The sequence below is a fragment of the Bradyrhizobium yuanmingense genome (genome assembly GCF_029167105.1).
GTDB lineage: Bacteria > Pseudomonadota > Alphaproteobacteria > Rhizobiales > Xanthobacteraceae > Bradyrhizobium > Bradyrhizobium yuanmingense_A.
The window spans coordinates 1-111225 of sequence record NZ_JARFML010000013.1 but is presented as its reverse complement, the minus strand read 5'-3'; the positions used below and the strand labels follow the sequence as shown (position 1 = coordinate 111225).

111 protein-coding genes and 3 pseudogenes (1 of these 114 only partly in view) are annotated in these 111225 nt (G+C 64.5%); 61 read left to right on the top strand and 53 right to left on the bottom strand.

Features of this window, described 5'->3' with window-relative positions; translation table 11 throughout:
• The 17 genes from P0R31_RS18760 to dhaK form a co-directional block, all read left to right on the top strand.
• Positions 1-145: the final stretch of an ABC transporter permease gene (locus tag P0R31_RS18760; RefSeq protein ID WP_275515424.1), read on the top strand. It extends 857 nt beyond the left edge of the window; only the last 145 of its 1002 coding nucleotides appear in the window; the start codon falls outside the window, past its left edge; the stop codon is at positions 143-145.
• The gene (locus P0R31_RS18755; protein WP_275515423.1) at positions 145-978 is read left to right on the top strand and encodes an ABC transporter permease; all 834 of its coding nucleotides are present in this window, start codon (positions 145-147) and stop codon (positions 976-978) included. The genes P0R31_RS18760 and P0R31_RS18755 overlap by 1 nt, the downstream gene beginning before the upstream one ends.
• Entirely contained in the window at positions 975-2663 is a 1689-nt protein-coding gene (locus tag P0R31_RS18750) for an ABC transporter ATP-binding protein (RefSeq protein WP_275515421.1), read from the top strand. The genes P0R31_RS18755 and P0R31_RS18750 overlap by 4 nt, the downstream gene beginning before the upstream one ends.
• Positions 2660-3955, top strand: coding sequence for an ArgE/DapE family deacylase (locus tag P0R31_RS18745; protein WP_225130219.1), 1296 nt, complete (start codon positions 2660-2662; stop codon positions 3953-3955). Before P0R31_RS18750 ends, P0R31_RS18745 begins: the two co-directional genes overlap by 4 nt.
• A 40-nt stretch (positions 3956-3995) precedes the next feature.
• A complete protein-coding gene (locus P0R31_RS18740) occupies positions 3996-4631 on the top strand; it encodes a pyridoxamine 5'-phosphate oxidase family protein (RefSeq protein WP_275515418.1) in 636 nt (211 codons plus the stop codon).
• Positions 4632-5254: 623 nt separating this feature from the next.
• Complete coding sequence (locus P0R31_RS18735) at positions 5255-6613, top strand: ABC transporter substrate-binding protein (RefSeq protein ID WP_275515416.1); 1359 nt, start codon at positions 5255-5257, stop codon at positions 6611-6613.
• A gap of 67 nt (positions 6614-6680) precedes the next feature.
• A complete protein-coding gene (locus P0R31_RS18730; protein ID WP_430516841.1) occupies positions 6681-7655 on the top strand; it encodes a carbohydrate ABC transporter permease in 975 nt (324 codons plus the stop codon).
• Positions 7652-8614 carry a carbohydrate ABC transporter permease gene (locus P0R31_RS18725; RefSeq protein WP_036041947.1) on the top strand — a complete coding sequence of 321 codons (963 nt, stop codon included), beginning with the start codon at positions 7652-7654 and terminating at the stop codon, positions 8612-8614. The genes P0R31_RS18730 and P0R31_RS18725 overlap by 4 nt, the downstream gene beginning before the upstream one ends.
• Positions 8611-8814 carry a hypothetical protein gene (locus tag P0R31_RS18720; RefSeq protein ID WP_157284013.1) on the top strand — a complete coding sequence of 68 codons (204 nt, stop codon included), beginning with the start codon at positions 8611-8613 and terminating at the stop codon, positions 8812-8814. The genes P0R31_RS18725 and P0R31_RS18720 overlap by 4 nt, the downstream gene beginning before the upstream one ends.
• Before the next feature lie 10 nt (positions 8815-8824).
• A complete protein-coding gene (locus tag P0R31_RS18715) occupies positions 8825-9922 on the top strand; it encodes an ABC transporter ATP-binding protein (protein WP_275515414.1) in 1098 nt (365 codons plus the stop codon).
• Positions 9915-10937, top strand: coding sequence for an ABC transporter ATP-binding protein (locus tag P0R31_RS18710; RefSeq protein WP_275515413.1), 1023 nt, complete (start codon positions 9915-9917; stop codon positions 10935-10937). The genes P0R31_RS18715 and P0R31_RS18710 overlap by 8 nt, the downstream gene beginning before the upstream one ends.
• Positions 10938-10950: 13 nt before the next feature.
• Positions 10951-11574, top strand: a complete 624-nt coding sequence (gene dhaL, locus P0R31_RS18705) for a dihydroxyacetone kinase subunit DhaL (RefSeq protein WP_275515412.1) — start codon at positions 10951-10953, stop codon at positions 11572-11574.
• The gene (gene dhaM, locus P0R31_RS18700; RefSeq protein WP_036041954.1) at positions 11571-11963 is read left to right on the top strand and encodes a dihydroxyacetone kinase phosphoryl donor subunit DhaM; all 393 of its coding nucleotides are present in this window, start codon (positions 11571-11573) and stop codon (positions 11961-11963) included. The genes dhaL and dhaM overlap by 4 nt, the downstream gene beginning before the upstream one ends.
• A gap of 25 nt (positions 11964-11988) precedes the next feature.
• Positions 11989-12297 (top strand): HPr family phosphocarrier protein, encoded by a 309-nt coding sequence (locus P0R31_RS18695; RefSeq protein WP_275515411.1) that lies wholly within the window; start codon positions 11989-11991, stop codon positions 12295-12297.
• Between the two features lies 1 nt (position 12298).
• The gene (gene ptsP, locus P0R31_RS18690) at positions 12299-13918 is read left to right on the top strand and encodes a phosphoenolpyruvate--protein phosphotransferase (protein ID WP_275515409.1); all 1620 of its coding nucleotides are present in this window, start codon (positions 12299-12301) and stop codon (positions 13916-13918) included.
• 1 nt (position 13919) lies between these two features.
• The gene (locus P0R31_RS18685; RefSeq protein WP_198399756.1) at positions 13920-14333 is read left to right on the top strand and encodes a hypothetical protein; all 414 of its coding nucleotides are present in this window, start codon (positions 13920-13922) and stop codon (positions 14331-14333) included.
• A gap of 36 nt (positions 14334-14369) precedes the next feature.
• On the top strand, positions 14370-15353 hold the full coding sequence (dhaK, locus tag P0R31_RS18680) for a dihydroxyacetone kinase subunit DhaK (protein WP_275515408.1): 984 nt from the start codon (positions 14370-14372) through the stop codon (positions 15351-15353).
• Between the two features lie 355 nt (positions 15354-15708).
• Here dhaK and P0R31_RS18675 read toward each other — a convergent pair whose 3' ends face one another.
• Positions 15709-16674 (bottom strand): DMT family transporter, encoded by a 966-nt coding sequence (locus tag P0R31_RS18675; protein WP_275515407.1) that lies wholly within the window; start codon positions 16672-16674, stop codon positions 15709-15711.
• A gap of 190 nt (positions 16675-16864) precedes the next feature.
• On the opposite strand from P0R31_RS18675, the gene P0R31_RS18670 reads away from it, so the two are divergent.
• Positions 16865-17722, top strand: coding sequence for an SDR family oxidoreductase (locus P0R31_RS18670; RefSeq protein ID WP_275515406.1), 858 nt, complete (start codon positions 16865-16867; stop codon positions 17720-17722).
• Between the two features lie 95 nt (positions 17723-17817).
• Here P0R31_RS18670 and P0R31_RS18665 read toward each other — a convergent pair whose 3' ends face one another.
• The gene (locus tag P0R31_RS18665; RefSeq protein ID WP_225182831.1) at positions 17818-18333 is read right to left on the bottom strand and encodes a ferritin-like domain-containing protein; all 516 of its coding nucleotides are present in this window, start codon (positions 18331-18333) and stop codon (positions 17818-17820) included.
• A gap of 87 nt (positions 18334-18420) precedes the next feature.
• Here P0R31_RS18665 and P0R31_RS18660 point away from each other — a divergent pair, with 87 nt between their 5' ends.
• From P0R31_RS18660 to msrA, 5 genes are all read left to right on the top strand, one after another.
• Positions 18421-18615 (top strand): hypothetical protein, encoded by a 195-nt coding sequence (locus P0R31_RS18660; protein WP_275515403.1) that lies wholly within the window; start codon positions 18421-18423, stop codon positions 18613-18615.
• Between the two features lie 131 nt (positions 18616-18746).
• A complete protein-coding gene (locus tag P0R31_RS18655; RefSeq protein ID WP_275515401.1) occupies positions 18747-18920 on the top strand; it encodes a hypothetical protein in 174 nt (57 codons plus the stop codon).
• A gap of 182 nt (positions 18921-19102) precedes the next feature.
• A complete protein-coding gene (locus tag P0R31_RS18650) occupies positions 19103-21424 on the top strand; it encodes a molybdopterin guanine dinucleotide-containing S/N-oxide reductase (RefSeq protein WP_275515399.1) in 2322 nt (773 codons plus the stop codon).
• Positions 21425-21444: 20 nt separating this feature from the next.
• A complete protein-coding gene (locus P0R31_RS18645) occupies positions 21445-21867 on the top strand; it encodes an OsmC family protein (RefSeq protein WP_036029314.1) in 423 nt (140 codons plus the stop codon).
• 269 nt (positions 21868-22136) lie between these two features.
• Positions 22137-22652: a peptide-methionine (S)-S-oxide reductase MsrA gene (gene msrA, locus P0R31_RS18640; RefSeq protein WP_275515398.1), complete on the top strand. Its 516-nt coding sequence runs from the start codon at positions 22137-22139 to the stop codon at positions 22650-22652.
• Positions 22653-22722: 70 nt separating this feature from the next.
• Here msrA and P0R31_RS18635 read toward each other — a convergent pair whose 3' ends face one another.
• From P0R31_RS18635 to P0R31_RS18605, 7 genes are all read right to left on the bottom strand, one after another.
• The gene (locus tag P0R31_RS18635) at positions 22723-23883 is read right to left on the bottom strand and encodes an MFS transporter (RefSeq protein ID WP_275515397.1); all 1161 of its coding nucleotides are present in this window, start codon (positions 23881-23883) and stop codon (positions 22723-22725) included.
• Positions 23884-23998: 115 nt separating this feature from the next.
• On the bottom strand, positions 23999-25225 hold the full coding sequence (locus P0R31_RS18630; RefSeq protein ID WP_430516840.1) for a Zn-dependent hydrolase: 1227 nt from the start codon (positions 25223-25225) through the stop codon (positions 23999-24001).
• Positions 25218-26003 (bottom strand): ABC transporter ATP-binding protein, encoded by a 786-nt coding sequence (locus tag P0R31_RS18625; protein ID WP_275515393.1) that lies wholly within the window; start codon positions 26001-26003, stop codon positions 25218-25220. Before P0R31_RS18625 ends, P0R31_RS18630 begins: the two co-directional genes overlap by 8 nt.
• A complete protein-coding gene (locus tag P0R31_RS18620) occupies positions 26000-26773 on the bottom strand; it encodes an ABC transporter permease (RefSeq protein WP_225114630.1) in 774 nt (257 codons plus the stop codon). Before P0R31_RS18620 ends, P0R31_RS18625 begins: the two co-directional genes overlap by 4 nt.
• A gap of 61 nt (positions 26774-26834) precedes the next feature.
• Positions 26835-27779 carry an ABC transporter substrate-binding protein gene (locus P0R31_RS18615; RefSeq protein ID WP_275515390.1) on the bottom strand — a complete coding sequence of 315 codons (945 nt, stop codon included), beginning with the start codon at positions 27777-27779 and terminating at the stop codon, positions 26835-26837.
• Positions 27780-27884: 105 nt separating this feature from the next.
• On the bottom strand, positions 27885-28610 hold the full coding sequence (gene hutC, locus P0R31_RS18610) for a histidine utilization repressor (protein ID WP_275515389.1): 726 nt from the start codon (positions 28608-28610) through the stop codon (positions 27885-27887).
• The gene (locus P0R31_RS18605; protein ID WP_275515388.1) at positions 28607-29965 is read right to left on the bottom strand and encodes a formimidoylglutamate deiminase; all 1359 of its coding nucleotides are present in this window, start codon (positions 29963-29965) and stop codon (positions 28607-28609) included. The genes hutC and P0R31_RS18605 overlap by 4 nt, the downstream gene beginning before the upstream one ends.
• 87 nt (positions 29966-30052) lie before the next feature.
• On the opposite strand from P0R31_RS18605, the gene hutI reads away from it, so the two are divergent.
• Genes hutI through hutU form a run of 3 tightly spaced genes read left to right on the top strand, consistent with a single transcriptional unit; the run spans position 30053 to position 34504 of the window.
• Complete coding sequence (gene hutI, locus P0R31_RS18600) at positions 30053-31267, top strand: imidazolonepropionase (protein WP_275515387.1); 1215 nt, start codon at positions 30053-30055, stop codon at positions 31265-31267.
• Positions 31252-32823, top strand: coding sequence for a histidine ammonia-lyase (hutH, locus tag P0R31_RS18595; protein ID WP_430516839.1), 1572 nt, complete (start codon positions 31252-31254; stop codon positions 32821-32823). The genes hutI and hutH overlap by 16 nt, the downstream gene beginning before the upstream one ends.
• A gap of 10 nt (positions 32824-32833) precedes the next feature.
• Positions 32834-34504, top strand: a complete 1671-nt coding sequence (gene hutU / locus P0R31_RS18590) for a urocanate hydratase (RefSeq protein WP_275515384.1) — start codon at positions 32834-32836, stop codon at positions 34502-34504.
• A gap of 7 nt (positions 34505-34511) precedes the next feature.
• Here hutU and P0R31_RS18585 read toward each other — a convergent pair whose 3' ends face one another.
• From P0R31_RS18585 to P0R31_RS18570, 5 genes and pseudogenes are all read right to left on the bottom strand, one after another.
• The gene (locus P0R31_RS18585; RefSeq protein WP_275515382.1) at positions 34512-36521 is read right to left on the bottom strand and encodes a putative bifunctional diguanylate cyclase/phosphodiesterase; all 2010 of its coding nucleotides are present in this window, start codon (positions 36519-36521) and stop codon (positions 34512-34514) included.
• 340 nt (positions 36522-36861) lie between these two features.
• Positions 36862-37965 (bottom strand): hypothetical protein, encoded by a 1104-nt coding sequence (locus tag P0R31_RS18580; RefSeq protein ID WP_275515380.1) that lies wholly within the window; start codon positions 37963-37965, stop codon positions 36862-36864.
• A 194-nt stretch (positions 37966-38159) separates the two neighbouring features.
• The gene (locus tag P0R31_RS18575) at positions 38160-40064 is read right to left on the bottom strand and encodes an autotransporter outer membrane beta-barrel domain-containing protein (protein ID WP_430516844.1); all 1905 of its coding nucleotides are present in this window, start codon (positions 40062-40064) and stop codon (positions 38160-38162) included.
• Positions 40065-40334: 270 nt separating this feature from the next.
• Positions 40335-40760: pseudogene (locus P0R31_RS41095) on the bottom strand (autotransporter outer membrane beta-barrel domain-containing protein); the annotation flags it as partial.
• 194 nt (positions 40761-40954) lie between these two features.
• Complete coding sequence (locus tag P0R31_RS18570) at positions 40955-41452, bottom strand: hypothetical protein (protein WP_275515378.1); 498 nt, start codon at positions 41450-41452, stop codon at positions 40955-40957.
• An 87-nt stretch (positions 41453-41539) separates the two neighbouring features.
• On the opposite strand from P0R31_RS18570, the gene P0R31_RS18565 reads away from it, so the two are divergent.
• On the top strand, positions 41540-42349 hold the full coding sequence (locus tag P0R31_RS18565) for an extracellular solute-binding protein (protein ID WP_275515376.1): 810 nt from the start codon (positions 41540-41542) through the stop codon (positions 42347-42349).
• Here the strand turns inward: P0R31_RS18565 and P0R31_RS18560 are convergent.
• Positions 42323-43021, bottom strand: coding sequence for an ABC transporter permease (locus P0R31_RS18560; RefSeq protein WP_275515374.1), 699 nt, complete (start codon positions 43019-43021; stop codon positions 42323-42325). The two genes, P0R31_RS18565 and P0R31_RS18560, sit on opposite strands and share 27 nt — an antisense overlap.
• 315 nt (positions 43022-43336) lie before the next feature.
• On the opposite strand from P0R31_RS18560, the gene P0R31_RS18555 reads away from it, so the two are divergent.
• From P0R31_RS18555 to P0R31_RS18540, 4 genes are all read left to right on the top strand, one after another.
• Positions 43337-44188, top strand: coding sequence for a 3-hydroxybutyryl-CoA dehydrogenase (locus tag P0R31_RS18555; RefSeq protein WP_275515372.1), 852 nt, complete (start codon positions 43337-43339; stop codon positions 44186-44188).
• A gap of 137 nt (positions 44189-44325) precedes the next feature.
• Positions 44326-44790, top strand: coding sequence for a group III truncated hemoglobin (locus tag P0R31_RS18550; protein WP_275515370.1), 465 nt, complete (start codon positions 44326-44328; stop codon positions 44788-44790).
• A gap of 231 nt (positions 44791-45021) precedes the next feature.
• A complete protein-coding gene (locus tag P0R31_RS18545) occupies positions 45022-45675 on the top strand; it encodes a ubiquinol-cytochrome c reductase iron-sulfur subunit (RefSeq protein ID WP_275515368.1) in 654 nt (217 codons plus the stop codon).
• 142 nt (positions 45676-45817) lie between these two features.
• A complete protein-coding gene (locus P0R31_RS18540; RefSeq protein ID WP_275515569.1) occupies positions 45818-47542 on the top strand; it encodes a methanol/ethanol family PQQ-dependent dehydrogenase in 1725 nt (574 codons plus the stop codon).
• 95 nt (positions 47543-47637) lie between these two features.
• Here P0R31_RS18540 and P0R31_RS18535 read toward each other — a convergent pair whose 3' ends face one another.
• The 7 genes from P0R31_RS18535 to xoxF5 all read right to left on the bottom strand — a co-directional run bounded on the left by P0R31_RS18535 (position 47638) and on the right by xoxF5 (position 55566).
• A complete protein-coding gene (locus tag P0R31_RS18535) occupies positions 47638-47895 on the bottom strand; it encodes a hypothetical protein (protein ID WP_275515366.1) in 258 nt (85 codons plus the stop codon).
• A 72-nt stretch (positions 47896-47967) separates the two neighbouring features.
• Complete coding sequence (locus tag P0R31_RS18530) at positions 47968-50280, bottom strand: xanthine dehydrogenase family protein molybdopterin-binding subunit (protein ID WP_275515364.1); 2313 nt, start codon at positions 50278-50280, stop codon at positions 47968-47970.
• Position 50281: 1 nt separating this feature from the next.
• Complete coding sequence (locus tag P0R31_RS18525; protein WP_275515362.1) at positions 50282-50734, bottom strand: (2Fe-2S)-binding protein; 453 nt, start codon at positions 50732-50734, stop codon at positions 50282-50284.
• A 655-nt stretch (positions 50735-51389) separates the two neighbouring features.
• Positions 51390-51953 carry an S-(hydroxymethyl)glutathione synthase gene (gene gfa, locus P0R31_RS18520; protein WP_275511510.1) on the bottom strand — a complete coding sequence of 188 codons (564 nt, stop codon included), beginning with the start codon at positions 51951-51953 and terminating at the stop codon, positions 51390-51392.
• 31 nt (positions 51954-51984) lie between these two features.
• On the bottom strand, positions 51985-53094 hold the full coding sequence (locus P0R31_RS18515; protein ID WP_027574628.1) for an S-(hydroxymethyl)glutathione dehydrogenase/class III alcohol dehydrogenase: 1110 nt from the start codon (positions 53092-53094) through the stop codon (positions 51985-51987).
• 60 nt (positions 53095-53154) lie between these two features.
• Positions 53155-53646: a c-type cytochrome, methanol metabolism-related gene (locus P0R31_RS18510; protein WP_275515568.1), complete on the bottom strand. Its 492-nt coding sequence runs from the start codon at positions 53644-53646 to the stop codon at positions 53155-53157.
• 114 nt (positions 53647-53760) lie between these two features.
• A complete protein-coding gene (gene xoxF5 / locus P0R31_RS18505; RefSeq protein WP_275515567.1) occupies positions 53761-55566 on the bottom strand; it encodes a lanthanide-dependent methanol dehydrogenase XoxF5 in 1806 nt (601 codons plus the stop codon).
• Positions 55567-56078: 512 nt separating this feature from the next.
• Between xoxF5 and P0R31_RS18500 the strand changes: the two genes are divergently transcribed.
• The gene (locus P0R31_RS18500; RefSeq protein WP_275515361.1) at positions 56079-57047 is read left to right on the top strand and encodes a helix-turn-helix domain-containing protein; all 969 of its coding nucleotides are present in this window, start codon (positions 56079-56081) and stop codon (positions 57045-57047) included.
• A 63-nt stretch (positions 57048-57110) separates the two neighbouring features.
• Here the strand turns inward: P0R31_RS18500 and P0R31_RS18495 are convergent, their stop codons facing one another.
• From P0R31_RS18495 to P0R31_RS18475, 5 genes are all read right to left on the bottom strand, one after another.
• The gene (locus P0R31_RS18495) at positions 57111-58100 is read right to left on the bottom strand and encodes a Bug family tripartite tricarboxylate transporter substrate binding protein (protein WP_275515360.1); all 990 of its coding nucleotides are present in this window, start codon (positions 58098-58100) and stop codon (positions 57111-57113) included.
• A gap of 111 nt (positions 58101-58211) precedes the next feature.
• Positions 58212-59225 carry an FUSC family protein gene (locus P0R31_RS18490; RefSeq protein WP_275515358.1) on the bottom strand — a complete coding sequence of 338 codons (1014 nt, stop codon included), beginning with the start codon at positions 59223-59225 and terminating at the stop codon, positions 58212-58214.
• A 178-nt stretch (positions 59226-59403) separates the two neighbouring features.
• Positions 59404-60333: a transporter substrate-binding domain-containing protein gene (locus P0R31_RS18485; RefSeq protein WP_275515355.1), complete on the bottom strand. Its 930-nt coding sequence runs from the start codon at positions 60331-60333 to the stop codon at positions 59404-59406.
• Positions 60330-60683, bottom strand: coding sequence for a c-type cytochrome (locus P0R31_RS18480; protein WP_275515354.1), 354 nt, complete (start codon positions 60681-60683; stop codon positions 60330-60332). Before P0R31_RS18480 ends, P0R31_RS18485 begins: the two co-directional genes overlap by 4 nt.
• A 12-nt stretch (positions 60684-60695) precedes the next feature.
• Complete coding sequence (locus P0R31_RS18475) at positions 60696-62360, bottom strand: methanol/ethanol family PQQ-dependent dehydrogenase (RefSeq protein ID WP_275515353.1); 1665 nt, start codon at positions 62358-62360, stop codon at positions 60696-60698.
• Between the two features lie 316 nt (positions 62361-62676).
• Here P0R31_RS18475 and P0R31_RS18470 point away from each other — a divergent pair, with 316 nt between their 5' ends.
• The 5 genes from P0R31_RS18470 to P0R31_RS18450 all read left to right on the top strand — a co-directional run bounded on the left by P0R31_RS18470 (position 62677) and on the right by P0R31_RS18450 (position 65364).
• Positions 62677-63069, top strand: a complete 393-nt coding sequence (locus tag P0R31_RS18470) for an EF-hand domain-containing protein (protein ID WP_275515352.1) — start codon at positions 62677-62679, stop codon at positions 63067-63069.
• A 141-nt stretch (positions 63070-63210) separates the two neighbouring features.
• Positions 63211-63540: a hypothetical protein gene (locus P0R31_RS18465; RefSeq protein ID WP_275515351.1), complete on the top strand. Its 330-nt coding sequence runs from the start codon at positions 63211-63213 to the stop codon at positions 63538-63540.
• Positions 63541-63758: 218 nt separating this feature from the next.
• Entirely contained in the window at positions 63759-63839 is an 81-nt protein-coding gene (gene pqqA, locus P0R31_RS18460; RefSeq protein ID WP_008562446.1) for a pyrroloquinoline quinone precursor peptide PqqA, read from the top strand.
• 228 nt (positions 63840-64067) lie between these two features.
• Complete coding sequence (locus P0R31_RS18455; protein ID WP_275515349.1) at positions 64068-64937, top strand: hypothetical protein; 870 nt, start codon at positions 64068-64070, stop codon at positions 64935-64937.
• 217 nt (positions 64938-65154) lie between these two features.
• Positions 65155-65364, top strand: a complete 210-nt coding sequence (locus P0R31_RS18450) for a hypothetical protein (protein ID WP_275515347.1) — start codon at positions 65155-65157, stop codon at positions 65362-65364.
• Positions 65365-65386: 22 nt separating this feature from the next.
• Here P0R31_RS18450 and P0R31_RS18445 read toward each other — a convergent pair whose 3' ends face one another.
• The 5 genes from P0R31_RS18445 to P0R31_RS18425 are packed head-to-tail and all read right to left on the bottom strand — an operon-like array spanning position 65387 to position 69048.
• Positions 65387-65734 carry a hypothetical protein gene (locus P0R31_RS18445; protein ID WP_275515345.1) on the bottom strand — a complete coding sequence of 116 codons (348 nt, stop codon included), beginning with the start codon at positions 65732-65734 and terminating at the stop codon, positions 65387-65389.
• A gap of 25 nt (positions 65735-65759) precedes the next feature.
• Entirely contained in the window at positions 65760-66569 is an 810-nt protein-coding gene (locus P0R31_RS18440; RefSeq protein WP_275515344.1) for a pentapeptide repeat-containing protein, read from the bottom strand.
• Positions 66570-66616: 47 nt separating this feature from the next.
• On the bottom strand, positions 66617-67345 hold the full coding sequence (locus P0R31_RS18435) for an ABC transporter ATP-binding protein (RefSeq protein ID WP_275515343.1): 729 nt from the start codon (positions 67343-67345) through the stop codon (positions 66617-66619).
• Positions 67335-68072 carry an ABC transporter permease gene (locus tag P0R31_RS18430; protein WP_036042015.1) on the bottom strand — a complete coding sequence of 246 codons (738 nt, stop codon included), beginning with the start codon at positions 68070-68072 and terminating at the stop codon, positions 67335-67337. Before P0R31_RS18430 ends, P0R31_RS18435 begins: the two co-directional genes overlap by 11 nt.
• A 1-nt stretch (position 68073) precedes the next feature.
• Entirely contained in the window at positions 68074-69048 is a 975-nt protein-coding gene (locus tag P0R31_RS18425) for an ABC transporter substrate-binding protein (protein ID WP_275515565.1), read from the bottom strand.
• Between the two features lie 87 nt (positions 69049-69135).
• On the opposite strand from P0R31_RS18425, the gene P0R31_RS18420 reads away from it, so the two are divergent.
• Positions 69136-69495 carry a hypothetical protein gene (locus P0R31_RS18420; RefSeq protein ID WP_275515341.1) on the top strand — a complete coding sequence of 120 codons (360 nt, stop codon included), beginning with the start codon at positions 69136-69138 and terminating at the stop codon, positions 69493-69495.
• Between the two features lie 63 nt (positions 69496-69558).
• Here P0R31_RS18420 and P0R31_RS18415 read toward each other — a convergent pair whose 3' ends face one another.
• Both P0R31_RS18415 and P0R31_RS18410 read right to left on the bottom strand, forming a co-directional pair.
• The gene (locus P0R31_RS18415) at positions 69559-70377 is read right to left on the bottom strand and encodes a quinoprotein dehydrogenase-associated SoxYZ-like carrier (protein WP_275515340.1); all 819 of its coding nucleotides are present in this window, start codon (positions 70375-70377) and stop codon (positions 69559-69561) included.
• A 54-nt stretch (positions 70378-70431) separates the two neighbouring features.
• Positions 70432-71355 carry a quinoprotein relay system zinc metallohydrolase 2 gene (locus P0R31_RS18410; protein ID WP_275515339.1) on the bottom strand — a complete coding sequence of 308 codons (924 nt, stop codon included), beginning with the start codon at positions 71353-71355 and terminating at the stop codon, positions 70432-70434.
• A gap of 126 nt (positions 71356-71481) precedes the next feature.
• Between P0R31_RS18410 and P0R31_RS18405 the strand changes: the two genes are divergently transcribed.
• Complete coding sequence (locus P0R31_RS18405; RefSeq protein WP_275515337.1) at positions 71482-72366, top strand: substrate-binding domain-containing protein; 885 nt, start codon at positions 71482-71484, stop codon at positions 72364-72366.
• Positions 72363-72920 (top strand): PQQ-dependent catabolism-associated CXXCW motif protein, encoded by a 558-nt coding sequence (locus P0R31_RS18400; protein ID WP_275515336.1) that lies wholly within the window; start codon positions 72363-72365, stop codon positions 72918-72920. Before P0R31_RS18405 ends, P0R31_RS18400 begins: the two co-directional genes overlap by 4 nt.
• Positions 72921-72975: 55 nt before the next feature.
• Here the strand turns inward: P0R31_RS18400 and P0R31_RS18395 are convergent, their stop codons facing one another.
• The 6 genes from P0R31_RS18395 to P0R31_RS18370 all read right to left on the bottom strand — a co-directional run bounded on the left by P0R31_RS18395 (position 72976) and on the right by P0R31_RS18370 (position 77832).
• Positions 72976-73278: a copper-binding protein gene (locus P0R31_RS18395; protein ID WP_275515335.1), complete on the bottom strand. Its 303-nt coding sequence runs from the start codon at positions 73276-73278 to the stop codon at positions 72976-72978.
• A gap of 136 nt (positions 73279-73414) precedes the next feature.
• Positions 73415-74029, bottom strand: coding sequence for a hypothetical protein (locus P0R31_RS18390; protein WP_275515334.1), 615 nt, complete (start codon positions 74027-74029; stop codon positions 73415-73417).
• Positions 74026-74874 (bottom strand): ABC transporter permease, encoded by an 849-nt coding sequence (locus P0R31_RS18385; RefSeq protein ID WP_275515332.1) that lies wholly within the window; start codon positions 74872-74874, stop codon positions 74026-74028. Before P0R31_RS18385 ends, P0R31_RS18390 begins: the two co-directional genes overlap by 4 nt.
• Complete coding sequence (locus P0R31_RS18380; RefSeq protein ID WP_275515331.1) at positions 74871-75677, bottom strand: ABC transporter ATP-binding protein; 807 nt, start codon at positions 75675-75677, stop codon at positions 74871-74873. The genes P0R31_RS18385 and P0R31_RS18380 overlap by 4 nt, the downstream gene beginning before the upstream one ends.
• On the bottom strand, positions 75674-76642 hold the full coding sequence (locus tag P0R31_RS18375) for a YVTN family beta-propeller repeat protein (RefSeq protein ID WP_275515563.1): 969 nt from the start codon (positions 76640-76642) through the stop codon (positions 75674-75676). The genes P0R31_RS18380 and P0R31_RS18375 overlap by 4 nt, the downstream gene beginning before the upstream one ends.
• 8 nt (positions 76643-76650) lie before the next feature.
• The gene (locus tag P0R31_RS18370; protein ID WP_275515330.1) at positions 76651-77832 is read right to left on the bottom strand and encodes an ABC transporter substrate-binding protein; all 1182 of its coding nucleotides are present in this window, start codon (positions 77830-77832) and stop codon (positions 76651-76653) included.
• Positions 77833-77892: 60 nt separating this feature from the next.
• Between P0R31_RS18370 and P0R31_RS18365 the strand changes: the two genes are divergently transcribed.
• Positions 77893-78462 (top strand): DUF3280 domain-containing protein, encoded by a 570-nt coding sequence (locus tag P0R31_RS18365; protein WP_275515329.1) that lies wholly within the window; start codon positions 77893-77895, stop codon positions 78460-78462.
• Between the two features lie 179 nt (positions 78463-78641).
• Here the strand turns inward: P0R31_RS18365 and fghA are convergent, their stop codons facing one another.
• Together fghA and P0R31_RS18355 are read right to left on the bottom strand one after the other, a co-directional pair.
• Positions 78642-79487, bottom strand: a complete 846-nt coding sequence (gene fghA, locus P0R31_RS18360; RefSeq protein ID WP_275515328.1) for an S-formylglutathione hydrolase — start codon at positions 79485-79487, stop codon at positions 78642-78644.
• A gap of 67 nt (positions 79488-79554) precedes the next feature.
• Complete coding sequence (locus P0R31_RS18355; RefSeq protein ID WP_036007891.1) at positions 79555-80175, bottom strand: response regulator; 621 nt, start codon at positions 80173-80175, stop codon at positions 79555-79557.
• A gap of 204 nt (positions 80176-80379) precedes the next feature.
• Here P0R31_RS18355 and P0R31_RS18350 point away from each other — a divergent pair, with 204 nt between their 5' ends.
• Both P0R31_RS18350 and P0R31_RS18345 read left to right on the top strand, forming a co-directional pair.
• Positions 80380-81732, top strand: coding sequence for a histidine kinase (locus P0R31_RS18350; protein WP_275515327.1), 1353 nt, complete (start codon positions 80380-80382; stop codon positions 81730-81732).
• Positions 81733-81895: 163 nt separating this feature from the next.
• Positions 81896-84367, top strand: a complete 2472-nt coding sequence (locus P0R31_RS18345) for a TonB-dependent receptor (RefSeq protein WP_275515326.1) — start codon at positions 81896-81898, stop codon at positions 84365-84367.
• Between the two features lie 4 nt (positions 84368-84371).
• Here the strand turns inward: P0R31_RS18345 and P0R31_RS18340 are convergent, their stop codons facing one another.
• From P0R31_RS18340 to P0R31_RS18330, 3 genes are read right to left on the bottom strand one after another with little or no spacing between them, the layout of a single operon-like run.
• Positions 84372-85397, bottom strand: a complete 1026-nt coding sequence (locus tag P0R31_RS18340) for an ABC transporter permease (protein WP_275515325.1) — start codon at positions 85395-85397, stop codon at positions 84372-84374.
• Positions 85394-86911 (bottom strand): sugar ABC transporter ATP-binding protein, encoded by a 1518-nt coding sequence (locus P0R31_RS18335; RefSeq protein ID WP_275515324.1) that lies wholly within the window; start codon positions 86909-86911, stop codon positions 85394-85396. Before P0R31_RS18335 ends, P0R31_RS18340 begins: the two co-directional genes overlap by 4 nt.
• A gap of 33 nt (positions 86912-86944) precedes the next feature.
• Complete coding sequence (locus P0R31_RS18330) at positions 86945-87898, bottom strand: sugar-binding protein (protein ID WP_275515323.1); 954 nt, start codon at positions 87896-87898, stop codon at positions 86945-86947.
• A gap of 382 nt (positions 87899-88280) precedes the next feature.
• Here P0R31_RS18330 and P0R31_RS18325 point away from each other — a divergent pair, with 382 nt between their 5' ends.
• Positions 88281-88448: a hypothetical protein gene (locus P0R31_RS18325; protein WP_271544156.1), complete on the top strand. Its 168-nt coding sequence runs from the start codon at positions 88281-88283 to the stop codon at positions 88446-88448.
• Between the two features lie 61 nt (positions 88449-88509).
• Positions 88510-88917: a hypothetical protein gene (locus P0R31_RS18320; RefSeq protein WP_275515322.1), complete on the top strand. Its 408-nt coding sequence runs from the start codon at positions 88510-88512 to the stop codon at positions 88915-88917.
• A gap of 29 nt (positions 88918-88946) precedes the next feature.
• On the opposite strand, the gene P0R31_RS18315 is transcribed toward P0R31_RS18320, so the two are convergent.
• A complete protein-coding gene (locus P0R31_RS18315) occupies positions 88947-89639 on the bottom strand; it encodes a GntR family transcriptional regulator (protein WP_275515562.1) in 693 nt (230 codons plus the stop codon).
• A gap of 140 nt (positions 89640-89779) precedes the next feature.
• On the opposite strand from P0R31_RS18315, the gene P0R31_RS18310 reads away from it, so the two are divergent.
• The 4 genes from P0R31_RS18310 to P0R31_RS18295 all read left to right on the top strand — a co-directional run bounded on the left by P0R31_RS18310 (position 89780) and on the right by P0R31_RS18295 (position 94208).
• Positions 89780-90679 carry a VOC family protein gene (locus P0R31_RS18310; RefSeq protein WP_275515320.1) on the top strand — a complete coding sequence of 300 codons (900 nt, stop codon included), beginning with the start codon at positions 89780-89782 and terminating at the stop codon, positions 90677-90679.
• Positions 90676-92304 carry a bifunctional 3-(3-hydroxy-phenyl)propionate/3-hydroxycinnamic acid hydroxylase gene (locus P0R31_RS18305; protein ID WP_275515319.1) on the top strand — a complete coding sequence of 543 codons (1629 nt, stop codon included), beginning with the start codon at positions 90676-90678 and terminating at the stop codon, positions 92302-92304. Before P0R31_RS18310 ends, P0R31_RS18305 begins: the two co-directional genes overlap by 4 nt.
• A complete protein-coding gene (locus tag P0R31_RS18300; protein WP_275515318.1) occupies positions 92301-93146 on the top strand; it encodes a fumarylacetoacetate hydrolase family protein in 846 nt (281 codons plus the stop codon). The genes P0R31_RS18305 and P0R31_RS18300 overlap by 4 nt, the downstream gene beginning before the upstream one ends.
• 84 nt (positions 93147-93230) lie before the next feature.
• Positions 93231-94208 carry a Bug family tripartite tricarboxylate transporter substrate binding protein gene (locus P0R31_RS18295; protein WP_275515317.1) on the top strand — a complete coding sequence of 326 codons (978 nt, stop codon included), beginning with the start codon at positions 93231-93233 and terminating at the stop codon, positions 94206-94208.
• A gap of 109 nt (positions 94209-94317) precedes the next feature.
• On the opposite strand, the gene P0R31_RS18290 is transcribed toward P0R31_RS18295, so the two are convergent.
• Positions 94318-94893, bottom strand: coding sequence for a YybH family protein (locus P0R31_RS18290; protein ID WP_275515316.1), 576 nt, complete (start codon positions 94891-94893; stop codon positions 94318-94320).
• Positions 94894-94972: 79 nt separating this feature from the next.
• On the opposite strand from P0R31_RS18290, the gene P0R31_RS18285 reads away from it, so the two are divergent.
• The 4 genes from P0R31_RS18285 to P0R31_RS18270 all read left to right on the top strand — a co-directional run bounded on the left by P0R31_RS18285 (position 94973) and on the right by P0R31_RS18270 (position 99591).
• Positions 94973-95926 (top strand): LysR family transcriptional regulator, encoded by a 954-nt coding sequence (locus P0R31_RS18285; protein ID WP_275515315.1) that lies wholly within the window; start codon positions 94973-94975, stop codon positions 95924-95926.
• 75 nt (positions 95927-96001) lie between these two features.
• On the top strand, positions 96002-97462 hold the full coding sequence (locus P0R31_RS18280; RefSeq protein WP_275515314.1) for a GH1 family beta-glucosidase: 1461 nt from the start codon (positions 96002-96004) through the stop codon (positions 97460-97462).
• Between the two features lie 248 nt (positions 97463-97710).
• Positions 97711-98943 carry an acetyl-CoA C-acetyltransferase gene (locus tag P0R31_RS18275; protein ID WP_275515312.1) on the top strand — a complete coding sequence of 411 codons (1233 nt, stop codon included), beginning with the start codon at positions 97711-97713 and terminating at the stop codon, positions 98941-98943.
• A 345-nt stretch (positions 98944-99288) separates the two neighbouring features.
• On the top strand, positions 99289-99591 hold the full coding sequence (locus tag P0R31_RS18270) for an HU family DNA-binding protein (RefSeq protein WP_018320691.1): 303 nt from the start codon (positions 99289-99291) through the stop codon (positions 99589-99591).
• 70 nt (positions 99592-99661) lie between these two features.
• Here P0R31_RS18270 and P0R31_RS18265 read toward each other — a convergent pair whose 3' ends face one another.
• The 5 genes from P0R31_RS18265 to P0R31_RS18245 all read right to left on the bottom strand — a co-directional run bounded on the left by P0R31_RS18265 (position 99662) and on the right by P0R31_RS18245 (position 103633).
• Positions 99662-99826, bottom strand: coding sequence for a hypothetical protein (locus tag P0R31_RS18265; RefSeq protein ID WP_275515592.1), 165 nt, complete (start codon positions 99824-99826; stop codon positions 99662-99664).
• Positions 99823-102201 carry an endopeptidase La gene (lon, locus tag P0R31_RS18260; RefSeq protein ID WP_275515311.1) on the bottom strand — a complete coding sequence of 793 codons (2379 nt, stop codon included), beginning with the start codon at positions 102199-102201 and terminating at the stop codon, positions 99823-99825. The genes P0R31_RS18265 and lon overlap by 4 nt, the downstream gene beginning before the upstream one ends.
• Before the next feature lie 8 nt (positions 102202-102209).
• Positions 102210-102593 carry an Hsp20/alpha crystallin family protein gene (locus P0R31_RS18255; RefSeq protein ID WP_024342525.1) on the bottom strand — a complete coding sequence of 128 codons (384 nt, stop codon included), beginning with the start codon at positions 102591-102593 and terminating at the stop codon, positions 102210-102212.
• A 168-nt stretch (positions 102594-102761) separates the two neighbouring features.
• Complete coding sequence (locus P0R31_RS18250) at positions 102762-103328, bottom strand: ferritin-like domain-containing protein (RefSeq protein WP_036042072.1); 567 nt, start codon at positions 103326-103328, stop codon at positions 102762-102764.
• A gap of 98 nt (positions 103329-103426) precedes the next feature.
• Positions 103427-103633: a hypothetical protein gene (locus P0R31_RS18245; protein ID WP_197949780.1), complete on the bottom strand. Its 207-nt coding sequence runs from the start codon at positions 103631-103633 to the stop codon at positions 103427-103429.
• 431 nt (positions 103634-104064) lie between these two features.
• On the opposite strand from P0R31_RS18245, the pseudogene P0R31_RS40870 reads away from it, so the two are divergent.
• The 3 genes and pseudogenes from P0R31_RS40870 to P0R31_RS18235 all read left to right on the top strand — a co-directional run.
• Positions 104065-104157, top strand: a pseudogene (locus P0R31_RS40870) (MarC family protein); the annotation flags it as partial.
• A 129-nt stretch (positions 104158-104286) separates the two neighbouring features.
• Positions 104287-104940 carry an L-fuculose-phosphate aldolase gene (locus P0R31_RS18240; protein ID WP_275515310.1) on the top strand — a complete coding sequence of 218 codons (654 nt, stop codon included), beginning with the start codon at positions 104287-104289 and terminating at the stop codon, positions 104938-104940.
• Between the two features lie 13 nt (positions 104941-104953).
• Positions 104954-106741 (top strand): chloride channel protein, encoded by a 1788-nt coding sequence (locus tag P0R31_RS18235; protein ID WP_128263305.1) that lies wholly within the window; start codon positions 104954-104956, stop codon positions 106739-106741.
• A 6-nt stretch (positions 106742-106747) separates the two neighbouring features.
• On the opposite strand, the gene P0R31_RS18230 is transcribed toward P0R31_RS18235, so the two are convergent.
• Positions 106748-106999, bottom strand: coding sequence for a DUF2798 domain-containing protein (locus P0R31_RS18230; protein ID WP_275515309.1), 252 nt, complete (start codon positions 106997-106999; stop codon positions 106748-106750).
• Positions 107000-107046: 47 nt separating this feature from the next.
• Here P0R31_RS18230 and P0R31_RS41090 point away from each other — a divergent pair, with 47 nt between their 5' ends.
• The 5 genes and pseudogenes from P0R31_RS41090 to P0R31_RS18205 form a co-directional block, all read left to right on the top strand.
• Positions 107047-107706, top strand: a complete 660-nt coding sequence (locus P0R31_RS41090) for a hypothetical protein (RefSeq protein WP_430516838.1) — start codon at positions 107047-107049, stop codon at positions 107704-107706.
• A 984-nt stretch (positions 107707-108690) separates the two neighbouring features.
• Complete coding sequence (locus tag P0R31_RS18220) at positions 108691-109104, top strand: DUF3830 family protein (protein ID WP_275515308.1); 414 nt, start codon at positions 108691-108693, stop codon at positions 109102-109104.
• Entirely contained in the window at positions 109105-110040 is a 936-nt protein-coding gene (gene puuE / locus P0R31_RS18215; protein ID WP_275515307.1) for an allantoinase PuuE, read from the top strand.
• A gap of 4 nt (positions 110041-110044) precedes the next feature.
• A complete protein-coding gene (uraD, locus tag P0R31_RS18210; RefSeq protein WP_275515558.1) occupies positions 110045-110932 on the top strand; it encodes a 2-oxo-4-hydroxy-4-carboxy-5-ureidoimidazoline decarboxylase in 888 nt (295 codons plus the stop codon).
• Between the two features lie 146 nt (positions 110933-111078).
• Positions 111079-111225 (top strand): annotated as a pseudogene (locus P0R31_RS18205) (IS701 family transposase); the annotation flags it as partial.

Genomic DNA, 111225 nt, shown 5'->3' with positions numbered 1-111225 from the left:
GACCTTCGATGCGCTGCTCCAGCGTGATTATCCCGTGCTGCTCGGCATTTTTCTCATTCTGTCGATCGTGGTCATCGTGCTCAATCTGCTGACCGATCTGATCTACAGGCTGATCGATCCCCGCATGACGACAGGAGCTGCGTGATGGATGCGGCTCGCGCCTTCCTGCGTCATCCTAGCGGCATGGTCGGCCTCGTCGTGCTGCTTGTCGTGGTCGTCATCGCGCTCATCGCGCCCATCGTCTTTCCGGTTTCGCCCTGGGAAATGGTCAGCGCGCCGTTCACGCCGCCCGGCGAGGACGGCCTGCTGCTCGGCGGCGACACGCTCGGCCGCGACGTTGCGGCCGGTGTTGCCTATGGTGCCCGCGTGTCGCTCGTCATCGGCATCGCCTCGGCCATGGCGGCTATGGTGATCGGCGTCACGATCGGCGCAATTTCCGGCTATTTCGGCGGCAAGGTCGATCTCGTGCTGATGCGGGTGACCGAGCTGTTCCAGACCATCCCCGCTTTCGTGCTCGCGATCCTCTTGGTCGCAACCTTCAACCCGTCGCTGCTGACGATCATCCTGACCATCGGGGCCGTGAGCTGGCCGCCGCTGGCGCGCCTCACCCGGGCCGAGTTCCTGCGCCTGCGCAATCGTGAGTTCGTCGAAGCCGCGCTGTGCCAGGGCGAGGGCACTTTGCAGATCGTGCTCGGCCATATCCTGCCCAATGCGATCTCGCCGATCCTGGTCGTGACCTCGCTGACGGTCGCCACCGCCATCCTGCTCGAAAGCGCGTTGTCCTTCATGGGCCTCGGCGATCCCAATCTGATGTCCTGGGGCTTCATGATCGGAGCCGGCCGCACCGTCATCCGTAATGCCTGGTGGATGAGCGTGTTTCCGGGGCTCGCGATCCTCATCACCGTACTTGCCATCAACCTGTTCGGCGAAGGTCTCTCCGATGTGCTCAATCCGCGTGTATCGAGGCGCCGGTCATGAGCGACGCCGTGCGAGCCAAGGCACCCGTTCTGTCGGTCGAGGGGCTCTCGATCGCGCTGCCCGAAGGCGGCGATCGCCCGTTCGCGGTCGAGAACGTCTCCTTCGAGGTCAAGCCCAACGAGGTCGTCTGCCTCGTCGGCGAGTCCGGCTCGGGCAAGTCGATGATCGCTCATGCGGTGCTGTCGCTGCTGCCGAAGAGCGTCGATATTGCCGCGGGCGCCGTGATTGTCGCAGGACAAGATCCGGCAAAGCTCGACCGGCAGGCGCTGCGCCGCCTGCGCGGCGGCGAAGCCGCGATGATCTTTCAGGAGCCGTTGTCCTCGCTGAACCCGCTCAAGCGGGTTGGCAGGCAGATCGAGGAGATGATCCTCACCCATCAGAAGCCGATGCCGTCGGCAATTGAGGTGCACGAACGCGTGCAGCAGCTCCTGACGCAGGTCGGCCTGCCAAATCCAAAGCTGCTTGAGAAGAGCTATCCGTTCGAGCTGTCCGGCGGCCAGCGCCAGCGCGTCATGATCGCGATGGCGATGGCCAACCGTCCGGCGCTCCTGATCGCTGACGAGCCGACCACAGCGCTCGACGTCACCACCCAGCGTCAGATCCTGCGCCTGATCGACGATCTCCGACGCGACCGCGGCATGGGCGTGCTGTTGATCACCCATGATTTTGGCGTCGTTGCCGATGTCGCCGACCGCGTCGTGGTGCTTCGTCACGGCAAGGTGGTGGAGCAGGGGACGGTCGAGGAAGTCCTGCGCAGTCCTAAGGCTGACTACACCCGCGAGTTGATCGATGCCGTGCCGAAGGCGCGGCTCGATGAGATTCGCCGCACTGCGGTCCATCCTACACCGCTGCTCGAGGTCATCGGTCTTGAGAAGACATTTCGGGTCAAGCGCGGCCTGTTGCAGCCGCCGCGCGAGGTCGTCGCGGCCGACGGCGTCTCGCTGACCTTGTACGAGGGCGAGACGCTCGCCGTCGTCGGCGAATCCGGGTCCGGCAAGTCGACGCTCGGGCGCATGATCATGCGTTTGACCGAGCCGGATGGCGGAGCCATCCGCTTCAACGGCCAGGATCTGCGCCAGCTCCGCGGCGAGGCGCTCCGCCAGGCGCGAAAACAGCTCCAGATCGTGTTCCAGGATCCGTTTGCGAGCCTCGATCCGCGCCAGAAGGTCGGCGATGCCATTGCGCGCGGACCGATGGCCTTTGGCACGTCGCGCACGGAAGCGATGGAGCAGGCGAGGAAGCTGCTGGTGCGAGTTGGCCTCAACGCCGTCGCCGCCGATCGTTACCCCCACGAATTCTCTGGGGGCCAGCGCCAGCGCATCTGTATTGCGCGCGCACTGGCACTCAAGCCGCGCGTGCTCATCGCTGACGAAGCCGTGTCGGCGCTTGACGTTTCCGTCCAGGCTCAGGTGCTGGCGCTGCTTGCCGAGCTCCGTCAGGAGATGAAGCTCGCCATGATCTTCATCACCCACGACCTGCGGATCGCCGCCGAGATCGCCGACCGCGTCATCGTGCTCCAGAAGGGGCGCATCGTTGAAGAGGGCGCGACCGCGGACGTTTTCACGGCCCCTCAAGCCGCCTACACACGCGACCTGCTCGATGCGATCCCGGGCCGTGATTTCTTCGACCAACCGGGCTTTGCCAGCGTGACCGGCGCACTACCGACAGCAAGGATGAGTTCATGACCGACAGCCGTCCCCTTCCAGCCGGCGCGCGCGAGCGCATCGAGGCCGCTGTGGATGCCGCCTTCGACGAGCAGATCGACACCACGATCGCGTTCACGGCGATCCCGAGTACGCGCGCGGCGGAGGCGCCCTGTCAGGACATGTTCGCAAAGCTGTTGCGCGATCGCGGCTACGAGGTCGATGATTGGGTCATCAACCAGGACGATCTGAAGGCGCTGCCGGGCTATGGTCCGGTCGAGACCGATTTCTCGCGTGCCCGCTCCGTCGTCGGCACCTGCCGGCCGGCCAGGGAAGAGGGCCGCTCACTGATCCTTCAGGGCCATTGCGACGTGGTGCCGGCAGGCCCGCTCGACATGTGGGAGCGGCCGCCGTTCCAGCCGGTGGTCGAGAACGGTTGGCTCTATGGTCGCGGCGCCGGCGACATGAAGTCCGGCACCATCTCGGCGCTCTACGCACTCGATGCGATCAAGGCCGCGGGCTACAGGCCCAAGGGCCGCATCCACCTGCAATCGGTGATCGAGGAGGAGAGCACCGGTCTCGGCGCGCTCTCCACACTTCAGCGCGGCTATCGTGCCGATGTCTGCATCCTGCCCGAGCCGACCGACGAGAAGCTGATGCGCGCCCAGGTCGGCGTGATATGGTTCCGCCTGAAAGTGCGCGGGATACCAGTCCATGTCGCACGCGCCGGCACCGGCTCAAATGCGATCAAGGCTGCAATTCACCTGATCCAGAAGCTCGAAGGTCTCGAAGCCGAATGGAACGAGCGCGCCAAGACGCACCCCTCGTTCAAATCGGTCGAGCATCCGCTCAACTTCAATCCTGGAATCATCAAGGGCGGTGACTGGGCCTCCAGCGTGCCCGCCTGGTGCGATGTCGATTGCCGCATTGGTGTGCTGCCCGGCTGGAAGATCGCCGACGCCCAGGCCGAGATCGTGGATTTCGTCGCCAAGGCGGCGCGCTCGCATCCATTCCTCGCCAACAATCCGCCGGAGATCGTCTGGTCCGGCTTCCTGTCGCCGGGCTACGAGGCGACGGAGATTCAGGAAAGCGAGGCGGTTCTCGCTCCGGTCTACGAGCATGTGTTCGGCCGCAAGCTGACCAGCTTCTCGTCGACCGCCCTGACCGATGCGCGCTTCTATGGTCTCGATTTCGGCGTGCCTGCGTTTTGCTTCGGCGCCACCATGGAAGGCGCGCACGGCTTCAACGAGCGCGTCGATCTCGCCTCGGTCAAACGCGTCACCAAGGCGCTTGCGCTATTCACCGCGAGCTGGTGCGGCATCGAGGCCAATTAGCCGAAAGAAGGAAACTCACCGCAAAAAGGGAGGTTCGCGAATGGACAGCCAGGGTGCAGGCGGCAAGCCGCCGGTCAGGACGCAGGAGGATCTGCGCGCGCATTTCGGGCAGCTCAGCCCGCTTGCCGAGAAGAAGGTTCTCAGCCATCTCGACAGGTTCTGTCGCGACTTCATCGCGCTCTCCCCGTTCCTCGTCCTTGCCACCAGCGACGGCAACGGCCACGCCGATGCAAGCCCGCGCGGCGACGCGCCGGGCTTCGTCGCCGTGCTCGACGACAAGACGCTGCTGATCCCGGACCGGCGCGGCAACAACCGCGTCGACACCTTCGGCAATATCATCGCTTCCCCCGGCATCGGCCTGATCTTCCTGGTGCCGGGGATCAACGAGACCCTGCGCGTCAATGGCCGCGCCGAGATCTCGCAGGATGCCGAGCTGTTGACGCCGCTTGCGGTGCAGAACGTGGTCCCAATCATCGGGCTGAAGATCCATGTCGAGGAGACCTATTTTCATTGTGGCAAGGCGCTGATGCGCTCGAAGCTCTGGAATCCGGCTGCTCAGGTCGAGCGCAACAGTTTCCCGACGCTCGGCCGGATCATCGCCGAGCAGACTGTCGCCATCGCGGTCGACGAGGCCGAGAAGACGATGGAAGAAGGATACCGTACGAGGCTCTACTGAGAATGACCAAGCTGATCTAGCGGTCCGCCCTGCAGAAGGTTTCGACGATACGTACATGCTCGAAGCCAGCCGCCCGTGAAAGGTCTGCGAGGTAGGTAGCGAGCGGCAGCACTGAGCGCACAGACGCGACGAATCCGAACGGAGCGGCATCGTCAGCTTTCGGACGATTGGGCGGCTCCTCGCGCCCGCTTCATTGAACGTTCAGTAAAGCAGTTTGCTAAACACGCTGCTACGGCCGACCTTCCGGCTCTCCTGTTGTTCGGATGGAGTGGATTCTCCTGCCGGGCGACGTCGGCGGTCGCATTCGGCAAGATCTTTCGGCATTTTTGCTGCGACTGCGAACATCCCGCTTGCGCGCCAGCGCCGCGGCTCTTTCGCCGGACTCGCGACAAACGAGGCTTGACGATCTCCGAAATTTAGTAATACGTTTAGTGTTACAAAAAACTAAACATCGCGCATCGGGCCGATGTGTGGGAGGAGCCCAAGCCATTCCGGAGCCGTCTCCGGAAGCGGCCCGTCTCGTCCTTCACTCATCGTTCCTCAAACTCGGTTTCAGGGTCTTGGCGTCGTTCCGGCAGGACGGGCCAAGCGGGTTAGATGCTTCAACGAGAGAGGAAACGGATATGCGGACATTCAATTGGTTGAGAGGCTCGGCGGCGACCACCGTTCTTGGGGTGGCGCTTCTGGGGGGATTTGGCGGAGGCGAAGCTGCGGCCCAAGGTAAGCAGCTCACACTGTGCTGGGCGGCATGGGATCCGGCCAACGCGCTGGTCGAGCTCGGCAAGGATTTCACCAAGCAATCCGGCATCGAGATGAAATACGAGTTCGTCCCGTGGACGAGCTATGCCGATCGCTTCCTCAATGAGCTCAACTCCCACGGCAAGCTCTGCGACCTGATTATCGGCGACAGTCAGTGGATCGGCGGCGCGGCCGAGAACAAGTGGTACGTGAAGCTCAACGATTTCTTCGACAAGGAGAAGATATCGATGGACGACTTCGTCCCGGCGACAGTCGTCGGCTATTCGCAGTGGCCGAAGAACTCGCCGAACTATTGGGCGCTGCCGGCCATGGCGGATGCGGTCGGCTGGACCTATCGCAAGGACTGGTTCTCGCGCCCGGATATCCAATCGGCGTTCAAGGCGAAGTACGGCCGCGATCTGGCGCCGCCGAAGACCTATGACGAGTTGAAGCAGATCGCGCAGTTCTTCCAGGGCCGCGAGATCGACGGCAAGAAGGTCTATGGCGCCTACATCTTCACCGAGCGCGGCTCCGAAGGCATCACCATGGGCGTGACCAACGTGCTCTACAATTACGGCTTCGGCTACGACAATCCCAAGAAGCCGTACCAGATGCAGGGCGTCGTCAATTCGGCCGACGCGGCCAAGGGGCTCGAGTTCTACAAGGAGCTCTACAAGTGCTGCACGGCGCCGGGCATGACCAACGCCTACATGCAGGAGGGGCTCGACGCCTTCAAGTCCGGTCAGGTGGCGATGCAGATGAATTGGTTCGCCTTCTTCCCCGGCCTCTACAAGGATCCGAATGTCGGCGGCGACAGAATAGGCTTCTTCGTCAACCCGTCCGGGCCGAACGGACACTTCACCCAGCTTGGCGGGCAGGGGATCTCGGTGGTCGCGACCTCCGACCGCAAGGACGACGCGCTCGCCTACATCAAATGGTTCGCGCAGCCCGCCGTGCAGCAGAAGTGGTGGCAGCTGGGTGGCTACTCGGCGCTGAAGGCCGTGGTTGACGCACCAAACTTCCCGAAAAGCGCGGCGTTCGCGCCTCAATTCCTGGAGTCGATGGGCATCGTCAAGGACTTCTGGGCCGAGCCGTCCTACGCCCAGTTGCTGCTCGACATGCAGAAGCGTGTGCATGACTACGTCGTCGCCGACAAGGGCACGGCGCAGCAGGCGCTCGATCTCCTCGTCAAGGATTGGACCAAGGTTTTCAAGGAGCAGGGCAAGCAGGTCGCCTTGCAATAGGCCGTAGGCCTCGCGTCGACGAAACGGTACCCCGGGGCGTGTGCGCCTCGGGGAACCCAGCCAGCCGATGGACAAGATGACCACGATCCTTCAACCTGACGATGCTACGTTTCCCGGCATGAGCGAGCCCGCCAAATCTCGCACTGCGCGACCTGTCCGCGGACTGTCGGACCGGACAATCGCGTGGCTGTTCGTGGCGCCGACGATCGCGCTGTTGCTGGCGATCAACATCTTTCCGCTGCTGTGGATGATCCGGCTGTCCTTCACCAGCCTCAATCTCAGCATGTCCTATCTGCCGCTGCGCTTCGTCGGCCTCGACAATTTCACTGACATCTTGACCGACGAGGACGTCTGGTTCCGGCTCCAGACCACGGCGCAATTCGTGATCTGGTCGGTGGCACTACAGGTGATCATCGGCTATGGCCTGGCGCTGTTGATCAACCGCCAGTTTCGCGGTCACAGCTTCTGGACCACGATCATCCTGCTGCCGATGATGCTGTCGCCGGCGGTGGTCGGCAACTTCTGGACGCTGCTGTTGCAGCCGCAGATCGGGCCGTTCAACTACGTGATCAGCCTGTTCACCGGTGTGCCGCCGAGCTCGTTCAGCATGACCGGGCAGGTCTCGCTCGCGCCGTGGACCATCGTGCTGGTCGACACCTGGATGTGGGCGCCCTACGTCATGCTGATCTGCCTCGCCGGGCTGCGCTCCATTCCCGATTACATCTACGAGGCGGCCGAGGTCGATCGCGCCTCGGCCTGGCGGCAATTCTGGTCGATCACGCTGCCGATGACCGTTCCATTCCTGATGCTCGCCGTGCTGTTCCGCGCGATCGAGAACTTCAAGATGTTCGACATGGTCAATCTGTTGACGTCCGGAGGCCCGGGCTCGACCACCGAGCTGGTGTCGATCACGCTGAAGCGCGCCGCGTTCGAGAAATGGCGCACCGGCTATTCCAGTGCACTCGCCATCATCCTGTTCGTGACCGTGTTCGGTGCGGCCAACATCTACGTCAAAGCCCTCAACAAGGTGAAGCAACGATGACCGCCGCCCTCACCAAGTCCACCGCGCACTCCATCGTCGAAGCGTCGCCGCGCGCAAAGATGGTGGCGGGTGGCCTCGTCATCCTCTACGCCGTGATCACGATCCTGCCGCTGGTCTGGATCGTCGCCACCGCCTTCAAATCGCAGAGCGACGCGATCGCATATCCGCCCAAGGTGATCTTCGAGCCGACCCTCGAAGGCTTTGTGAACCTGTTCACAGTGCGCACCCGGCAGACGCCTGACTTCATCGCCAAGCTGCCGCCGCCGGAGACGTGGTACGACAAGCTCGTGCGCCAGCGCGACATGGTCATTGCCGGACCGTCGAAGGTCGTGCCGCGTTTCGTCAACTCGCTGATCATCGGGTTCGGCTCGACCTTCCTGGCGGTCTTTCTCGGCACGCTCGCGGCCTACGCTTTCTCACGCTTCCGCATTCCCTTGGCTAACGACCTTCTGTTCTTCATTCTCTCGACGCGCATGATGCCGCCCGTTGCGGTCGCAATCCCTATCTATCTGATGTACCGGCAGCTCAATCTGACCGACACCAGGCTCGGAATGATCCTGCTTTACACTGCCGTGAACGTCTCGCTCGCGGTCTGGCTGCTCAAGGGATTCATCGACGAGATCCCGCGCGAATACGAGGAGGCTGCTCTTGTTGACGGCTACACGCGGCTGCAGGCGCTGCGCAAGGTCGTGTTGCCGCAAGCCGTCACGGGTATCGCAGCCACCGCGATCTTCTGCCTGATCTTCTCGTGGAACGAATATGCCTTCGCGGTTCTCCTGACCAGCGGCGAGGCGCAGACCATGCCGCCCTTCATCCCCTTCATCATCGGGGAAGGCGGGCAGGATTGGCCGGCCGTTGCCGCGGCGACCACCCTGTTCGTCGTGCCGATCGTCCTGTTCACCGTGTTGTTGCGCAAGCACCTACTGCGCGGCATCACCTTCGGAGCTGTGCGCAAATGAGCGGTTCTGCTGCAATCGCCAAAGGCGTGGTCTCTCGCTGGTTCCGACGCGGACCCTGGGAGACGGCTGCCATGACCCTTATCGGGGGAGGCATCGTCATGCTGGTGCAACCCTGGTCGATCGATCTCTACAGCTATTCCTTCGTGACGATCCTCGCCGGTACGCTCGGCTACGTCGTCGTGAGCCATTTTCCGGAATAGGACGGCAGACATGGCACAGATCCGCGTCGAAAACCTGCGCAAGTCGTTCGATCAGTTTGCGGCCGTGCAAGGCTCCAACTTCACGATCGACGATGGCGCTTTCTTTGCGATGCTCGGCCCCTCCGGCTGCGGCAAGACCACCACCTTGCGCATGATCGCAGGCCTGGAGCTGCCGACCGAGGGCAAGATCCTGCTTGACAGTGAGGACGTGACCTTCCAGCGCGCATCCGCGCGCGATATCGCCTTCGTGTTTCAGCTTTTTGCGCTATATCCGCACATGAACGTCGCCGAGAATATCGGCTTTCCCCTCAAGTGCCAGGGCATGGCCCGGCGCGATATTCACCAGCGGGTGCAGGAGACAGCCAAACTGCTGCGAATCGAGCATCTGCTGTCGAGCAAGACGTCGAAGCTGTCCGGCGGCGATCGGCAGCGGGTTGCGCTGGGGCGCGCCATGGTGCGGCGGCCAAAGGCTTTTCTGATGGACGAGCCGCTGGGCGCGCTCGATTCGGAGTTTCGTCATCTGATGTGCAGCGAGCTCCGCGACCTGCACGATCGGATCGGGGCGACCACCGTCTACGTGACGCATGACCAGCTTGAGGCGATGTCGATGGCGGATCGGATCGCCGTCATGAACCAGGGACGCGTTGAGCAGATCGGCCTGCCGCAGGAGATCTATGATCGGCCCGCGAGCATGTTCGTGGCCGATTTCATCGGCTCGCCGCCCATGAATTTTCTGCGCTTCGAGGCAGGTCTGCGCTCCGGCGATCGGACGATCAGCTTCCATGACACGAGCATCGCGGTGCCGGAGATCCGAGAGGATCGCGCCAGCGCCGGTATGGCACTCGGCGTTCGTCCGGAGCATATCCGCTTCGCCGACGCGGCACCCGTGCGCGGCGAGGTGTTTGGCGCCGAGTATCTTGGGACAACCCAGATTGTCACCGTCGACACCGCACATGGACGTATTGCGGCGCGGTTGCCTTCCAGTACGCCCGTGCGGATCGGCGAGCGGGTCGGCCTTGAATTCCGTTCGGAACGACTCGCGTTGTTCGACGTCGCCAGCGGCCTTGCGATACGAACTGCCACCGCGGGGAGCGCAGACCATGGCTGACGTCGCCCTACGCAACATCAGCAAGCGCTTCGGCGCGGTGGCGGCCGTGCGCGAGCTCTCGCTCTCGGTGAACGACGGAGAATTCATGGTGCTGCTCGGACCGAGCGGTGCCGGCAAGACCACGACCTTGCGGCTGATCACCGGGCTCGAGATTCCCGATTCCGGCTCGGTCATGATCGACGGACACGACGTGACGCTGGCTCCTCCGGGAGCGCGCGATATCGCCTTCGTCTTCCAGCAATATTCGCTCTATCCGCATCTCACCGTCTATGACAACCTTGCGTTCCCGTTGCGCTCGCCCGCGCGACGGGTATCGGAGCCCATCATCAAGAAGCGGGTCGAGCAGACAGCGGAGTTGTTGCACATCGCAAGCAAGCTGAACAATCGCGCAACCCGACTTTCGGGTGGCGAGATGCAGCGGGTGGCAATCGGTCGTGCGCTGGTCCGCGATCCCTCGATCTATCTGATGGACGAGCCGCTGTCGTCGCTGGACGCCAAGCTCCGTGCCGAGCTTCGGCTGGAGCTCAAGCGGATCCAGCACGAGCTTGGGGCGACCATCCTCTACGTGACCCACGATCAGGTCGAGGCCATGACGATGGCGTCCCGGATCGGCGTGATCAAGGACGGCGAGCTGCTCCAGCTCGGCACGCCCCGGGAAATCTACGAGAGACCGTCGTCGAGCTACGTCGCCTCGCGCCTCGGCACGCCCCAGATCAATTTCCTCCCCGCGCGGCTGTTGTCGGACGTACCGCTGCCGCCGGGAACGGAGACAGTCGGTATTCGCACCGAGCACCTTCGCCTCGCGGCGCGCAATGGCGGGCCGATGGTCGGCCGCGTGCACCGGGTCGAGCACCTCGGCGAGCAGAATCACGTTCACTTGGACTATAAGGGAGAGATGCTGGTCACGCTTGCGGATCCGCATCAACCGCTGCATGCCGGTCAGGAGGTTGAGCTGGATCTGGTGCAACCGCTCTGCTTCGACGGCGCCGGGCAGCGCCTCCCGGCGGTTCATTAGAGGATCAAACGCGATGTCGCTGCGACCCGAGACGTTCAAATCGCTGATCAAGCTGGCCGCAGAGCGGGTCATTGCCAGCGCGCCGGAGCTCACGAGCCTGGACCAGGCGATCGGCGACGGCGACCACGGCTTCAACATGAAGCGCGGGTTCGAAGCCGTGCTCGGCAAGCTCGATGCGATCTCCGAGCAGCCGTTCGACGAGGCTTTGAAGACGATCGGCAAGACGCTCGTGATGACGGTCGGCGGTGCTTCCGGCCCGCTCTACGGCAGTTTCTTCCTGGCCGCAGGCGAGGCCCTCTCGCACGACAAGCATCTGCCTGAGGACATCGCTGATGTCTTCGGCAGCGGTGTGAACGCCGTCAGCGCCCGCGGCCGTTCGCAGGCCGGTGAGAAGACCATGCTCGACGTGCTCGTTCCCGTGCTGGAGACGCTGAAGAATGCGGCCGGCCAACCGGACCTGATCGCGCGAGTCAGCACAACGGCCGCAGAGGCGGTCGAGCGGACCGCGCCGATGCGGGCCACCAAGGGGCGGGCGTCGTTTCTCGGACCGCGCAGCGTCGGTCACATCGACCCCGGCGCGCGCTCGAGCTGTGTTCTCGTGCAGGCGGTATGCGCGAGCCTGGAGGGAAAGCAATGACTGATGCCGTGGGAATCGTGATCGTCTCGCATTCGAAGGACATCGCCAAAGGCACCGCCGACATGGTGCGGCAGATGGTCGGCAGCGAGGTCAAGGTGGCGTTCTGCGGCGGCAATCCCGATGGCGGGCTCGGCACCAGCGTGTCGCTGATCGTCGACGCCATCAACGATGCCTGGTCGGCGAAAGGCGTCGCGATCCTCGTCGATCTCGGCGGCGCCGAGACAAACAGCGAGATGGCGGTCGAAATGCTGGAGCCGGCACGCCGCGATCTCGTTGTCGTATGCAACGCGCCGATCGTCGAGGGCGCCGTGATGGCGGCGACCGAGGCGGCGGGCGGCAGCTCGCTGGCCCAGGTCAAGGCCGTGGCCGAGGAACTCTCTGCCGACTGATGCGTCGGCGAAACGATCATGGAATATGACGATGTTGGATAAAGCGGACGGCCAGATTATCACCGAGAATGTGCGGCTGGTGCACGCGGTGGGCATGCATGCACGCCCGGCGGTCAAGCTGACCAAGCTGGCCAAGAAGTTCCAGGCCCAGATTTCCGTCCGGGTCGCGGGCGCGGCCGAGTGGATCAATGCCAAGAGCGTGGCCAAGATCATGGCCATGCGCGCGGCTCACGGCAGCACGATCGAGATCAAGGCGTCGGGCAGCGACGCACAGGCTGCCGTCGCCGCCTTGGTCAACCTGATCGCAACCGACTTTCCGGACGAGGCGTCATAGCATGCAGGGAGGTGCCGCCGGACTGGCTTTTCGCGGCAGGACCGCCTCGATCGGCTTTGCCCACGGCCCGCTCGTCCGTGTCGATGCGGGCACGAACGGCGAGCGGATCGCAGGCTCGCTGGTCGAGGAGGCGCTCGATCTTCGCAAGGCGATCGACGCGGCGAGCGGGCAGATCGCCGAGCTCGCCGCGATTGCGGGAGGTGAGGCCGCGCAGATTCTCGAGTTTCAGGTCGCGCTGCTGGAGGATGAGGATTTCATCGAAGCGATCTTCACGGCGATAAGCGAAGGGGATGCCGCCGACGTCGCATGGCGTTCCGCGCTCGACGAGCAGATTGCGGACTATAATTCGGCCGAGGACGAGTATCTGAAGGCGCGCTGCTCCGATCTTGCGGATCTACGCGACCGCATCATCAGCATCTTGCGCGGAGGCGGGGGCGAGGCCCCCAAGATACCGAGTGGTGCCGTCGTTTGCGCCGACGATCTGCCGCCCTCGCGTTTCCTGGAGATCGACTGGTCGGCCGGCGGTGGTCTTGCGCTCCTGCGCGGTAGCCCCACGAGTCATGTCGCGATGCTGGCGCGCGCGCGGGGCATCCCCATGGTCGTGCAGCTCGGCGCCATTCCGGAGATCGGTGCGACGGCGCTGCTCGATGGCGAGGGCGCTACGCTCGAGCTCGATCCGAGTGCCGAGCAGCTGCGGCTGTTCGAGAAACGGCGCGAAATTCATCGCAAGAGCCGGGCGTCCGCGCGGGCGATCCTGCGACGGCCGACCGCATCATGGCGCGGGGAGCGGATCAAGCTGCTCATCAACATCCAGCGCGTCGAGGATCTCGATCATGCCGACGCACAATATGCTGACGGCATCGGGTTGATGCGCACCGAGTTTCTGCTCGCAGAGCGCGGCGGCCTGCCCGACGAGGAGACGCAGTATCGCGCCTACGCTGCCGTTCTGCGCTGGGCCGATCGACGCCCGGTTACCATTCGCACGTTTGATGCCGGCGGCGACAAGCCGGTACCTGGATTCACCATCGACGGTGAGGCCAATCCCTTTCTGGGCGTGCGTGGCCTGCGGCTTTGCCTCGCCCGCCCCGAGATATTCAGCGTGCAGCTCCGCGCGCTGGCGCGTGCGGCCGTGCATGGAAATCTCAGGGTCATGTTTCCGATGGTCACGGCACCGGACGAGTTCGAGTCCGGACGGAAGCTGTTCGTCGAAATCGTGCAGCGCTTGCAGGCCGAGGGCATTGCCGCGATGCTCCCCGAGCTGGGAATCATGGTCGAGGTCCCGGCGGCGGCCCTGGCGATCGCGACCTTCAAGGCCTCCTTCTTCTCGATCGGATCGAACGATCTCGCGCAATATGTCCTTGCATGCGACCGTTCCAATGGAGCTCTCGCCCCCTTGATGGATCCCTTGCATCCGGCCCTCCTCGAACTGATCGCGCGAACCGCGGAGCACGGACGTCGCGCAGGAACCAGCGTCAGCCTGTGCGGCGACATGGCGAGCGACCCGCGCTGTCTGCCCGCGCTCCTGAATTGCGGCCTGCGCGAGTTGTCGGTGAATGCGTCGGCGCTGGCGCAGATCAAACAGACAATCGACCGCTTGAGCAGCGGAGGCGGGCTTGGCTGATATGGCGATCGATGAACCGGCCGAGGCGGGCGCCGTTGCTGTTTACAAGCGCATCTTCAAGGAGGTGCTTGAGAGCCGCCCGTCAGGCATGCGGCTGCGCCTGGCCCATGCCATGGGCAAGAACCGCAGCTTCGTCAGCCAGATCAGCAACCCGGCCTATCCGGTGCCGATTCCCGTGCAGCACCTGAACACGATCTTCGACGTCTGCCATTTCCCGCCGCAGGCGAAGGCGGCGTTCCTTCGTGCCTATACCCGTGCGCACCCGCGCCGGATCGGCCGCCTGACGGAGGGGGCGCATGAACGGACGCTGACGCTGCACCTGCCGGATCTCGGCAGCTCCAAGCGAAATGCGGAGCTCGATGCGCTGCTGCAGGAATTCGCGCGGCGCTTGGGAGCGATCATGCGGGAAAAATGAGCGCCAAGTTCAGAGGGACGAAGAGGGGAGGAGAACATGAAAAAGTTCATCAATTCGGTCGATGGCGTGCTCGCGGAGAGCCTCGACGGGTTGGCTGCGGCGCATGCCGATCTCGTGACGCTCGGGCCCGAGCGGAAATTCGTGCGGCGCCGCGAGCTCAACTCGCGGAAGGTCGCGCTCGTATCCGGCGGCGGTAGCGGGCACGAGCCGCTGCATGCGGGTTTCGTCGGCTATGGCATGCTCGATGCGGCCTGTCCGGGACAGGTCTTCACCTCGCCGACGCCGGACCAGATCGTCGAGGCGGCGCAGGCCGTTTCGGGCGATGCCGGCGTGCTCTTCATCGTGAAGAACTATGCGGGCGATCGCATGAATTTCGAGATGGCGGCCGAGATTTCCGAGGGTCGCACAGCCACGATCGTCACCGACGATGACGTCGCGGTCGAGAATTCCATCCACAGCATCGGCCGCCGGGGTGTGGCCGGCACTCTGATCGTCGAGAAGATCGTCGGCGCGGCGGCCGAGAAGGGGGCTGACCTCCAGGCTTGCGTTGCACTCGGCGAGCGCGTCAACGCCCGGACGCGTTCGATGGGGGTGGCACTGACGAGTTGCACGGTTCCGGCTGCAGGCACGCCGACCTTTGTGCTCGCCGAGGACGAGATGGAAGTGGGTGTCGGCATCCATGGCGAACCGGGACGCCGCCGCGTCAAGCTGGAGCGCGCCGATGCGATCGCTCTTGAGATGACCACTGCCATTGCCGAGGATCTCGACGCCCGCGAAGGCAATGAAGCCGTGCTGCTCGTCAATGGATTTGGCGGAACGCCCGCGATCGAGCTCTATCTGATGTACAACGCGGCGCGCCGGATGCTCGAAAAGCGCGGCTTGCGCATCGCCCGTTCGCTGGTGGGCAGCTATGTCACCTCGCTGGATATGGCGGGGTGCTCGCTCACCGTGAGTCTACTCGATACAGAGACTCGTGCGCTGTGGGACCATCCCGTGCGCACGGCCGCGTTGAAATGGTGATGGCGGCTGCGAACGGCTGCTGATGATTTCGATCGTGCTCCGGCGGACGATCGGCCGGTGCCACGCCTCACGTATGCATCGGGAATTCTCCCGGTTCACCCTCCCTGAAACTTGCCGTGTCCCTCGGGCACGGCTTCTTTTTGGGGCGGTAGGCAGCTATTTCCCTGGCGCGGGGTCCAATGAGCGATTTACGCTGGGCGCCGAAGTCCTGGTCACGTCAGCGCCCTATCTGGCAAAGCCCAGGGATGTGCAGGTGCAGATTGCGGCAGCCGAAGCCGACAGACGTAGTGCGCGGCTTGGTCCGAGGAAGGACGCAACCGCTCCGGCATTGACGTAGCTGGAGCAGATCGCCTCGCTATTTGGATGGGCTCTTGGTTTCGGGGTGACCTCCGAGGAGCAGAATGAGCCCGGCGGTGACGATCGCGATGCCGATCCACTCGATGGTTGTAGGAACCTCGCCAAGTATCGGTATCGCCAACAGCGTTGCACTGGCCGGTACCGCCGCAGCCAGTCCGGCCGAGGGCGTGGGCCCGAGAATCCTCACGGAAATGGAGAACAGGATGACCGCCAGGAAACCTGGGCCCAAGCCCTGGAAGGCGGCCTGAAGCAGTATTGTCGACCACCGCGCATCCTGCATGGTGGAAGGAAGAAAGAAGAACCAGACCGGCAAGAAAAGCAGCGCGTTCGGCACGCTGACCAGGACCAGCGCCTGGCGCGCCTCGAGCTGCCAATGTTTCACGCCCACAAAGTAGATCGAGAGCACAGCTGATGCTGCGAGGAAGAACCCAATGGCCGATGCCACGCTGTTGCCGCCGACGCGCATGCCCGGAATGGCAACGAGCACCGCTCCGACGAGCAGGATGAGAACTGCAATAAGCTGCCGCCAGGACGGTACGCGCCGTGCGAAAAGCAATCCGAGCAGAATGGTGAAGATCGGTAGCGAGCCGTTGGCGAACGCTCCCCCGTATGCTGCCGACGCCCCCTTCAATCCAAAGTACATCAAGATGTTGTATACTACGCCGGGCCCAAAAACTGACATCGACAGGATTGCGTGCAGCGGCAGGTGGCGCGGCCACCAGGCCTTGGCGAACGGAAGGACCAGGGCGCCGGTGACCAGGAACCGAAGTGCGGTCAAATCGAAGGGTGTCAGGCCGGATTGCATGCCGGCCCTCGAGAAGACGAGAAAGCCGGACCAGATGCAGAACACGCCAGCTGCGCTCAGGAGTCCGAAAATCCGCTCGTTCGATTTGGCTACAGGTGTCAAGCCCGTGTCCGATTGCTTGAGATATCTTAGCGCACTTGAAACACCTGCGAGTTTCAAGATGCTCTCCGCATCATGGTTCTCAAAGGTGACGCCATGGTGAGCGATCCTCGGGAGGATTGCTAGGCGAGAGTTCCGCAACCGTCGTAATCGGATCTCTGGGGGGCGGCCACGCTGTGCGATGACGGTATCAACGCCAGGAACACTTCCGGCGGCGCTCCGTTAGCGCAGCGAACGCCGGGAGTTGTCCATGACCAATTATCCAAAGCCGCCTTATCCTGCGCAGCAGCAGCCGATGCCGGGCTCGACGCGGGCCATGCAGCCGCGCCCGGATCATGGCGAGAAGAGTTACAAGGGCTCCGGCCGTCTTGCCGGAAAGAAGGCCATCGTCACGGGCGGCGACAGCGGCATCGGCCGCGCGGTGGCGATCGCCTATGCGCGTGAAGGCGCGGATATCGTCATCTCCTATTTGAACGAGGACGAGGATGCGGCCGAGGTCAAGGCGCTGGTCGAGCGGGAGGGACGCAAGGCCGTCCTGATCGCGGGCGATATCAGCAATCCCGAACATTGCCGCGCCATCGTGCGTCGCACCGTCGAGGAGCTCGGCGGCATCGACATCCTCGTCAACAACGCTGCCCATCAGGCGACGTTCAAGGACGTCGCGGATATCAGCGACGACGAATGGCGGCGGACATTCGAGATCAACATCCACGCCATGTTCTATCTGGCCAAAGCCGCCGTCCCCCACATGCGGCCGGGCTCCGCGATCATCAACACGGCCTCGGTGAACTCCGACATGCCGAATCCGAGCCTGCTGGCCTACGCCACGACCAAGGGTGCGATCCAGAATTTCACCGGCGGGCTTGCGCAGATGCTGGCCGAGAAGGGCATCCGGGTCAATGCGGTGGCCCCGGGGCCGATCTGGACGCCGCTGATTCCCTCGACCATGTCGGAAGAAAGGGTGAAGAACTTTGGCAAGCAGGTGCCGATGCAGCGCGCCGGCCAGCCGGCCGAGCTCGCGACGGCCTATGTCATGCTGGCGGATCCGCTTTCGAGCTACACGTCTGGGGCGACGTTGCCCGTGACCGGTGGCAAGCCGTTCATATGATCCGACGTGTCCGCTCGCAGCGGAGATGAGCCGTCGCCATGCAAGACGATGGCCGCGCCGCGGGCGCCGCCATCGTCTTGATCGGTTCGCCGCAATTACGCGGCGTCGGACGCCTTGGCGTTGACGCCCTTGCGCAGGGCCACCGTGTTCAGCTTGGTGTTGGCGGCCTTCTCTTCGTTCAGATTGGTGGTGAGGAAGCGCACGATGTCGTCGTGTCCAAGCTCTTCCGCCCAGGCGATCAGCGTGCCGTACCGGCACATTTCATAATGCTCCACCGCCTGTGCGTTGGCGACGATCGCGGCGTCCAGCACGGCCTTGTCCTCGATCTCGCCGGCGGTCTCGTCGGCCTCCTTGATCAGGCCGTCGATGGCCGGACAATGCGTGCCGCTCGGCTCCTTGCCGAGCTTGGCAAAGACCTTGTCGAGGCGCTCGACCTGCTTGTTGGTCTCTTCCAGATGCGCCTTCAGCCCGGCCACGAGATCCCTGTTGGTGGCCTTGTCGATCATTTTCGGCAGCGCTTTCAGGATCTGCTGTTCCGCGTAATAGATGTCCTGAAGGCCGTGCAGCAGCAGGTCTTCCATCGACTGGATGTCCTTGGTGAAGAATCCCATAAAAGACGCCTCCTTTTCACAATGATGGCAGTGGAACGCGGAGCGGCCGCCGCTGTTCCATTCCCGTAGGCAGATCGGGAGAGCCGAATGAGCGATGGAGTGGATCATCTTGCGGGCCTGCTCGGACATGCGGCGCTGGACGTATGGGGCGACATGCCTCGCGACATCCAGGAGGCGCTGTTCGAGACCGCGATGAAGGGCCGCGACACCGAGCGTGAAGAGCTGGCGCGATTGCTGCACGAGCGGCATCCGCGCACGCTGCACCCGGCCCGGCCAGGCTGACGCAGCGGGTCGGGAACGATCATGCGATCTCCTGATTGGTGAATCGGGTGGCGCCACACGGGCTCCAATGAGGACCACGCGGGGCGCATCGCCCGAGCCTGCCAACCTGTGAGTCGACCGACGTGACTGAAATGAGTATCGGCAAATGGTACGACCCGATTTCGGAACGGTGGATCGTGCCTCGCCAACCCCACACCATCGCCGCGTTCGATCGGTCGAGCGCGGAGAACGTGCCGGAGGCGAACAAGAGAGAAGAGACGCAGCGGATCTGGAATCTGCTGGTCGATTGCTGCGCACGCGGATGATGCAGCGTCGGCGCCAAAACGAGCTACATGACGCGCTCGACGACGCTCGGGAGTGTCAACGGCCCTTGAGGCTGGCTTTGCGCGGGGCAGGTCAGCGTTCCCGTCAACCCTGATCTCGGCGACGTCCGCAGCGGATCGGTATATTACCACCCATGCCGACGCCGCCGGAACAAGGATCAGAGATGGACGATACGATTGGCTTCCCCGACCCCTGTCTTGACCTGTCGGACGGCTTCAAGCCGCACACCTCGCATTGGGGCGTGTTCTCCGCACGTCAGGGCGCGGCCGGGCTGGAGGTCAGGGCCTATGCGGGCGATCCCGATCCGAACGGCATCATCGACAATTTTCCCGGCGCGCTCCGCCATCAGGCGCGCATCGCCCAGCCGGCAATCCGCCGCGGCTGGCTCGAGCGCGGGCCGGGCCCGGACGATCGCCGCGGCCGCGACGAGTTCGTCTCCGTCAGCTGGGAGAAGGCACTCGATCTCCTCGGCGACGAGCTTGGCCGCATTCGCGACACCCGCGGACCCGGCGCCGTGTTCGGCGGCTCCTATGGCTGGTCGAGTGCCGGGCGATTCCATCACGCCCAGAGCCAGGTGCATCGCTTCCTCAATATCGCGATGGGCGGCTATGTGCGCTCGGTCAACACCTATTCGTCCGGTGCGTCCTCGATGCTGCTGCCGCAGATCCTGGCCGGCTACGAGGACATCACCAAGCGCAACGTCACCTGGGAGCAGATCGCGGCCGAGACGGACATCGTGCTGGCGTTCGGCGGCATGGCGCTGAAGAACTCCATGGTGGCCGGCGGCTCGATCAGCAAGCATGTCGAGCGCGGCGCCATGGCGGCGGCGCGGGCGCGCGGCTGCGAGTTCGTCCTGGTCAGCCCGCTGCGGGACGACCTGCCGGTCGAGGCCGGCGCCGATTGGATGACCTGTGGGCCCGGCACCGACACCGCGTTGATGCTCGGCATCGTCCATACGCTGGTCAGCGAAAACCTGCACGACCAGGCCTTCCTCGATCGCTACACCGAGGGCTGGCCGATCTTCCTGCGCTATCTCAACGGCGAGAGCGACGGGCAAGCCAAGCACGCCGAATGGGCCGCCGCGATCTGCGGCGTCAGTGCGGATGCGATCCGCAATTTGGCGCGGCGCCTCGCCGGAAAGCGCGCGCTCATCACCGTCTCCCATTCGCTGCAGCGCGCCGAGCATGGCGAGCAGCCGGTGTGGATGGGCATGGTGCTGGCGGCGGCCCTCGGCCAGATCGGCCTTCCCGGCGGCGGCTACGCCTATTCGCTGGGTGCGATCGGCTATTACGGCCGCCGCGTCAACGACGTGCCGGGACCGACGCTGGGGCAGGGCCGCAACGGCGTTGCCGATTTCATTCCGGTGGCGCGCATCGCCGATATGCTGCTCAATCCCGGCACCACATATCGCTACAACGGCGAGACGCGCACCTATCCGGATATTCGTCTGGTCTACTGGGCGGGCGGTAATCCCTTCCATCACCATCAGGACATCAACCGCCTGCGCAAGGCCTTCGCGAAGGTGGACACGCTGGTCGTGCACGAGCTCGCCTGGACCGCCACCGCCCGCCACGCCGACATCGTGCTGCCCGCGACGATGACGCTGGAGCGCGAGGATATCGGCTATTCCACCAACGATCCCCTGATGGTCGCGATGCACCGGATCGCCGAGCCGTTCGGGCTGGCGCGCGACGATTACGATATCTTCGCCGATCTCGCCGAACGTCTCGGGGCGCGCGAGCCGTTCACCGAAGGGCGCACGTCGCGGCAATGGCTGGAGCATCTCTACGAGCCGACCCGCGCCTCGCTGGCCAAGCGCGGCCTCGAAGCGCCGAGCTTCGAAGAATTCTGGGCGCGCGGCAGCCTGGTCGTGCCGCAGCAGCCCGACGATGGCGGCCGGCTGCGCCGCTTTCGCGAGGATCCCGTCAATCACGCTTTGCCGACGCCGAGCGGACGCATCGAGATCTTCTCGGCCAAGATCGCAGGGCACGGTGATGCGGATTGTCCGGGACATCCGGTCTGGCTCGACAAGACCGATGTTCCCAAGCCGGGGGCACCGTGCTTCCTCGTCGCCAACCAGCCCGTGACGCGCCTGCACAGCCAGCTCGATTTCGGCGGACATTCGCTGGGCTCAAAGCATCGCGGCCGCGAGGTCGCGCGCATGAACCCGGTCGATGCACAGGCGCGCGGCATCAAGGACGGCGACATCATCCGCCTGTTCAACGAGCGCGGCGCCTGCCTCGCCGCGGTTCGCGTCACCGACGGCATCGCGCCCGGCGTGGTTCAGCTTCCGACCGGCGCGTGGTACGATCCGATGGATCCCGAAGACGAGGCGCCGCTCTGCGTTCACGGCAATCCGAACGTGCTGACCCGCGACGTCGGCACCTCGTCCCTGGCGCAGGGCTGCACCGGCCAGTTGACGACCGTCGAGGTGGAGAAGTTCACCGGCAATCTACCACCGATCCGCGCGTTCGATCCGGTTTAGGCAAGCAAGGAGACCTTGAGATGATCCGCAAGGCAACAGCAGTCTGGAAGGGTACTGGTCGCGATGGCACGGGCCATCTGTCGAGCGAATCCGGCGTGCTTGCCGGGACGCCCTATTCGTTCAAGACTCGCTTCGAGAACGAGAAGGGCACCAATCCCGAAGAGTTGATCGCCGCAGCCCATGCCGGCTGCTTCACCATGGCGCTCGCCTTCGGCCTGCAGATGGCCGGTTTCACGCCCGACGAGCTCTCGACCGAAGCCGCCGTCACGCTCGAGCCCGAGGGCAAGGGCTTCAAGATCAGCAAATCCGCGCTGACCCTGCGGGCGAAAGTGCCTGGTCTCGACGATGCCGGCTTCGCCCGGCTCGCCGGCGAGGCCGAGAAGAACTGCCCGGTGTCCAAGGTGCTCAACGCCGCCATCACGCTCGACGCCAAGCTGGTCTAGAGCGATGGACTGAGGCTCGATCGCTGCAAAGCGGAGGTGCGCTCCCTCTCCCGCTTGCGGGAGAGGGTTGGGAAGAGGGTGTTTCCGCAATGGGATAGTCTCCTAGAGGAGAAAGCCCTCACCCGCGCCTACGGCGCGACCTCTCCCGCAAGCGGGAGAGGCTGCACCGAGCCCGGCGACCGGGTGAGCGTCAACGCGCGGCTTTCGGCCGGGCGGCGGAAAGCCTATATGATGGACAAGCTGTTGAGCGATCATTGGGAGCACATCACATGACGACGGAACGCGCAGTTTTGGCCGGCGGCTGCTTCTGGGGCATGCAGGATCTGATCCGCAAGCAGCCGGGCGTGATCTCCACCCGAGTCGGTTACACCGGTGGGCACGTCAAGAACGCCACCTACCGCAATCACGAAGGCCATGCCGAAGCGATCGAGATCGTGTTCGATCCGGCCAGGACCAGCTTCCGGACCATGCTGGAGTTCTTCTTCCAGATCCATGATCCGACCACGCTCAACCGTCAGGGCAACGATATCGGCACGAGCTACCGCTCGGCGATCTTCTACACCAGCGAGGAGCAGAAGCGGACTGCCGAAGACACCATTGCCGACGTCGAGGCCTCCGGCCTGTGGCCCGGCAAGGTGGTGACCGAGGTCGCGCCCGCGCGCGAGTTCTGGGAAGCCGAGCCCGAGCATCAGGATTATCTCGAACGCTATCCTGACGGCTACACCTGCCACTTCATACGGCCCGGCTGGAAGCTGCCGCGTCGCGCGGCGGCGGTCGGAGGCTAAAGCCTGAAGAAGGTGGTTCGCCGGCTGCGGCGGTCCGCCTCTTCATCGGTCAAAGTCGACGCATGTCCGCTCACGCATCGACATGCGACGTCCGGCGCTGCTCCGCGGTGACGATCTGCGCCGTCAAGGTGACGAGCCCCATCAGGGCGGCCAGCAGCCAGAATGCCAGCGGCAGTCCGCCGAGCTGTGCGACGAAGCCGACGCCGGCAGGGCCGAGCAGGACGCCTGCATAACCTGCCGTCGTGATCGCCGCGACCGCAAGTCCCGTGGGCATCACCTTTTGCTGCGCCGCCCGGCGGAACAGCACGGGCACGAGGTTCGAGGCGCCGAGCCCGATCAGCAGGAATCCAGCAATGGCGACCCCTGTAACGGGCGCGGTGAGCAGCACCACGAAGCCGGCGATGGCAATGAGGCTGCCCCACAGTAACGTCGTGCGGTCTCCGATGCGTGCAACGACCGCGTCGCCAGCGAGCCGGCCGATGGTCATCGCGATCGAGAACACGATGTAACCGACGCCGCCTTGCGCCTCGCTGACGAGCCCGGCGCCGATCACGAGCAGCGCGCCCCAATCGAGCATCGCGCCTTCGACCAGGAAGGTGATGGCGCCGAGCAGCGCCAGCAGCAGCACCGATCCATGCGGCAACACGAACAACGGGCCTTCCTGCACCTGCACCGAGCGAAGCAGGCGCGGCCAGGTCACCAGCATCGCGATCAGCATCAGCACGGAGCAGATCAGCGTGCAGGCGAGCGCCCCGAGCTGCAGCGAGAGCAGCGCCGTCATCAGCGCGGATCCGGCGAACCCGCCGATGCTGAACAGGGCGTGAAATCCGGACATCAGCGGGCGTCGCGCGGCGCGTTCCACCTCCACGGCGTGGATGTTCATGGCGACGTCGATCGAGCCGAGCGCGGCGCCGAACGCAAGCAGCGCCAGCGCCAGCGACAGCGGCGAGCTTGCGATGGCGAGCAGCGGCAGCACCAGCGTCAGACCGAGTCCGCCCGCGACGATGATCGGCCGGCTGCCGTAGCGCGCGCTGAGCACGCCGGTCAGCAGCATCGCCACGACCGAGCCGATGCCGAGGCTGAGCAGGAGCAGCCCGAGAACTCCGTCGTCGACGGCGAGCCGCGCCTTCGCGAACGGCACCAGGGGTGCCCAGCACGCGATGCCGAAGCCCGCAACGAGGAAGGCAAGCCGCGTCGCAAGGCGGGTTGCCGGCCGGTCGGCAGAAGACATGGGAACTCCGGGAAAGCAGGGAGAGGCGGTCGACAGGCCCGAGGATTGCCGCGGCTTTATGGCAGAGCTCTGCTCGAATGGTCGTGGCAGGCGCTCGACGGCTGCATGCCTCGACCTAACTGCCGAGGATCCGGCGGCAGGCGTCGACGAATACCTCAGCTCCGGTGACGATGTCCGCATCGGAGGTGTTCTCGGTCCAGTGATGGCTGATGCTGCCGATCGACGGCACGAACAGCATGCCGGCGGGCATGACGGTTGCGAGCATCTGCGCATCGTGGCCGGCGCCGCTGGGCATGCGGATGGAACGGCCACCGGCGACGGCCTTGCTCGCGGCCTCGATCGCGTCCTGAAAGCCCGCGTTCATCATCGCGGGTGCGCCGGTGCGCAGCTTCGTCACCGTGACCGTGCAGGGGCCGTTGGCACTGGCCTCGTCCGCCATGGTCCGGAGCAATTGCTCCAGCCGGGCGATGACGGTCGGGTCGTCGTCGCGGATCTGGAACAACATCTCCGCGCCACCGGGAATGATGCTCGGCGCGCCCGGATCGAGCGTGATGCGGCCGGTGGTCCAGACCGTGCGCGGGCCGCAGGCCACCGGGAAACGCTCGTCGATCGCCACGCAGAACTTGGCCAACGCAAGGCCAGCATCCTTGCGCACCGCCATGCGTGTGGTGCCGGCATGGTTCTGCTCGCCGACAAAATTGATCTGGTACTGCCAGATGCCGACGATGGACGTCACGACGCCGATCGCCAGGCGACCGCTTTCGAGCGTGTCGCCCTGCTCGATATGCGCCTCGAGATAGCCGACGTGCCGTCCCGGTTCGGCAGTGATGCGCGGACGCCCCGTGAGCCCCATGTCGGCAAGGGCATCGCGCATGGTGCGGCCGCTGGTGCGGTCGCGCGCAGCGTCGATGTCGGCCTCGGTCACCTGTCCGACATAGGAGCGCGAGCCGAGGAAGTGGCCGAAATGTCCCTCCTCGTCGCACCAGGCGGCGACCTCGACCGCACCGTTCACGGAAACGTCGGCATTGAGCACGCGCGCCGCCTCGAGCGCATAGACGACGCCGAGCGGGCCGTCGAGCCAGCCGGCATAGTTCTGGCTTTCCAGGTGCGAGCCCGCCAGCAGTTTCGGCCCGGGCTTCGAGCTCGTCCCGAACACATTGCCGATGCCGTCGATCGTCGCGGAGAGCTCGGCCTCGGGCAGCTTCTGGACGAGCCACTCCAGCGACAGCTTGTGCGGCTCGGAGAAGGTCGGTTTGTGCACGCCGGTCTTGTAGGCGCCGAAGGCGCGCAGTGCATGGAGGTCGGCGAGAACGCGATGGCCGTCGGCGCGAGCGTCAGACATGTTCGGCAACCTTCAGCGCCTCGGTGCGGATCTCCTCGACCAGCCGTTCCTTCAGCTGGACGAATTCTGGCGTGGTCTTGATCTTGTAGGAGCGGGGATGTGGCAGGTCTACATGAATGTCCGCCTTGATGCGGCCGGGGCGCGCGCTCATGACGATGACGCGGCTGCCGAGGAAGATCGCCTCCTCGATGTCGTGGGTCACGAACAGCACGGTCTTCTGGTCGCGCTCCCAAATCCCGAGCAGCATTTCCTGCATCAGGGCGCGGGTCTGATTGTCGAGCGCGCCGAACGGCTCGTCGAGCAGCAGGATTTTCGGGTCGTTGGCGAGCGCGCGCGCGATCGCGGTTCGCTGCTGCATGCCGCCGGAGAGCTGCTTGGGCCAATGGTTTTCGAAGCCGGACAGCCCGACCTGGCGGATGAAGGCATCGGCGATCTTGTGTCGCTCCGCCTCGGACACGCCGCGCTCGCGCAGGCCGAAGGCGATGTTCTCGCGCACCGTCAGCCAGGGAAACAGCGTGTAGGACTGGAACACCATGCCGCGATCGGCGCCCGGCCCGGTCACCTCGCGTCCGTCGAGCGTGACGCGGCCGCCAGTCGGACGGTCGAGGCCGGCGACGATGCGCAGCAGCGTGGACTTGCCGCAGCCGGAGGGACCGAGGATGGTGACGAAGTCGTTGTTGCCGATGGTGAGGTCGGTCGGCTCCAGCGCCCGCGTCGGCGCGTTGCCGTGACGCGCGGGGAAGGTGCGCGAGACCTGCTCGATCCTAAGAATGGTCATGCCAGCTTCCAGGGAAACAGCCAGGCATTGAACGCCTTGAACAGGAAGTCCGAGATCAGGCCGATCAATCCGATCACGATGATGCCGAAGATGATCTGGCCGGTGTTGAGCAGCGCCTGGCTGTCGGTGATCATATGACCGATGCCCGAGGACGAGCCGATCAGCTCGGCGACGATGACGTAGGTCCAGGCCCAGCCCAGCACCAGCCGCAGGATCTCCGCGATCTCCGGCGCGGAGGAGGGCAGCAGCACGCGGCGGATGATGCCGCGGTCGCTGGCGCCCAGCGTGTAGGCGGCCTCGACCAGATCGCGCCGCGTGGCACCGACCGTCACCGCGACCATCAGGATGACCTGGAACACCGAGCCGATGAAGATGACGAGCAGCTTTTGCAATTCGCCGATGCCGGCCCACAGGATCAGCAGCGGGATGAAGGCCGAGGCGGGCAGATAGCGTGCAAATGAGACGAAGGGTTCGAGGAAGGCTTCGACCGGCTTGTAGGCGCCCATCAGCACGCCGAGCGGCACCGCAATGACCGCCGCGAGCGCAAAGCCGCCGACGACGCGCCAGATCGTCATGCCGATGTCGAACAGGAAGCCGTGCTTGGTGAGCAGCTCGACGCCCTCCTGCACCATGGTGAGCGGATTGGCGAGGAAGGTCTTCGATACATGGCCGCCGAACGTCGCCCATGACCAGAGGGCGACGAACAGCACGAAGAACGCGAGGCCATATGCCGCACGTTGCTTCGATGTCACGGGATCCAGGGGACGCATCAAACTGTATCCGAATGGTGCGCCGGCTCCGCCTGAGGCGGAACCGGCAGCTTGGAGAACGTTACTTGATGAAGCTCGCGTCGTAGAGGTCCTCGACCTTCGGCACGGCCTTGATGATGCCGATCTCGAGCAGGAGCTCGGCGGCCTCCTTGTTGAAGGTCAGGAACTCGCCCGCGAAGAACTTCTGGTTTGCGGCCTTGTCCTGCCAGCGCAGATATTTCGCCGAGTTGCCGAACTGCTCGCCGGTCTGCTTCACGTCGGCGCCCATGATCTCGTAGGACTTGGCCTGGTCCTTGGCGATCATCTCGATCGCCTCGAAATAGCTGTCGGCGAGCGCCTTGGCCGCCTTCGGATTTTCCGTCAGGAACTTCGGCGTGCAGCCAAAAGTGTCCATCACCATCGGATAGTCCAGCGTGGTCGCGATGATCTTGCCCTTGTCGGGCGCGGCACGCACGGTCGACAAGTATGGCTCATAGGTCATCGCTGCATCGTTCTGGCCGGAGACGAAGGCCTGCGCCGCAGCCGCCGGCTCGAGGTTCACGACGGTTACGTCCTTCGTGGTGAGGCCGTTCTTCTTCAGCATCCAGGCCAGCGCGAAGTAGGGCGAGGTGCCCGGTGCGGAGGCGGCGACGGTCTTGCCCTTCAGGTCCTTGATCGCGGCGATGTCGTTGCGCACGGCCATGCCGTCGGCGCCGTAGCTCTTGTCGAGCTGGAAGATCTGCTTGGTGGCGACGCCGTTGGCGTTCCAGGAGATCCAGGTCTCGACCGTGGTCGCCGCGCACTGGATGTCGCCGGAGGCGATGGCGAGATGGCGGTCCTTCTGCGGGATCTTCTTGATGGTGACGTCGAGGCCGTTCTTCTTGAAGATACCGGCCTCCCTCGCCAGCGTCAGCGGCGCGAAGCCGGTCCATCCGGAAATGCCGATGCCGACCTTCACGTCCTGAGCGAGCGCCGGAGTAGAGGCCGCGAGAGCAATGATTGTCGCAAATACTGTCGAATTACGCATGATTATCGTCCTCTTGCCGATCGATGGTTTGACGTCCTGTTGATCTCTGCCGGCCCATATGGGCGGTTCCGCGAAGCGTTGCACGATTTGTGCCGACATATCCTCTCAGCCTCCCTTGAATCGGGCGACAAGGCGGTGAGAGTCACCGGGATAGAGCAGGCGCACCGCGGTGATGGTGCGTGCGCTGCGCCAGGTGTAGCGTTCGATCACGAGGCAGGGTGCGCCGACGGCGATGTCGAGCGCTTCCGCCGTGCGGTCGTCCGCAACGATGGCGCTGATCGTGTGCTCGGCCTCGGTCCATGGGACATGGTGAAGCAGCCATGAGCCGGGCGGCTCGCGCGAAAAATCCGCGGTCGCAGCATTGGGCACGGACGAGAGGTCGATCAGCCTGTCCTCGACCGCGAACGGGACCTTATCGGCGCTGTGCCGGCAGGTGATCGCGACCACCTTGCTGGCCTTCTTCACGCCGAGCCGGTCGCGGTCGGCGGCCGTCGCCGCGCGCAGCTTGCGGCCGATCAGCTCGTAGCCGTAACTGCGCCCGAGCGCTGTGATCTCGGCGCGGATGTCGGCGATCTTGAGCACCGCCGACTGGTGCTGCGGCCGGCGCACGAACGAGCCGGCGCGCCGCCGCCTCTCGATCAGATCGGCCTGCGCCAGCTCAGACAGTGCCTTGTTCACGGTCATGCGCGAGCAGCCGTAGCGCGCGACCAGCTCGTGCTCGAAGGGAATGCGATGGCCGGGCGGCCACTCGCCGGTCAGGATGCGCTTCTCGATGTCGGCGCGGATGCGCTTGTAGAGCGTCGGCTTGTCGGCATCGGCGACGAGGCTCATGCAACGAGCCTCCGCATCGATGTATTGAAGCGCTCACGCGCGGGCTGGCGCCGCTTGTGCCGCCCGCCTTCTACCACCTTGTTGCCGCCGGCCCAGACGCAATCGATGGCGACGCCGCCGCCGGCGAAGATCCAGCCGTCGATGATAGCGTCCTGCGCGCGTCCCGCCAGCGACGGATGCGCCGTGTCGAGCGTGACGATATCGGCACGCGCGCCGCGTGTGAGGCCGACCGCCGGCTGCGCCAGCGCCCGCGCGCCGCCGGCGAGCGCCCCGTCGAACAGCGAGCGTCCCGTCGAGCGACCTGCACCGCCGGAGAGGACGTTGCGCTGGCGATGCTTGAGCCGCTGGCCGTATTCGAGCTGGCGCAATTCGTCAGCGGCGCCGATCAACACGTTGGAATCGGTACCGATGCCGAAAAAGCCGCCGGCGTCGACGAACTCCCGCGCCGAAAAAGTGCCATCGCCGAGGCTCGCTTCCGTAATGGGACAGAGGCCCGCCACCGCACCGGTCTTGGCGAACGCCGTCACTTCCTCACTCGTCATGTGGGTCGCGTGAATGAGGCACCAGCGTTGATTTACGGGCGCATGCTCCAGCAGCCATTGCACCGGGCGCCGGCCCGACCAGGCGAGGCAATCCTCGACCTCCTTCACCTGTTCGGCGGCATGAATGTGCACCGGCCCGCCCTCGGCGAGTGGAATGATCGCGGCGAGCTCGTCCGGAGTGACCGCGCGCAAACTGTGTGGCGCGATGCCGATATTGGCGCCAGGCAAGGCGCTGATCGCCTGGCGCGAGGCCGCGATCAATGCGGCGAACTGATCGACCGAGCAGATGAAGCGGCGCTGCCCGGCATGCGGCGCTGCGCCTCCAAACGAGCCATGCGCATAGAAAGTCGGCAACAACGTCAGCGCAATGCCCGAGGCTTCGGCGGCCTGTGCAATGCGCGCGGCCATCTCGGCGGGGTCAGCGTAGGGCGAGCCGTCGCGGTCGTGGTGCAGATAGTGGAATTCGCCGACGCGGGTAAAACCCTGCTCGAGCATCTCGACATAGAGCAGCGTCGCCACGGCCGCGACGTCGTCGGGCGTCATCGCCAGCGCAAAGCGATACATCGTCTCGCGCCAGGTCCAGAAGGTGTCGGTGGAATCGCCGCGCAATTCGGCAAGGCCTGCCATGCCGCGTTGGAAGGCGTGGCTATGCAGGCTCGCAAGTCCCGGAAGCGCAACGGCATGGCGCTCGTCGCCGGAGGCCGGCGCCACGCCCGGTGTCACCGCCGCGATCGCGCCGGCGGCGATCACCACCTGCACGTCATTGGCCCAGCCCGAAGGCAGGAGCGCGGAAGCGAAATGCAGTCGGGTCATGATTTACACGCCGGCTGGACAGAACCGCCTTACGATTATATGTCTAGACATATAAGTCAAGCATCCCCAGGGCGAATGGATACCCGCATGGCAGAGCGCTTCGACCGGATCTGGCACAATGCCCGCCTCGCGACGATGCGGGTCGATCGCCTCGATCTTGGCGAGATCGAGCATGGTGTCATCGCCGCACGCGGCGGCCGTATCGCCTATGCCGGCGCGAAAGCGGATTTTCCGCTCGACGCAGACGCGATCGAGCGGATCGATTGCGAGGGGCGCTGGATCACGCCCGGTCTCGTCGACTGCCATACCCATCTGGTCTATGGCGGCAACCGCGCCCATGAATTCGAGCTGCGCCTGAAGGGGGCGAGCTACGAGGAGATCGCGCGCGCCGGCGGCGGCATCGTTTCGACCGTGGCGGCAACGCGCAAGGCCAGCGAAGCCCAGCTCGTCGCAGGTGCGCTGCCGCGGCTCGACGCGCTGATCGGCGAGGGCGCCACCACGGTCGAGATCAAGTCCGGCTACGGCCTCGACACAGAAACCGAGATGCGACAGCTCGCGGCTGCGCGCAGCCTCGGCCGTGAGCGGCCGGTTACGATCCGCACATCGTTCTTGGGCGCGCATGCGCTGCCGGTGGAAGCCGGTGGCGACAAGGATGGTTACATCGATCTCGTCTGCAACGAGATGCTGCCGGCGGTCGCACGCGCGGGCCTCGCCGATGCCGTCGATGCCTTCATGGAGGGCATCGCATTCTCCGCCGAGCAGACCGCGCTTGTGTTCGAAACGGCGAGGGGACTTGGGCTGCCGGTCAAGCTCCATGCCGACCAGCTCTCGAATCTTGGCGGCGCTTTGCTTGCCGCGAAATTCTCGGCGCTCTCGGCCGATCATCTCGAGCACACCGACGAGGCCGGTGCCGCGGCAATGGCGAGGGCCGGCACGGTGGCGGTGCTGCTGCCCGGCGCGTTCTATTTCATTCGCGAGACGCAGAAGCCGCCGGTCGAGATGTTCCGCAAGCACAGCGTTGCCATGGCGCTGGCGACCGACTGCAATCCCGGCAGCTCGCCACTGACCTCGCTGCTGCTCGCGATGAACATGGGCGCGACATTGTTCCGGATGAATGTGGCCGAGTGCCTCGCCGGCGTCACCCGTGAAGGCGCGCGGGCGCTCGGCTTGCTGAACGAGACCGGCACATTGGAAACCGGCAAATGGTGCGACCTCGCGATCTGGGAGATCGAGCGGCCCGCCGAGCTGGTCTACCGCATCGGCTTCAATCCGCTGCACAAGCGGGTATGGAGGGGACAGTGACGAAGCAGGAGACGGCGATCGTCGTCAAGCCGGGAACAGTGAGCCTCGACGATCTCGCGCGCGTGCTCGAAGGTGCCCCCGTCGTGCTCGATCCCTCGTTCTGGCCGCGGGTCGAGGCGGCTGCGCAGATCGTCACGCGGGCCGCGCAGGCCGACGTCCCCGTCTACGGCATCAACACCGGCTTCGGGAAGCTCGCATCGAAGCGCATCCCGCCGGACCAGACCGCGCTGCTCCAGCGCAACCTCATCGTCTCGCATTGCTGCGGCGTCGGCCAGCCGACACCGGAGCCCATCGTGCGCCTGATGATGGCGCTGAAGATCGTCTCGCTCGGCCGCGGCGCTTCCGGCGTGCGCCGCGCCGTGATCGAGCAGTTGCAGGACATGCTGGCCCGTGGCGTCTATCCGCTGGTGCCGCAGCAGGGCTCGGTCGGCGCCTCCGGCGATCTGGCACCGCTCGCGCATATGACGGCCGTGATGATCGGCGAAGGCCAGGCGATCGTCGATGGTAAGACTGTATCCGGCAGCGAGGCACTCGCGGCCGCCGGCCTCACGCCGCTGACCCTTGGGCCGAAGGAAGGCCTCGCGCTGATCAACGGCACACAATTCTCGACCGCCTACGCTCTCTCGGGCGTACTGCGCGCGTTTCGCCTCGCCCGCGCCGCACTCGTGACCGGTGCGCTGTCGGTGGATGCGGCGATGGCCTCGACGGCGCCGTTCCGGCCCGAGATCCAGGCGCTGCGCGGCCATGCCGGCCAGATCGCCGCGGCGGCGACGCTGACCGCGCTGCTCGATGGCAGCGACATCCGCCTGTCGCATCTCGAGGGCGATGAACGCGTGCAGGATCCTTATTGCCTGCGCTGCCAGCCGCAAGTTGCAGGCGCCGCGCTCGATCTGATCACGCAGGCGGCGCACACGCTGATCGTGGAGGCCAATGCCGTCACCGACAATCCGCTGGTGCTGGTCGAGACCGGGGAGATCGTCTCCGGCGGCAATTTCCACGCCGAGCCGGTGGCGTTTGCCGCAGATGCCATCGCGCTGGCGCTGTCGGAAATCGGCGCCATCAGCGAGCGGCGCATCGCGACGCTGGTCGACCCCGCGCTCAATTTCGGACTGCCGCCGTTCCTCACCCCCGATCCCGGCATCAATTCCGGCTTCATGATCGCCGAGGTGACGGCGGCCGCACTCTATGCCGAGAACAAGCAGCGTGCGCTCGCCTGCTCGATCGATTCGACGCCGACCAGCGCCAATCAGGAAGACCATGTCTCGATGGCCGCGCATGCTGCGCGGCGCCTGTCCGATATGGCCGACAATCTCGCCGCCATCCTCGGCATCGAGCTTCTGGTCGCCGCTCAGGGCATCACGCTGCGCGCGCCGCATGCAACCAGTGCGCCGCTGGTCGCCGTCATTGCCGCGTTGCGTGAGCAGGTGCCCGCACTGGGTGCCGACCGCTACATGGCCGGCGACCTCGCCAAGGCCGCTGCATTGATCGAGGCCGATGCGCTTCCAACTGCCGCGCTCGCCCAGCTTCCTACCGATCCGTTTCCGAGACTCGTCTGAAGAGGCCCACATGAACCGCCGACTGGACAATGACCGCACCATCCGCGCTCCCCGCGGCAGCGACATCAGCGCCAAGAGCTGGCTCACGGAAGCGCCGCTGCGCATGCTGATGAACAATCTCGATCCTGACGTTGCGGAACGCCCGAGCGAGCTCGTCGTCTATGGCGGCATCGGCCGCGCCGCGCGCGACTGGGAGAGTTTTGACCGGATCGTTGCGGCCTTGCGCAAGCTCGAAGCCGACCAGACGCTGCTGGTGCAGTCCGGCAAGCCGGTCGGCGTGTTCCGCACCCATGCCGATGCACCGCGCGTGCTGATCGCGAATTCCAACATCGTGCCGCATTGGGCGACGCTCGATCATTTCAACGAGCTCGATCGCCAGGGCCTGATGATGTACGGCCAGATGACGGCGGGCTCCTGGATCTATATCGGCAGCCAGGGCATCGTGCAGGGCACCTATGAAACCTTCGTCGAGGTCGGTCGGCGTCATTACGGCGGCAGCCTCGCGGGTAAATGGATTCTCACGGCCGGCTTGGGAGGCATGGGCGGCGCGCAGCCGCTGGCGGCGACCATGGCCGGCGCTTCGATGCTTGCGGTCGAATGCCAGCCGAGCCGCATCGAGATGCGCCTGCGGACCGGTTATCTCGACCGGCAAGCCGCAACGCTTGATGAAGCGCTCGCGATCATGGCGGACGCCGCGAAGACGAACAAGGCGGTCTCGGTCGGCCTGCTCGGCAACGCCGCGGAGATCTTCCCTGAACTGGTGCGCCGCGGCGTCAAGCCCGACATCGTCACCGACCAGACCAGCGCGCACGATCCCATCAATGGCTACTTGCCGAAGGACTGGACGCTTGCCGAATGGGAAGCCAAGCGCGCGTCCGATCCGAAGGCCGTGGAGCGCGCCTCGAAGACGTCGATGGTCGAGCATGTCCAGGCCATGCTGGATTTCCACGCCCAGGGCATCCCGACGCTCGACTACGGCAACAACATTCGCCAGATGGCGCAGGATATGGGCCTGAAGAACGCGTTCGATTTTCCCGGCTTCGTGCCCGCCTATATCCGCCCGCTGTTCTGCCGCGGCGTCGGGCCATTCCGCTGGGCCGCGCTGTCGGGCGATCCCGAGGACATCTTCAAGACCGATGCCAAGGTCAAGGAGCTGATGCCTGACGACAAGCATCTGCACAATTGGCTCGACATGGCAAAGGCGCGCATCAAATTCCAGGGCCTGCCGGCACGCATCTGCTGGGTCGGCCTCGGCGATCGCCATCGCCTCGGCCTTGCCTTCAACGAGATGGTGGCGCGCGGCGAATTGAAAGCGCCGATCGTGATCGGCCGCGATCATCTCGACAGCGGCTCGGTGGCGAGCCCCAACCGCGAGACCGAGGCGATGAAGGACGGATCGGACGCCGTGTCCGACTGGCCGTTGCTCAATGCGCTGCTCAATTGCGCCAGCGGAGCGACCTGGGTGTCGCTGCATCATGGCGGCGGCGTCGGCATCGGCTACTCGCAGCACGCGGGCATGGTGATCGTCGCCGACGGCACGCCCGAGGCTGCGAAGCGGATCGAGCGCGTGCTGTGGAACGATCCCGCCACCGGCGTCATGCGGCACGCCGATGCAGGCTACGACATCGCAATCGAGTGCGCGCGCGACAAGGAGCTCGATCTGCCGAGCCTGGGGGAGTAGACGAGGTTCAGGCCACGACCTTGGTCCCGGTGCCGTCGAGGCGCCGGCTCTCCTTCGCAAGATGGTCGCCAATCGCATCGGCCGGCATCGGCTTGGCGAAATAGTAACCCTGGATGAAGTCGCATCCCAGGCGGCGCAAGGTGTCGAGCTGAGCACGCGTCTCGACGCCCTCGACGACGCAGGCGATCTCCATGTCGTCGCAGAGACCGGTGAGCGATTTGATGATCTTGTGGCTGACGGGATTCTCGTTGATGTCGGAAACGAAGCTGCGGTCGACCTTGATCTTGTCGAGCGGCAACCGGTGCACGTGGCTCAACGACGAATAGCCGGTGCCGAAATCGTCCAGCGAGATGCCGCAGCCCATTGCCTTCAGCGTTGCGATCGATTGCTGTGCGCGGACGAAGTCGAAGGTGACGGCGGTCTCGGTGATCTCGAAATCGATCCGGCGCGGCGGCAGCCCGCTCTTCTCGATGATCGAGATCAGCGGCAGGATGCCCTCCGCCGCACAGACATCGTGGGCTGAGAGGTTGAATGACAGGCGGATGTGATCGGGCCATGTCCTGGCGATGGCGAGCGCGCGCACCAGCAGCGCTTGCGTCAGCGGCCGGATCAGTCCGATGCGCTCGGCGGCCGGAATGAAATCGGCCGGGGAGACCAGGCCGAGGCGGGCGCTGCGCCAGCGCGCCAGGACCTCGAAGCCGGTGGTGTGCTCGCTCATGGCATCGACGATCGGCTGGAACACCAGGTCCATCTCGGTGCTGAAATCGGCGGTGCGCAGCAGATTCTCGATGACTCCGCGACTGCGGATCTCGGCCTCGAGCTCGCTCGAGAAGATCACGGTGCGGCCGCGCAGGTGGCGCTTGGCATGATAGAGCGAATAGTCGGCACATTCATAGAGTGCTTCCGCGGTCGTTGCCGATTGGGGAAACGACGCAAAGCCGATCGAGCAGGACAGCCCGGTATGGGCAGTGTCGAGCTGGTAGGGAAGCTTGACCTGGTCACCGATGCGCTGGCCCAGCCGTAGCAGGTCCGCATCGTCGGGGTCGCCGCAAACGACCAGGCCGAACTCGTCGCCGCCGAGTCGGGCGAATTCGACCCGCTGCGGACCAAAGCCCTCGCAGACCTCGCGGATGCGCCGGCCGGCCTCGATCAGGACGCGGTCTCCGACCGAATGGCCGTAATTGTCGTTGATCGGCTTGAAGCCGTCGAGATCGATGATGCCGACCGCGATCCGATAGTTCCTGCGTTCGGCATCGGTGAAGGCGCTCGACAGCTCGGCGAAGAAGCGGCGGCGGTTCGGCAGCTCGGTGAGTGAATCGAGATTGGCAAGGCGGAAGTTCTCGTCAGAGAGCGCCTGCGTCGCCGCCTGTTGCGCGAGCAGCGACTTGCGGCTGGCGACGAGATCGGCGAAGTCGCGGTAGTAGATGAACAGCACCGTCACCATCGCGCCGGAAACAAGGAGGTTGTTGACCGCGATCGCCTTCAGCGTCGGCTCGCCCGTGGCGAAGAAGAACAGCACATAGGGCACGTCGACGATCAGCGTCACGATCAGCGCCGCCGAGCGCAGATGCATCAGCGAGAAGATGCAGCCGATCACGGTGACCGCCATGTAGAACGCGACCTGGCTCTTGGCGAAGGGATCGCCGTAGGGATAGAGCGCGAAGGACCAGGCGGTGAAGCCGGCACCGATCGGCAGGGTCAGCCAGTTGGTGGCGCGCAGATTGCGCAGGATGTCGGCATCGCTGCGCACCAGCCGGCGCTGGCGCAGCCACCAGAAGGTCCGTAAGCCCGCGAGCACCGTCAGCACGGCCGGCACGATCATCGTCAGCCAGTCCGGCGCCACGTTCACATAGGTGTAGGCGACCGCAATCGTGTTGCTGATGAGGATGAAGTAGAGCAGCGGGATCTGCTTGGAGAAGGCGTCGAATTGCGCCCGCGTCAGGTCCGGATTGTCGGCAGGAACGCGAAACAATCGCATCGCGGCAGCAAGATGAGATTTGAAATCGGCAATAGGCATTGAAATACGAGCCCCAGATCCCCTGAAAACGTGGGCAATCTTGCACGGCAGGGGTAAAGGGCCCGTTAGATCGATCCTGACCCGGGCTAGGCCAGCACTGGTTGCGCGCTGCCTCTACATTTTCCGGTCGCGTGCATTGGTGAGGTCCCGTTAAGGATATCCGGCGGCAACGCGCGCATGTCTCAGGCACAAGACGCCCGAAATCGCTGCAGCTACCACCCGCTGACCATGGGTGCAGCGCGAGCGAAAAGCGGGCGAGAGGCCTAGCGTCCGATCGTCACGCCTGCGGTCGAAGCATGTCGAGCCTAGCACATTGCTATGGAGGCCGCGGAAGAAAGGATCAGGCGAGAACGGCCTGGCGCTCGCGCACCGGTTCGCGGACGCGCTCGATGGTCCGCGGCTCGGCAAGCTGCGTGAAGCTCCGATGGCTCGCCTGGACCGGTGCCTCGACGATCACGCCCTCACAGACGATCTGTCCGCCGAGCATCCTGAATTCCAGCTTGTCGTAGCGCGGCATCGTCTCGCCGGGTGCCGGGGGCAGCAGCCCGATGCTTCCCTGGATGTTCAGCGCGGCTTCGCCGGTGCCGTGCAGCCGCGGATTCCACATCCTAATTCCGCTCTCCGCCCAGCGCTGCCGGATCAGCGCGGCGCGGTCGGCGGGCTCTGCGGCTCTCGCGCGAACTTTCGGTACGCGACGGAGCTCTGGCGAAGGAGACGCGAGGGCCGGAGCCGGCTCGATGTCGGTGACGCCGCTCAATGAGTCGTTAGTCGCCGCAGCGAGCGGAACATCGTTTGTAGGGACTTGCGGGCTTTCGACAACGGGCGCCGGTTCGCTGTCGGCGCCGGCTTCAGAAGCATCGGTCGTGACGCTATCGGCCTCGGCACGGAGAAGCTCGACTTCTTCGACGGCGACCGGATCGACGGCGGCGGAAACGTCGGGCGAGGAGGCTGCCTCAATGATGACATCAGGGACATCAGTCAAGGCGGTCGCGACGTCCGCTGACGAAACCACAACCTCTTCTAAGACGGCGGAGTCGATCTCTGCAGGAATCTCAGCAGGCGATGGATCGTCGTCAACGATGGCGAGATCAGAGGCTGCAACTGGCTCGCTCTCCGCGCCGGCTGATGCAGCCAGCACCTCCTCGGAGGCTGGCGGCGTCGCGGGCGCCTCGATTTCCGGTACCGCCTCCGGAGAAGGGTCCCCGCTGATACGGATTTCGTCGGACGGATTCTCCGCGACCAGAGCCTGGGTGGCGGGGGTAGCGTCGTCGCGCACCGGAGCGGTGCTGATCTCGGCGCTTGGAGCTTGAGCCGGGACCGCGACGTCTTCGATGATAGCGGGCGAAGCATCCGTGACGGTCGGCGCGACCTCAATGTTGCCGCTGTGCGGCACAGGCCGGAGTCGGGAAAACGCCCAGTTCACCGCAGGGATGCGGCGCAGCAACGATATCAGTCTCGAAAGCACTGGGAGTTGTCCAAGTGGTACTCGGCGTGAGGCAATCGCTGATTCGCCAGCAATGAGAAAACCTGCCCCGGCCGTCACATCCGTGTCAATGTAGGGAGGACCAATTGCAGAACATCCACGCATCCACTGCGCGCAGATGGCGACGCAATCAGATCGAGATCAGGTGCGCAAGCTTACCACACGATGCGGAAACCGCCGGTGCCCCTGTAGCCGTGATTGTCAGAGGGATCATCAACGCTCGCGCGGTAGGTGATCTCGCCGAACACGGCATAACGGCCGTTCGCCCAGCTATATGTGCCGCCGCCGCCGATGCTGCCCCACAGGCGGTCGTGGCCGCTCGCGAATCCGGTGCCGGCGACATCGATCCTGGTGCCGCCCAGGAACTCGTAGTGCAGATTGCCGATGGCGTAGAGGTCGGAGCGGACGATGCCCGTGCCGTCGTTCCAGGTGCGCTGATGATTGAGCGACAGCCCGAGGCGGCCGAGCAGGCTGTCGGCATTGCCGAGCGAGACCAGCGCGCCGAAGCGGTCGGTGAAGGCATCGAAGCCGACCTTTGAATAGGCAAGCTGCGCCTGCGGCGCCAGCCAGAAGCCATTGCCGATCGCGATCCGCTTGCCACCCTCGAGGCTGAACGCATAACCGAAGCCTTCATTGCCATGCGTCATGCTACCCACAAGCGCCGATGACAGGTCGCTGCGGTAGAACATGGTCTGCGCCTGGCCGTCGACATAGAAACCATCGTGGCCGTACCAGGTCGCGGTCGCGCCCACGCCGGTTCCTTGTGCGCGGATGCGGCCGTTGCCGAAGGCAGAAGTGACGAAGGCCGTGGTCAGGCCGTATTGCGCCGTGAGGCCGACGATCAGCCGGCCGCGCCCGTTGTCGAGTGCGACGCCGTCGAGCCCGGCCTGCGCTTTCATCTCGTCGGAATCATAGGTCGATCCCGTGGTATTGGACGGCCGCAATGCGCTCTGCCCGCCTTCGATCCGGCCCCAGAAGGCCGATTGCGTCCATGACCCCTCGGCAGTCTGCGCGGTATTGACGCCGGCGCGCGCCATCGCCCCGCTGCCGCCCCAATAGCGGTTGCCGATGCGCTGCTGCAGGCTCGGCGCCTGGTTCATCCCGAGCAGCACGTGGGCGTAGTTCTCGTACAAGGGAACGCCGGCCTGGTAGAGCGGTCCGGCGGGTGCTGATGGCGGCGGATTGATCAGGCTGGACCGCAGATACCAGTCGCCGTCGGCCGGCGTGCTGATCCCGTTCTGCTGCAGCGTATAGGCATAGGCGCCGCCGCCGACGGCCTGCTGGCCGCCAATGACGTAATCGCCCTGCAGCGCGAAGGTGCCGTTCGAGGCGCCGGCGATGTCGATCACCTTGATGCCCTCGACGGTCTGTCCACCGCTGCCGCCGATATTGGCGATGCGCAGCGTTGAGGCGCCGCTTGTGCTTCCCTGCACCACGATGCGGTCGGTGATCGAGCCGTCGCCGCCGAGCGCCGTATTGAGCAGAAGCGTCCCGTCGCTGCCGACATAGTTGCCGGTCACCGTCAGTGTGGTCCCCGGCGCGCTGCCGAACCGCAAGGTGCCGGCATTATCCAGCGATGCCACCGTCTGATTGAAGCCGTTCAGGTCGAGCGTTGTGCCCGCGTTGGCGGCATAGGTGGAAACGGCACTGAAGGCGCCCGCAGCGCCGCCCCGCAGCGTGCCGCCGGTTAGCGTGGTCGCGCCGCCATAGGTGTTGGCCCCTGACAGCGTCTGCGTGCCGCTCGTGATCGTCAGCCCGCCGGTGCCGTTGATGGTGCCGGCGAAGGTATCGTTGGCGTTGGTGATGATCAGATCTTTTGTGCCGATCGCGACGGTCCCGCTTCCTGCCAGGCTCTTGATGTGTGAGGCCGTGCCGCTGATGGCTGAAATATCGAACGTTGCGTTGGCGACCACCCGGCTCGAATTGGCGAGGGCATCATTGGCAGAACCTGCGGGGCCCGCCAGCGCCAGCGTGCCCTGCTGGATCACCGTTTCGCCGGTATAGAAGCTGCCGGCGCCCAGCGTGAAGGTCCCGGCGCCGAGCTTGGTCAATCCGCCCACCCCTGAGAATCCCAGCGTTCTGACGTTGAACCCGTTAGTATCGACTGTCAGCCCGCCCGCGGCAATATTGGTTTGGTTGACCGCCCCGCCCAAAAAGCTGGAGCTATTGGCCAATGCCCGGACAGTTGCGTTGTCAAAGTTTATTTGCCGCGTTCCCGAGCCCAAGGTTATGTTCGTTGTCTCCAGGACGCCGCCACTTCTGATGTTGAGCGTGCCGGAACTCCCGGCGTTGTTCCCGAGTCTGATTCCGTTTTGCGCGACGACAGTCGCTCCGTTCTCAACGTTGAGTGTGCCGTTGCCGGCGACGCCGACGACCAACTGGGAGCCGGACAAATTCCACCGCGATCCGGCTCCGGTCACCGTGACGATGCCGTTATTTCCTACGCTCTGGCCAATCTGAAGGGTCGCCCCAGTGCTGGTAAGCGTGCTGCCATTCTGGATCGTCAGGTTACCGGATGCTCCTCCACCGCCGACGGCAACACCAATGTTCCCTGTCGTACTGGTCGCCGCACCGGCGATGCCCAGAATGGTCGGACTCGGTAAAATCGAATTAATGGTGACCGCACCGCCGGCCGGCGCCGTGCCACCGGACCAGTTCGAGCCTACGGTCCAGTCGCTGCTCGTGGCACCGGTCCACGTTTGGGCCGCCGCCGATCGCGGCAACAGCGCCGATAGCGCGGCCGCCGAGACGCTCATCAGCAGCAGGCGGCGGAACGCGGCACGCTTGCCTGTGGAGGATAAAAGGTGGCTTGGATGTCTGCCCTGATCGCCGTTCGATTGTCGTGAAGACGCCCCGATGCATTCGCGCATGGTGCACAGCCCTTGTTGTTCTTCTCAGTGCTGCGCCGCATGGCGGATTGCCAAACATCATCGACAGCGGATCGTGATTGTTACGGTATGCGGTTGCCGTTGACCGGGTCAATGCAGATCATTGCCGCGCATTGGGAAAGATGCGCAGTGTGTTTCCGGTGCAACGTCAGGTCGTCAAAGTTAGTGGAGCAGTAACCACGCCAGATCTGCTGGATGCGCGTGACGGCATGTTGCAAAATTGCGACCGCGATTTTGCGCGCGCTCCACAGAGTGCCCCGAACAAGACGCGAGCCGAGACTCGCCTTGCCCTCCAGGGGAGGATGCGGACCGCGCGTGCAGGAAAAGGCGAAAGAGCACTCGCATCCGCCCGTGTTGCGAAACCCGCACAGCAGCCGATGATGCCATAATACCCCTGTTTTGCCCGACGTTGCAAGCGATTCTTCGGAAATGCAGAAAATCCTCAAGGCTCTCAACCCCATCGCTACTGTGCATGGGGTTGTTTTTTCACTTTTTGTTTGCGGGCGCGTCTGGCCCGGGCAGGCGCGCTTTTTCTGCCAGACGAGGTGCATCGTGCGCATCAACCCTCGTCGCAATCCAAGGTTGGGGTTCCCGTCGTCGCCGCGAGCCGCTATTCAGAACCTTCATTGTCTGGTCGAGGACGTCACATGAAGAAGATTGTCACCCTCGGAGCGGCTCTGCTCTGGTCCACCGTCGCAATTGCGCAGGATCGCGCCATCACGGTAGCCTCGACCACCTCGACGGAACAATCAGGCTTGTTCGGCCATCTGCTGCCGCTGTTCGAGAAGGCGGCGGGCATCGGCGTGAAGGTCGTCGCCGTCGGCACCGGCCAGGCGCTGGATATCGGGCGACGCGGCGACGCCGACGTGGTGTTCGTCCATGACCGGACTGCCGAAGACAAGTTCATGTCCGAAGGGCAGGGCGTGAAGCGCTTCGACGTCATGTACAATGACTTCGTCATCATCGGCCCCAAGAGCGATCCGGCGCAGATCTCAGGCAGCAAGGACGCGGCCGAGGCGCTGCGCAAGATCGCGACGGCGAAGGCGCCGTTCATCTCGCGCGGCGACAAGTCCGGCACGCATGCGGCCGAGCTGAGACTATGGAAGGAGGCTGGCGTCGACCTCAGTGCCGGAAAGGACATTTGGTACCGGGAGATCGGCCAGGGCATGGGTCCGGCGCTGAACATGGCCTCGTCGTCGAATGCCTACCTCCTGTCGGACCGCGGCACCTGGCTGTCGTTCAAGAACCGTGGCGAACTCGCCATCCTGACCGAGGGTGACAAGCGCCTCTTCAACCAGTACGGCGTCATGCTGGTCAATCCTGCAAAGCATCCGAACGTGAAGGCGAAAGAGGGACAGGCCTTCGTCGACTGGCTGGTTTCGCCGCAAGGGCAGCAAGCGATCGCCGGGTACAAGGTCGGCGGCGAGCAGCTATTTTTCCCCAACGCGCCCAACTAGGACGAAGGCGACGGTCGAGACTGCGACGCTGAGGGCGAGCAGGATCAGCCCGAGTCCGAGCGCCAGCGGCAGCTCGCCTTTGCTGGTTTCCAGCGCGATCGCCGTCGTCATCGTGCGGGTGAAGCCGCGGATGTTGCCGCCGACGATGATGATGGCACCGACTTCCGCAATGGCGCGCCCGAACGCGGCGAGAAAGGCCGTCAGCAACGAGGTCCGGCCGAGCGCGAACAGCAGGGCCATGCTGCGCAGGGCCGACAGCCCGTCGATCCGCGCCAGGTCGCCATACTCCGCCCACAACAGGCTTGCCGGCCGGTGCACCAGTGCCACCACGATCGGCGTCGCCAGCAGCGTCTGCGCGATCACCATGGCGCTTGGTGTGAACAACAAGCCCGCCGCCCCGAACGGGCCGGACCGCGACAGCAAGAGGTAGAGCGCGAGCCCGACCACGACCGGCGGAAGCCCGAGCAGGGCATTGGTCAGAATGATGATGATTTGGCGTCCCCGGAAGCGGGTGATCGCAAGCAGGGCTCCAAAGGGGGCGCCGATCAGGAGCGCCAGGATGCTGGCGGTCAGGCTGACCCGCAACGACAGGGCGACGATGCCCAATAGCTCGGTGTCGGCTTCGCCGATCAGCGCAAAGGCGGCACCGATGGATCGTGCGAAATCGTTCATCCGGTCTCGGGCAAGCCCCTGTTCCGCGGTAGCCCCGCGCCGCCCTTCTCGCTGCTGCCGCTGCCATAATCAAGGGGCCAGGGGGTGGGTAGCCTCGCCGGAGCCGTTGGAGAAGGGCTCAGGATGATCGGTGACGCGGCCAGGGACCCACAATCGAGGCACCTGGCGGCTCCGCGGGCGGCTTTCTTCCGGCCTCGGATGCGCTAAGGAACAGGATCGGGTCGCGTCGGCCCAATGGCGGTGCTAGACCCTAATGCAGGAACAATGGAGCCGGGCTGCGACTGGCGCGCCCGCAAGGATGAAGGATGTGACGCAATGATCCAGACCGTTGGCATTATCGGGGCAGGGACCATGGGGAATGGCATCGCGCAGGTCTGCGCGGCCGCCGGCCTCTCGGTCGTAATGGTCGATATTTCCGATGCGGCGGTGAACCGCGGCCTCGCGACCGTCGGCGGAAGCCTCGAGCGGCTGGTCAAGAAAGAGAAGATGTCGGCGGCCGACCGCGAGGCGACGCTCAAGCGCATCACCGGCACCACGGACCGGGCGAAGCTGTCGGATTGCGACCTCGTCATCGAGGCCGCGACCGAGAACGAGGAGCTCAAGGTCAAGATCCTTAAAGATCTCTGCGCCACCCTGTCGCCGCGCACGCTGGTCGCGACCAACACCTCCTCGATTTCGATCACCAAGCTCGCCGCCGCGACCGACCGTCCCGACCGCTTCATCGGCATGCACTTCTTCAACCCGGTGCCGGTAATGGCGCTGCTCGAGCTCATCCGCGGCCTGCAGACCTCGGACGACACCCATGCCAAGGCGCTGGATTTCGCCAAGCGCGTCGGCAAAGTGGCGATCACAGCCAAGAACAGCCCGGGCTTCGCCGTCAACCGCATCCTCTGTCCGATGATCAACGAGGCGATCTTCGCGCTCCAGGAGGGCATCGCGACGGCGGAAGAGATCGACGCCGGCATGAAGCTCGGCTGCAACCATCCGATCGGGCCGCTCGCACTCGCCGATCTCGTCGGGCTCGACACCATGCTTTCGGTGATGGAGGTCTTTTACAAGGGCTTCAACGATCCTAAATATCGGCCAGCGCCGCTGCTGAAAGAGATGGTCGATGCCGGTCATCTCGGCCGCAAGACCGGGCAGGGCTTCTACACTTATACCGCCTGATGAAGGCATGAGCGGCGGGCGCCCAGCGTCCGCCGCCAGATCCCGCAATTTGCGCTGCGACAAAGACGCCCCGTGCGATAGGCCCGAGAATGTCGAACGGGCGGCCTGCGGGGACAACGGAACGGATAGCAAAGGACATGTCGGATCGACTGAAGGCCGAGCGGGAAGCTGCGGCCGCGCGCCGGAGCCTGTTGACCCAGGACGCGATCGAGCGAACCGGGATCACCGAGGAGATGATTGGAGAACTCGTCACCCGCTTCTACGGACGCGTGCGCGAGGACGCGCTGTTGGGGCCCGTCTTCGGCGTCGTGCGGAATTGGGACGAGCATCTTGCCAAGCTCAGGGATTTCTGGTCGTCGGTCGTGCTGATGAGCGGCCGCTATCATGGCTCGCCGATGCGGGCACACCTGCCGCTCAGCCTGGCCGGCGGCCATTTCGATCGCTGGCTCGATCTGTTCGAGCAGACCGCGCGCGAGGTCTGCCCGCCGGCGGCGGCTGCGCTGTTCATCGACAAGGCGCGTCGTATCGCCGACAGCTTTGAGATGGCGTCGGCAACACTTGCGGGTCGCATCGCTTCGCCGCGTCACGTGCTCAGGTCGTGAAGGACACGACGTGGGATTTCGCATCGCATCGTGGCGTCGCACCAATTCCTCCGTCATCGGATCTGATCTGCGAAATCATCATGCCATTCGCGCAACGCGATGTAGAAATCGCGAAAACGCGCTTGAACGCGTTTACTCCTGCACAATCAAAGCGAGCAAAGCCATATTGATGCACTGCGGCGCCAAGTCTTCGCCTTGTTTTCGGCAGAGTTCCAGCGCCTGCTAGCGGGCATGGCTCGCGCATCGTTCGGTACCCATCCATCATCCTCCGAAAATGCTACGGAACCCGACATCGATGCGGGCACCGAACAGACACGGCGATCCCTGCTGCTCGGTGCGATGGCGACGACGGCGTGTCTCGGCTGTTCAACCAGGGCCCGCGCAGGTGAGGATCCGCCCGGCTCGGATGAGCGGCCGCAGAAAGGCGATCTGCTCGTCTTCTCCGAAGGTGACCAAGAGGGAAAGCTCGTCACTGCGGCCGATCTCAAGGTCGGTGGACCGCCGATCCATGCCTGGCCGAAGGACCCCACCACATCGGTGGTGCGCAGCGCCTCGCGGCTCAACGAAATCCTGATCATCAAGCTCGATCCCGCCGACCTCGACGAGAAGACCCGCGCGCGGGCCGTCGACGGCATCATCGCCTATTCGGCGATCTGCTCGCATGCGGGTTGTCCCGTCACCGCCTGGGTGAAGAGCGATGTCGGCGACAAGGAGGTGTTCAAGTGCATGTGCCACAACTCCGAATTCGATCCCCGTGCGGGCGCGCAGGTCGTGTTCGGCCCGGCGCCGCGGCGGCTTGCAGCGCTGCCGCTGGCGCTCGCTGACGGTTCGCTCAGCGTCGCCGGCAATTTCATGGGAAAGGTAGGTGGCACACAGCCAGGATGATGGACGGTTGCGGGCTGGGCCCGCCTCACGACTAGCCGCTTCCGCCGAAGGGCGGGCGACGGGACGAACGACAAGAATTTACAACAAGAATTCACAACAAGAATTCAAGCGGATGAAAAGGGGAACGTCCATGAAAACTTCCATGATCAGGAAGCAATGGTTACTGTCCGGCTTGGTCGCCTTCACGTGTCTTGCCTCAACCGCCGCCCTATCGGGTCCGATCGAGAGTTATTCTCCGGTCACCGCGCAGCGGCTGGAAAACCCCGAGCCCAACAACTGGATGCTCTACCGGCGCACCTATGACGGGCACGGCTATAGCCCGCTCGACCAGATCAACACCTCCAACGTGAAGAACCTCACACCGGTCTGGACTTTTTCCACTGGCGTGGTCGAAGGCCATCAGGCCCCTCCGATCGTCAACAATGGCGTGATGTTCGTGACGACCCCGATGGGGCAGGTGATCGCGCTCAATGCGAAGACCGGCGACGAATACTGGCGCTACAAGCGGCAGCTTCCTGACGATCTGTTCCAGCTGCATCCGACCAACCGCGGCGTCGGTCTGTGGGAGGACAAGCTCTACCTCGCCACCACGGACGACCACGTGGTCGCGCTCGATGCCAAGACCGGCAAGGTGCTGTGGGACACGAAGGTGCAGGACTACAGGAAGGGGCAGTACCTCACCCTGATGCCCTTGATCGTCGACGGTAAGGTCATCGTCGGCGGCTCCGGCGGCGAGTTCGGCGTGCGTGGCTATATCGTGGCTTATGATGCCAAGGAGGGCAAGGAGCTGTGGCGGACCTACACCATCCCCGGTGAAGGCGAGCCCGGTCACGACACCTGGCAAGGCGACGACTGGAAGAACGGCGGTGGGTCGGCCTGGATGACCGGGAATTACGACAAGGAGACCAGGACGATCTATTGGGGTGTCGGCAACGCCGCGCCCTGGCCTGGCGACTCGCATCCCGGCGACAATCTCTACACTGCATCAGTGCTCGCGCTCGATCCCGATACCGGCAAGATCAAGGCCTATCACCAATACCACCAGAACGATTCCTGGGATTGGGATGAGGTCGACGCGCCGATGCTGATCGATTTGCAGCGCAACGGCCGCACCATCAAGAGCCTGGTCCATCCCGGCCGCAATGCGATCTTCTGGGTGCTCGAGCGGACTCCGACCAAGATCAATTATGTCGCCGGATGGCCGTTCGTCTTCACCGACGTCTGGAAGGGCATCGACGAGACCGGCAAGCCGATCGTGGATCCCGCGCACAAGCCGGTGATCGGCAAGCGCGTCGAGTTCTGTCCCTCGCTGTGGGGCGGCAAGGATTGGCCGTCGGCGGCCTACAGCCAGAGGACCGGCCTCGTCTACGTGCCTGCCAACGAGAATTTCTGCGGCGGCTTTACCGGCGAGAAGGTGCCGCTCAAGCCGGGCGAGCTCTGGCTCGGCACCAAGCCGGAAGATATCGGCCTGAAGACAAAGCCGGGTGCGGATCATTTTGGCGAGCTCCAGGCCTGGGATCCCGCAACCGGCAAGAAGGTCTGGCAGCACAACTTCCCCAAGTCGCACCTGTTCGGATCGGTCACGGCGACCGCGGGCGATCTCGTCTTCGTTGGCGGGACCAACGACCGCTATTTCCGCGCCTTCCACGCCAAGACAGGCGAACTGTTGTGGGAGCAGAAGACCAACTCCGGCATCGTCGGCATGCCGGTGTCATATGAGATCGACGGCACGCAGTACATCGCAATCCAGTCGGGCTGGGGTGTCGACGCGCAGCGCATCCAGGATGCGCTCGTGACCAACAATATCGGCATCGAGGCCAACGTGCCGCAGGGCGGCGTCGTCTGGGTCTTCGCGCTGAAGAAATAGCTCCGCGGGCGGATCGACAGAAGCGGAGCAGCAGGGGGGTGGCGAATGCGGCGGACGGCAACGTCCGCCGCATTTGTTTGGGCAGCGCCAGACAGTTACTTCCCCTCGCGCTCGACCTTGTCCTTCTCCTTCTGGTTCATCTCGCGAATCTTGGGATCCGGATTGTGCTGCCCGGTGGTCTGGGTGGTTGAGGCGGGTGGGGCGTTGGCATTGGGCAGCGAAGTCTGATCGGGGCCGGTGGGTCGCGGCGCGGTGGCCGGCGGCGCCGTGTTGCTCTGGGCGAATGCGCCCGCGGCGGTCAAAAGAAAGGCGCCCGACAACGAGACTGCGAGCGCCCTTGAGATGTTGGTCATCGATCTGCTCCTGTCAGATCGATGGAAACGGCGCGAGGCGGCTTGTGTTCCGCCTCGCACTTCGGTTCCGTCTCACGCCTCCAATTGCTTGCCGATCGGAAGCGCGCGGATGCGTTTTCCCGTCGCTGCGAAGATCGCGTTGATCAGGGCTGGCGCGAACGGAGGAACGCCGGGCTCGCCGACGCCGCTCGGCGGCGTGTCGGGTCCGGGCGGCACGATGTAGACGTTGGTCACCACAGGCGAGTCGTCCATCCTGACGACCTGGAAGTCGTCAAAATTCTTCTGCTGCACCTTGCCGTCCTTGAAGGTGATCTCGCCGTATTTGGCGAGACTGAGCCCCATGATCGCCGCGCCCTCGATCTGCGAAGCGATGCGCTCGGGGTTGACATAGGTGCCGCAATCGATCGCCGTGTCGACCCGCGGCACCGTCAGCTTGCCCTTGTCGTCGACGGCGACCTCGACGATGGTCGCGATGTAGCTGACGAAGCTGCGGTGCACGGCGATGCCGAGACCGTGGCCCTTCGGCACCTTTCGTCCCCATTCCCCCTTCTCGGCGACCAGCTCGACCACCTTGCGCAGGCGCGCGGTGTCGATCGGGTAGCTGTCCTGGGGCTCGCCGTAATTCCAGAGGTCCTTCACGTTGGGCTTGACGATGCGAGGCGAGCCGATCAGCTCGAGCAGCATGTCCTTCTGGTCGCGGCCCGTTGCCTGCGCGATCTCGCCGACCATCGACTGGACGGCGAAGGCGCGCGGAATGTTCGAGACCGCGCGGAACCAGCCGATGCGGGTGAATGCCGCGGCTTCCGGGTTCTCGCACGAGATGTTCGCGATCTCGAACGGCATATCGACTAGGCCCATGCCGATCTCGAACGGCGCCTGATGCACCGTGCCGGCGGCAAAGGTCGATGCGATGCTGGGAGCCACGCTGCGGTGGCGCCAGGCGATCACCTTGCCGCTCTTGTCGAGGCCGGCCTCGATCCGCTCGACCGAGACGGTGTGCAGGAAGCCGTTGTGGATGTCGTCCTCCCGCGTCCACTGCACCTTCACCGGAGCACCGAGCTCCTTCGAGAGCAGCGCGGCTTCGAGCGCAAAGTCGCATTTCGACTTGCGTCCGAACCCGCCGCCGAGCAGCGTCACGTTGACCGTGACGTTGGCCTCGGGAATGCCGAGCGTCTTGGCGACGTCCTCGCGGGTGCCACCGGGACTCTGAACCGGCGCCCAGATCTCGGCCTTGTCGCCCTTGACGTCTGCGACCGCCACCGGCGGCTCCATGGCGACATGGGCAAGATGCGGAAGGTAGTATTCGCCGACGATCACCTTGTCGGCGCTCTTCAGGGCGGCGTCCGCATCGCCCTCCTTGCGCAGCACGAGGCCGGGCTTGCGCGAAGCCTCCTCGAGCTCCTTGCGGTAGGCGACGGAGTCGTATTTGCCGTTGGGACCGTCGTCCCAGGTCAGCTTCAGCGCGTCGCGGCCCTTGATCGCCGCGCCTGTGTTGCGCGCGATCACCGCGACGCCGCCGAGCGGCTGGAATTTTGAGGGCCACGGCCAGCCGCGCACCTGCATCACCTTCTCGACACCGGGGATCTTCAGCGCCTCCTCCGGCTCGAACTTGACCAGCTTGCCGCCGGTCACCGGCGGACGGGCGATCACAGCATATTTCATGCCGGGCAGCCGCACGTCGGCGCCGTACTGCGCCTTGCCGGTGGTGATGTCGTGGAGATCGACGATGCCGATCTCGCCCTTGCCGAGATAGCGGAAGTTCTTGGGGTCCTTCAGCTTGAGGCCCTCGATGCTGGGCACCGATTCCTTGGCGGCGTCGGCAGCGAGCTCGCCGAAGCCGAGCTTGCGCCCGCTGGCGCTGTGCACGACCTCGTGGTTGACCGCCTTGACCTCGGTCGCCGGCACGCCCCAGCGCTTGGCCGCGGCCTGCTCCAGCATGGTGCGGGCGGAGGCGCCGATCTGGCGCATCGGGATCAGATAGTGCCGCGTGCTGCGCGAGCCGTCGGTGTCCTGGTTGCCGAACTTGACCTCGTCGCCGTGGGCTTGCCGCACCTTGACCCTGGACCAGTCGGCCTCCATCTCCTCGGCCACGATCAGCGGCAGGCTGGTGCGCACACCGGTGCCCATTTCCGAACGGTGCCCGACGATGGTGACGATGCCATCTGCGCCTACCGAAACGAACACGCGCGGATCGACCACGACGCCGTGCGGCATCTTGCCGGCGCCGGTCTCGTAGGCGAGCGCCTGGCGCGACATCACGGGAGCGGCGAGCACGAAGCCGCCGGTGACGCCGAGCCCCTTCAGGATGCTGCGGCGCGTCACCTTCTCGACCTTGATGTGTTTTTCGAAGCCGCGAACCTTGCGGGGATTGTCGATGAAGTTCATGTCACACTCCCGTCGATGCGAGATGGACGGCGTTCTCGATGCGCTGGTAGCAGCCGCAACGGCAGATGTTGCCGGACATCGCCTCGCGGATCTGGTCGTGCGACGGCTTTGGATTGTCCATCAGAAGTGCCGCGGCCTGCATGATCTGGCCGGCCTGGCAGAAGCCGCATTGGGGCACGTTGACCTGGCGCCACGCCTTCTGCACCGGGTGATCGCCGTTCGGATGCAGCCCCTCGATCGTGGTGACCTCGCGTCCGGCGACGTCGTTGACGGAGGTGATGCAGGCGCGCACCGCTTGCTTGTCGACGATGACCGTGCAGGAGCCACACAACGCCTGGCCGCAGCCGTATTTGGTGCCGGTGAGCCCGGCCTCGTCGCGCAGGAACCAGAGTAGCGGGAGATCCGGGTCACCGTCCCAGCTCTGTTCCTGGCCGTTGATCTTCACCTTGATCATGATCGTGCCTCGCTCTTCATAAGCATGCCAAATTCAATTCAAAGTCCGCCGACGCCGCGTCGGCGACGGCTCGTGCGTCGTCTCGCCACATCCCGCCATGGTCCCGCGCGGGCAAATCCCGGAGGGAGGCAGGAACGCAGGTAGCGATGTCTGGATGTGCTCGATACCTCCCGTTTTCTTCTTATTTGGTTGTACGTCGTGCGGCATCGTGGCGGCGCGACCCTAGCAGAGATCGCTCCGACCCGGCGTTCACAGCCGAGTGTTCTCACCGGGAAAAGATTGCATCGACGGTTTGTCAAAAGCAGGGCGCGTCATCCGCCACGTTGCGCATCAAATGGGCGCAACGAAAAAAGCTTCGTCCGCCGGCTGCACCGAACGGACGAAGCAGTAGGCCTCAGTCGAGGGAGGGAGAACGCAGAGCACCGCGAACTTCAAGCAGGAAGCGGACGGTCCTGCGCAGTCATTCAGAGACCAGGACTGAGGAGCTGATGGTCCTCACCCACGCGTGGTGCAGAAGCGGCGGCATCGCGCCGCAATGGTCCCGGCAGCGGGGACCCGTGAGGCTCGCTGGCGGCGACGGACGCCAGCGAGCTGCAGATGGTGTAGCCAAGATCCGGCGGCCGGCCAGTTCAGGCGGGCGTCCCAGGCAGTCTTCCTAAGCGGCCTTGGCCTTCGCGACATGGGTCGCGATCGCGTCCATCAGCGCCGGCGACAGGCAGTCGTAGGGCTCGAGGCCGATCTCCTTCAGCCGCGAACGGATGCCGGCCATCTGCTCGGGCTTCACACCCGATTCGATCACGGAGGAAACGAAGGCCGCGAATTGCGGCGCCTGCGAGCCCTGCTCCTGGAAAAGCTCGGGATGGATGAAATCGAGGCCGTAGAACGGATGGTTCTTGTTCTCGATCCGGCCGTACATGTGCGTGCCGCAGGCCTTGCAGGCGTAACGCTGGATCACCGCGGAGGGGTCGACGATCTGGAGCTTGTCGCCGTTCTCGAGCACGGTGACGTTCTGGCGCGGCACGACGGCGACGACGGAGAAGGTTGCGCCCTGCGGCTTCCAGCACTTGGTGCAGCCGCAGGCGTGGTTGTGGGCGACGTCGCCCTTGATGCCGACCTTCACCGTGTGGTCGCTGCATTTGCAGGCCAGCGTGCCGCCGGCGAAGCTGCCGCTGCCTTGCTTGATGCCGTTGTCGATCGAGGGATGGAGTGCAACAGTCATAGTCGATCCTCCTTGGTGTGACGTTTTCGAGCTAGAACACGACGACTGAACGGATGGATTTGCCCTCGTGCATGAGGTCAAAGCCCTTGTTGATCTCCTCGAGCTTGAGCACGTGGGTGATCATCGGATCGATCTGGATCTTTCCGTTCATGTACCAGTCGACGATCTTCGGCACGTCGGTGCGCCCGCGCGCGCCGCCGAAGGCCGTGCCGCGCCAGTTGCGGCCGGTGACGAGCTGGAACGGGCGGGTGGCGATCTCCTTGCCGGCCTCGGCGACGCCGATGATGATCGAGGTGCCCCAGCCGCGATGGCAGGCCTCCAGTGCCTGGCGCATCACGGTGGTGTTGCCGGTGCAGTCGAAGGTGTAGTCGGCACCTCCGTCGGTGAGGCCGACGAGGTGCTGAACGATGTCGCCGGTGATCTTCTTCGGGTTGACGAAGTCGGTCATGCCGAACCTGCGACCCCATTCTTCCTTGGAGTCGTTGATGTCGACGCCGATGATCTTGTCGGCGCCGGCCATCTTGGCGCCCTGGATGACGTTGAGGCCGATGCCGCCGAGGCCGAACACGACCACGTTGGAGCCCGGCGTCACCTTGGCGGTGTTGACGACGGCGCCGACGCCGGTGGTGACGCCGCAGCCGATGTAGCAACTCTTGTCGAAAGGCGCGTCCTCGCGGATCTTGGCGACCGCGATCTCGGGCAGCACGGTGAAGTTCGAGAAGGTCGAGCAGCCCATGTAGTGGTAGATCGGCTTGCCCTTGTAGGAGAAGCGGCTGGTGCCGTCAGGCATCACGCCCTTGCCCTGCGTGGCGCGGATCGCGGTGCAGAGATTGGTCTTCTGGCTGAGGCAGCTTTTGCACTGCCGGCATTCCGGCGTGTAGAGCGGGATGACGTGGTCGCCCGGCTTCACCGAGGTCACGCCGGGACCGATTTCGCGGATGATGCCGGCGCCTTCATGGCCCAGGATTGAGGGGAAGATTCCTTCGCTGTCGAAGCCGTCGAGCGTATAGGCGTCGGTGTGGCAGATGCCCGTGGCCTTGATCTCGACCAGGACTTCACCGGCCTTGGGTCCCTCCAGGTCGACCTCGACGATCTCGAGCGGCTTCTTGGCTTCGAAAGCGACGGCGGCACGTGTCTTCATCGGTAACTCCTCAAATCCTCGTAGGACGCCATGACATCGTCTCGGCAGTCCTGGTAGCGTTCATTTCTTGCCCATGCAGGCGTCTTCCGCCGCGGTGTAGTCCTTGGTCTTGTCTTCCTTCTTGGCGGGACGCTGCCGGCCCCAGGCTTCGTCGGAACGGGCGCGCAGATAGACGTAGAGATCGTCCATGTAGCAGGCGACGTTCGGATTGTCGCCAAAGGCCGGCATGACGTTCTCCTGTGCGGTCGAGATGTTCTTGCGGCCGGAGGCGATCACGCCGATGAAGTCGCCATAGCTCATGCTCTTGACGGAATCCTTCAGCGCCGGCGCGTAGGTCGAGCCCATGCCGTCCGGGCCGTGGCAGACGTGGCAGTCGGAATGGTAACGGCGGTATCCGGAATAGGTGAACCAGTCCACGGTGCCGTCGGCTGAAATCTTGTAGGTCGGGGTACCGTCCTTATCGAGCCACTTTCCGTCGTCTTCCTTCTTCACAGCGGTCGGGTCGCCCGGACCGTCCGCGGCCGCAATTCCTCCGGACGCAACGAAGATCATCATCACAGCAATGACAGAGCAGATTTTACGCAAGAGATTTGTTCCTCGGCCGGCATTCGGTGGAGACGAGCCGGCGCGTGGAGCGATCCACGCGCCGGAGCGATGCTGACGGGTTTAGTTCGGCAGCGAGAACACGGTCAGCGTACCGCCGAGCGCCGTGTAGTTGCTGAGGGCCGCGTAGCCGCCGACCGCACCGAGGCCTGCGGTCGGATCGGTCAGGCCTGCCGCCAGACCGATACCGGCCCAGCCACCCACGCCGGAGAGCACGGCGACGTACTGCTTGCCGTTGTTCTCATAGGTGGTGACGTTGCCGATGATGCCGGAGGGAGTCTTGAACTTGTAGAGCTCCTTACCGGACTTGGCATCGACCGCCTTCAGGTAGCCTTCGAGCGTGCCGTAGAACACCACGCCGCCTGCCGTTGCGAGCGCACCCGACCAGACCGAGAACTGCTCCTTGTTCGACCACACGATCTTGCCGGTCTTGTTGTCCCAGGCGATGAAGTTGCCCATGTGGCTTTCACCCTGCGGCGGGTACATCGAGAGGGTCGCGCCCACGTAGGGCTGCCCCGCGGTGTAGCTCACCTTGAACGGCTCGTAGTCCATGCAGACGTGGTTGGTCGGAACGTAGAACAGCTGCGTTTCCGGCGAGTAGGCCGCTGGCTGCTGGTCCTTGGTGCCGAGGGCGGCCGGGCAGATGCCCTTCGTGTTCTTGTCCTCTCCGCCGTGCTCGGTCGAGAACTGCGCGACAACCTTGGGACGGCCGTAGGTCGGCGAGTTCTTGTCCATGTCGACGCCGCTGGTCCAGTTCACCTTCGGGTCGTACTTCTCGGCAACCAGCAGTTCGCCGCTCTCGCGGTCCATGGTGTAGGCGAGGCCGTTGCGGTCGAAGTGCGTCAGCAGCTTGCGGTTCTGACCATTGATCTGCTGGTCGCTGAGGATCATTTCGTTGACGCCGTCATAGTCCCATTCGTCGTGGGGCGTCATCTGGTACACCCACTTCGCCATGCCGGTGTCGGCATCGCGTGCGAAGATTGCCATCGACCATTTGTTGTCGCCTGGACGCTGCTTCGGGTTCCAGGTCGAAGGATTTCCCGACCCGTAATAGACGAGGTTCAGACCGGGATCGTAGGAGAGCCACCCCCAGGTGCAGCCGCCGCCGATCTTCCATTGATCGCCCTGCCAGGTCTTCAGCGAAGAGTCCGGGCCGACCGGCTTACCGAGCGACATCGTCTTGGCGGGATCGACCTTGATCTGATCGTCCGGACCTGTGGAATAAGCGCGCCAGACCTGCTTGCCGGATTTGAGGTCGTATGCGGTGACATGGCACTGCACGCCGAACTCGCCGCCGGAAATGCCGACAAGAACCTTGTCCTTGACGACCAGAGCCGCCGAGGTGCCGGTCTCGCCCTTTGCCGGATTGCCATTGGTGGCGGACCAAGCCACCTGGCCGGTCTTCGCGTCCAGCGCCACGAGGTTGGTGTCGGCCTGATGCAGGATGATCTTGCCGTCCCCATAGGACAAGCCGCGGTTGACGGTGTCGCAGCACATGACCGGGATGACGTTAGGATCCTGCTTCGGCTCGTACTTCCAAACGATCTTGTTCTCTTGCGAAAGGTCAATAGCGTAGACCTTGTTCGGGAATGGCGTGTGGACGTACATCATGTTGCCGATGATCAGCGGGCCGCCTTCATGGCCACGCAGCACGCCGGTCGAGAAGGTCCAGGCGACCTGAAGCTTGCCGACGTTCTGAGCGTTGATTTGGTTCAGCTTGGAATAGCGGGTATTGGCGTAGTCGCCGGCCGGCATCACCCAATCTTTCGGGTTCTGCGACATCTTAATCAGTTCGTCATTGGCTGAAGCGCTGCCGACGGCGAGAGCCGCCGCCGAACTAAGACAGGTCGCCAGTAGCACCTTGCGCATAGTCATTCCTCCGTTGGTCTCGTTTATTGTTTCCGAAGCATTGTTCAATGGCCGGGCTTCTCGTCCGGCGTCTGCTCGTGCAGGGCGGTCGCGTTGGGACCAGAAACGATGCTGTGCTGTTTCCTCCTCCTGATGAGAGCCACGGGTCCACGTGCAGGAGCGGCCCGTTCTTGTTGTTCCTGCCGCAATCCCTAACGGCTTCGCCATCGGGAAACTTGCCCAAGAGCGAAGGCGGTTTGCTCGACAGCGCACGGAGGAGAAGATTTTGATTTTGCAGTAGCGAATTCAGCGGCTTCGGTGCGCCCTCGAGGCCGCCTCGGCGCTCAGGTTCCCCTTGACGGCGCTGCAACTAAGGCGGAGGATTAAGCTTCAAGAGTGGCAATGGAACGATGGCGCTCGTTGCAAGAGACCGCTCAAATGCGAGGTAAACGTCACGCAATCACGGCTGAGGGCTCCGGCAGCGCTGGTTGCGATTCGCGCCGAACCTCCGGATCAAATCAGTGGCTGGATTAATGTCCGACACCATTCACACGCTCTCGACGACCGGGATGACGCCGAAGCGGCAGATCCAGAGCTGGATCGACGGGCTCACGAGCCTGTGCGGGCATTTCGACGTCGATCCGCTGGAAGCGTCTTCGCTCGAAGGTCGCATCGATTACACCACGGTCTCGCGCCTGAAGCTCTGCCAGATCGAGGTCAGCCAGCATCGCATCGCGCACACGCTGGCGCGCGCCAGGGCCAATGAACACCCGTACATAAAAATCCACTTCCAGACCTACGGCGTGTCTTATTTCGAACAAGAAGGCCGTCACATCGAGATCAATCCGGGCGACATCATCGCCTATGACGTCTCCTGTCCGCATTCGATCATCAGTCCAGCCTTTACCCGTCACGACGTGGTGATCGTGCCGAAGGCGCTGCTGCGCGACCGCGGATTCCCGTCGCAGCGGATGCCGGCGTGCAAATTGACGGCGAAGACGGGGACCGGGCGAATCGCCCACGATTTCGTCCATGCCACCTTCGACGAGGCGGCAAAGCTGTCGGCCAACAGCGCGGTCGGCGTCGCCGATTCGCTGATCGACCTGTTGCTGCTGCCGCTGCGCGAAGCCGACACGATGTTCGATCGTGTCGGGCCCGAAGCGATGTATGTGCGCGCGCAGTTCTTCATCCGGGAGCACTTGCGCGACCCGGATCTGTGCATCGACCAGATCTCGGCCGAGCTCGGTTGCTCCAAGCGCTATCTGCACATGCTGTTCTCGGAGCGCGGCACCACGGTGAGCGACTACATCTGGCAGGCGCGGTTGCAGAACTGCCGCCAGGAGCTCGAGGCCCACGCCGGCAAGACCATCACCGATGTCGCCTTCTCCTGGGGGTTCTCCAGCTCATCGCATTTCAGCCGTGTGTTCCGGAAATACTTCGGCGTGGTGCCGTCCTCGATCCACAAGGCACAGCAGGGCGCTGCGAGCTCGGGCGAGCATTAGACGTGGTTTTCCCAGAAGGTGGTCGTCGAGGCACATCCTCCTGTGATGTGCCCGACTTTCTGATCAGGCCGGCTCGAGGCCCAACGACTTCGCGCTCTCGATCCAGATCGGCAGCTCGCGCTGGTACAGCGCATTAGTCTCCTTGAAGCCAATTGCGGGCTCGAGCACGAAGGTCGCGAGAACCTCCTTCACTTTCGGATCGGTGTTGGCGGCGACGCAGAGCTCGGCCAGGCGGTCGACGACGGCTTGCGGCGTGGCCTTGGGCACGGCCCAGCCGGTGAATCCGCTCACAGTGAAGAATTTCGACGTCGCGCCCTGCTCGGGAAGGGTCTTGATCGCGGGGATCGCATCGACCTTCTTCGAATGCACGGCGAACACCGTGCCGCGGTCGCTTTGCAGGACCGACTGCGCGGCCGTGTAGCTGCCCATCGCGGCATCGAGGGTGCCTTCCAGCATTCCCGTCCACATCGGCGCCTCGCCGCGATAATGCACCGGCTCGATGTTGAGGCCATACTGCTTGTTGAGCTCGTTGACGGTCATGTGCGGGGCCGAGCCCGCGCTGTAGGTGCCGAAGTTCACCTTGCCGCTCTTGCGCGCGAAGGCGACGAAATCCTCCAGCGTCTTGACCCCTGTTTTCGGGTTCGCGACCAGCAACAGGCCCGCGCCGGGAATGACGCTGACGAGCGTCAGATCCTTGTCCATGTCATAGCCGGGATTTTTCATCACCACCCGGTTCATGATGTAGGTGGTCGAGATCGAGCACAGGATGGTGTGGCCGTCGGGCTCGGCGCGGGCGACTTCCGCCGTCCCGATCGCGCCGGAGGCGCCGGGCTTGTTCTCGATGACGACGGTCTTGCCGACCTGCTTGGAGATGAACTCGCCATAGGCGCGCGCGAGCAGGTCGGTCTGGCCGCCGGCGGGATAGCTGCAAATCATGCGAATCTGCCGCGCCGGCCAGCTGCCTTGTGCCGATGCGCCGCGCGCGACGAACGGAATCGCCAGTGCACTGGTACCGGCGGCGATGAAGTGGCGGCGATCGAGTTTGGCGGACATGATTCTCTCCCTGATTTTTGCCGAACCTACTGCATCACGCCGTCGCTGCCATCGGTCGCAGGCGAGACAGATTGGCGCATTCAATTGGCCTATACGGTGCCTATTCGGTACTCACCCGGACATTGGTGCCTTTCGTATCAGCCGCGGCCAGAGGATCTCCATCAGGGCTACTGCGACAAGACCGAACGTGCCGCCGATCAGCACGTTGACAATGCGCTCCTCGGCGATCCCGCTGGCGCCGCCGGCAAAGGAGGCCGCCAGTGCGATGAAGAAGCAGCGTAGGCCGAAGCCGACGACATAGCGGGAGAACGAGATCAGCGTAAGGGTGGCTGCGAGAACCGCGACTGCGTAGCCGATACGGCTTTGCGGCAGGGCAAGGCCTGCGACGAAGCCCAGCGACACGCCGACGAAAGCGCCGACCGCGCGCTGCTTCAGCTTGCCGGTGGAGGCGGCGAGATCGCCGACGACGACGCTTGCGGCCGACCACATCACCCACTGCCCCTGCGCGAGGTCGAGGATCTCGACCAGCGCTGCTGATGCGAACACCGCCATGGCGGTCGCGAGCGCGGGCAGCAACCACTCGGCCGCGGGTGGCCCGAACGAAACCGCTCCGGTGCCGCCGTGCCGCGGCTTGTCGTAGATCTGGATGGCACAGACCAGCGCCAGCGCGATCGGAGAGGAGACGATAATGACGCCGGCGTGGCGCAGCGCCTCGGACGGACTGAGACCTTCCCGCACCTCACAGGCGAGATAGACCGCGGGGATGAACACCCAATTGCCGAGTGTGCGAAAATGCTCGCCATGGCGCGTCCCCGCCACCGCAAGGAAGCCGGCCAGCGCCGTCAGCACTGCGAACAACGGCTTGATCGGAGCGGCCAGCAACAGGGCGGCAAAGGTGACGAGAATGGCAAGGTAGTGCCAGGCAACGATTCTTGGCGCCAGATGCAGCCGCAGCGCCGGAATGAGCAGCGAAACCGCGACCAGGCCGAGATTGAGCAGCGCCGTCTCGCGCGCGATGAAATAGGCGGCGACGATCGGGCCGACGACGATCAGCGCACGCAGGAGTTCGCGGGATTTGATCTCGCGGGAGAGGACGTCGCGCAGAGTTGCGGCAACAGGACTCACGACTTCACCAAATGGCCGAAATGAGTGCCGCCAGTATACGAGTGAGACGCCGCTAGCCACATCCGCGGTCATTCCGGGATGCATGCGCAGCACGCAGGCCCGGAATCCATCGCGCCGCGTGCACTGCGGGGAAATGGATTCCAGGCTCGCCCTGCGGGCGCCCCGGAATGACGGAGCTTCACCGCTGAATGATCTTGGTCCAGACATCGCCGAGGATCGCGGGCTCGCGCGGCGGCAGATAGGTGAGGCCGGCCTGCTTGCCGAATTCGGCGATCTTGCCCGAAGCCGTGAGCTCCGTCAGCGCCTTGTTGACGGCCGCGATCAGCGCGCCATCGCTGGCGAGCCCGACATAGCCGCGATTGGCTCCGATCGGATAATAGTAGCCGGACGCCGTGATCGCCGTGTCCGGGTGCGCGGCGCGATGGGCGTCGAAGCGGGCAAGATCGATCAGCGTCGCGTCATGGTCGCCGCGCTCGAGTCCGCCGAGGAGATCGTCGCGGCCGGGGACGAGATGGGTGATGTTGTCGATCAGGCGCCCCTTGTCGAAGGTCATCAGGATGGCGTCGCCGAGCGATCCGCTTTCGATGGCGAGACGAAGGCCGGCGAGATCGCCGATGTCGCCGACCTTGCGCCCGCGGGCCTTCGGTCCCAGCACCACCGTCATCGGCGAATAGATGTAGGGCTGGCTCGGCGCGAGCACGCCGAGCGGGACGCGGCGCCGCCGATCGTCGCGTGTGGCGCCGGCGAAACCCGGCAAGCGCGCCGTCTTCATCCCCGGTGCGACGAGTGAATCCTGCGTCAGCGCGTAGCCGCCGACCAGCGAGCAGCGCCCGTCCGAGAGCAGCGCGTTGGCCTCGAGCTGCGGGCTCGAATCCTCGTCCAGCCTGCTCTCGAACCACTGGATCTTCAGCGGGCGTCCCATCCGCTCGGCGATCGCCTGCGCCAGCAGCACGTCGAAGCCGGCATCCGGCTTGCCGCGGCGATGCACCGAGAGCGGCGGCCGGTCCTCGTCGAGACAGACCTTCAGGGGATCGTCGGCTGCGAAAGCGACCGACGCCATCGCGGACAGAACGGTCGCAACGCTCCAGGCAACGCGCCGGCACCTCATGGCTTCCTCCGGCTGGAGACGAACGCCCAGAGGTTTCCGATCTCGTCGTCACTGAGAATGTCGGCCCATGGCGGCATCTTGTTGTTCTTGCCGTTCTTGACCGTGGTGACGAAGCGCGTCTTGTCGTCGGGGATGACGCGCAGGTCCGGCGTGATGGTGCCGGAGTTCATCAGATTAGGGCCGTGGCAGTGCGAGCACTTCGAGGCGTAGGTCGACTTGCCATGGTCGATCTGCGCCTGCATGGAATTGCCGTTGGCGTCATCGGCGCGAACGGTCGCCGCAAGCGCGACCGAGAGCACCGCGACGGCGGCGACCATCGCCGCCGTCTTGTGAAGAGTCACTTTCAGCATCGTACCCGTTGGCTACTGCTTGATTGCAAAGACCCACAACGAACCGCCGGGCGGCACGCTGGCAAGCCGCTCGTCGCCGGAGAACAGCGAGTAGACGCCGCCATAGCCGCTCGTCACGGCGACATACTGCACGCCGTCCTGCTGCCAGGTCACCGGCTGTCCCTCGATGCCGGAGCCGGTCTGGAACTGCCAGAGCTTCTTGCCGGTGTCGGCGTCGAAGGCCTCGAACTCGCCGGTCAGCGCGCCAGAGAATACGACGCCTCCGGCCGTCGAGAGCACGCCGGAGAAGCGGGGAATGTCGCTCGGCGCTTCCCATTTCGATTTGCCGGTCATGGGGTCGATGGCCTTGAGATGGCCGCGCGGCCCGTCGCCGTATTCCCAGAGGTCGGTCAGGTCCATGCCGAGGTACCATTCACCCTGCTTGTAGGTGACGGGCTCGGTCTTGTACCTGCCGCCGAACGCGAGCGTGTTGGCATAGGCAAGGCCGGTCTGTGGGTTGAACGACATCGGCTCCCAGTTCTTGCCGCCGAGGATCGACGGATAGACCGTGACCTTCTTGCCCTCGCGTGCGTCCTTCGACACGTCGGTCTCGATCGGACGTCCCGTCTTCATGTCGATGCCGGTTGCCCAGTTGACCTTCACGTAAGGATTGGCCGCGAGCAGCTTCCCGTTGGTGCGGTCGAGCACGTAGAAGAAGCCGTTGCGGTTGGCATTCATCAGCGTCTTGGTCGGCTTGCCGTCGATGTTCACGTCGGCGAGCACCATCTCGGCCACGGCGTCGTAGTCGAACGGATTGTTCGGCGAGAACTGGTAGTGCCACTTGATCTTGCCGGTCTTGGGATCTAGCGCCAGGACGGAGCAGGTGTAGAGATTGTCGCCGGGGCGAACTGCCGAGTTGAACGGGCCGGGATTGCCGGTGCCCCAATACACCGTGTTCAGCTCGGGATCATAAGAGCCGGTGATCCAGGTCGAGCCGCCGCCGAGCTTCCAGGTGTCGCCCTTCCAGGTGTCGCCGCCGGGCTCGTCCGGCGAGGGAATCGAGTGGGTCCGCCAGAGATGCTTGCCCGTTGCCGGATCCCAGCCGTCGATGAAGCCTCTCGTGCCGAATTCGGCGCCGGAGATGCCGGTGATGACGATGCCGTCGGCAACGAGCGGGGCCACCGTCATCGAATAGCCTTCCTTGATGTCGGCCGCCTTCTGCCGCCACAGCTCCTTGCCGTTCTTGGCGTCGATGGCAATCACGTGGGCATCGAGGGTCGTACGGAACAGCTTGCCCTCGTGAATGGCGACGCCGCGGTTGATGATGCCGCAGCAGACGATTCGCGGCGTCTCCGCCGGATATTCGATCTTGCTCTTCCAGATCTGCTTGCCGGTCTTGGCATCGACCGCCATCGTGGCATTGTGCGAGGTGACATAGATGATGCCCTGATAGACGATGGGCTGCGATTCCTCGCTCCGATCGTCATTGAAGCTGTAATTCCAGATCGGGACGAGATTCTTGACCGTATCCTTGTTGATCTGCTTCAGCGTGGAGAAGCGCTGGAGATTGTAGCCCATTCCATAATTGAGAACGTTCGATGTATCGGTCGCGCCCTTGACCAGCTGCTCGGTGGTTTGTGCATTTGCACAGGTTGACGCAAGCATGACGAGGCCGGCGGCCATCGCAAAGCGTTTCATCCGTTCCTCCCAAAATGCGCGCCTTTTGACGCTGCGGCTGCAACACTCCGTCGGAAACCAAAATGCGTCAATACGAAAGTCGTAACTGCCGTGCCGATATCGTCGGCGGTCACCTGACGGAAACCTGAAAAAGGCAACTCCAACTTGTGCGGAGACGCTGAGAAATTCCGCGGCGCGAAGCACTATCGAAGCAGATCGATGCATCTCCACCGGTTGTGGCGCGCGCAAGTTGCAAGTCCGGACTTGAACCGAGGGCCGCTTGCGGGTTTATCTCGGCTCTGCCCCAACGATCCGGGGCTATGTCAGGGAGGTCTCGATGATTTCGGCTCGCTCGATTGCCCTTGCACTTGTGATTGCACTTTCGGCCGGTCCGGCGTGGTCGGCCTCCGGCAATGCGGTCAAGTTGTTCGACACCGACAATGACGGTACGCTCGATCTTGCCGAGGTGAAGAAGGCCGCCGCCGCCACGTTCGCAAAGCTCGATCCCGATCGCGACGGCACGCTCGATGCGCGCGAATTGCGTGGACGGTTGAGCGCGAAAGAACTCGCCGCGGCCGATCCCGACCGCGACGGGACCCTCACCCTTGACGAATATCTGTCGGTGGTCGAGCAGCGTTTTAACGCAGCCAATCCCGACAAGGATGGAACGCTGGATGCGAAGGAGCTGAATTCGCGTGCCGGTCGCGCGCTCGTACGATTGCTCCGGTGAGCGCTGCGACCGGAACGGGCATGACGGGCGCAACGTTTGCGACCATTCCGGCCTGACGCTCGGGAACATCGGGCAGCTCGGCCTGTTTCTCCGCATGTCCTGCCGCGCCGGGGCAGCGCTGCGGGAGAAAAGGAGATGCAGATGAATACGAAGCGTTCCCTTCTTGCTGCCTGCGCAATCCTGACGCTGAGCGCCGGGGTTGCGGTCGCCGGTCCCTGCAACACCGGCAGCGCCAGCACCGACAAGGATGCCGGTTCCGGCCCGGTCACCGTGGGCTCCGCACAATCGCACACGTCCGGGTCGGCGAGCGATACCAGCCAGCATCCGCCGACCAGCACGATGAACCGTGCCAGCGGTGAATCGCCGGCGTCGTCCGAGGATGCGCAGCGGCAAATGCAGAGCGAGCCGACGGCGGCTCAGCGCGCCGCAGGCGCCAAGCCGAACGCAGAAATGGCCGACAAGGGCTGCTGACGGCACCTTTGTCGATTCGACGCGCGGTGCGTCGCACAAGGCAGTGTCTCGATGGCCGTGTTTGACCGAGAGGGAACTTGCTTTGTCCGAGAGAGAAATGCTGTCGCGAAGAATCGGCACAGGTGCGTCGAACAGACCAATCGAGGCTTGAACTGCACTCGACGCAGCCCTAGGTTTTTCGCCGCGCGATGTCGCGCTCAATACCTTGGGAGACCCGAATGGCTTGGAAAGCTCCGAAGATCGTGGAAGTGCCGGTCGGCATGGAAATCAACATGTACGCCTGCGCCTCGCGCAAGTAAGACCGACGATCTGCCGCGGCTTCGATGGCGAACGCCGTCGGAGCCGTGGCAGTGTCGGACCTCGCCTCGCCGTGCGCCATGCTTTGCGGATTGACGTGAATGCCGCACGTGGACGGGCTTCAATCCGCTCGCAGCAAAATCTCGACCGTGCTCTGCGGCAGTGTGTTACGCTGGCGCCCGGTCAGCGCTGTTGCCGCATCATAGCGGTGCGCGCCTTTGGGGCACGGGATGGGCGGCAGAGCCTGCAAGTTCTGGACGGTGATCGTGTGCGCGATCGTGCTGGCGCCGGCCCGCAGCAGCGCCGAGGCAGGCTTTGATACCGAGCACATCTTCGGCTTCATGATCGGCACCGATATCGGCAATGTCGGCGAGCGCGAATTCCAGACCCAGACGACGGGACGCTTCGGCAAAGGCGGGGGCGCTTATCGCGCCCTTGAACACGAGGTCGAGATCGAGGTGGTGCCGCTGCCGAATTTTCGTGTCGAGGTCGGCGGCACCGCCAGCTTGCACCACATCACCGGCGTCCCTGACATCGACGACCGCCGCCAGTTCAACTTCCAGGGCATCTCGCTTGACCTGCGCTATCGCCTGCTCGACCGTGAGCGCGCGCCATTCGGCTTCACGATTGCGGCCGAGCTCCACGGCGACCGCATCGACGAGACCAGCGGCGCGAAAGGGCGGATGTACGGCACGGAATTCACGCTCGCCTTCGACCGCGAACTCATTCCGAACTTCGCGATCGGCGCCCTCAACCTGATCTACCAGCCGGAATGGGCGCGCTTCGAGATTGGAGGGGCTTCCGAGAAGAGCTCGACGATCGGGGCCGCGTTTGCCGGCCTGGTGCGGGTGCGGCCCAATGTGCTGCTCGGCGGCGAGATGCGCTACCTCCGGCAATATGAGGGCATCGGCCTCAGCGAGTTCTCAGGCCAGGCCCTGTTCGTTGGCCCCACCGCCTATTTCCAGCTCTCCGAGCGCTCCCGGCTCACCGCGAGCTGGAGCATGCAGGCCTGGGGGCGCCCGGCCGGCTCAGGCGGCAATCTCGACCTCGTCAATTTCGAGCGGCATCAGGCGCGATTGGTGTTCGGCGTGAACTTCTAGCGCGGAAGGTCGTCATGCCCGGGCCTCTCCCGCCTGCGCGGCCGAAGCCGCTTCGGCGAGGCGACGGCCGGGGCATCCACGTTCTTTGTTCCACGAGGCAAGGCGTGGATGGCCGGGCCCGGCCATGACGAGGCTTCGGCGCTATGAAACTTCCCCCTCCTTCGCGCGTAGCTTCATGTGCTAATCTCTCCATCGCCCCTTGCGAGAGGATCCCGGCATGAACCCGATTGACCTGGTGGTGACTGTGTGCGCGGTGCTCTCGCCTGCGACCTGCGAGGAGCGGCATCTGGTGTTCCACTATTCCGGGTCGCCGCGGCAATGCGCGATGGCCGCGCCGCCCTACATCGCGCAATGGGTAGGTGAGCATCCGAAGTGGCACGCGGTGAAGTGGCGCTGCGAATATCCGCAGCCGAACGACAAGGCGTGAGCTGCAAGAAACTATTCGAATGCTACTTGGTGCAGTCCTTCAGATCCTTGTCCGCAATCGAGAACACTGCATCCGCCTTGATCTCGATATCGCGGACGATGCACTGCCGTGCATTGGGGTAACTGACCTTGGCATCGTAGCGGCCGGGCTCGACGCCGGTGATGCGCAGCCGCTCGTCGTGGTCGACCTCCTTGTCCTTGTCATTCAAGCACTGGTTCGGACCCCAGTCGATCTTGCCCGCGGGTGCGAGCTGGAAGCCGGAGATGGTCTCCGTCGTGAGATTCCAGAGCCTTATGCCCTTGCCCTTGGTCTGCGCGGCGGCTTCGCCGGCAAGCGTCAACAACGCGGTCAAAGCAAGAACCCCACGCATCAGCCAGTCCTCCCAAAGGGCGCCGTCATTCCCTGATCAGGCGCTCGCGGTTCTTTGCCTTGTCGAAATTCTTGGCGCGGTCAAGGCCGTTTGGTGCGATCAGCTTCGCCGAGACGAGATCGGCGCCGTCGAAATCGGCGTCGATGACGATGGCGCCGGTCAGATCGGCTCCGCCGAGTTGGGCGTTTTTCAATGATGCGCCGCTCAGATCGGCGCCCCTGAGGACTGCGAATTCGAGGTCGACGCGCGACAAATCGGCGTTGCGCGCGTTCAGCCGTTCCAGCTTGGCGGATCTCAGCACCGCGCGCATCAGCCCCATCGACTGGTTGCGCATATCGGCGCCGAGATTCGCGTCCGCGATCGAGGCGCCGACCAGGCTTGCGCCGGTGAGGTCGGCAGCGATCCGCGCTCCTGACAGGTTCGCACCGTCGAGACGCGCGCGAGCCATTTGCGAGGCGAACAGATTGGCGCCCTTCAGGCTTGCGCCGGTAAGATCCGCATCCAGCAGCCACGCCTGATCGAGGATCGCACCGTCCAGCCTGGCGTCTCGAAGTATTGTCTTGTTGAGCCGCGCGGCACGGAGAACCGCGTTAGACAGGTCCAGCCCCGAGAGATCGAGACCCGACAGGCGTTTGCCGGTGAAATCGGCAGGCTGCTTTGGGCTCGCTTTGGCCAACATGGCCTCGACCTCCGGCCTCGTCATTTCAGCCGAGACCATCGCGGGGGAGGTGAGGTCGACGCCACGCATCATGTCCTGCGCGCCCGCCGTCACCGCAACGAGTGCGAGGCTAAGCGCTGCAAGACCAAGCGTTGCGAAGGCGACTGTCCGTGTCATCATCAGCTCCGCCGCCCGCTAATCTAGCACGTCCACCAGGCGACCGGCTATGAGGCATCTCGCTCAGTGCGGTCGCCTTGAGTTCGTTGCGCGAGGCCGGCCTTGATCGCCGCAATCTCGGCTTCGCCGCGTGTGTCGCGCGGGATGCCGATAGGCACCTCGGCGACGATTTGCGCTGGTCGCGGCGACAGGAAGAACAGCCGGTCGCCCAGGCGCACTGCATCGTCCAGGTTGTGTGTCACCAAGAGCGTCATCACCGGCCGGCTCGCGACGAGCGTTGCAATCTCATCGCGCAGGCGTCCGGCGAGAGCGTCATCGAGCGATGCCAGCGGTTCGTCGAGCACCAGAATATCCGGCTCGACGGCAAAGGCGCGGGCGAGCGCCACGCGCCGGGCCAAACCCAGCGAGAGCTCACCGGGATAGTGGTCGCGATGCGCCTCCAGCTCCAAAATCCTGAAGAGCTCGGCGAGCTTGGCATCAGCGACATCGGGCGCAGCCAGCCGCACATTCTGCTCGACCGAGCGCCACGGCAGCAGGCGCGGCTCCTGGAACACCATGCCGATCCGCGCCTCCGGCGGTCGCGCGATGCGGCCGGCAAAGTCGTGGTCCAGTCCCAGGATGATGCGCAGCATCGTGCTCTTGCCGCAGCCGGAGGGGCCGATCAGCACGCCGACCTCGCCGGATCGCAGCGCGAACTTGACGGGCGCCAGCACCTCGTGCGTTCCGCCCGCGGCACTCCTGAAGGTCTTGCCCGTGATATCGACCTCAAGCCGCACGGGGCCGCCACCTGTTTGCGCGGGCTTCGAACGGCTGCACCAGCAAGGTTTCGATGACGAGCACGACGGCGGCGAAGGTGAGGGAATAGGCCAGCAGCCGCGGCGTGTCGAACAGCTGGAAGGCGACCCCGATCTCGAAGCCGACGCCGTTCGGCCGTCCCAGCAGCTCGGCGACCAGCACGATCTTCCACACCAGCGACAGGCCGGAGCGGGCCGAGGCCGCAATATAGGGCGCCAGCTGCGGCAGCACGACGTGACGGAAGGCGCGCCAGCGCGGCATTGCGAACACGCTCGCCATCTCGTCGAGCGAACGGTCGAGCGCGCGCGTGCCCTCGCGCAAGGTGACGATGGCGGTCGGCAGCTTGTTGATCGCGATCGCCGCGATCGCGGCGGCCTCGGTGAGGCCAGCCCAGATATAGGCCAGCACGATCACGACCAAGGCGGGCAGGTTGAGCAGCAGGATCAGCCAGGGATCGCCGAGCCGGTCGGCGAGCTTCACCCGGCCCATCAGGTAGCCGATGGCACTGCCGAGCGACATCGCGAGGGTGAAGGCGAGCGCGACGCGCGCCAGCGTGGCGCCGAGATGCAGGAACAGCGCGCCGCTTGATGCTTCCGCGATCATCACCTGAAGCACCGCCGGCGGGGAGGGCAGCTTTGCGCCGCCGACCACGAGCGCGGCAATCCACCAGATCGCGAGGAACAGGGCGAACGACAGCAGGCGCAGCACCTCAGTCTCCGGGGACTGCGTGATAGAAGGTGCCGGGATCGAGCTCGGCTGCGGGGCCGACGAGGTCGCGGCCGCCGATCTCGGCCAGCACGCGGTAGAGCACGCGCGCGTCCTTTTCCTCGTCATCGATGCTCCGGCGCGGAATGCCGTCGCGGTAGCGGTCGCGGTAAGTCTTCAGCAGGGCAGGATCGGTCGTGCCGGTAAGCGGCGCGACCTTGTCCCAGGCCGCATCCGAGGTCGCCAGCAACTCCTTGGCCTTGCGGGTCATCGCGATGAAGCGCGCGACGGCCTCCTTATGGCTCGCGGCCCAGCTCTCATCGAAGACATAGCCGACCGCGGCGACCGCGCCATTGGCACCCAGCTTCGGCAGGATGTCCTCGATGCCGGTCAGGCGCCTGAAACCCTTGGCCTCGAGCTGGGCGCAGAAATTCCAGAAGTTGAGGCTCGCATCCATCTCGCCGTCCAGCGCCTTGGCGGCGATCAAAGGCGGGGCGCCGTAGACGATTGTTGCTTCCGATTTCAGGTCGATGCCGTCCTGCTTCATCCGCGCCTGCAGCAGCAGCCAGCTCTTGTCGATCGCCCCGCCGGCGACCGCGAGCTTGCGGCCCTTGAGGTCGGCGAGCGTCTTGATCGGCGATGAGGCCGGCACCATCACGGCGCCGAGCGCGCTGGAATAGGGATAGAAGGTCAGCTTGGCACCGAGCCTGCGCTCGCGTGACACCCAAAGCCAGTCCGACAGGATGATGTCGGCGCTGCCGGCGCGCATCGCGATCTTGCCGGCTTCGGTGCTCGCCAACTCAGTGACCTCCAGCGCCAAGCCGGCCTCCTTGTCGAGGCCGGCGCTGCGGATTGCGGCCAGCTCCCACGAGAACGTCCCGGTCTTCTGCACTGCAAGGCGGATCGTGTCCGCGGCGCCGGCAGGTGCGGCTAGCGCCAGCACCGTTGCGAGCGCCGATATTCGTGCCAAAACTCTCATCACCTTGTGAGCCGTTTCCTCTGACAGAGTGCTTTTCAGCACAATACGCATAGCATAGCCTTGGTCGCAACCAGCGGGAGGACGCGCATGAATCTGGCCGGACGGCTACGACCGACTGTCGCCGCATTGGCGGCGCTCGCTGCGAGCGTATGCGTGGCACGGGCCGAGGAGGCCAATGATTATCCCACCGCGGCGCGCGCCGAATACGTCTATGGCTGCATGAAGGCCAATGGCGAGACGCGCTCCGCGATCGAGCAATGTTCCTGCTCGATCGACGTGGTCGCCTCGATCGTGCCCTACGAGCGCTATGTTACCGCCGAGACCGCGCTCAGCATGTCGCAAGTGCGCGGCGATCTCGGTGTGCAGTTTCGCACCTCGGAGCAGGCCAACTCGGCGGTGAATGACTTAAGGCGCGCGCAGGCGGAAGCCGAAGTGAGGTGTTTTTAGCTATCGCGGCACAGACGGTGCGATCTTCCTTCTCCCCTTGTGGGAGAGGGGAAGGAGATCGCCTCACGTCCCCGGCTTCTCGACATCCCATTCATTGCGGAACACATGCCCGTCCGTGTCCCGGGCCTCGGCGCGAAAGCGCTTGGCGCCGTTGGAGACATAGGTGAAGCGCAGGTTGGGATCTTCCGAGATCGAGATGCCGCCTTCCATCGACAGCACGGGGCTGTCGTCCTGCGTCAATCTGAGCTGGTTGATGAAGTAGGCGGGGATATAGAGCTGCGTGACCTGGTCCATCTGCAGGCCGGAATTGTTGGGATGGCCGATCATGATCTGCGCTTCGCGCAACCGGCTGGCCGGACCGTCTTCACGGGCGAATTGCCGGTAACGCATCTGGCCGAGCCGGTTCTTGGCTTCCTCCACGTTCTTTGCTGCCGGCGCCGAGCAGCCGCCGGAGGCCTTCACATAGACTTTCGAGACGTAGAGCTGGCCGTCGCTGAGCTCGGCCACCGCGTGCACGTCGGTGTAATTGTTGACGCGCACGCGGGTCGAGATTTCCGTGACGTTGGCGTCCGGGCCGAGCTCGAACTTCGCGGCCATCGGCGCGGGGTTGCGGTCGATCACCAGCGTGATCGAACGGATGCGTCTGCTGTCGCCGGGCGACAGCTTGCTGCGCAGCGTCACCGGCACGATGGCGGCATCCTCGGCGCGATAGGGCATCTCGATGCCGATGACCTCGGCGCCGTCGTTCATCGGCCGGTTGCTGAAGATGTCCTGCACCAGGCCCGGCCAGGGATCGTAGGCCTCGTCCGCCTGCGCCGGCACGGCGAAGGCGATGCCGAGCAGCAGGGCGATCAGGGGCAGGCGGCGTGTGCATGCCGTCATGGTCATGCTCCTCGGTTTAGGCGAAGCTGATCTCCTGCCAGCGTAGCGCGCCCGCTATTCCCATTCAATTTCCGAAAATGCTGCAGTTGCGTTGCGGGCGTTGTAGTCCTCGAACAGCTGCCAAAGCGGCCGCTCGTCCGCGGCCGCACTGTCCGCAGCGGCGCGGATCGGCGCGCCCTTCTTGTTCAGGGCGCGGACGTCGGACAGCAGCGTTGACAGGTAACGTCGTTGATCGCTCAGCGCCGCTGGCCAGTCGCTCACAGGACCGTGACCGGGAACAACGCGCAGCGCCGGGATCGTCTCCAACTCTTTCAGCGTGGCGAGCCAGCCGCGAATGCTGCCGTCCATCACCGGAATGTGGCGGAGAAAGACGAGATCGCCGGCAAGCAGGGTTTTGGTGCTCTCGTCGAACACGGTCAGATCGTTGTCGCTGTGGCCGGCCGACCATGCGCGCAGGGTCAAGGGGCGCGAGCCCAGATCGAGCGTGAGCGTATCCGTCACGAGCAGGGTAGGCGGTACGATCTTCACGGGATCGATCAGCTCGGAGCCCATGATGCGCCTGAAATTGTCGAGATAGAACGGCCCGCGGGTCGCCAGCGCCTGCGGCAGCTTGCTGTGGCCGACGAAGCTGGTTCCCTCCGCCATGAAGGCAGCATTGCCGAAGACATGGTCGGGATGGCCATGGGTGTTGATGACATAGCGGATCGGCTTTTGCGTGCGCGCTCGTACCGCCGCCAGCAGCGCCTCGCCTTCGCGCAGGCTGCCGCCAGTGTCGATCACGGCCACCGCGTCATCTCCGATGATGAAGCCGACATTGGCGATGCTGCCTTCATTCTCGCGGCTCATCAGCGCGATGGTCCCGGAGTGCACGAAGATTCCCGGCGCGACTTCGCTTACAGGCAATTCGGCCGTCCCGGCGCGTGCTAGCGTCGCTGATATCAGGGACAAGGCTGCGATCACGAGAGCGATGCGAGACACTTTTCCGCCTCAGTTCAAAGGATTGGCCCCATTGCACTGCAGCAAAGCAAAGCCGGCAAAAGTTGGCACACGTGGCGCGTCATGCGTTGCATGGATAACATTCAAACAAAACGAGGAGGAAGCGCGATGATGCAGGTCGGACGACATCGTCGCTGGTGGTTTTCACTCTGGATCGTGATCGCATCATGTGCGTATGGCGATCTCGCCATCGCGCAGACCAGCGAGACCGGAGATCTCTCATTCGAGCTGGTCGACCCGAAGGTGCTGCGCGTCTGCGCCGACCCGCGCAACCTGCCGTTCTCGAATGAGAAGGGCGAGGGCTTCGAGAACAAGCTCGCCGAGTTTCTGGCGGACAAGCTGCAGAAGAAGCTGGACTACGTGTTCTTCCCGCAGGCCGCCGGCTTCGTGCGCATGACGCTTGGCGCACATCGCTGCGACGTCATCATGGGCTACCCGCAGGGCGACGACCTCGTGCAGGGCACCAATCCCTACTACCGCACGACCTATGCACTGGTTGCCAAGACCGGCAGCGGGCTCGAGGACGTCGACACGCTGGAGGACGCACGCCTGAAAGGTAAGCATATCGGCATCGTCGCCGGCACGCCGCCGGCGACCAATATGGCGTTGGCAGGCCTGATGGGCGACGCAAAGCCGTATCAGCTGATGATCGACACGCGCTTCGACAATTCGGCGCAGGCGATGATCGAGGACCTCACTGCCGGCAAGATCGACGCCGGCGTGCTCTGGGGACCGATGGCCGGCTATTATGCGAAGAAAGCCGGCCCCTCGCTGCACGTCACGCCGCTGGTCAAGGAGACCACCGGGTCCAAGCTGGTCTATCGCATCGGCATGGGCGTGCGACCCGCCGACCAGAACTGGAAGCGGCAGCTCAACCGGGTGATCCAGGAGAACCAGGGCGAGATCAACAAGATCCTGCTCGATTTCGGCGTGCCGCTGCTGGACGAGAGCAACCGGCCGCTCGGCGCGGAGACAGCCAAGAAGGCGCCATGAGCCGGCCGCTTGCCGCTGCGTTCGTCGTTGCCTTGCTCGTGGCCCCGGCGTCGGCGCAGCAGCAGGAGCCGTTCGAGCCCGAGGGATATCGTACCGACAATTATCGCGCGCCGGTCCCGGCGACGCTCGCCGGCGCGCGCGTGCTTACGACCGGCGAGGCGGAGGCGATCTGGCGCGCGAACAGCGGCACCTTTGTCGACGTGATGCCGCGCGCGCCGAAACCAAAGAACCTGCCCGCGGGCACGGTGTGGCGTGATGCGCCGCGCAGGAACATTCCGGGGAGCCTCTGGCTGCCCGACACCGGCTACGGCACCTTGCCGGACGGCATGGACGATTATCTCCAGCGCGGCCTCGCGCGCGCCTCGCGCGGCGACAAGACCGCGCTGCTCGTGATCTACTGCCTCGCCGATTGCTGGATGTCCTGGAACGCTGCGAAGCGTGCGCTCGCGTACGGCTATGCCAACATCGCCTGGTATCCCGACGGCACCGACGGCTGGGAGGTCGCCAAACTGCCGACGGAGGACGCGCAGCCTGAGCCGCGCCCGGACCAGTAATGACTGGATGCAGGTGCTTTGGCCGCCCCTGTGAGCGGGAGACGCAGCGACGGTGCTATTTCTGCTTCTGCAACTTCGTCAACGTGCCCGTACCGTTGGTCTCGGTCGCCGAATAGCTCACCCTGTCGCCGGCATGGACGGCATCCAGCATCGCGGCGTCTTTCGCCTTGTACTCCTGGAGCGCGCCGGCGCTGCCTGTGCTGGCGCCGACCGTGCCCTTCTGGGTCTGCTGGATCGAGATTGTGCCGTTGAGCCGGTCAATCCGCGTGATCATCCCGGTCATGTCGTCAGCAAGGGCGCTGGTTGCGAGCATGCTGACGACCGCAGCGCCCGCGAACATGAGTCTTGTGGTTCCCATCGAGGCCTCCCGACGTCTGGAGTTCACGTCGACAAGCCATGATAAATCGATTTGGTTCCGGCAGATAGCGCGGCGAAAGATTAACTGCGCCGCGGCGATTGCGGGAACTTTTCGTGAGCGGTCAGCGTGACTGACGCTATTCCATTTCCTGCTGGATCACGCGTCCGAGCGCGAACAGGCGCTGGTCGATCGAGGTTGGAACCTCGCAGACGAAGCGTACCACCTTGTGGCGATCCTCGAAGATCCGGGTTTTCCAGATCAGCTCGTTGCTGAGCGCCTGGACCTTGGCCTCGTCGCGCGGGGTGGCCCCCTGCAGGGCCTGGAGCCGAATCGCCTCCTCGCGGATCTTGTCGGCGGCATCGCGCTGCTTGCGGCTGACGCGCTCGAGTCCGTTCATGACCTGGGAGCGCTGGGCGTTGAGCGTGTCGAACAGGCCGGCGAACAGCAGCTTGGCGTTCGCGGTCTTGTCGGCAGCGGACCCTGCGAGGAACTCCTTCACCGCCTTTTCCGCCTCATCCAGCGGCGTCTTGCGCGCCGCCAGCTTCGCGACGAGCGCACTGATCCTGGCGTCGTCCTTCCATTTGTTCTGGACATCGTCGAGGGGCGGACCGCCCCACACGGCCGCCAGCGAGATCTCGGGCACCTTCGCCTGGGTGCACGGCCAGTCCGGATAGCGCGGATCGGCGGCGTGCGCCGCCGTGCTCGCGATAGCGAGCACCAGTACAGAGGTGACCAGAACCCGAACAATCATCCTTCGCCTCCCGCAGGCCCGCGTCGCGCCAGCCCGCGCGAGGGATCATAGGCCAGGATCGCGCCGATCATGAAGACGATTGTGCAAGCAGCGACCACCGCCAGGGAGATCCAGTTGACCTGGCCATACAGCGCGAAGCGGATCAGCTCGACCGCATGGGTGAACGGATTGGCCTCGCACAGATAATAGAGATAGGGGCTGCCCTCCTGCACGCGCCAGAGCGGGTAGAGCGCGGAGGAGGCGAAGAACATCGGGAAGATCACGAAGTTCATGACACCGGCGAAGTTCTCCAGCTGCTTGATGCCCGACGAGATCAGCATGCCGAGCGAGCCCAGCATCAGCCCCGACAGGATCAGCGCCGGCAGCACGGTGAGATAGCCCTGGGGCGGCGGGGTGATGTCCCAGAGCCAGGCGATCAGCAGGAACGCATAGACCTGGAGCAGCGATACCGCGGTGCCCGCGAGCAGCTTGCAGAACAACAGGAACCCCCGCGGCAGCGGACTCACCAGGAGCGTGCGCATGTTGCCCATCTCGCGGTCATAGACCATCGAGAGCGAGGACTGCATGCCGTTGAAGAGCTGGATCATCGCCATCAGTCCCGGCGCGATATAGACCTCGTAGAGGATGTAGGTCTCGTAGGGCGGGATGATGGAGATGCCGAGCACCTGGCGGAAGCCGGCGGCGAAGATGAACAGCCACACCAGAGGCCGCACCAGCGCCGAGACGAAGCGCTCGCGCTGATGCAGGAAGCGCAGGCCCTCGCGCCAGACGATGCCGCCGAGGCAGGTCATGTACTCGGCGAACGAGAAGCCGCGCGGCGCCTCGCGCGTTGCGATGCTGCTCATGCGCCGCCTCCGGGCATGGTTTGCGCGCCGGTCAGGCGCATGAAGGCGGTGTTGACGTCTTGCGCGCCTGTTGCGGCGACGACGCGGCTCATCGGCCCCTGCGCCAGCACCTTGCCCTGGTGCAGCACCACGAGATCGTCACCGGGCATGATTTCGTCGAACAGGTGCGTGGCCCAGAGCACGCCGATGCCTTGCTCGGTCACGAGCTGGCGGACGTGGCTGATGATGTCGGCGCGCGCCTTGACGTCGAGGCCGACGGTCGGCTCGTCGAGCAGCAAGAGTCGGGGCCGGTGCAGCAATGCGCGGGCGATCTCGAGCCGCCGCATCTGTCCGCCGGAGAGGTCGCGCACCTTGCTTGCGGCGCGATCGGCGAGGCCGATGCGGCCGAGCAGCTCGGCGCTGCGCGCCGAGGCCTCGCGGCGGCCGATGCCGTGCAGCGCCGCGTGATAGAGCAGGTTCTGCGTCAGCGACAGGTCGAGATCGAGCGTGCGGGGCTGAAACACGACCCCGAGCAGCCGCAGCGCCTCGCCGGGGCTCTTGCTGACGTCATGGCCAAAAATGCCGACGCGGCCGGACTGGATGCCGAACAGCCGCGTGATCAGCGAGAACAGCGTGCTCTTGCCGGCGCCGTTGAGTCCCAGCAGTGCCGTGAAGCTCGCGGGCTGCACATTGAAGGACACGTCCATCAATGCGCGCCGCGGACCATAGGCATGGCTGACGCCGTCGATCGACAACGCCGGCACCGCGGCCCCTTCGGGTCTCGGCGTCTCCTGCGCTTCGGCGATCGGGGCGGGGCTGGTCATGGCGCGATCGTGACGCCCCAGGGCAGCTCGCCGACCTGAATGGTCTTGATCACCTTCTGCGCGGCGACGTCGATGACGGAGACGTCGTTCGACACACCGTTGGTGGTGAGCAAATATTTCTCGTCGGGCGTGAACGCCATGTGCCAGACCCGCTGCCCGACCAGGAGATATTTCGTCACCTTGCGCGAGGCGACGTCGACCACCGCGATGCGGTTGGCGGGGCCGAGCGCGACGAAGGCGGTCTTGTCGTCCCTGGTCATGCCGATGCCGACCGGCTGGATCGCCTCCTTGCGCAGGCCCGGGATCTCGAACGTGATCTTGCCGATCACCTCGTGCTTCTTGGGGTCGATGATCGAGACGGTGCCGCCGATCTCCGAGGACACCCAGACTTCCGACGAATCGTGCTTGTACTCGGCAAAGCGCGGCCGCGCGTCCACCAGCACGTTGGCGACGATCTGGCGCGTGGCGGTGTCGATGAAATGCGCCATATTGGTGGTTTCCGAGGTGTTGATCAGCGTCTTGCCGTCCGGACTGATGGTCATGCCCTCTGGCTCGACGCCGACCTGGATGTCTCCGAGCCGGGCGCGCTTCTCGAGGTCGATCACCGTCACCGTGTTGTCGTTCTCGTTGGCGACATAGAGGGTCTTGCCGGCGGTATCCTGCGCGAACAGCTCGGGGTCGGGACCGGAGGGCAGGCTGTCCACCACGGTTTGCGTCTTGGCGTCGATTACCTGGATGGTGTCGTCGTCACCGACCGCGACCATCACGAACTTGCCGTCGCGGGTAAGGTCGATGCCGCGCGGACGCTGGCCGACCTTGATGGTCTTGGTCACGGTCCAGGTGTCGGTATCGATCACCGAGACCGTGTTGCTTTTCTCGTTCGAGACATAGGCGATGAACGCATGCGCGGGGGCTGTCGCCAGCGCCAGTGCGGAGAGAAGCCCAACACGCCACATGCGCGACATCTGCATCCTCATTTCAGCTTGCATTTGCTCTCCGGACGATCGTAGCCGAGCGTGTCGAGCTCGGAGACCTGGTGCAGGAATCCTTCCTGCGGCGACACCGACACCACCATGCGGCCGTCGGCCAAGAGGATCGGCTGGCGCAGCTGCAGGTTCCAGTCGCGCAAGGTCAGCCGCGTACCCTTGAAGGCGGCGACCGAGAAATCCGGGCCCTTGATGAAATCGGTGACCTTCCTGACCTCGCCGGAATTGGTGCGCGAGGTGGCTTCGCCGATCATGCGCACGGCGGTCCAGGCCTGCATGTCGCGTGCGGTCATCCGCCGCGAATTCAACTTGATGAAGCGGTTCTGCATCTGGATCGCGCCCCACTGATCCAGTGAGGCGTCCCAGCTGCGCGGCACGAGGCCGGCCGAGCCCGCGACCGGGCGCGGATCCCAGGTGCGATAGGGCAGATAGGCGCCGAACACCTCGCTCTCGTCGGCGGCGACCAGCACGTCATGGGCCGGTGCCTGCTGCGTGAAGACGGGGATCTGGCGCTGGATCTGCGTCACGCCGCTATCGGTGCGCCGCGCGCCGCCCTTGTCCTCGAACGTCCGCTCCTGCACGATCTTGGCCCCGAACCGCGCTGCCGTACGCCTGATAGCATCGGCGAACAGCTTGTCCTCGTCGTGCGAGCCGACCACCAGCAGCCAGCGCGACCATTTCTTCCACACCAGATATTGGCCGAGCGCATCCGCCAGCATCGCGCGCGTCGGCGCGGTGTGGATGACGTTGGCGCGGCAATCGGTCTCGCGCAGCCGCTCGTCGATCGCGCCGGCGTTGAACAGCAGCGTGCCGCGGTCGCGCAGGGCGTCCGCGACCTTCAAGAGCGCATCAGCGGGCAAGTCGGCGACGATGAAGCCGTTCTTCTCGGCGAGCGCGGTCGCAGCCTGCGCCACGTCCTCGCCTTCCCTGATGCGGCGCTCCTCCAGCGTGAAGCGCTGGCCGGTGAATTTCCCGGTGGTGTTGTTGTCCTCGATGGCAAGGCGCGCGCCGGCGAGGCCGTCGTTCTCGGCAGGCTGCTCGGCCAGCGACAGCGTCGATCGGTTACCGGCGATTCCGAGATAGCCGACGCCGATCGTGATTGGATCGGCCGCAAGCGCGCTCGTCGCGGCAAGACCAAAGCCGATCAGGCCGGCCAACCATCGGATCATGTTTCCTCCAGACGATCTCCCCGGCTTGACCGCCGGTGAAGAATTGTCTCTGCTTCAAGCATGACCAATTTGTCAGGCCATGCAACCCCGCATTTCGTCCCCGCACGCGCGAAGCCGGGCATCACGATCATGCGAGCGTTGTTGGCGATTTCAGCTTTGCTGTTGACGGGCTCGGCCGCGCTCGCCGACCCGCCGAAGCTCGCGGTGTTCGATTTCGAGCTGATCGACACCAGCCTGCCCGGCGAGTTCTACGGCTCCAAGCCGGAAGAGGCGCGGCTCGTGCGCATCAGCGAGCAGCTGCGCAGGGAATTGGCAGAGTCGGGCAAGTTCCAGGTGCTCGACATCGCGCCGGTACGGGAGGCCGCCCGTCGCGCGAACCTGCAGGCCTGCGGCGGCTGCGACCTCAAGCTCGCCGGGCAACTCGGCGCCGATCTGGAGATCACGGGCCTCGTGCAAAAGGTCTCGAACCTGATCATCAATCTCAACATCTATCTGCGCGACGTGAAGACCGGCAACATGATCACGGTCGCCAGCGCCGACATGCGCGGCAACACGGATGAATCCTGGTCGCGCACGATGAGCTATCTCATCCGCAACCGCCTGCTGGCGCCGAATTACGGCAAGCCGTAGTAGGATGGGAACAACTCACCGCGACGGCGGTGCACCCTCTCTCCTTGCGGGAGAGGGTGGCTTCGCAAAGCGAAGCCGGGTGAGGGGTATCTATCCGCACGAACAGTGGTGTGAGCAGATAGATACCCCTCATCCGGCGCTTCGCGCCACCTTCTCCCACAAGGGAAGGAAGAAAGTAGTCACGCCTTCAGCCTCTCCGCATGCCAGTGCAGGTGATCGCTCATGAAGGTCGAGATGAAATAATAGCTGTGGTCGTAGCCCGCCTGGCGCCGCAGCGTCAGCGGAATACCCGCCTTGGCGCAGGCGGCCTCGAGCAGCTCCGGCCTGAGCTGCTCCTTCAGGAAATTGTCGGCCTCGCCGACGTCGACCAGGAAGCCGGAGAATTTCGCGCCGTCCTCGATCAGCGCCACCGTGTCGTGATTGCGCCAGGCCTCCTTGTTCGGTCCGAGATAGCCGGTCAGCGCCTTGATGCCCCAGGGCACGAGCGAGGGCGCCACGATCGGGGCAAAGGCGCTGGCTGCGCGAAAGCGGTGCGGGTTGCGCAGCGCTACCGTCAACGCGCCGTGGCCGCCCATCGAATGCCCCATCACCGATTGCCGCCTGGCATCGACCGGAAAGCTCTCCGCGACCAGCTTCGGCAGCTCGTCCGTGACGTAGCTCCACATGCGATAATTGCGCGCGAACGGCTCTTGCGTGGCGTCCACATAGAAGCCGGCCCCGATGCCAAAATCATAGGCGTTGTTGGCATCGCCCGGCACGTCGGGTCCACGCGGTGAGGTGTCGGGCGCGACGAAGACAAGGCCGAGCTCGGCGCAGGCCTTGCGGAATTCGCCCTTCTCGGTGACGTTGGCATGCGTGCAGGTAAGGCCGGAGAGGTACCAGACCACGGGCAGCTTGGCGCCGTCCGCATGCGGCGGGACATAGACCGAGAACACCATGTCGGTCCCGGTCGCCTGGCTGGCATGGCGGTAGACGCCCTGCACGCCGCCATAGGATTTGTTGGTCGAGACAGTCTGAATCGTCATGCCCAAGGACTCCGTGGCATCTCACCACATCAAGATTGCAACGCTTGTGTGACCAAATCGTGCGTGGTCAGGCGACGCCGCTGTCGATCGCCAGCCGTACCAGCTCGACCGAGGTCTTCACCCCGAGCTTCTGGCGCATGATGGACGAGGTATTGGCCACCGTCTTGTAGGACGATTGCACCAGCCACGCGATCTCGGACAGGCTCTTGCCGGCGCTGAGCAGCCGCAGGATCTCCATCTCGCGCGCGTTCAGCTTCGACAGCGGGTTTTGCGCCAGCGTCGGTCCGGCGAAGGCGATGCTGCGCGCGATCGCGGTCGGAAGATAGGTGCCGCCGCTCCCGACGGCGCGGATTGCCTCGACGAGGTCGTCGGGGTCGCCGGTCTTGGAGACATAGCCCTTGGCGCCGCACTCGATCGCGCGCGCGGCGAAGGCGGGGTCGTCATTCATGCTGAACATGATGATGCGCGCCTCGGGCGCGCGCTCGAGGATGCGGCGCGCGAGCTCGAAGCCGGAGACGGTCGGCAAATTGATGTCGATGATGCAGAGGTCGGGACGTTCGACGATGAAGACGCACTCGCCGTCCTCGGCGTCGGCGGCCTCCAGGATTTCGATCTCGCCTTCGTCGGCCAGCACGGCACGGCAGCCGGAGGCGACGATGGGATGATCGTCGACGATCAGAATGCGCATAGGCGTTCCCCGCGACAGCCCGTTCCCTTGGAGCTTGCCTGTTCTGCGCCGCACGAGGCTGACCAGACAAGACGCGCGTCTCGTGTCGCCTCATGCAACCCGGCCGGGATTGCTGTACGCTTCCGATTAGATATCGGGCGGTTCGCCTCTGTCAACGTCGTCGGACAGGCAGGCCCGACCCTTCGCGAGGCACGAGCGAGACCAATGTGGCAGAATCTTTCCTTGCGCGGGCGCATCAATCTCTTGCTGGCGCTGCTGCTGGCGCTGGGGCTCGCGGTCAATATCGGCCGCCAGATCGCCGAGGCCGGCCCGCGCGTGCAGGCCGAGGACCAGAGCGTGATCCGCCTCGCGCGCGAATTCATCGAGATGATCGTTGCCGATCTCAACGAGGCGCCCGATCCGGATGCCAGGCTGAACCAGATCGCCCGCGATCTCAGCCGTCTGCGCCATGTCAGCATTGCGCTGCACGATTCCGGTGGGAACCCGCTGACGCACCGCCGGCTTGGCTCCGATGTCGACACGCGTGCCCCCCCGGCCTGGTTCGTCAGCCTGGTCCATCCCGAGCAGACCGCGGTCAGCGTGCCGGTCTCGATCCGCGGCAAACCCGGCTCGCTCGTGATCACCTCGCATCCCGACGACGAGATCGCCGAGATCTGGGACGGCATCGTGACCCAGCTCGAGGTCGGCTCGGTGATCGCGCTCGCGCTGTTCCTCCTGATGATGAAGGTGGTCGGCCGTGCCCTGGCACCGTTGCAGTCGCTGGCGGACGCCATGGGGAAGCTCGAAAGCGGACATTACGAGGCCCGTGTCGCGCCGGGCGGCGCGCCGGAGCTCGCGGCGATCTGCACCAGGCTCAACCATCTTGCCGCGACGCTTGGTGAAGCGGTCGAGGACAAGCGGCGCCTCGCCGAGCGTGCGGTGTCGCTGCAGGACATCGAGCGCAAGGAGATCGCGCGCGAATTGCATGACGAGTTCGGGCCCTATCTGTTCTCGCTGCGCGCACATGCGAGCGCGCTGGCGAAGCAGGCGGACGGACGCGAGCCGAGTGCGGATGCCGTGCGCAAACATGGCAGCGCCATGCTGGAGCAGATCAATGCACTCCAGCAGTTCAATCGCCGCGTGCTGGAGCGTCTTCGGCCCGTGGGCCTTGCCGAGCTCGGCCTGCGCCAAGCGCTCGAATCCCTGTCGCGGTTGTGGCGGGAGTCGCGTCCCGACGTTGCGATCCAGACTTCGATCTCGCCGGCGCTGGGCCCCACCGGCGAGACCGCCGATCTCACCATCTACCGCATCGTGCAGGAGGCGCTCACCAACGTGTTCCGCCACGCCGGCGCGACCACGGTCCGTGTCGTCATCGAGCCGGTCGAGCAGGCCGGCGGCCGCTGCTGCGCCCGCGTGCGGGTCAGCGACAACGGCCGCGGCATGGAGCCGGGGCAGAAGCTCGGCTTCGGCCTCGTCGGCATGCGCGAGCGGATTCTGGCGCTCGGCGGCACACTCAATGTGGTCTCAGGTGAGGGCGGTGTGACCGTGGAAGCGCTGGTGCCCACAGCCGCCACCTGATCGCACCCGAACGATCGGGAAAAATTCCCGTTTTGGTCGGGAAAATGGGTGCGGGTTGGACCCGACCTTTTGTGGCTGGCGCCTCCATTGCGGCCGAATAAACTGGTTCCGACCAATCGGCGGAACATCAAAACAGCCGATGGCCACGGATGGGAAGGCGGGGATGGGCAAGGTTGTTTCGTTCAAGCGTGGTTTGTTGATGGCTTCGGTGTCGACCGGGCTGGTATCGGGCTTGGTCTATGCGACCCCTGCCGGGGCCGCGCCGGACGAGGAGACCAACGTCCAGAACCTGCCCCCGGTCGAGGTGACCGCACCACCGCCGGTAACGCGACGCGCGGCGCCGTCGCGACCTGTCGCGCGGATAGGGGCGCCGGGATCTGCCGCCCCGAGGACGCGCCTTTACGTCTATCCGACCTCGCCGGGCATCGGCCGGGGTCTCGATGTCGACAAGGTCCCGTCGGCGATCAATGCCGTCGATGCCAACCAGATCAGGCGCACCGGTTCGCTGAACGTCACGGACGCGCTGCGTGACAACATCGCCGGCGTCAACATCAGCGAGGTCACCGGCAATCCGTTCCAGCCCGATGTCGAATTCCGCGGCTTCGTCGCTTCGCCCGTGACCGGCACGCCACAAGGCCTTGCGGTGTACCAGAACGGCGTCCGCATCAACGAGGCATTCTCGGATGCCGTCAATTGGGACCTGATCCCCACCGCCGCGATCAGGTCGGTGACGCTGGTGACCAACAACCCGGCCTTCGGCCTCAATGCGCTCGGCGGCGCGATCAACCTGCGAATGAAGGACGGCTTCACCTATCAGGGCGCCGAGCTCGACCTCATGGGCGGATCGTTCGGCCGCATCCAGGGCTCGGCGCAATGGGGCAAGCAGGTCGACCAGAACTTCGCCGTCTACGGTGCGCTCGAAGGCCTGCGCGACAACGGCTTCCGCAATTTTTCCCAATCGACGGTGCGGCGCTTCTACGGCGATGTCGGCTACAAGGGCGGCGACAGCGAATTCCACGCCAATATGGGCGTGGCCAAGAATGATTTCGGCGCCAGCGCCACCGTCCCGGCCGAGCTGCTCGACAGATATTGGGGCGCGACCTACACCACGCCGCAGACTACCTCCAATCGCGTCGGCTATCTCAACCTGACCGGCAAGGTCGATGCGACGCCGACCTGGACGCTCGAAGGCACCGCGCGTGTGCGCAGGTACGAGCAAAAGGTGGTCGACGGCAACCCGACCGACGTGGAGGAGTGCGCTGCAGATCCGGCGCTGCTCTGCTTTGGCGACGACACTTCACCCGCCTTCGGCGCGGGCGGCGTGCAGCTTGCCAACCCATTTGCGCCGGGAACGATCCTCGGCGCGATCGACCGCGGCTCGATCCGCTCGACCACGTTCGGCGTGTCGGGGCAGGCCACCAACACCGACCAGTTGTTCGGCCATGACAACCGCTTCGTGGTGGGCGCAACCTATGACGCCAGCGTCACGCGCTACAACGCCTCCTCCGAAATCGGCTCGATGGGAGAGAATTACGTCGTCAGCGGCAGCGGCGTTTTCCTGGGACCGACTCCGGTGGCGGACCCCGTCGCCGGCCCCGTCTCGCTGCGGACCGTCAATCAGTACAACGGCCTTTATGCGATGGATACGTTCAACGTCACGGACGCCTTCGCCATCACGGGCGGTGGCCGCTTCAACGCGGCGCGGATCACGTTGGAAGATCAGCTCGGGACTGCGCTCAACGGCGATCACACATTCACGCGTTTCAATCCGATCATCGGCGGCACCTACAGGATCACGCCGGAATTGACCGCTTATGCCGGCTATTCCGAGGCCAACCGCGTGCCGACACCGCTCGAGCTCGGCTGCGCCGATCCCGCCAGGCCTTGTCTCATCGCCGCCTTCCTGGTTGCGGATCCACCGTTGAAGCAGGTCGTCTCCAAGACCGTGGAGGCCGGTTTCCGTGGCACCAAGGAGTTGAACATCGGCACGCTCGGTTGGAAGATCGGCGGCTTTCGCGCCACCAACCACGACGACATCATGGCGGTTCCGGTCGTTGGCCGGACCGGCTTCGGCTATTTCTCGAACGTAGGCCGGACCCGCCGGCAGGGGCTCGAGGCCGAGGTCAACATCAAGTCGCCCACGCTGCAATTCCAGGCGAGCTACGCCTTCGTCGATGCGCGCTTCCTTGATCCGCTCGAGCTCGGCTCGGAAAGCCCGTTTGCCGATGACACCTCCGAGACCATCCAGGTCAGGCCCGGCAACCAGATCCCGGCAGTCCCGCGCCACCGCGTCAAGGTCGGCGTCGACTATGCCGTGACCGACGTTTGGAAGGTCGGCGGCAACGCGCTCTTCGTCTCCAGCCAGTATCTGGTCGGCGACGAGTCAAACCAATTCGCGAAGCTGCCATCCTACACGGTGTTCAATCTCCACACCTCGTATCAGGTCGCGAAGAACGTCCAGCTCTACGGCCGCGTCGACAACATCTTCGACAAGCGTTACGTGACCTACGGCCAGTTCTTCGACCGCGACGCCTTGCCCAACTTCACCAATGGCGGCGCGGATTTCGTCGACCCGCGCTCGCTGAGCCCGGCAAGGCCGCGCGCGTTCTACGCGGGGTTGCGGGTGACGTTCTAGATTTTCACTCCACCTTCACCCGCTCGAGCGGAGCCGCCGCGACGCTCGCCTGCTCCCGGCCTTTGGCCACTCCCGCGCGTTGGCGTCGCTGCACCAGATATTGATCGCCGAGCACGCCGACCAGGATCACCGTTCCCATCACCGCGAAATTGAGCGAACTCGGAATGCCCAGCAGGTTGACGAGATTCTGCAACACCTGGAGCAGCACGGTGCCGAGCACGACGCCGATGATCGAGCCCTCGCCGCCGCGCAAGGAGCAGCCGCCGAGCACGGCGGCGGCGATGGCGTAGAGCTCGTAGAACGAGCCGTGCACCGCCGGCGAAATCGAACGGGTGTACATCGCGATCAGGATCGCCGAAAACGCAGTCAGCCCGCCACAGATGACATAGGCCGAGATGATCACGCGGTTGGTGCGAATGCCGGAGTAGCGTGCCGCTTCCTCGTTCTTGCCGACGGCAAGGAGGTAGCGGCCGAACACCGAGCGGTGAAGCACCACCCAGGCGATCACGGCCACCACGGCGAGCGCCACCACGCTGTGCGGCAGCGGGAAGCCGAGCACGTTGGTGCGGCCGGCCGCCAGCCATTCCAACATCGGAAAGCTCGCGCCGAAGCCGAAGCCCGCCGTCGCGTCCTCGGTGTAATAGCGCGCCGCGCCGCGGTAGATCAGGAGGCCGCACAGCGTGACCACGAAAGCCTGGATCCGCATCCTGGTCACCAGCGTGCCATGAATGAGGCCGATCACAAGCCCGGCCGCGACGATCATCATGAGGGCTACGACCCAGTTGACGTCGTGATTGACGATGAGGTCGATGAACAGGACGCCCAGCAGTGCGATCACCGAACCGACCGACAGCTCGATCCCGCCGATGATGATGATGAAGGCCTCGGCGATGGAAAAGATGCCGAACAACCCGATCTGGTTGGCGGTGTTCGAGAGATTGCCGACGAACAGGAATCTCGGATTGATCAGGGCGACAACGGTCCCGACGACCAGAATCAGAACGAGAAGGCTCAGGTCTTTCTTGCTCAAGGTCCCTCCGCCTCGATTGTGTGGCCGACGGCAAGCTGCAGCACATTGTGCTCGCTGAACTGGTTGCGATCAAGGAAGCCCGAGATCGCGCCTTCATGCATCACCGCGAGCCGGTCGCTGACCCCGATCACCTCCTCCATGTCGCTGGAGATCATCAGGATCGCCACCCCGGCATCGGTCAGGCGGCGCAGCATGCCGTAGATTTCCTGCTTGGCTCCGACGTCGACCCCGCGCGTCGGCTCGTCGACAATCAGCACCTTCGGCCGCATCGACAGCCATTTGGCGAGCACGACCTTCTGCTGGTTGCCTCCCGACAGAGAGCCGACGGAGGTCTTGACGTCGGGCGCGCGGATGTTGAGGCGCTCCCGCTGACGCACCGCATTCTCGTTCTCGCGCGCGGTATCCACCAGCCAGAAGCGCATATAGGAAGCCAGATCCGGCAGCGAGATGTTTTCGGTGATCGAGACGTCGAGCAGCAGGCCGGCGCCCTTGCGGTCCTCCGGAACGAGATAGATGCCCTGCTCGATGGCGGCACGCGGGCTTGCGATGCGGATCGGCTCGCCATCGAGCCGTATCGCGCCGCCACGCAACGGGTCGATGCCGAAGACGGCGCGGGCGAGCTCCGTGCGGCCGGACCCGACGAGACCGGCAAGCCCGAGGATCTCGCCGCGGCGGACCGACAGGCTCACGGCGCGGCCGGGATAGGTGTCGGTGACGGCATCGACGATCTCCAGCACGCTGTCGCCGGGCGGCGCGGCCGGCGGAACGTAGAGCGATTTCAGGTCGCGGCCGATCATCAAGCGGATCATCGCCGCCGGAGAGAGCTCCGCACGCGTCAGCGCGCCGACCACGCGCCCGTCGCGCAGCACGACCGCGCGGTCGGCGCACTGCATCACCTCGTTGAGCCGATGCGTGATGAAGATGATGCTGACGCCGTGGGCTTTCAGGCCGGCCACGGTGCGCATCAGGCGGTCCGTCTCGGTGAGCGTCAGGCTCGAGGTCGGCTCGTCCATGATGACGAGACGAGCATCGAGCGAAAGCGCCTTCATGATCTCGACGAGCTGGCGCTGCGCCAGCGACAGGTCGGCGAGCGGCGCATCGGCCGCGAAATCGCAGCCCAGCCGCTCCAGCAGCGGCGTGACATCGGCATACATCCGTTTGCGGTCGATCAGCCGCAAGGGTCCGCCGTGCACGGGCTCGCGGCCGATGAAGACGTTGCCGGCGACATCGAGATTGTCGAACAGGTTCAGTTCCTGATGGACGAAGGCGATGCCCGCCTTGATCGCATCCGCCACGGTGAGCGAAGATCGCGCGGCGCCGTCGACACGGATGAAGCCGCCGCTGGGCTCCACGACCCCGCCAAGCACGCGCATCAGCGTCGACTTGCCGGCGCCGTTCTCGCCGATCAGCGCAACGACCTCGCCGGGCGACACCTGGAGACCGACGTGGTCGAGGGCGACCACGCCTGGATAGCTCTTGCTGATGTCGACCAGTTCGAGAAACGGTTCTGGCATGGCAGGCTGCGCGGCGGGCAGCGCGGATCTCTCCTATTTCTTCAGCATCTGCTTCATCGAGGCCATGAACTCATCGACATTCGCCTTTTCGATGACCTTGCCGGGCACGATGATGATACCGTTGGCCGGAATGCCGGACTTGTTGCCGCCGATGTAGTTCGCCATTAGCTTCATGCCCTGATAGCCCCATTCGAACGGCTGCTGCACCACCGTGCCGACGATGCTGCCCTCCTTGACGCCGCCGAGCGTGATCGGATCCTCGTCGAAGCCGATGATCTTGATCTTGTCGAGCTTGCCGGCCTCCTTGAGCACCTCGTAGATCCGCGGCGTGTTGTAGGAGTAGAAGCCGACGAGACAGCTCACATCGGGCATGGCGGCGAGGATGTCCTCGACGTTGCGCTTGGCGCGGGTCTGGTCGATCTCGTCGCCGCGAACGTCGACGAGCTCGACCTTCGAGCCCTTGATCGTCTCCTTCACGCCTTCGATGCGTTCGCGCGCATTGTCGGCGCCGGGCAGGCCGACGAAGCCGACGCATTTGCCGCCGTTCGGCAGGGCCTTGACCATCAGCTTTCCTGCCTCCTTGCCGAGGTCGGTGTTGGAGGAGCCGATATAGGCCACGCGCTTGGATTGCGGCGCGTCGCTATCGGTGGTGAACAGCACCGTCTGGGACGCCACCTTGTTGAGGTGCTCGGTCTGGTTCTTCGGATCGACCGCGCTGACCATGATGCCGGCGGCACCGGCGGCGACGAGGTCGTCCATCACGCGCTGCTGCACGGCGGCCGCAGCCTGTTCCGGATATTTGAACTGGAGCTCGTAGTTGGGCAGCTCGCCCTGCGCCTTCTTCATCCCGGCCTCGGCGATCTTCCAGAAGTCGGACGCGCCATTGACGACGAAGGCCAGAACCTTCTTGTCCGCCGCATCGGCCGGGCCGACCCCCGTTGCGATCGCGAAGGCAACGGACACACCTGCAACCAAGAGACGCTGCATATCATCCTCCCCTAAGGCGGTCGGCCGTTTTCGATGGCCAACTCTGCTTGAGCCCAGATTGGGCGCATGCCTCACCCCCAGCGGCGCGGCATCAGCCGCTACCCGCATCGTTGCGGCAGAGGCGGGTCACCGACCCGGCCGGCGAGGTGAAATGAGGCACGTACCTCAAGCTACCAGAAGCTCGCCGCGCACGCAATTGGAAGCAACGGTCTGGACGTCAACCGCCGCGCTCAGGCTGGTGTCGCCGGTCCCACGGCAGCCTTTTCGGGCAATCCGCAAGCCGGCCGCGGCTTTAACCGACTGGAAACCATCGCAAATGATCTGAAAATTGTAACGAAACTCTCCGGCCGTGTCCGCGTCGGTTCGCCGGAGGGCAAGTCTGATGACAGAGCGCCAGTTGAGAGAGCAGGAATTCCAGATTGCGCGGTACCGGCATCTGGAGCGCGAGGTGACCGATCCGCTTGCAGCGTGTCTGCTTCACAGCATCATCGAGGAGCTCGAGGCCGAGCTGCGCAAGCAAAGACCGGATTGGCACGGGCCCGGTCATTAACCGTTTGTTGGCGCTAATGATGGCAATTGTCGCCGTGGGAATACCAGGGGAGGCTGCTCCCATGCTGAAGGACGGCACCTACGCGGCGTGGTACAAGACGCCGATCGACCAGGGTACCGGGATCGTCCATGTCGCAGACGGCCAGATCTGGGGCCGTGACAGCCTGATGACCTATCACGGCACCTGTCAGGTCGATGGAGATCGCTTCACCGCAACCGTATTGACCAAGCGTCACACCGACGGACGCGCCACCGTGTTCGGCAACGATGATGAGCTGACGTTGACGATCGAAGGAAGCTGCCCTGGCAAGATCGCGACCTACACCGCGACGGCACCTCAGGCGCCGGGCATGATCCTCCACGGAACGCTCATCCTGACGGAAAAGCAGCCGCCCGCATCTGAACCACCAGGGCAGATGCCGGCATTCAATCCCGACAAGCTGCCGAAATTGCCGAAGCGCTCGCGCTGAACGAGGAGCGCCACGTTCCCGAGACGAAGCTACGCCAGCAATCCGTCGAGATCGGAATAGATGACGTCGGCCGTGCGCTGATAATGCTGCTGAAGCAGGCGCACGGCCTGCACGCTGTCCTTGGCGAGAACCGCCTGCAAGATATCGCTGTGCTCGGCACCGACCTTGCGCGCAGGATAGGCCTTTGCGATCGACATCATGCGATAGCGATAGAGCCGGTCGGCGAGTTGCTCGCAGAAACCGAGCAGCGGCCGTGAGCCGCAAAGTCCGATCAGCGTTGTGTGGAAGGCGCGATGCACCTTTTCCCAATCCGGATTGTCCTCGAATGTGTCGGGCTTGAGCGAACGCGGCGTGCGATCGAGCCGGTGATGCGCAACCAGCAGAGCCTCTTCCCAGGTCTGGGTCGCATTCTGCATGGACTCGCGAAGCGCCAGACCCTCGACCCAGCATCGCGTCTTGGTCAGTTCCTGGAGCTCTTCCTTGCTAACGTCCTTCACATAGAAGCCGCGCTGCTCCATGCCGACGACGAACTCTTCCGTGGTCAGTCGGTTGAGCGCCTCGCGCAGCGGGGTCTGCCCCACATTGTACTGCTCCATCAGGAAGCGCGATTGGAGCTTCCGTCCGGGCTCCAGCCGCGTCGTCAGGATGTCGGCCTTGAGGCGCGCGTAGATCGTGGTCGCCAGCGTCGCCGGCTGGTCACCCCTTTGGCCGTCGTTGCTCATCGGCATCCATCAGATTCTCCGGGTACTTATGTATATTAGCACGTATCGACGCCGATATTTATAAATTTTTGCTTTACGAGATGTTTTGTACATATTAAGGTGGGTGATGTTCGTGGCTTCCTTGTCAGGGGACACACCCAATGCCCGCCTTTCCGGTGACGGCCCTGCGCAGCGTCGAAATCACGACGCCGCAGCTTGCCGGCTCGGTCGAGTTCTACAGCAAGGTTTGGGGCCTCGACGTCGCCGCGGAGGCGGGCGACACCGTCTACCTTGCCGCGACGGGCAGCGACTTCCACGTGCTCGAGCTCACGCCGGGCGAGGCGACATCGCTCCGCAAGATCAGCTTTCGCGTCCGCTCGCACGATGATCTGCACCGCCTGTTCGCGCGTACGCGGCAAGCCGGCTGCGAGGTGATCAGCTCGCCCGCGCCGTCGCCTGCGCCGTCGGGCGGGACGAGTTTCGCGGTCCGCGAAGCGCAGGGATGCGTCATCGAGTTCGTGCATGGTGATCGCACCAAACAGGCGCACGTAATCGCCGACCGCCCCGAGCGGCTGGCGCATGTCAACATCAACAGCGCCAACATCGAAAAGCTCGCCGCCTTCTACCAGGAGACCTTGGGATTCCGGCTGTCGGATCGGTCAAAGCTGATGGCCTTCCTGTGCTGCAACAGCGATCACCACGCGATCGTGCTGGCGGAGGCCCCTCGCAACGGCCTCAATCACGTGGCTTTCCTGATGCCTGATCTGGAATCCGTGATGCGCGGCTCCGGCCGCATGATCGATCATGGCTATCCGATCGGCTGGGGCGTCGGCCGCCACGGTCCGGGCGACAACGTGTTCGCCTATTTCGTCGATCCGACAGGTGCCGTGATCGAATACACAGCCGAAGTCTTGCAGATCGACGACAGCTACGTCGCGAAGGGCCCGAGCGACTGGGTCTGGCCTCCGGGACGGACCGATCAATGGGGCATAGCCCCGCCGAAATCGGAAGCCTGTAAAGCGGCCCAGCTCGCCGTTCCCTTCGCAATGGCTCGCGCATGACGGATACGGCTGGCGCCCTCGATTGCGACGTGCTCGTCATCGGCTTTGGTCCGACCGGCGCCGTTGCTGCAGGCCTGCTCGGCCGCCTCGGTCATCGCATCCTCGTCATCGACAGGCTCACCGACGTCTACGACAAGCCGCGCGCGATCGCGCTCGATCACGAGATTTTCCGTCACCTCGACAATATGGGCCTTGCAGATGCAATCTCGCCCTATGTCGAGCCGTTCACCGCATCGGAGCATTTTGGCGTCGACGGCCAATTGATCCGGCGCATCGACATGGTCGCGAGGCCCTATCCACTCGGCTACACGCCGAGCATGGTGTTCAGCCAGCCGGCCGTCGAGGCCGAGCTGCGCCGCCACGCGACCGGTTTTTCCAATGTGCGCGCCGAGCTCGGCGTCGAGCTGCTCGATCTTGTGCAAGCGCCCGATCGCGTCGAAGCATGCCTGAAGAACAGCGATGGACGGAACCGCTCCGTGACATCGCGCTACGTGCTCGGCTGCGACGGCGCATCGAGCACAGTGCGTCAGATCGCAGGTCTCGCGCTCGAGGACCTCATCTTCGATGAACCCTGGCTGGTGGTCGACGTCCGTGTGAACGAAGACACTCTTGCACGCCTGCCGCAATGCTCCGCGCAATTCTGCAATCCGGCGCGCCCCGTGAGCTTCCTGATCGGCCCGAAGAACCATCGCCGCTGGGAGATCATGCTGCTGCCGGGTGAAGACGCGCGGCAGATGGAGCGGCCCGAAAACGTCTGGAAGCTGCTCGCGCCCTGGCTCATGCCACACGACGGGGAATTGTGGCGGGCAGCCTCCTATCGCTTCCACGCCCTCGTTGCCGCAGAGTGGCGCAACGGCAGGATCCTGATCGCCGGCGATGCCGCGCACCAGCAGCCTCCCTTTATCGGTCAGGGCATGTGCCAGGGCCTGCGCGACGCCACGAACCTCGTCTGGAAGCTGGATCACGTGCTCAAAGGCGTCTCCTCCGACCGCCTGCTCGACAGCTATGGGCTCGAACGCAAGCAGCACGTCATCGAGCTGACCGGCAAGATCAAGGCCATCGGCCAGTCGGTATGCGAGCGCGATCCGGCAGCCGCCCGGCGGCGCGATGCGCAAATCCTGGCTGAGGGGGGCGGCAAGCCGCAGCGTTTGACGCGGCAGGAAATCATTCCGCCGCTCCGCGCAGGATGTTTGTCGCATCACGAGGACGAGATGCCGGCGCGCGGCACGCTGTTTCCGCAGCCCCGCATCGCGAGCGGCCGTACCGCTCGCTTGCTCGACCATGTGACCGGGACCGGCTGGCGCGTGTTGATCGACGGCCGCAGCGATGATGCCGCTTCCATGCTCTCGCTCTGTGCCGCGCACACGGACGTATCGGGGGCGGCAGTTGCGCCTGCCGGCGCGGGTCTGCCAAATGCGCTCGAAGAGACCGAGGGCGTGCTCGCGAGTTGGTTCGATCACCACGGTGTCGTCGCCGCGGTCGTGCGACCCGACCATTACGTCTTCGGCACGGCGCGCAATGCTTCCGGGCTCGGTGATCTCCTGCGCGAGATCGACATGCTGCGTCGCGACGCCCCCGCCGAGCAAGACCATATTCCCCACCAGATGATGGAGAGAACGTCGTGAAACTAGCCAGCGTAGCGGTTGACGGCCGTACCACCTGGGGCATCGTCGAAGGCGAAAGCTTTCTCGATGTCGGAGCTACGCTCAAGGCGCGCTATGCCGATGTCAAGGCCGCCATCGGCGCCGCCTTCGCCGGCGTTGCGGACGCGAAGACCTCCGCCGCGGGCGTTCCGATCTCGAATGTCACCTGGCTGCCGGTCATCCCGAACCCTGACAAGATCCTGTGCGTGGGCCTGAACTACGAGACGCACCGCAAGGAGACAGGCCGCGCCGAGGTCGATCATCCCACCATCTTCTCGCGCTACGCCAACAGCCAGACTGGACACTTGCAGCCGATCGTGCGCCCGCGCGTCTCGACCCATCTCGATTTCGAAGGCGAGCTCGCGGTCGTCATCGGCAAGGCGGGACGTTACATCTCCCGAGCGGAGGCCATGGGCCATGTCGCGGGCTATTCCTGCTACAATGACGGCAGCATTCGCGATTTCCAGCGTCACACCCATCAATTCACTCCGGGCAAGAATTTTCCGGATACCGGCGCGTTCGGGCCCTGGATGATGACCCCGGACGAGCTCGGTCCGCTCGGCGAGCTCAAGCTCCAGACCCGCCTCAACGGGCAAGTCATGCAGGAAGCGCTGATCAAGCAGATGATCTTCGATATCCCGCGCCAGATCGAATATTGCTCCACGTTTACGCGGCTGGAGCCCGGGGACGTCATCGTCAGTGGAACGCCGGGGGGCGTCGGAGCGCGGCGCGAGCCGCCGCTCTGGATGAAGCCTGGCGATGTCGTCGAGGTCGAGGTCGAACGGCTCGGCGTGCTCAGGAACGTCGTCACAGACGAAACCTGATCCAGCGACTGCCGCCGGCCACGGCCGCGGCGCGCGAACGACCAATAAAGCCCCGCAAAGCGGGATCTCCAGGGAGGAACACCCATGTCCGGATTGTCCCGTCGTCTGCTGCTCGCCGGCGCTGCGCTTTGCTGCTCTCTTCCGGCCCTCGCGCAGTCATGGCCGCAGCGGCCGGTGACCGTCGTCGTGCCGCAGCCGGCGGGCAACAGCCCTGACGTGATGTGTCGCCTCATCACCGAAAAGCTCTCGCGGACCTTCGGGCAGCAGTTCGTCGTCGAGAACCGTCCGGGCGCCGCAAACCTCGTTGGCACGCAGGCGGTCGCCCGTGCGGCTCCGGACGGCTACACATTCCTGTTCGCCACATCGGCAGCGCTCGTCACCAATCCCTACACGTTCAAGAAGCTTCCCTACGATCCCATCAAGGACTTCGTGCCGGTCGCGATGGTGGCCAAGAGCAACCACGTCCTTCTCGTTAATCCCGAGGTGAAGGCCAAGACCCTGCCGGAATTGATCAAGCTCGAAAAATCGGCGCCGGGTTCGTTGAGCCTCGCCGTCGACGGTGCACGCAATCTCTCGGGCTTGATCGCTCAAGCCATTAACAAGAGCGCCGGAACCGGTTTTGTACTCATTCCCTACAACACGACCACGAATGCGGTACAGGACGCCATCTCGGGCCGTATCCAGGTGACGATCCAATCGGCCTCGATCGCCGAGGCCTTCATCAAGGCGGGTACGCTGCGACCGGTTGCGGTGGCAGGTTCCAAACGGATCGACTCCCTGCCGGATGTTCCCGCCATTGCGGAGATGCTGCAAAGTGTCGATCTCCAGGGCTGGTTCATGTTCATGGCCCCGGCCGGTACTCCCGCCGACATCGTCGCGAAAGTGAGCGCCGAGATTGCGCGCGCCCTGGAATCGTCCGACGTGCGCGAGCGCGCGCCGAGTCTCGGCTTCGACGTCCGCGTCGGCGATGCCGCCACGGCCGCAGGCGCCAAGCGCTTCCTCGATGACCAGCTCGCCTCGTCCGGCAGGATCATCCAGGGGCTCGGCATCGAGCCTGAATAGGCGCTTCCGGAGCCGGCGTCATTGTACGGCTGCAACAACCATCGGCGGGGGCCGCATCACATGTCGGACAAGATCTCGCGTCAGCTCCGAGCTCATCTGCGGCGCCTCGTCATTCTTCCTCCGGCCAGCCCCGGGCGAGTATCGCCGCCTGTTTCAAGGTGATGCTTCGGACCAGTGGATCGGCATGACGGTGCACGAGTTGCCAATCCGTGCCGTCCTTGCGGTAGACTTCGGTCACGCGCAGCGACCAGTCTTGAGCCGGCAACCCGCCTACCTCGGCGCGCTGGCGCTCGACCATGACGAGAGCGACGAGCGCGTCCGATGCATAAGTTTGCAACACCTCGAGTTCGGTTTCGCCTTCCCTGAAGTATCGGGATAGGGCAGCCAGACGCTGGGGGCTAGCGTCGAATCCTCGACTCGTGGGCCCGCCGAAAGGCTGCATCAGCGTGAAATCGGGCGCGATGCGGACAAGCTGGAACCAGCGATCCATATCGCCACGCATGAAGGCGGCATTCTTCTCGCGGGCGCGTTCGACGAGGCCCGCTATCGGCTCGCTCCCCGCGGCCGCACCGGCCGAAAGCTGACCGGACAATGGAATCGCTGCGGTAGCGGCCATCATCGAGCGCCGCGATATCTTTTCCTGCTCGAATGGCCACCTGTTCAGCCCGGACGGTTTCTTGGTCATTTCTCAGCTCCTGATCGAACGACGAGCCCAATGCATGAAGCCTTGATCTCAATGAATCCAACGATATGATTTCAGCAATATGCTGAACCAAATTGATCTATCCAGGATTGATCTGAATCTTCTGGTGCTCTTCCGCGTGGTTCTGGAAGAGCGCCATGTCGGGCGTGCGGCCGCTCGGTTGAGCCTGACACCGTCAGCCGTCAGCCATGCGCTCGGCCGGCTCCGACTTCTGCTGAACGATCCGCTATTTCTGCGGACACCGAAGGGCGTCGTTCCAACGGCAAGGGCCTTGGAGCTGGTGGAGCCCGTGGCCGAGATCATCGCGCGCGTCGAACAGCTGTTCGGCGCGGCTACGCCGTTCGACCCCGAAAAGAGCAGCCGCAGGTTCACCATTGGCGCACCCGATGCGGTGCTGGTCTCAGCTATCGGTCCGCTGTTGCGATCGATTGCGGCAGCCGCGCCGCACATAGACATCGGGTTGATCCACCTGATGCCCGCGCCACGCGACGGCGCGATCGGAGAGCCTTGGCAGCAATGCCTCGACATGCTGGAAAGACGCGAGCTGGACGTCGCAATGTTGCCGCTGCCTTCGGTATCACCGCGGTTCGAGGCGCGCAGCCTTTACGAGGAGGAGTTTGTGCTGGCCATGCGCAAGGGACATCGCTTGTCAAAGGCGCCAACTCATGCGGCCTTCGCGCAATCGCAACATCTGCTGGTCTCTCTCAGTGGGGAACCGCGCGGTTTCGTCGATGAGATGTTGGCCAAGCGCGGCCTCCAACGCCGCATCGCGTTGACGGTCCCGAATTTCATGATGGCGCTTGCCCAGCTGTCCGGGTCTGACCTGATCGCGGCCTTGCCGCGCCGATTGGTGGAGCACCACGCGCGCCGTTTCGGCTTGGTATCCGTCGAGCTGCCTTTCGCGCGCAAGCCGGACACGATTCGGGCCATCGCAACCAAGGCGGCGATGCGAGACGCCGGCATTGAATGGCTGATGCAGGTCTTGGTCGGTTCAATTGGAGCAAGTCGACGCTAGAATCCACCCGCTTCTCAAATTACCCGGAACTGTTCATTGTGCCGGCCCGAAACGAAGAGAAGTGGAGCAGCATCGATGACGGAAAGGGTCTCGCGCCGCCGGTTTGCCAAGTTGGCGGGATTGTCCGCAGCCGGGATTGCGAGTCCCCTTGGGGCCGTCGAAGCCAAGCGGGCGCCGCCGCCCGGCCGACGCGGTTTTCCCGCAGGCTTTCTCTGGGGCACGGCGACCTCGTCCTATCAGGTCGAGGGCGCGGTCGAGGAGGACGGGCGGGGGGCCTCGATCTGGGACAAGTTCGTCCGCATCCCCGGCAAGATCGAGGACGGCACCACCGGCGACCGCGCCAACGAGCACTATCACCGCTACAAGGAGGACATCGCCCTCATCAAGGAGCTCGGCTGCAAGGCCTATCGGTTCTCGGTGGCCTGGCCGCGGCTGTTTCCGGACGGCGACGGCAAGCCCAATCCGAAAGGGCTCGACTTCTACAATCGTCTGGTCGACGAGCTCCTGAAGAACGGCATCGAGCCGTGGCTGACCCTTTATCATTGGGACCTGCCCCAATCGCTGGAGGACCGGTTCGGCGGCTGGCGTTCGACCGAGACCTGCAAGATCTTCGGCGACTACGCGGCCTATGTCGCAAAGCACCTCACCGACCGCGTCAGGAACGTGTTCACGCTGAACGAGAGCGGGCGTTTCGTCTATTTCGGTTACGGCGTCGGCATCGACGCACCGGGCCTGAAGCTGCCGCAAGCCGACGTCAACCAAATCAGGCACAACAGCGCACTGGCGCACGGGCTCGCGGTGCAGGCGGTGCGCGCCCATGGCCGCCGCGGCACCAGGGTCGGGCCGGCGGAGAACATCGATGCCTGCGCGCCTGCGTTCGACACGCCGGAAAACGTTCGCGCCGCGGAGGTCGCGCTGCGCGAGATGAATGCCGGCTACCTCAACGTCATCATGACAGGGCGCTATACCGACGCCTTCCTGAAATACGCCGGAGCCAACGCGCCGAAATACACCGATGCGGAGCTCAAGATCATCTCCTCGCCGGTCGATTTCCTCGGCCTCAACATCTACGCGCCGCAGAACTACATCGTGGCGTCCGACCAGGGCGCGGGTTTCAAGCCGCTGCCGATCCCGAAATCGTTCCCGCACATGAATTCGGATTGGCTGCGCGTCGGGCCCGAGACGATCTACTGGGTGCCGAAGCTGGCGGCGAAGATCTGGAAGACGGATGCGATCTATATCAGCGAGAACGGCACCTCCGGCGACGATGTGGTGTCGCCCGACGGCAAGATCTACGACACCGATCGCATCATGTATCTGCGCAACTATCTCGCCCAGCTCCAGCGCGCCACCGACGAAGGCGTGCCGGTGCGCGGCTATTTCCTCTGGAGCCTGATGGACAATTTCGAGTGGGTGTACGGCCTTAATAAGCGTTTCGGGCTGTACCACGTCAATTTCGACACCCAGGTCCGCACGGCAAAACTCAGCGCCAGCTTCTATCGCAACGTGATCGCGAAGAACGCGGCGGGCGCGTAGCGGCTTTCTTCCATGTCCCGAGCCATCTGAGGGATCCTGAGAGATCGTCATGCCCGGGCTTCCACGTCTTCCTGCCCGGAGCAAGGCGTGGATGGCCGGGACAAGCCCGGCCGTGACGTCGCTCAGGCTTTCGTGTAGCGGAAAATCTGGGAGAGGGGCGGGAGAAACCGTGTGGCGCCGCACATTGACTCTCTTCTCCCCCTTATTCAAAACCGTCCTCAACACCCATAAACAAGAGGACGACGCCAATGCCTGACGCGCTGATCATTGATGCCTGCCGCACGCCGCGGGGCATCGGCAAGGCCGGCAAGGGAGCCCTGTCGGGCATTCATCCGCAGCAGCTCGGGGCGACCGTGCTGCGCGCACTCGCCGACCGCACCGGCATCGATACCGCCGATGTCGACGACATCGTCTGGGGCTGCAGCGCGCAGGTGGCAACGCAAAGCGGCGATCTCGGCCGCATGTCGGCGCTCGATGCCGGCTACGACGTGCGTGCCAGCGCGGTGACGCTCGACCGCTTCTGCGGGAGCGGCATCACCAGCGTCAACATGGCGGCGAGCTCGATCATGGCAGGTGCCGAGGATCTCGTCATCGCCGGCGGCTGCGAGATGATGTCGATGGAGGGACGCCGCGGCGGCGGTCCGATGATGATGGATAGCGGCAATCTGCGCCTGCGGGCACGGCATCCGCAGTCGCATCAGGGCGTCTGCGCCGATGCGATCGCGACGCTGGAGGGCATCACCCGAAGCGACGTCGACGCGCTCGGGCTGGAGAGCCAGAAGCGCGCCGCGCACGCGATCGCGAACGGCCACTTCAAGAAGAGCCTCGTGCCTGTTCACCGCGAGGACGGCAGTCTGGCGCTGGATCATGAAGAATACCCGCGGCCACAGACCACCATGGAAGGCCTCAGCAGCCTGAAGCCCGCGTTTCCGGCCATCGCGGATTACGCGCTCGACGACAAGGGTACGACCTATCGCGGCCTGATCCTGCAAAAGTACCCTGATCTCGAAATCGACTTCGTGCATCACGCCGGCAACTCCTCCGGCGTCGTCGACGGCGCTGCCGCGATCCTGCTGGCCTCGCCCGCTTATGCCAAGGCGCATGGCCTTAAGGCCCGGGCCCGCGTGGTCGCGATGGCCAACATGGGGGATTCGCCGACCCTCATGCTGAACGCACCGGTGCCGGCAACGCGCAAGGTGCTGGCCAAGGCGGGCCTCACGATCGATGACATCGACCTGTTCGAGATCAACGAGGCCTTCGCCGTGGTGGCGGAAAAATATATCCGCGACCTCAAGCTCGACCGGGCCAAGGTCAACGTCAACGGCGGCTCGATCGCGCTCGGCCATCCCATCGGCGCCACCGGCTCGATCCTGATCGGCACCGTGCTCGACGAGCTCGAACGGCGCGACCTCAAGCGCGGTCTCGTCACCATGTGCGCCGCCGGCGGCATGGCGCCGGCCATCATCATCGAGCGCGTCTAGCCAATCGCCCACTCACTTTCTCCCCATTTTTACGGGGAGGAAGAGCGGCGACCAGCGATCCGATCCTTCTTTTTCAGGGTGAAACACGCGCCTCCTTTCACAAAGAGGCCGGTCGTCGCTTGTCGAAGGCGGCGAATCAGTTCTAGCAAGATGTCGTGCGGGCCTTTGAAACAAGGCAAAAGCCGCTGCCCGAGGCTTCCTCCGCTCCGGAAGTAGCTAAAAAGCAGGGTTTTTTGTCACAGCAGGCCAGAAAAGCCCGTAATTTCGCGACAAAACTGTGCAGAAGGCTATAGGCCTTCAACGGTTGGTCTAATATGCAACCGGCAACGAATCAGAGGAGACACGATGCCGACCCAGATGTCCAAATCGCAATTGATCGAAAAGATTGCGACCGCCACCGAGCTTTCCAAGCGTGACGTCAAGAACGTCATGGAGACGCTGACCGACGTCGGCCACAAGGAGCTCAAGAAGAACGGCCTGTTCCTGGTGCCGGGCTTCGCCAAGTTCGTGGTCATCAAGAAGCCCGCGACCAAGGCGCGCAAGGGCACCAACCCGTTCACGGGTGAAGAGATGATGTTCAAGGCCAAGCCGGCCCGGAAGATCGTCCGCGCCCGCCCGGTCAAGGCCGCCAAGGACGCCGTGGGCTAACAACGCAAAGGCCCCCTCGAACGAGGGGGCCTTTTGTCTGGGGCAGCCGCGAGGGTTCGAGACGGAGGGCTCAACCCTTGCGGCGCTTCACTCGGACCCGGACCGGCTGAAGCTGCGGCTCGGGTCCTGCGAGCCCATCGCGAATCCGGTCGATCGCGCGATCGAGCAATTGGCGCAGCCGCTGCGTCTTCCGCGACCGCTTCGCTCTTTCCAGCAGTTTCTTCATCGCCTTCACTCCGCCGCTTCCTTGGCTTCAGCCGGCTCGAGCGCCGCGGCGATGGCTTCGTCGACGCGCTCCAGCCAGATGAACTCGAGGGTGTCCCGCGCGCTCTTCGGGATGTCGTCATAGTCCCGCTTGTTGCGCGCCGGCAGCATCACCCGCTTCAGGCCGGCAGCAGCCGCAGCCACCACCTTCTCCTTGATGCCGCCGACCGGCAGTACCAGGCCGCGCAGCGAGATCTCGCCGGTCATCGCGGTGTCGCTCCTCACCGTGCGGTTGGTGAGCAGGGAGGTCAGCGCCGTGAACATCGCAACGCCCGCGCTCGGCCCGTCCTTCGGGGTTGCGCCCGCCGGGACGTGAACGTGGATGTCGCTCTTCTCGAAGGCTTGCGGATCGATGCCGAACTGAGAGGCCCGGCTCTTCACCAGCGTGAGCGCAGCCTGCACGCTTTCGCGCATGACGTCGCCGAGCTGGCCGGTCAGGATCAGCCCGCCCTTGCCGGGCACGCGCGTGGCTTCGATGAACAGGATGTCACCGCCGACCGGCGTCCAGGCGAGGCCGGTGGCAACGCCCGGAACGCTGGTGCGCAGCGCGATCTCGCCCTCGAAGCGCGGCTGGCCGAGCACGGTGGCGATGTTCTTCGCCGTCACCACGACCTTCGCGGCCGTGCCTTCGGCGACCTGCACCGCGGCATGGCGGAGCACCTTGCCGATCTCGCGCTCGAGGTTACGCACGCCGGCCTCGCGGGTGTAGCCCTTGACGATCAGCTTCAAGGCTTCCGGCTCGATCTCGGCCTGCTCGGCCGAGAGGCCGTTGGCCTCCAGCTGCCGCCGCACCAGATAGCGCCGCGCGATCTCCAGCTTCTCGTCCTCGGTGTAGCCGGCGAGGCTGATCAGCTCCATGCGGTCCAGCAGCGGACCCGGGATCTGGTCGAGCATGTTCGCGGTCGCGATGAACACGACGCGCGACAGGTCGAAGGGCACGCCGAGGTAATTGTCCCGGAACGTCCCGTTCTGCTCGGGGTCGAGCACCTCCAGCATGGCCGCCGACGGATCGCCCTGCACGCCGCGGCCCATCTTGTCGATCTCGTCCAGCATCATGACGCAGTTCCGCGCACCCGCCTTCTTGATGCCCTGGATGATGTTGCCGGGCAGCGCGCCGATATAGGTGCGGCGGTGACCGCGGATCTCGGCCTCGTCATGCGCGCCGCCGAGGCTGACGCGCACGAAGGGGCGGTCCATCGCGCGCGCGATGGATTGGCCCAGCGAGGTCTTGCCGACGCCGGGCGGGCCGACGAAGCACAGGATCGGCGCCTTGCCCTGCGGGGCGAGCTTGCGCACCGCCAGATATTCGATGATCCGGCTCTTGATCTTTTCCAGGCCGAAATGGTCGGCATCCAGGATGGCTCGCGCCTCCTTGATGTCGATCGGCTTCTCCGCGGGCAGCGCCCAGGGCAGCTCGATCAGCCAGTCCAGATAGGTGCGGACCATGCCGGCCTCGCCGGCAGCCTCCGGCATGCGCTCGTAGCGGCGCAGCTCCTTCTTGGCATGCGCTTCCGCCTCCGGCGGCATGTTGGCCTTGGCGATCGCAGCCGTCAGTTCGGTGACCTCGGCCTGCTTGCCGTCGCCTTCGCCGAGCTGGCGCTGGATCGTCGCCATCTGCTCGCGCAGGATCGCCTCGCGCTGCCGCTCGTCGAAGGAGGCCTTGGTCTTCTGGCCGATTTCGTTGGAGATGCGCAGCACCTCCAGCCGCTCGGCCAGGTGCTTCGACACCTTCTCCACGCGAAGAGCGAGGTCGATGGTCTCCAGCACCTCCTGCTTGTCCTGCGGCTTGATGTCCATGAACGAGGTCGCCAGATCCGCCAGCGCGCCGGGCGCGCTGGTGCCCTGGAACATCGCGGCGAGCTCGGGCGGCGCCTGCGGCAGCAGCTCGATCGCCTCGATGGCCTGGCGCTGCAGGTTCAGCGCGCGGGCCTCGATCTCGGGCGAGGTCGTGGCCGGCTCGGGGATCTGCTGGAAGCGCGCGGCCGGGAACGGCGTCCCCGGCAGGAAGTCGAGGATGCGCGCGCGCTGCACGCCCTGGCAGACGATGTGGTGGGTGCCATCGGGCGCGGTGATGTAGCGCACGATGTTGGCGATGGTCGCGACCCGATAGAGGTCGTCCGGCCCGGGGTCATTGGTCTCGGGGCTGCGCTGCAGGACGATGCCAATCGGCCGCTGCTCGCGCAGCGCCTGCTGCGCGGCGGCAATGGACTTCGCCCGGCCGATCGTGATCGGCGCGATCGCGCCGGGAAACAGCACCATCTCGCGCACGGGGACGATGATCAGCGCATCGTCGGGGATCTTCACGTCGTTATTGCTTTGTTCGTTGTTCATCTGTTCGGTGGCCATGATCGACCTCAGGATTTCGCGAGGCGCAGTGCGACGCAGCCGTCCATCACGAAGCGGCTGATGGCGTAGCGGCCGAGCGGAAGCGCAATGCGCCGCTCGAAGCGGCCTTGCGGCAGCTCGAGCCGATGGATGCGGGCGTTGCGAAGCTCCGGCGGGAGGGTGCGCTGACCCGAGATGACGAGCACGCCGTCATGGATGACGGTCTCGACATTGTCCGGATTGACGCCGGGCAGCGCGACCAGGATCAGGAGCTCACGCTCGGTTTCCAGCACGTCGATCGGCGGCTCCCAGCAGGCTTCCTGGCGGCCGAACTGCTGGCGCAGCCGATCGGCACGGGTCAGCGAGTCCAGGGCTTCGGACAGCATCCAGTCGAGGGGATTTTTGGGTTGCATGATGCGGGCTCTGGGGTGGGAAAGCCTGCATATGGGGCAAGTTCCCAGGAAATCCAGTACGGAAATCCAGTGCAGTGGCGCTGATGTGCCATGCGCCGCCGTGCGATCAAGGCAAGCGAACGCCGCGGCATGCGGCCGCGACGTTCCGTTCATTGGCAGGCCGCGGGCTCAGGCCGCCGCGCGGTACTCTTGTTCCGCTTCGAGGTTGATCACGGAGGTGGCGAGCTCGGTCAGCGTCTGATCGGTCGCCTCTTCCTCGTCCAACGTCTCCTGGAGCAGCCTTGCGGCGTCCTGCATGCCGAGCTCTTCGGCCCAGGTGCGCAACGTGCCGTAGCGGGAGATCTCGTAGTGCTCGACCGCCTGCGCTGCCGCGAGCAGTCCGGCATCGAGCGCCGGCGCGCCCTTGAACTCCTTCATGATCTCGGCGCCCTCGTCGGCAATGCCGTTGATGGCCTCGCAGGGCTTGCCGCGTGCCGGCTTGCCCAGCATCTTGAAGATCTGGTCGAGCCGTTTGACCTGGCCCTGGGTCTCACGCAAATGCTTGTTGAAGGCGGCCGTAAGCTCCTTGGAATTCGCGGCCTTGGCCATCTTGGGCAGGGTCTTGATGATCTTGTTCTCGGCGAAATAGATGTCCTTCAGCGTCTCCAGAAACAGGTCGCTGAGCATCTTCGGCGCCTGACGCGGCCGGCGCGCCGCGGTCTTCTTGGTCGTGCGTTTCTTCGCTCGTTTAGCCATACGTCCTCCTCATGAGGCGACACGGGAAGGCCTCGCCTTCCTCAATCCTCGGGCGATCAAAGCCGTCGGAGAACGAAAGTTCCAAACTGCAACCTTGCTCAGGTCGGGCGCTTGTAGGGGTCTTCCTGACGCTGGCGCTCTTCCGTCGCGCGGTCGAGGCGTGCGCGCTCGCTGCGGCGCAGATGGCCGGCCTTCATCACCCCGTAAACGAGGGCCCCGCCGAGCACGAACGCGCCGATGAACCAGAGCCAAAGCATCTGGGCCGAGGCGTGGCCCAGGAGCATGCTAACTCCGCTGTCGCTCATGATTGGTCTCCACCATTGTCCATTGTGGTCACGCCTAGCTAAGTCGGCGGCCGAAACCTCGTTCCATGCGGCCGCGGCGTCAGACCAGGCCGGTCAGCGGTTGCCGCACGGCGGGCGCCTCGCCTTCGGCTCGCCGCCCCGGGCGGCGAAGTCTCCGGCTTCGGTGGAAGTCCGCAGCCATTTCGTCACGTCGCTGATTGCTTCCCGCGGCGAGCGGCCGAACGTGCGCAAGCCGCGAAAATACGAAGCGCCCAACGGCTGCAGGCAACGGGATCGGGCGGATCAATTCTGGAACGGGGCTCGTGCAATTGCTTCGGCTGCTTCTGTTCGCGTATCGATGCACAGTGAGACGGCAATCGTCGGGAATGGTTGCTTTGCGATTGCACCGTTCGATCTCATTGCCTCCGCACCAGCCTTAACTTTTGTTATGGCTCTCGCGCGTCCTCGGCATGCTGCTCGCCGCCTATTCCGTGCAGTTCGTCATCAACGGGGGCGCGGCGGTCCGGATCGGCCTGCCCTGGTAGCTGCGACAATCTGTTAACCTGTCGCTATCCCGTTCGGCCGGAGTGTCACGGGATCCGGGACGCTTTCGCTTGCACTGTCATGTTGCTTTGACGTAACTCGGTCCAACAAGCCCTCGACAGGAAATCGACATGTCGATGACAGCGGACGAGCTCGGCAAGAGACAGGCCATTATCGACGCCTGCCGGCGCATGAACGCGCTCGGCATCAACCAGGGCACATCCGGCAATATCAGCGTCCGGCATGTGGACGGCCTCCTGGTCACGCCGACCAGCGTGCCCTATGAGGCCATGCGTCCGGACCAGATCGTCTTCATGGCCATGGACGGCTCGCACGCGCCCGACCAGAAGCCGTCGAGCGAATGGCGCTTTCATCGCGACATCCTGAAGTCGCGGCCCGACGTCAACGCCGTCGTGCATGCCCATCCGACCTATTGCACCATCCTGGCGATCATGGGCATGGAGATCCCGCCCGTGCATTACATGATCGCGGCGGCGGGCGGCGACAGCATCCGCTGCGCGCCCTACGCGACGTTCGGAACGGCGGAGCTGTCCGAGCACGCGGTGCGGGCGCTGGAGGGCCGGCTCGCCTGCCTGCTCGATCATCACGGCATGATCGCGATCGGCAAGACCCTGGACAAGGCGATGTGGCTGGCGGTCGAGGTCGAGACGCTGGCGCGGCAATATCACGGCTGTCTGCAGATCGGAGAACCGCCGCTGCTCCCGAGCGAGGAGATCGAGCGGGTCCGTCAACGCATGGCCGGCTACGGCCTGTCGGAAGGGTAGGGCGGACCAGACGGTGTTAGTGCGGATCAAACATCTCGTCGATCGCAAGAAGACGAACCGCACCATGGTTCGGCTGCGCGCCCTGCTGCGCAGCAACGAGTTCTACCTGATCCCGCTGGCGCTCGTGATCGGCACGCTCGCGGGCGCGGTCGTGACGCTGATGGCCCACATCGCGCAGATCGCGCATGTCGTGATCTACGGCATTCCCATTGACGTCCACCTGTCGGCCCACGCAAGCGTCAGCCCATGGGCGGCACTGATCGCGCCTGCGCTCGGCGGGCTGGCGCTCGGAATCATGGAATGGTCGCGGCGGCGCATGAAGATATCGAACGCGGTCGATCCGATTGAGGCGAACGCGCTGCGGGGCGGCAATCTGTCGATGCGCGATAGCGGGGTGGTCGCAGGCCAGACCCTGATCTCGAACGGCTGCGGCGCCTCCGTCGGCCTCGAGGCGGGCTACACCCAGATCGGTTCGGGCATCGCCTCGTTGATCGGCAAATTCTTCAATCTCCGCCGCAACGATCTGCGCCTGATGGTCGGCTGCGGCGCTGCTGCCGCGATCGCGGCAGCGTTCGGCGCGCCAATCACCGGCGCCTTCTATGCTTGCGAGCTGATCGTCGGCGTCTATGCCGTAGGCAGTGCCGCGCCGATCCTCGCCGCCTCCCTCGCGGGCGCCTTGACCGCGCAATGGCTGGGCGGCGCGCCATACTCGCTGGAGATACCGAAGGTCAGCGCCGTCGGCGTCGAGCAATATCTGGCACTGATCGGGCTCGCCCTCATCACCAGCGGCGTCGGCATCGCCGTGATGCGCTCCTCGCCGATGTTCGAGCGGCTGTTCGCCTGGATGCCGGTCTGGCTGCGTCCTGTGATCGGCGGACTCATCGTCGGCGGGTTCGCCATCATCACGCCGCAGGTTCTCGCGGCCGGTCATGGCGCCATGGTGCTCGATCTCTTCCACGACATGACGATCGGCCTGATCGCGCTGATCATCGCCTTGAAGGTGACGGCCTGCCTGATCTCGCTCGCCTCTGGCTTTCGCGGCGGCCTGTTCTTCGCGTCGCTGTTCGTCGGCAGCCTGATCGGAAAGTTCTTTGCCGCGGTGCTGCTGCTCATCAGCCCGAACTTCGCGATCGATCCGCTGGTGGCGATGTTGACGGGCATGGCGACGCTCGGCGTCGCCATCGTCGGCGGCCCGCTCACGATGTCGTTCCTCGTGCTCGAGATGACACGTAACGTCGACGTCACCGCCGTGGTGCTGGCCGGCTGCATCGTGACCTCGATCTGCGTGCGCTTCATGTTCGGCCATTCCTTCTCGACCTGGCGCCTGCATCTGCGCGGCGAGACCATCCGCAGCGCCAACGACGTCGGCTGGCTGCGCAATCTCACGGTCGAGCGCCTGATGCGCTCGGACGTCGGCAAGGTGCCCTCGACCACGACGATCGCCGCCGCGCGCCGCGAGTTCGCGCTCGGCTCGCGGCCGGGAATCGTCATCGTCAACAATGCGGACGAATATATCGGCCTCGTCCTGCTGCCCGATTTGTTCTCTAGCGACCTCGACACCATCGCCGACGACATCCAGGTGATCGAGCTCGCCCGCCTGATCGACATAGTGCTGATCCCGGAAATGAACGTGAAGTCGGCGATGGCGGTGTTCGACGAAGCCGAGGCGGAGATGCTGGCGGTGGTCGATTCCACCGACAGCCGCAAGGTGGTCGGCTTCCTCACCGAGAGCTTCGCCCGCCGCCGCTATGTCGAGGAAATCGACAAGGCGACGAGAGGCGTGCTGGGGGCGCTGTCGTAGGCGAGGTTACCGGCCGGGTGGTGCTGCGACGAGCCAGGCCACGATCCGGCGGACCAGCGGCAGCAGCACGAGCAGGGTCGGGAAGGCGACGAGCCAGGACAGTCCCCAGGCGCCCGGCCAGGTCGCCAGGAACGCCGGCGTTGCCCCCAGGCTCCGCAGCGTCGAAATGACCGATACCACCGCCGTCATGAGGATGGACAGCACGAATGGCGTCACGATCGGCGCATAGCGCGCCGGCAGTTTGCGAACCACAATCATCTGGTTTCTCTAGGAAAAGGACGCGTCGATCACGTTGAACCTGGACAATGGCATCGATCCCGACGGCGTCGGTTGATGCGTTGGTTCACGTAAACGCTTACGGCGGCCGAAAACGGCGCGGCTGTTCATTAACCGCTCAGGTTGGCTGGTTCAAGCTGGGTCTGATCGTTAGGGATTTACAATCGTTCAAAGCGTGGCAGATCGCCGCGATCATGAAACCATTTCAATGGTTTGCGGATTATAGATCGTTTGCTTATGTTTCTTTGGGCGAGAACAGAGGAAATTCGAACATGAGTGTTGGACCCGTGATTTTCGCAGCCGGCCGCAAACCGATCGTGGTCGCGCTCGCAGGCCTCGCCCTGATTGCGGCTTCCGCATCCCCGTCTGCAGCGGCGTCGGCCGGGAGCCCGGCCGTCAAGGCGGCCGTTGTCGGCCAGGCTGCCTCCGACGTCACCGATTTCAGCGCACACCGGCGTCGTCATTACCATCGACGCGGGACGAATGCCGCGGGTCTCGCCTTCATGGGCATGGCCGCAGGTCTGATCGGAGGCGCGATCGCCGAGAGCCGCCGCCGCGAATATTATGAAAACCGCTATCATTATGGCTATGGCCCGCGTTACTACGGCGGCCCTGGTTACTACGGCGGTTCGGGCTACTACGGCGGCGGCAGTCCTTTCTACTACGATCCGGGCTATCGCTATTACTGAGCGGTCCAGGTCTTTCGACGGTAGACGGCGCGTCTTGAGCTGAATCCCGCCACCGGATGACACTCGCGCTCATCCGGGCGACGGGACTGAGGTGTGTCGCGGCGCTGTCAATCCGTCCGCGCGAAAATATTCCGCTTTACCGAAATTCGGAAATAGCGTATCTCTCGCGCATCCCGGCTCAGTCTCGAGGGGCGATCATGCGGTCGTCATTGTCGCGGGCCGGGCTTGCGGTGGACGCGGCAGCGTCGGCATGAGAGGTGCGGGCAGGGCGGGTAGTCCCTGTGAGCTCGCGGCCGCGTGCGGACGAACGGCGCTGCTAGGCTTCGTCTCGTTTGTAAGTTCCCGGCTCCGTCGACAGGGCTGGGAATACTGCGGCGAAATGGCGGGCCGTGCGTACGGCAAAACCGTGTGGTCCCGGCCGTCGTTGCTACGGTCAAGCCTTTCGCGGAGGTGCGAGCGAGCCCAACCGGGCGGACTGCATCATTCAAATTCGCGAGGCGAGGGAGGCCAGAACGAACTCGGCTCCCGGGAGAGCGCGGCATAAGCCGTCCGACCATCGCGCAGGGAAGGCCGTGTGTTGGGCTTCACCTGTATGCTGCTGTGCGGTCTCCTTTGCGCATCCTTTCGCGCAGCGGACCGCGGGTGCCAGCCGGCACCCGGCCTTCCCTGCGCCCTCTTGCATCTGAGGGCAGCGAGACGAAGCAAAGCTCGGGCGAAATGCGCCGCGGGGCTGATTACGCACGTCTGCGCTGGCGAAGAAGATTCCGTAGTTGCCGCCGGCGCCGCTTGGCACGGCAATTCCGCCGGTGGACTCACCTCCTGCAATCCGGTTCAATGGCAACGAGCTGTCAGGCGATTGGGCAGGTCGGGGTGGCGTGCCCAACTCATACGAGAGCCTCTCGCGCCCCTTGCGCGAAGCCCGACGGAGTGCTTTTTGCTGAAAGTTCCCCGCGGGGCGCATCGCCCCCGATCCAGAGAGATGAGATGAGCAAACTCCTTATTCGCGCTGGCGATTTCACCTTCGATGCCCGTTTCGAGGAGCAAGCGGCGCCCAAGACCGTCGCCGCCTTCCGCAAGGCGCTGCCGTTCGAAAGCCACATCATCCATGTGCGCTGGAGCGGCGAGGGCGTGTGGATGCCGCTCGGCGACCTCGACTTCGGGGTCGGCTACGAGAACCACACCAGCTATCCCGCGCCCGGTCAGATCATCCTCTATCCCGGCGGCATCAGCGAGACCGAGATCCTGCTGGCCTATGGCGGCGTGCATTTCGCGAGCAAGATGGGCCAGCTCGCCGGCAACCATTTCATCACGCTGACCTCGGGCCTGGAGAATTTGGCCACGCTGGGCAAGAGCGTGCTGTGGAAGGGCGCGCTGCCGATCCGCTTCGAGGAAGTCTGAGTGACCGAGCCCCGCTACCCGCGCGATCTCCGCGGCTACGGCCGCAACCCGCCGCATCCGCAATGGCCCGGTGACGCCCGGGTCGCGGTGCAATTCGTCGTCAATTTCGAGGAGGGCGGCGAGAACAACATCCTGCACGGCGACCGCGCCTCGGAAGCCTTCCTGTCCGATGTGCTCGGCGCGCAGCCCTGGCCGGGCCAGCGCCACGCCAACATCGAATCCATGTTCGAATATGGCTCGCGCGCCGGCTTCTGGCGGCTGTGGCGGATGTTCAACGAGCGGAGCTGGCCGACCACGGTATTCGGCGTCGCCACTGCCCTCAAGCGCAATCCGGAAATCGTCGCTGCCATGAAGGAGGCGGGCTGGGATATCGCCAGCCACAGCCTGAAATGGATCGAGCACAAGGACATGACCGAGGCGCAGGAGCGCGCCGAGATCGCCGAGTCCATCCGTGTGCATACCGAGGCGACGGGCTCGCGGCCGCTCGGCTGGTACACCGGGCGCTCCTCGATCAACACCAACCGTCTGTTGATGGAGGAGGGCGGCTTTCTCTATCTCTGCGACTCCTATGCCGACGATCTGCCCTATTGGGTCAAGGGCACAAGCGGCAAGCAGCTCATCATTCCCTATACGCTCGATGCCAACGACATGCGCTTCATCAACCCGCAAGGGTTTGCCGAGGGCGAGCAGTTCTACACCTATCTGAAGGACGCCTTCGACGTGCTCTACGCGGAGGGTGAGACCGCGCCGAAGATGATGTCGGTCGGCCTGCATTGCCGCCTCGCCGGCCGGCCCGGTCGCGCGGCAGGCTTGATCCGCTTCCTCGACTATATCGGCAAGCACGAGCGCGTCTGGGTGCCGACGCGGCTGCAGATCGCGCAGCACTGGCACGAGAAGCACGCCCATCTTGCCGCCGACGCATTTGAGATCGGGTGAGATGATGTCGCAGATTTCGCTCACCGATCTCAACGCTGCAAGCGCGGCCGACTTCATCGCGGCGCTCGCCAACGTCGTCGAATATTCGCCCTGGATTGCCGAGCAGCTCGCGGCAAAGCGGCCGTTCGCCGGCATCAACGAGCTGCACGCCGCCCTGATGGCGGCGATCCAGAGCGCCGAGCCTGACGTGCAGCTGGCGCTGATCCGAGCGCATCCCGATCTCGCCAACAAGACCCAGCGCGCCGCCGGCCTCACGACGGAATCGACCGACGAGCAGAACAGCGCCGGCCTCGACCGGCTGTCGGATGCCGAATATTCCGCGTTCGAGCGGGCCAACAATGCCTACCGCGACAAGTTCGGCTTTCCCTATATCGTCTGCGTGCGCCGTCACACCAAGGATTCCGTGCTGCGCGACTTCGAGGCGCGGCTGCTCAACATCGCCAAGACCGAGATAAGGCGTGCGATCGAGGAGATCGGCCGCATCTCGGCACTGCGGCTCGACCAACTGGTCGTCGCCGACGACAGGCTGAAGGTGCATGGCCGGCTCTCCACCCATGTGCTGGACAACCAGATCGGCAAGCCCGCACCTAGCATCCCGATCGAGCTTGTGGAGCTCGCGAGCCTCGGCGAGAGCCGTGTCATCGCGCGCACCGTGACCAATGCCGACGGCCGCACCGACCAGCCGCTGATCGGCGGCCGTCCGTTGCCGATCGGCCGCTACGAGCTGCGCTTCAGCGTCGCCAAATATTACGCCGCGCGCAATGTGCCGCTGTCCGATCCGCCGTTCCTCGACGAGATCCCGCTGCGCTTTGCGATCAGCGAGCCGGAAAGCCATTACCACGTGCCGCTGCTGGTCACGCCCTGGAGTTACTCGACCTATCGCGGCAGCTAGAGCATGATCCGGAAAAGTGCGTAGCGGTTTTCCGACAAGATCATGCTCAAACAATAACCTAAAGCGCGATGACGATTCATCCTAGCACTACTTTGGCAGATTGTTGATTTTGTCGCGTTTTATAGGATTCCCGAATCGATTTTTCAATGATTCATGGGTGGTCGGCTCTTGGAGGGCTGACCATGCCGGGATGGGAAGACGAACTCGAACGCTGGCTGATGCCGTTCTTGGACCGGCTGGGTCATAAGACCCGACAGCGGATGTGTCCTCTGTATGTTGCGGGACTGATCGGT

Bases quoted from the DNA above. Each gene is read 5' to 3' on its own strand.
- P0R31_RS18755 (WP_275515423.1), top strand. From the start codon at position 145: ATGGATGCGGCTCGCGCCTTCCTGCGTCATCCTAGCGGCATGGTCGGC.
- P0R31_RS18750 (WP_275515421.1), top strand. From the start codon at position 975: ATGAGCGACGCCGTGCGAGCCAAGGCACCCGTTCTGTCGGTCGAGGGG.
- P0R31_RS18745 (WP_225130219.1), top strand. From the start codon at position 2,660: ATGACCGACAGCCGTCCCCTTCCAGCCGGCGCGCGCGAGCGCATCGAG.
- P0R31_RS18740 (WP_275515418.1), top strand. From the start codon at position 3,996: ATGGACAGCCAGGGTGCAGGCGGCAAGCCGCCGGTCAGGACGCAGGAG.
- P0R31_RS18735 (WP_275515416.1), top strand. From the start codon at position 5,255: ATGCGGACATTCAATTGGTTGAGAGGCTCGGCGGCGACCACCGTTCTT.
- P0R31_RS18730 (WP_430516841.1), top strand. From the start codon at position 6,681: ATGGACAAGATGACCACGATCCTTCAACCTGACGATGCTACGTTTCCC.
- P0R31_RS18725 (WP_036041947.1), top strand. From the start codon at position 7,652: ATGACCGCCGCCCTCACCAAGTCCACCGCGCACTCCATCGTCGAAGCG.
- P0R31_RS18720 (WP_157284013.1), top strand. From the start codon at position 8,611: ATGAGCGGTTCTGCTGCAATCGCCAAAGGCGTGGTCTCTCGCTGGTTC.
- P0R31_RS18715 (WP_275515414.1), top strand. From the start codon at position 8,825: ATGGCACAGATCCGCGTCGAAAACCTGCGCAAGTCGTTCGATCAGTTT.
- P0R31_RS18710 (WP_275515413.1), top strand. From the start codon at position 9,915: ATGGCTGACGTCGCCCTACGCAACATCAGCAAGCGCTTCGGCGCGGTG.
- dhaL (WP_275515412.1), top strand. From the start codon at position 10,951: ATGTCGCTGCGACCCGAGACGTTCAAATCGCTGATCAAGCTGGCCGCA.
- dhaM (WP_036041954.1), top strand. From the start codon at position 11,571: ATGACTGATGCCGTGGGAATCGTGATCGTCTCGCATTCGAAGGACATC.
- P0R31_RS18695 (WP_275515411.1), top strand. From the start codon at position 11,989: ATGACGATGTTGGATAAAGCGGACGGCCAGATTATCACCGAGAATGTG.
- ptsP (WP_275515409.1), top strand. From the start codon at position 12,299: ATGCAGGGAGGTGCCGCCGGACTGGCTTTTCGCGGCAGGACCGCCTCG.
- P0R31_RS18685 (WP_198399756.1), top strand. From the start codon at position 13,920: ATGGCGATCGATGAACCGGCCGAGGCGGGCGCCGTTGCTGTTTACAAG.
- dhaK (WP_275515408.1), top strand. From the start codon at position 14,370: ATGAAAAAGTTCATCAATTCGGTCGATGGCGTGCTCGCGGAGAGCCTC.
- P0R31_RS18670 (WP_275515406.1), top strand. From the start codon at position 16,865: ATGACCAATTATCCAAAGCCGCCTTATCCTGCGCAGCAGCAGCCGATG.
- P0R31_RS18665 (WP_225182831.1), bottom strand. From the start codon at position 18,333: ATGGGATTCTTCACCAAGGACATCCAGTCGATGGAAGACCTGCTGCTG.
- P0R31_RS18660 (WP_275515403.1), top strand. From the start codon at position 18,421: ATGAGCGATGGAGTGGATCATCTTGCGGGCCTGCTCGGACATGCGGCG.
- P0R31_RS18655 (WP_275515401.1), top strand. From the start codon at position 18,747: ATGAGTATCGGCAAATGGTACGACCCGATTTCGGAACGGTGGATCGTG.
- P0R31_RS18650 (WP_275515399.1), top strand. From the start codon at position 19,103: ATGGACGATACGATTGGCTTCCCCGACCCCTGTCTTGACCTGTCGGAC.
- P0R31_RS18645 (WP_036029314.1), top strand. From the start codon at position 21,445: ATGATCCGCAAGGCAACAGCAGTCTGGAAGGGTACTGGTCGCGATGGC.
- msrA (WP_275515398.1), top strand. From the start codon at position 22,137: ATGACGACGGAACGCGCAGTTTTGGCCGGCGGCTGCTTCTGGGGCATG.
- P0R31_RS18635 (WP_275515397.1), bottom strand. From the start codon at position 23,883: ATGTCTTCTGCCGACCGGCCGGCAACCCGCCTTGCGACGCGGCTTGCC.
- P0R31_RS18630 (WP_430516840.1), bottom strand. From the start codon at position 25,225: ATGTCTGACGCTCGCGCCGACGGCCATCGCGTTCTCGCCGACCTCCAT.
- P0R31_RS18625 (WP_275515393.1), bottom strand. From the start codon at position 26,003: ATGACCATTCTTAGGATCGAGCAGGTCTCGCGCACCTTCCCCGCGCGT.
- P0R31_RS18620 (WP_225114630.1), bottom strand. From the start codon at position 26,773: ATGCGTCCCCTGGATCCCGTGACATCGAAGCAACGTGCGGCATATGGC.
- P0R31_RS18615 (WP_275515390.1), bottom strand. From the start codon at position 27,779: ATGCGTAATTCGACAGTATTTGCGACAATCATTGCTCTCGCGGCCTCT.
- hutC (WP_275515389.1), bottom strand. From the start codon at position 28,610: ATGAGCCTCGTCGCCGATGCCGACAAGCCGACGCTCTACAAGCGCATC.
- P0R31_RS18605 (WP_275515388.1), bottom strand. From the start codon at position 29,965: ATGACCCGACTGCATTTCGCTTCCGCGCTCCTGCCTTCGGGCTGGGCC.
- hutI (WP_275515387.1), top strand. From the start codon at position 30,053: ATGGCAGAGCGCTTCGACCGGATCTGGCACAATGCCCGCCTCGCGACG.
- hutH (WP_430516839.1), top strand. From the start codon at position 31,252: ATGGAGGGGACAGTGACGAAGCAGGAGACGGCGATCGTCGTCAAGCCG.
- hutU (WP_275515384.1), top strand. From the start codon at position 32,834: ATGAACCGCCGACTGGACAATGACCGCACCATCCGCGCTCCCCGCGGC.
- P0R31_RS18585 (WP_275515382.1), bottom strand. From the start codon at position 36,521: ATGCCTATTGCCGATTTCAAATCTCATCTTGCTGCCGCGATGCGATTG.
- P0R31_RS18570 (WP_275515378.1), bottom strand. From the start codon at position 41,452: ATGCGCACGATGCACCTCGTCTGGCAGAAAAAGCGCGCCTGCCCGGGC.
- P0R31_RS18565 (WP_275515376.1), top strand. From the start codon at position 41,540: ATGAAGAAGATTGTCACCCTCGGAGCGGCTCTGCTCTGGTCCACCGTC.
- P0R31_RS18560 (WP_275515374.1), bottom strand. From the start codon at position 43,021: ATGAACGATTTCGCACGATCCATCGGTGCCGCCTTTGCGCTGATCGGC.
- P0R31_RS18555 (WP_275515372.1), top strand. From the start codon at position 43,337: ATGATCCAGACCGTTGGCATTATCGGGGCAGGGACCATGGGGAATGGC.
- P0R31_RS18550 (WP_275515370.1), top strand. From the start codon at position 44,326: ATGTCGGATCGACTGAAGGCCGAGCGGGAAGCTGCGGCCGCGCGCCGG.
- P0R31_RS18545 (WP_275515368.1), top strand. From the start codon at position 45,022: ATGGCTCGCGCATCGTTCGGTACCCATCCATCATCCTCCGAAAATGCT.
- P0R31_RS18540 (WP_275515569.1), top strand. From the start codon at position 45,818: ATGATCAGGAAGCAATGGTTACTGTCCGGCTTGGTCGCCTTCACGTGT.
- P0R31_RS18535 (WP_275515366.1), bottom strand. From the start codon at position 47,895: ATGACCAACATCTCAAGGGCGCTCGCAGTCTCGTTGTCGGGCGCCTTT.
- P0R31_RS18530 (WP_275515364.1), bottom strand. From the start codon at position 50,280: ATGAACTTCATCGACAATCCCCGCAAGGTTCGCGGCTTCGAAAAACAC.
- P0R31_RS18525 (WP_275515362.1), bottom strand. From the start codon at position 50,734: ATGATCAAGGTGAAGATCAACGGCCAGGAACAGAGCTGGGACGGTGAC.
- gfa (WP_275511510.1), bottom strand. From the start codon at position 51,953: ATGACTGTTGCACTCCATCCCTCGATCGACAACGGCATCAAGCAAGGC.
- P0R31_RS18515 (WP_027574628.1), bottom strand. From the start codon at position 53,094: ATGAAGACACGTGCCGCCGTCGCTTTCGAAGCCAAGAAGCCGCTCGAG.
- P0R31_RS18510 (WP_275515568.1), bottom strand. From the start codon at position 53,646: ATGATCTTCGTTGCGTCCGGAGGAATTGCGGCCGCGGACGGTCCGGGC.
- xoxF5 (WP_275515567.1), bottom strand. From the start codon at position 55,566: ATGCGCAAGGTGCTACTGGCGACCTGTCTTAGTTCGGCGGCGGCTCTC.
- P0R31_RS18500 (WP_275515361.1), top strand. From the start codon at position 56,079: ATGTCCGACACCATTCACACGCTCTCGACGACCGGGATGACGCCGAAG.
- P0R31_RS18495 (WP_275515360.1), bottom strand. From the start codon at position 58,100: ATGTCCGCCAAACTCGATCGCCGCCACTTCATCGCCGCCGGTACCAGT.
- P0R31_RS18485 (WP_275515355.1), bottom strand. From the start codon at position 60,333: ATGAGGTGCCGGCGCGTTGCCTGGAGCGTTGCGACCGTTCTGTCCGCG.
- P0R31_RS18480 (WP_275515354.1), bottom strand. From the start codon at position 60,683: ATGCTGAAAGTGACTCTTCACAAGACGGCGGCGATGGTCGCCGCCGTC.
- P0R31_RS18475 (WP_275515353.1), bottom strand. From the start codon at position 62,360: ATGAAACGCTTTGCGATGGCCGCCGGCCTCGTCATGCTTGCGTCAACC.
- P0R31_RS18470 (WP_275515352.1), top strand. From the start codon at position 62,677: ATGATTTCGGCTCGCTCGATTGCCCTTGCACTTGTGATTGCACTTTCG.
- P0R31_RS18465 (WP_275515351.1), top strand. From the start codon at position 63,211: ATGAATACGAAGCGTTCCCTTCTTGCTGCCTGCGCAATCCTGACGCTG.
- pqqA (WP_008562446.1), top strand. From the start codon at position 63,759: ATGGCTTGGAAAGCTCCGAAGATCGTGGAAGTGCCGGTCGGCATGGAA.
- P0R31_RS18455 (WP_275515349.1), top strand. From the start codon at position 64,068: ATGGGCGGCAGAGCCTGCAAGTTCTGGACGGTGATCGTGTGCGCGATC.
- P0R31_RS18450 (WP_275515347.1), top strand. From the start codon at position 65,155: ATGAACCCGATTGACCTGGTGGTGACTGTGTGCGCGGTGCTCTCGCCT.
- P0R31_RS18445 (WP_275515345.1), bottom strand. From the start codon at position 65,734: ATGCGTGGGGTTCTTGCTTTGACCGCGTTGTTGACGCTTGCCGGCGAA.
- P0R31_RS18440 (WP_275515344.1), bottom strand. From the start codon at position 66,569: ATGACACGGACAGTCGCCTTCGCAACGCTTGGTCTTGCAGCGCTTAGC.
- P0R31_RS18425 (WP_275515565.1), bottom strand. From the start codon at position 69,048: ATGAGAGTTTTGGCACGAATATCGGCGCTCGCAACGGTGCTGGCGCTA.
- P0R31_RS18420 (WP_275515341.1), top strand. From the start codon at position 69,136: ATGAATCTGGCCGGACGGCTACGACCGACTGTCGCCGCATTGGCGGCG.
- P0R31_RS18415 (WP_275515340.1), bottom strand. From the start codon at position 70,377: ATGACGGCATGCACACGCCGCCTGCCCCTGATCGCCCTGCTGCTCGGC.
- P0R31_RS18405 (WP_275515337.1), top strand. From the start codon at position 71,482: ATGATGCAGGTCGGACGACATCGTCGCTGGTGGTTTTCACTCTGGATC.
- P0R31_RS18400 (WP_275515336.1), top strand. From the start codon at position 72,363: ATGAGCCGGCCGCTTGCCGCTGCGTTCGTCGTTGCCTTGCTCGTGGCC.
- P0R31_RS18395 (WP_275515335.1), bottom strand. From the start codon at position 73,278: ATGGGAACCACAAGACTCATGTTCGCGGGCGCTGCGGTCGTCAGCATG.
- P0R31_RS18390 (WP_275515334.1), bottom strand. From the start codon at position 74,029: ATGATTGTTCGGGTTCTGGTCACCTCTGTACTGGTGCTCGCTATCGCG.
- P0R31_RS18385 (WP_275515332.1), bottom strand. From the start codon at position 74,874: ATGAGCAGCATCGCAACGCGCGAGGCGCCGCGCGGCTTCTCGTTCGCC.
- P0R31_RS18380 (WP_275515331.1), bottom strand. From the start codon at position 75,677: ATGACCAGCCCCGCCCCGATCGCCGAAGCGCAGGAGACGCCGAGACCC.
- P0R31_RS18375 (WP_275515563.1), bottom strand. From the start codon at position 76,642: ATGTCGCGCATGTGGCGTGTTGGGCTTCTCTCCGCACTGGCGCTGGCG.
- P0R31_RS18370 (WP_275515330.1), bottom strand. From the start codon at position 77,832: ATGATCCGATGGTTGGCCGGCCTGATCGGCTTTGGTCTTGCCGCGACG.
- P0R31_RS18365 (WP_275515329.1), top strand. From the start codon at position 77,893: ATGACCAATTTGTCAGGCCATGCAACCCCGCATTTCGTCCCCGCACGC.
- fghA (WP_275515328.1), bottom strand. From the start codon at position 79,487: ATGACGATTCAGACTGTCTCGACCAACAAATCCTATGGCGGCGTGCAG.
- P0R31_RS18355 (WP_036007891.1), bottom strand. From the start codon at position 80,175: ATGCGCATTCTGATCGTCGACGATCATCCCATCGTCGCCTCCGGCTGC.
- P0R31_RS18350 (WP_275515327.1), top strand. From the start codon at position 80,380: ATGTGGCAGAATCTTTCCTTGCGCGGGCGCATCAATCTCTTGCTGGCG.
- P0R31_RS18345 (WP_275515326.1), top strand. From the start codon at position 81,896: ATGGGCAAGGTTGTTTCGTTCAAGCGTGGTTTGTTGATGGCTTCGGTG.
- P0R31_RS18335 (WP_275515324.1), bottom strand. From the start codon at position 86,911: ATGCCAGAACCGTTTCTCGAACTGGTCGACATCAGCAAGAGCTATCCA.
- P0R31_RS18330 (WP_275515323.1), bottom strand. From the start codon at position 87,898: ATGCAGCGTCTCTTGGTTGCAGGTGTGTCCGTTGCCTTCGCGATCGCA.
- P0R31_RS18325 (WP_271544156.1), top strand. From the start codon at position 88,281: ATGACAGAGCGCCAGTTGAGAGAGCAGGAATTCCAGATTGCGCGGTAC.
- P0R31_RS18320 (WP_275515322.1), top strand. From the start codon at position 88,510: ATGCTGAAGGACGGCACCTACGCGGCGTGGTACAAGACGCCGATCGAC.
- P0R31_RS18315 (WP_275515562.1), bottom strand. From the start codon at position 89,639: ATGAGCAACGACGGCCAAAGGGGTGACCAGCCGGCGACGCTGGCGACC.
- P0R31_RS18310 (WP_275515320.1), top strand. From the start codon at position 89,780: ATGCCCGCCTTTCCGGTGACGGCCCTGCGCAGCGTCGAAATCACGACG.
- P0R31_RS18305 (WP_275515319.1), top strand. From the start codon at position 90,676: ATGACGGATACGGCTGGCGCCCTCGATTGCGACGTGCTCGTCATCGGC.
- P0R31_RS18295 (WP_275515317.1), top strand. From the start codon at position 93,231: ATGTCCGGATTGTCCCGTCGTCTGCTGCTCGCCGGCGCTGCGCTTTGC.
- P0R31_RS18290 (WP_275515316.1), bottom strand. From the start codon at position 94,893: ATGACCAAGAAACCGTCCGGGCTGAACAGGTGGCCATTCGAGCAGGAA.
- P0R31_RS18285 (WP_275515315.1), top strand. From the start codon at position 94,973: ATGCTGAACCAAATTGATCTATCCAGGATTGATCTGAATCTTCTGGTG.
- P0R31_RS18280 (WP_275515314.1), top strand. From the start codon at position 96,002: ATGACGGAAAGGGTCTCGCGCCGCCGGTTTGCCAAGTTGGCGGGATTG.
- P0R31_RS18275 (WP_275515312.1), top strand. From the start codon at position 97,711: ATGCCTGACGCGCTGATCATTGATGCCTGCCGCACGCCGCGGGGCATC.
- P0R31_RS18270 (WP_018320691.1), top strand. From the start codon at position 99,289: ATGCCGACCCAGATGTCCAAATCGCAATTGATCGAAAAGATTGCGACC.
- lon (WP_275515311.1), bottom strand. From the start codon at position 102,201: ATGGCCACCGAACAGATGAACAACGAACAAAGCAATAACGACGTGAAG.
- P0R31_RS18255 (WP_024342525.1), bottom strand. From the start codon at position 102,593: ATGCAACCCAAAAATCCCCTCGACTGGATGCTGTCCGAAGCCCTGGAC.
- P0R31_RS18250 (WP_036042072.1), bottom strand. From the start codon at position 103,328: ATGGCTAAACGAGCGAAGAAACGCACGACCAAGAAGACCGCGGCGCGC.
- P0R31_RS18245 (WP_197949780.1), bottom strand. From the start codon at position 103,633: ATGAGCGACAGCGGAGTTAGCATGCTCCTGGGCCACGCCTCGGCCCAG.
- P0R31_RS18240 (WP_275515310.1), top strand. From the start codon at position 104,287: ATGTCGATGACAGCGGACGAGCTCGGCAAGAGACAGGCCATTATCGAC.
- P0R31_RS18230 (WP_275515309.1), bottom strand. From the start codon at position 106,999: ATGATTGTGGTTCGCAAACTGCCGGCGCGCTATGCGCCGATCGTGACG.
- P0R31_RS41090 (WP_430516838.1), top strand. From the start codon at position 107,047: ATGGCATCGATCCCGACGGCGTCGGTTGATGCGTTGGTTCACGTAAAC.
- P0R31_RS18220 (WP_275515308.1), top strand. From the start codon at position 108,691: ATGAGCAAACTCCTTATTCGCGCTGGCGATTTCACCTTCGATGCCCGT.
- uraD (WP_275515558.1), top strand. From the start codon at position 110,045: ATGTCGCAGATTTCGCTCACCGATCTCAACGCTGCAAGCGCGGCCGAC.